We start from the raw sequence: 115,343 nt of genomic DNA on the forward strand, positions 1-115,343 counted from the left end.
CGTACGCCGGCGATGAACCGGGCCCAGCCGGCGTCACCGAACGCGAGCACCGGACCGGCGACGTCCTTCGAGTCGCGCATCAGCACGGCCGACGGAACCGCCGCGACTTCGACGCAGTGGCCCGCGGCTCCGCTTCGAGTGCTCTTACGCCAGGTGAGAGTGGCGTCCTGCATCGTGGATCCCCTTCCAGGAGGTGCATGCGCCTCCATTTCAGCTCACGATGCGGTCAGAACGCGGAGCGCTTCCTCCCTTTCAGCGATAGCCGTTCGGCTCATCTCGGCCGACATCGAGCGTTCCCGCAGGTCGGAGAGGGCGTCGCGATAGACGTCGACGTCGGTCGGCTTCACCCGGAAGAGACCGCCGGTGAGGCCCTCGCTGTGCACGACCGGGGCCCGGGTGCCCGGTTCGAACTCGAGAACCATGAACGGCTCGGTCATGCCCGCGTGCGCGCCGGCGCTGAACGGAAGCACCAGCAGCTCGACGCCGGGGCGCTCGCTCGCCTCGACCAGCCGCGCCAGCTGACGGCGCAGCACCTCGGGCCCGCCGACCTCGCGGTGCAGCACCGCCTCGTCGAGCACGATGCGCAGCACGGGCGTCGGGTCGCGGGTCAGCACGGCCTGGCGGGCCATCCGCAGGGCGAGGCGGCGCTGGATCGTCTCGACGGCGCCGACGTCGGCCCCGACCTCGATCACGGCCCGCGCGTACTCGTCGGTCTGCAGCAGACCGGGGACGACCTGGGGTTCCCACTCGCTGATGAGGATCGCCTCGGCCTCGAGAGCGACATATTCGTCGTACGGGTCGGGGACCGACGATCGGTAGGGCGTCCACCAGGCCCGGGCCCGGCCACGGCGGGCCAGCTCACGCAGACGGTCGCGGTCCTCCACGCGTACGCCGTAGAGGGTCAGCAGACGGTCGAGGTCGGGCTCGGTGATGCCGGTGTGCGCCGTCTCGATGCGGCTCAGTTTGGACTCGGACCAGCCGAGGGCGGTGGCCACATCGGCCGCCCGGCGCTCGGCGCGCAGACGCCGCAACTCGTTGCCGAGCTCGTCCCGTGCCGTCGATGTCGCCCTAGCCACGGGAACACCATAACGGTGCAGCCGTCGCTGTCTGCAACTTGCACCCCACCGTCTGCACTTGCACGCAGGTCAGGGGTCGTGCCGTAATGGAAGTGGACCACGGGTCGGGGTGGCGGCAAACATCCCGTACCCGGAAAACGGGGCCCGTCCGCACCTCAGCGGACGGGCCCCGGCCGTTTCCCCGACCAAACCGTTCAGGCGGCTCACTGGACATAGCGAACGGGACGGCAGGCCTGGACCCGCCGCCCCGTTCATCCCCCCGGTTTGGTACCGCGCGCGTCCGTGGGACCCCCCGATCACCAATGACGCTGCGTGTTTATAGATTCACACTCCGCACACACCACTGTCAAGCAAATCCGGAAATTTCCTATTTTGATGGCCGGATGAGGCAACAGCGGTTGCCCGCCGGAAGCGAACCGGTTGCGATCAGGCGGGAACGGCGGCCACGAAGACCTGCCCGGTGCCGGCGACCTTGATCGACCCCGCGTCGGCCGAGGCGTAGGCGGCCGAGCCGGGCGTCAGCTCGACCGGCGTGCCGTCGATGCTCTCGCCCACGAAGATGTCGCCCGCCGTGGCCAGGATGATGCGCGGGCCCGCGGCCGGCACCTCGATCGGCGCGCCGGTGCCGTCCAGCTCGACCCGCAGCAGCCGGAAATCGGGGATCGGCACCGTCCATGTGCTGACGCCGGGGGCCACCTCCGTACTGGGCAGGATCGGGTCGTCCAGCACCTCGAAGCGCAGCACCTTCAGCAGCTCGTCCACGTCCACCCGCTTGGGTGTCAGGCCGCCCCGCAGCACGTTGTCGCTGGCCGCCATCAATTCGACGCCGGCCCCCTTCAGGTACGCGTGCAGATTGCCCGCGGGCATCCAGATGGCCTCGCCGGGCACCAGGCGCACGTGGTTGAGCAGCAGCGCCACCAGCACCCCGGGGTCGCCCGGGTAGTGGGCGGCCAGCTCGGCCACCAGACCGTCGTCCGGGGCGGCCGCGACCACCGCCGCGATGAGGGCGTCGCGGTCGTCGGCGGGCCAGGTGAGCAGGGTCTGCACGGCGGCCCGCAGGTCTCCCCCGCGCAGCGCCTCGACCACCGGCGCCAGCGACTCGACGCCGAATGCCTCGATCTCGCCGGCCGCCGCGGCGGGCGACCGGAAGCCGCACAGCGCCTCGAACGGCGTGACGGCCACCAGCATCTCGGGCTTGTGGTTGGCGTCGGTGTAGTTCCTGGGCAGGCTCGGGTCCGCCTCTTGCCGGGCGAAGGCCTGCTTCGCGTACTCGAGATCGGGGTGTGCCTGCAGCGAGAGCGGCGCCTCGGCCGCCAGCACCTTGAGCAGGAACGGCAGGCGCGGGCCGAACGCCTCGAGCACCGGCTCGCCGAGCTGGCCCTTGGGGTCGTTGGCGATCAGTGTCTCGAGGCTGACCGGGCCGTCCTTGGCCGCCACGGTGGCCGGGTCGCCCGGGTGGGCGCCCAGCCACAGCTCGGCCTCCGGCTGGTCGGTGGGGGCCGGCCGGCTCTGCAGCTCGGCGATGAGGGTGCGGGAACCCCAGGCGTACGGCCGGACGACACCGGTCAGCGAGTAGACACTCATGATCGAGAACTTACCCGGGTTCGACCGCCGAGGACGGCGTAGCCGCCACCGCGTCGGACTGTGCCGGGCGGTAGATGTCGGGCTCGATGTAGATCACCCGGGCGATCGGAACCGCCTCGCGAATGCGCTGCTCGGTCTCGTCGATGTGGCGGGCCAGCTCGTCCGCCCGCTCCGTCCGCGGCACCGCGATCTTGACCGCCACCAGCAGCTCTTCCGGGCCGAGGTGCAGCGTCTTCATGTGGATGATGCGCTCGATGCCCGCGCCGGCCAGCACCGCCTGCTCGATCTTGCGGGTGGCTTCCGGATTGGCGCCCTCGCCGATCAGCAGGCTCTTGGTCTCGATGGCCAGGATGGCGGCGATGGCGACCAGCAGCAGACCGATCATCGCGGTGCCGATGCCGTCCCACACGCCGTTGCCGGTGACCAGCGTCATCACCACGCCGAAGAGGGCGAAGACGAGGCCGAGGAGCGCTCCCGAGTCCTCCAGCAGCACGACGGGCAGCTCCGGCGCCTTGGCCCGGCGCACGTAGTCGACCCACGAGGTGTTGCCCCGGGTGCGGTTCGACTCCTTGATCGCGGTCATGAACGAGTACGACTCGAGACCGATCGCCACGATCAGCACGACGACCGGCACCCACTGCCAGCTCTCGATCGGGTGCGGCTCGCTGATCTTGTGCCAGGCCTCGTACAGCGCGAACAGGCCACCGAGGCTGAACAGCACGATGGACACGATGAACGCGTAGATGTAGCGCTCCCGGCCGAAGCCGAACGGATGCTCGGGCGTGGCCTGCCGCCGCGACCGCTTGCCACCGACCAGCAGCAACAGCTGGTTGCCGGAGTCGGCGACGGAGTGGATCGACTCCGCCAGCATCGACGAGGAGCTGGTCAGCAACCACGCGACGAACTTGGTGACCGCGATACCGAGGTTCGCGGCCAGCGCCGCGATGATTGCCTTGGTGCCACCTTCTGCGCTCATGCCATTGCTCCGCTGTGCTCGAGTTGACGTCGAGTCACTGCATTCCCTCGGGAAGCGGGTTCGAAAGCTCCTTCATCTCGCTGATCGCGGGGACGGCCATCGGGTCGAGGCCGTGCGCGAGGGCGAGGTAGAGCGAGGCGAAATCGGGCACCGCGGTGAGCGAGGCGAGCCGCTCGAGCGCGGAGCCGCCCTCGGCCGTGAGCACGTCGCAGCGCACGCCCCGGCGCTCGGCCAGGGTCTGCACGGCGTCGGCCCGGCGCTCCTCGACGGCGACCGGCTCGTCCGCGTCGTCCTCGGGGTTGAGCCCGCCGTCGCGGAACAGCACGAGCCGCAGGCGGGTCGCCCCGGTCTCGTCCGCGTCGGGGTCGGCGAAGATGTCGCGCGACGACTCGGCCAGCCCGCCGAAGACGCCGTCGAGCAGGCCCACCCGGCCCCGGCCGGCCTCGCCCAGGGCACCCGCCATCACCGGGTAGCGCGCGTTGGCGGCCAGCGTGTCGGCGAAGCGGCGGGCGGCCACCGTGGCCAGCGGGGACGAGCCCCAGACGATCGGGATCGAGCCGGCCAGGCCGAGCGCGAGCGCCTTGGCCGGGTTGACGAACGAGTCGGCCCCGGGCCGGCAGCGCTCGGCGTCGGCGTCGAGCCGGGTCGCCGTCTCGGCCAGGTCGGCCTCGTTGACCTTGACCAGGCCGATCGCGCGGGCCGCGAGCAGCACGGGCACGGCCAGCCCCCACAGGCTGGCGCGGGCGGGCGCGCGGCGGGGCACGGCGAAGAACGGCGCGCGGGCCCGGGCCGCCATGGCCTCGAGCTCGGAGTCGGGGTTGCCCACGGCGACCAGCCGGGCGCCGCGGCGGGCGGCCGCCTCGGCCGCGGCCAGCGCCTCGGGGCTGCGGCCGGAGGCCGAGACGGCGATGACCACGTCGGCCGCGCCGACCCAGCCGGGCAGGCCGGGGCTGCGGTGCCCGATGATCGGCACCGGGCAGCGCGGGCCGGCCACGGTCGACAGGATGCTGCCGGTCAGACCGGCCGTGCCGATGCCGGCCACGACGACCGCGCGGGGGCGGCCCTCGTCGGCCAGCATGCTGAGGTCGGTCTCGGCGGCCAGCGCGGCCGCCTCACGCACCTGGGCCCCGGCCGAGGCCGTGGCCCGCAGCATGCCGCCCGGGTCGTTGGCGAGCATCGACTTCTCGTCGTCGAGCAGGGACTCGTCGGCGTGCCGGTGCCCGTGGACCCCGGCCGCGCCACCCTCCAGGGGCCCCGCCATCAGGCCGCGTCCTTCGGCGTACGCGCCTCGTCGAGCAGCAGCACCGGGATGTCGTCGCGGACCTCGAAGATGTGCCCGCACTCGGTGCAGGTGAGGGTCTGCGCGTCGGCGTCGTGGGTGAGCGGCGCGTGATGCGTGTCCGGACAGGCCAGAATGTCCAACAGCTGCGGATCGAGGGCCACCGCGCGGCTCCTAGGTAGATATGCGGGCTGTTACAGGCCCTGATCCTAACTGCGGACGATGGCGAGCACTTCGTCGCGCAGGGACGCCATGCGGTCGGACTTGGGCGCCTCGACGTTGAGCCGCAGCAACGGCTCGGTGTTGGAGGCCCGCAGGTTGAACCAGGCGCCGTCGGGCAGCGACACGGTCAGGCCGTCCAGCTCGTCGAACGTGGCCCCGGCGAAGTGTGCCCGCACCTCGGCCGTCTTGGCCGCGGCGTCGGCCACCGTCGAGTTGATCTCACCCGAGGCGCTGTAGCGCTCGTACTCGGCGGCGAACTCGGACAGCGGCAGCGACTGGCCGCCGAGCGCGGCGAGCACGTGCATCGCGGCCAGCATGCCGGTGTCGGCGAACCAGAAGTCGCGGAAGTAGTAGTGCGCCGAGTGCTCGCCGCCGAAGACCGCGTTCGTACGGGCCATCTCGGCCTTGATGAAGGAGTGGCCGACCCGGCTGCGCACCGGCGTGCCGCCCGCCTCGGTGATGATCTCGGGCACCGCGTGCGAGGTGATCAGGTTGTGGATGACCGTGCTGCCGGGGAACTTGGCCAGCTCGCGCCGGGCCACCAGCCCGGTGATGGCCGAGGGCGAGACCGGGTCGCCCTTCTCGTCGATGATGAAGCAGCGGTCGGCGTCGCCGTCGAACGCGACGCCGATGTCGGCGCCCTGCTCGCGGATGGCGTTCTGCAGGTCGACCACGTTCTTGGGGTCGAGCGGGTTGGCCTCGTGGTTGGGGAACGAGCCGTCCAGCTCGAAGTACATCGGCACGATCTCGAGCGGCAGCGCGGGCAGCACCTGGTCGCCCAGCACGGCCGGGACGGTGTAGCCGCCCATGCCGTTGCCGGCGTCGACGATCACCTTGAGCGGCCGGATGCCGGACAGGTCGACCAGCGAGCGCAGGTGGGCCGCGTACGCCCCCAGCAGGTCGCGCGTCTCGACCCGGGACGGGCCGTCGGCCTCGGCGTTCAGATCGGCCAGGAGGGCCTCGGCGCGCTGCCGGACGACGGCCAGGCCGCTGTCCTGCCCGACCGGCTTGGCGCCGGCGCGGCACATCTTGATGCCGTTGTACTGCGCCGGGTTGTGGCTGGCGGTGAACATGGCGCCGGGCAGGCCGAGCGAGCCGGAGGCGTAGTAGAGCTCGTCGGTCGAGGCCAGGCCGATGGAGACCACCGCGGCGCCGGCGGCGTTGGCGCCCCGGGCGAAGGCGGCGGAGAGGCCGGGGCCGGACTCGCGCATGTCGTGCGCGATCACGATCTGGTCGGCGTTGTCGCCCGACTCGCGCAACATCTCGACGAATGCGGTGCCTAGAGCCCGGGCGACCGCCTCGTCGAACTGGTCCGGAACGACTCCCCGGACGTCGTACGCCTTGACGATCTTGGACAGATCAGACACTGCTCCCCCTTGCCTCCACGCTGATGACCCGCCGAGAGTAGCGGAGCCGCATGACAGGCATTACGTCATTGATCGAGCGTCAACCGAACAGAGCTTGTCGCCGGTCGTGATGCGGGTCACGATGGGGGTCTGGAGGTGCCCCCGTGCCCAACCCGTGGCTCGCCCTCGACGCCGGCGCCGATCCCGCCGAACGCATGCGCCAGGTCGGGCGCGCCCACGAACGGTTCGTCACTGGGGAGCTGACTACCCACAACCCCCCGGACGGCCCGGCCATGCGGCCGGTCGTCGCTGACTCGTGGCGGCGCTCCGCCGTGGCCCTGCCCGGGCCCGACGCCACCGCCCCGATCGAGCTGAGCGACGACGACCTGGAGTCGTACCGCGCGGCCCACCCGCTGGCCCGCGTGCTGCCGATCTTCCGTGACCTGCTGGGCGGGCTGGCCGAGGACGGCGAGCACCTGATGGCGGTGTGCGACGCGTACGGGCGGCTGCTGTGGGTCGAGGGCACGGCGAAGGTGCTGCGCGGGGCCGAGCAGATGAACTTCGTGCCGGGCGCCCGCTGGGACGAGGCGCACGCCGGCACCAACGCCCCCGGCACGGCGCTGGCCGTCGACCACCCGCTGCAGATCTTCGCGACGGAGCACTTCAGCCGCCCGGTGCAGCGCTGGACGTGCGCGGCGGCGCCGATCCACGACCCGGGCACGGGCCGGCTGCTCGGCGCCATCGACGTCACCGGCGGCGACCACCTGGCCAACCCGCACAGCCTGGCCCTCGTGCGGGCCACCGCGCTGGCCGCCGAGGCGTATCTGCGGGGCCGGCTCAGCCCGGCGGCGACGGCGGGCTCGGTGGTCGCGCTCGGGCGCAACGAGGCGCGGCTGACCTTCGAGGGCCGGCAGTGGCGCCTCGGCCGTCGCCATTCCGAGCTGCTGGTGCTGCTGCTGGCCCATCCCGAGGGCAGCACGGGCGACGAGCTGGGCTTCGGCGTGTACGGCGACGACGCGAGCCCGGTGACCGTGCGGGCGGAGCTGTCGCGGCTGCGCCGGGCGCTGGGGCCGGAGCTGATGGAGTCCCGGCCGTACAGGTTGCGGGCCGAGGTGGAGGCCGACTTCCGGACGGTCGTCCGGTTGCTTGAGCACGGACGCGTCACTGCGGCCCTGGAGGCGTACGCGGGACCGCTTCTGCCTGGCTCGGAAGCCCCGGGAGTGGTGCGCCTGCGCCGCCTCGTGGACGACCGCCTGCGCGCCGCGCTGCTGGCCGCCGGCGACCGCACCCTGCTGCAGACCTGGCTGCATTCGCCGTGGGGCGCCGACGATCTGGAGGCCTGGGAGGCGTACGCGCGTCTGCTGCCGCCGACGGCCCCGGCCCGCCCCCTGGCCCTTTCGAAGATCCGCGAACTTCAGTACGAGTTCGGGCTTGCAACGTCGTTGCAACGTCCCCGTAACTAACGTCGGCCGTACCCCAAGGTACGGAGGCTGCCATGACCGTATATTCCGCGCCCGGCACCGACGGCGCCATCGTCAACTACGAATCCCGGTACGACCACTTCATCGGCGGCGAGTACGTGCCGCCCGCCAAGGGCCAGTACTTCGCCAACCCCAGCCCCGTGACCGGCCAGGACTTCTGCGAGGTGGCCCGGGGCACGGCCGAGGACGTCGAGAAGGCCTTGGACGCCGCGCACGGCGCGGCCGACGCGTGGGGCCGCACCTCGGCCGCCGAGCGGGCCAACATCCTCAACAAGATCGCCGACCGGATGGAGCAGAACCTCGAGAAGCTGGCCGTCGCCGAGTGCTGGGAGAACGGCAAGGCGGTCCGCGAGACCCTGGCCGCCGACATCCCGCTGGCGATCGACCACTTCCGTTACTTCGCCGGCGCCATCCGCGCCCAGGAGGGCTCCGCGGGCGAGCTCGACGACGACACCGTCGCCTACCACTTCCACGAGCCGCTGGGCGTGGTCGCGCAGATCATCCCCTGGAACTTCCCGATCCTGATGGCGGTCTGGAAGCTCGCTCCCGCGCTGGCCGCCGGCAACGCCGTCGTGCTCAAGCCGGCCGAGCAGACGCCCGCCTCCATCCACTACTGGATGTCGCTGGTGGCCGACCTGATCCCGCCGGGCGTCGTCAACATCGTCAACGGGTTCGGCGTCGAGGCCGGCAAGCCGCTCGCCTCGTCCAACCGGGTGGCCAAGGTCGCCTTCACCGGTGAGACCACCACCGGCCGGCTGATCATGCAGTACGCCTCCGAGAACCTGATCCCGGTCACCCTCGAGCTGGGCGGCAAGAGCCCGAACATCTTTTTCGAGGACGTCAGCCGGCTCGACGACGACTTCTACGACAAGTCGCTCGAGGGCTTCTCGATGTTCGCGCTCAACCAGGGCGAGGTCTGCACATGCCCGTCGCGTGCGCTCATCCAGCAGAGCATCTACTCCGACTTCCTGGCCGCGGGCGTGAAGCGGGTCGAGAACCTGAAGCAGGGCAACCCGCTCGACACCGACACCCAGGTCGGCGCGCAGGCCTCCAACGACCAGCTCGAGAAGATCCTGTCGTACCTGGACATCGGCCGGCAGGAGGGCGCCAAGGTGCTCACCGGTGGGGCGCGGGCCGACCTGGGCGGCAACCTCTCCGGCGGCTACTACGTGCAGCCGACGATCTTCGAGGGCAGCAACTCGATGCGGATCTTCCAGGAGGAGATCTTCGGGCCGGTCGTGTCGGTGACCTCGTTCGCCGACTACGCCGACGCCATCAAGATCGCCAACGACACGCTGTACGGGCTGGGCGCCGGCGTGTGGACCCGGGACATCAACACCGCGTACCGGGCCGGCCGCGCGATCAAGGCGGGCCGCGTGTGGACGAACTCGTACCACCTCTACCCGGCGCACGCCGCGTTCGGTGGCTACAAGCAGTCCGGCATCGGGCGCGAGAACCACAAGATGATGCTCGACCACTACCAGCAGACCAAGAACCTGCTCGTCTCGTACAGCCCCAAGGCGATGGGCTTCTTCTAGGCCATGGCGACCAGAGTCGAGGTGACCCCCGCGGCGGCCGACATGATGCGGCAGCTGCGGGGGCAGCACGGTCCGCTGATGTTCCACCAGTCCGGCGGCTGCTGCGACGGCAGCTCACCGATGTGCTACCTGGAAGGCGAGTTCCGCACCGGCCAGTCGGACGTGCTGCTCGAGTCCCTGAAGATCGACGGGGTCGACGAGCCCATCACGTTCTGGATGTCGGCCTCGCAGTTCGAGCTCTGGAAGCACACCCACCTGACGGTGGACGTGGTCCCCGGCCGGGGTTCCGGCTTCTCGCTGGAAGCGCCGGAGGGCGTACGCTTTCTCATCCGTTCGCGGCTGCTGACCGAACAAGAGCTGGCCGAACTCTCCTGATCGGAGGATTGCCGGGCCTTTGATCCTGGCCACAGACTGATCCCTGCACCGCCGTCGTCCCGTATCAATGAGGGGCGGCGGCGGTTCGCCGTCACCCCGCGCGACCGTGTTGCCTACCCCGAGGAACCTGTGCCGACCCCCCTCCTTCGCCTCCTCAGCCTCCTGACCGCTCTCGACCAGCGGGCCCTCGCCTGGGCCCGCGAGCGTGTCTCCCCCGACCGTGCCGAATCGCTGCGAAGAGCGGCGTCGCGGGTTCTGCGGACGGCAAGGTCGGGAGCCGGACGGTCGAGGGAGGGTCTGATGCGGTTGTCGCGCACCAAGAAGGTGGTGCTGCTCGGCGTGGTGCTGCTCGCCGTCGGCCTGACCGGGCGCGCGTCGGCCGAATCGGCTCAACACAGCGTCGGCACCCTCACGGCGACGAAACCCGCCCCGGCGACCACCTCGGCCAAGCCCAAGCCGAAGCCGACCGCCGCCAAGCCGAAGCCCAAGCCGGCCAAGCCGTCGGCTCGCAAGATCAGCAATCCGCGGTACGCCGGTCCGGCCGGCAGCCACATGCTGACCGGCACCAAGGGTGTCGCTCTGACCTTCGACGACGGCCCCGACCCGAACGAGACGCCCCGGCTGCTGGCCCTGCTGGCCAAGCACCACGTGAAGGCGACCTTCTGCCTGGTCGGCACCCAGGTCAAACGGCACCCCGAGATCGTCCGCCAGATCGTGGCCCAGGGGCACACGCTGTGCAACCACACCTGGAACCACAGCCTGAAGATCGGCAAAGACCCGGCCGCCAAGATCCGGGCCGACCTGGACCGCACCAACGCCGCCATCCGCCAGGCCGTGCACGGTGCGAAGATCAAGTACTTCCGCGCGCCCGGCGGCAACTTCACGCCCCGGCTGGTCGGGACGGCCAAGCAGCTGGGGATGACCTCGATCTACTGGAAGGTCGACCCGCGCGACTGGAGCCACCACAAGGGCGAGACCAGCTCCGCCCACCAGGCCAAGGTCGTGTCGCAGATCGAGAAGCACTGCCGGCCGGGAGCGATCGTGCTGTCGCACGACTACGCGCAGCCGGACACCATCGCCGCGTACAAGAAGCTCATTCCCTGGCTCAAGAAGCGCTACAAGCTCGTCGCGCTGCCGGTCTAGTGGGACGGCGGGATGACCCGCAAGTGACCTCGGCGGCCCGTCTGGTGGCCGGGCAGGCGCTCTTCGTCGTCGGCCCGCGGGGGTGGCGCGGACGGGCGGGCCGCCTCACGGACGGCGTCGGCCAGGGCGACCAGGTCGTCGGTGGTGGGCGGGGGCGGGGCGAAGTCGCCGTCGTGGCGGACCAGTTCCCAGCCTCGGGGGGCGGTGAGGCTGCGGGCGTGCGGCTCACACAGGTCGTACGTGTGGGGTTCGGCGAAGGCCGCCAAGGGGCCGACGACCGCCGTGGAGTCGCTGTAGACGTAGGTCAGCGTGGCGACCGCCTGTCGGGGACAGCCGTTCCGGGAGCAGCGCCGTGGTGACCTCACGGCGGCACGTTATCGCTCCGGCGGCCCGCACGGGCGCCGAAACCCCGCGACACGCCGACCCACGATGCATCACGATTCGGTCATGACCGCCCGACACGCGGTACCCGATGGGGCGAATTACCGGCGTATCGCCCCGAAGGGGCGAATCAACACGGCGGAAACACGTCCGTCGCCGTGTCACACCGTCGGAGGACTAGAGTTGCCTCGTGACCACCAGTCCTGAACGCCGCCGCAGCGATCCCCGAGCGGCGCGTAAGGCCGGCCCGGGCCACCCCGCCCGCCGCGACCGGCACGGCCGGGGCCTGCGCGGCCGGCTCGTGCCTGCCACCGTTCCCCTGGCCCGCACCAAGGCCGAGATCTTCGACGACCTGGTGCTCGACACGGTCGAGGGCCTCGAGCGGCGCTACGCGAAAGAGCTGGCCGGCGTCGAGTTCGCCGTCGAGGACGTGCCGCCCGAGCTCAACGTCTACGACTCCGACGTGCTCGAGGACGGCGAGGTGCCGCTGGCCCGCCTGCTTCCCGGCCGCCCCGGCCGGCAAGAGCTCCCCCCGCGGATCGTGCTCTACCGGCGGCCGCTGGAATTCCGGGCGATGGACCGCGAAGACCTCGCCGACCTCGTCCACGATGTGATCATCGAGCAGGTGGCCAACCTGCTCGGGGTGGATCCTGACGAGCTGTCCTAGGCGGTTACGCCACCCGTCGCTTCAACTTGCGACGCTCGCGCTCGGACAGTCCACCCCAGATACCGAACCGTTCGTCGTGGCCCAGCGCGTATTCCAGGCACTCGGCCTTGACCTCACACCGGCCGCAGATCCTCTTCGCCTCCCGGGTGGACCCCCCCTTTTCCGGGAAGAAAGCTTCCGGGTCGGTCTGCGAACACAGCGCCCGCTCCTGCCACTCGGGCGCGTCCCCGAGCAGGTCGACCCCTTCAACCTGCGCTTCCATCGGCGTGCCTCCCAATTTCCGCGCCGGCAGCGATGCCGGCACTGACCCCCCACGCACGCAGCGTGTTTTTTGTGAGCAGAATTCGCATTTCTCGGCGCCTCGGCTCACAACCCCACCGAAATTACACGCGTGTAAGACGTGCGTCGTCAAGCCGAACCTGATAAATAGGCCCGTTTCCCTCATCGCGCCTGCGGGCGCGCAAGGGTCCCGTTCCTGCCCTATCTCTCTTCAGGCCCGGTAGGTAACGCGATCCCGCTTGCTCAAGTCCAATTTAACCCGTTTTGTGACCTACCGTCGACCGTAGGTCGTGGTGCGCTCCACGGCCGGGCGACCGGCCGACGCGGCAAGTTCCTTCAGCTCAGTGACGGTGCGGGCCGAGCCGTGCTCGGAACCCGCCATTCGGGAGATCGTTTCCTCCATCAGAGTGCCCCCGAGATCGTTGCAGCCCCCGTTGAGCATTTCCTGAGTGCCGTCGTCGCCCAGCTTCACCCACGAGCACTGGATGTTGTCGATGCGGCCGTGCAGCAGGATCCGGGCCATCGCGTGCACGACGCGGTTCTCCCGCCAGGTGGGACCGGGCCGCGCGATGCCGGCCAGATAGATCGGCGCGTTCGTGTGGATGAAGGGCAGCGCCACGAACTCGGTGAAGCCGCCGGTCACGTCCTGGATGCCGGCCAGCACCCGGAAGTGGCCCAGCCACTGCCGCGGGTGGTCGACGTGCCCGTACATCATGGTCGAACTCGACCGGATGCCGAGCTGGTGAGCGTTGGTCACCACATCGGCCCAGGCGCTGGTGGGCAGCTTGCCCTTGGTGAGCACCCAGCGCACGTCGTCGTCCAGGATCTCGGCCGCGGTGCCGGGGATCGTGCCCAGGCCGGCCTCTTTGAGCTCGGCCAGCCACTCGCGCACGGGCACGCCGGCCTTGGCCGCGGCGGTGACGATCTCCATCGGCGAGTACGCGTGGACGTGCATGCCGGGGACGCGCTGCTTCACGGCGCGGACCAGGTCGGCGTACGCCGTGACCGGCATCTTGGGGTCGATGCCGCCCTGCATGCAGACCTCGGAGGCGCCGTCCTGCCAGGCCTGCTCGGCCCGGTCGGCCACCTGGTCGACCGAGAGCCGGTACGCGTCGGCGTCCTTCTCACGCTGGGCGAACGCGCAGAACCGGCACCCGACGTAGCAGACGTTGGTGAAGTTGATGTTCCGGTTCACCACGTACGTGATGTCGTCGCCGTTGACCTCTTTGCGCAGGTCGTCGGCGATGCGGGCGAGCTGGTCAAGAGCCTCGCCGTCCGCGTTGAACAGCGCCATGGCGGCGTCCTCGTTCTGCTTCTCGAGCAGCGCGGCCGGGTTCTCCGAGGCGAGCTTGAGGCCTTTGATCGCGTCCGACTCGATGCGGCGCGGGGCCTCGGTGGAGATGTGCGCGGCCACCTCGTCCCAGTCGCCGTAGACGTCGTCGAAATCGGACCGGCGGTCGCCGGTGCGGCCCTCGGTGTCGATCGTCGCGAAAAGGTCCGTGCGGCCCGAGGCGTACGCGTCATCGGGCTCCTGCCACGGCCGGCCCACAACCTCGGCGTCCTCGCGAGCCAGACCGTCCGCACCGGACAGCGCCGACACATGAGCGGCGAGGCGCGGATCGAGCCAGCCCTCGTTGCCGCGGCGCACGTACTCCGGATAGATCGTCAGGCGTTCACGCAGCTCGAAGCCGGCTTTCCTGGAGTGCTCACGCAACAGGTCGATCTGCGGCCACGGGCGCTCGGGGTTGACGTGGTCGGGGGTCACCGGCGAGACGCCGCCCCAGTCGTCGATCCCCGCCCGCAGCAGCAGCGAGAACTCGGCGTCGATCAGGTTGGGCGGGGCCTGCAGGCGGCCGCGCGGACCCATGATGATGCGGCCCACGGCCACCGTGGCGGCCAGCTCACGCAGCTCGGCGTCGGGCATGCCGCGCATCGCCGTGTCCGGCTTGGCCCGGAAGTTCTGGATGATGATCTCTTGGATGTGGCCGTACTCGCGGGCGGCGCGGCGCATCGCGAACAGCGCGTCGACCCGCTCGGCCGGGATCTCGCCGATGCCGATCAGGATGCCGGTGGTGAACGGGACACCGACGCGGCCGGCGTCGTCGAGGACGCGGAGGCGTACGGCCGGGTCTTTGTCGGGCGAACCGTAGTGCGGGCCGCCGGGCTCGGACCACAGGCGGGTCGCCGTGGTCTCGAGCATCATGCCCATGCTGGGGGCGACCGGCTTCAGGCGCTGCAGCTCGGCCCAGCTCATGACGCCGGGATTCAGGTGCGGCAGCAGGCCGGTCTCTTCGAGGACGGCGATGGCACACGCGCGTACGTAATCGAGGGTCGAGTCGTAGCCGCGCTCGTCGAGCCACTGCCGGGCCGCGGGCCAGCGCTCCTCGGGGCGGTCGCCCAGCGTGAACAGGGCCTCCTTGCAGCCCTGGGCGGCGCCCTGACGGGCGATCTCAAGAACCTCGTCGCGCTCGAGGAAGGCGGCGGGCAGCCGGTGCGGCACGGTGGCGAACGTGCAGTAGTGGCACCGGTCGCGGCACAGGCGCGTGAGGGGGATGAAAACCTTGCGCGAGTACGTCACCACGCCCGGCCGACCGGCCTCACGCAGACCCGCGTCGCGGATGCCGCCGGCGATCGCGAGCAGTTCCTCGAACTGGTCACCGGTGGCGGCCAGCAGGGCGGTCGCCTCGTCGGCGTCCACGGCCTTGCCGTCGGCCGCGCGGCGCAGGGCGCGCCGGATGCTCGCTTCGGTGGGCTGGGTGTCGACCGTGTTGACCTCTGTCACCCCAGCAGCCTAGGCCGGAATCCCGCGGGTTGCCTCTACCGTGGCGGGGCGCGCGCGGTGGTCTGTGCCACTGCGCGCGCCCTTGCACGTCACCGACCTGCGCTATCGCCGCCGGGAATCCGCGTCGGCCGCTTTCATCGTCGCGGGGAGTCCTCGCCGGCCGGGCCGAAGCCGGGGCGGTCGTCGGGGATCTTCTCGGTGCGCTCGTCGCCGGTGGGCTGCACCCTCGGCGCCACCTGGGTGGGCTCGGAGAAGGCGGGGGCCCCGGGCGGAGCCGGCGGGGCCGAGGCCGGGTACGCCGAGGCGGGCGGGCCTGAAGCCGGGTGGGCCGGCGGGGCCGAGGCGGGGATGGGCACGGCGGGCTGGTTCCAGGCCGGGGGCTGCTGGGGGTAGCCCGGCTGCGGCTGGCCCTGATGCGGCTGGCCGGGTTGGGGCTGGCCGGGCTGCGGCTGGCCGTAGGGCTGGCCCAGCGGCTGGCCGAACTGCTGCGTGCCCGGGGTGCCCTGCGGGGGCATTCCCTGCGGCGCGCCCGGCGGGGGCGGGTAGGCGCCCGGGGCGTAGCCCGGCTGGCCCTGCGGGGGCTGGCCGTAGCCCGGCTGACCGGGGTAGGTGCCCGGCTGCCCGTACACCGGCTGGCCGTAGACGCCGGGCGGCGCCTTCGGCTTGGCCACGTGGAACAGGCCCTGCCACAGGCGGAACACCGCGTACGCGGCCACGGCGAACACGCCGAGCCAGGCCACGCGTACCAGAAGCTCTTCGAAGGCGATCCGCGCGCCGTTGTTGCTGGCGTGGTTGATCAGGCCGATGAGCAGACCGAAGACCAGGCCGAAGAAGGCGATCACGGCGTACTCGACCAGCGCGATCATCGTGATCAGCTGAGCCTTGGGGTGCCGGGGCTGGACGAGCAGTGCCAGCAGGACCGCCGCCAGCGGCATGAACACGGTGGCCGTGTTGACGAAGCCGTAGAAGCTGTCCTGCGTGCGGTAGCCGAACTGGTTCTCACCGTCCGGGATCAGCCGGATGACGGCCACGAAGAGCAACAACGCGGGGGCGCCGACGAGCGCGTAGGCCGCGAGATCACGCAAAGGGCGGAGGAACTGGCCGGCCGATCTGCCCTCGCCCGGCGCGGGCTGCGGTTGGCTGGTCACGGGATTCTCCAAGACGAAGTCGGGTGCGGGAGGCTCAGGGTAGTCCGGCCCCGCATGCAGCGCGGATACCCACCGGCGAGTTCTGTCATACCCGTGCGGGAGGATACGGGCATGCGGATCGTGGTCCTCTCCGGTGGCATCGGCGGCGCCAAATTCCTCGTCGGCGTGCGCGCGCAGGCTCGCGCGCTCGGCGCCGAGGTGACGGCGGTGGTCAACGTCGGTGACGACGTACGCATGCACGGCCTACAGATCTGCCCCGACCTCGACAGTGTGATGTACACGCTGGGTGGCGCGCACGACCGCGAGCGCGGCTGGGGCCGGGTCGGCGAGTCGTGGGTGGTGAAGGAAGAGCTGGCCGCCTACGGCGCCGAGCCGTCGTGGTTCGGCCTGGGCGACAAAGACACGGCCACCCATCTCGTCCGCACTCAGATGCTGACCGCGGGTTATCCGCTGTCGCAGGTCACGGCCGCCCTGTGCACCCGCTGGCAGCCCGGCATCACCATGCTCCCCGCCACTGACGACCGGCTCGAGACCCACGTGGTCGCCGACGTCGAGGGCGAACGCAAGGCCATCCACTTCCAGGAGTGGTGGGTGCGCTACCGCGGCGACGTCCCGACCCACCGCTTCGTCTTCGTCGGGGCCGAGGCGGCCAAGCCGGCCCCCGGCGTCCTCGACGCGATCGCCGCGGCCGACGTCGTGCTCGTCGCCCCCAGCAACCCGGTGGTGAGCATCGCCCCGATCCTGGCCGTGGCCGGCATCCGCGAGGCTGTGGCCGGCGGCCCCGCCCCCGTGATCGGGGTCTCCCCCATCATCGGCGACTCGCCCATCCGCGGCATGGCCGACAAGTGCCTGGCCACGGTCGACGTCGAGGTGAGCGCGGCCGGCGTCGGCGCCCTGTACGGTCCGCGCTCGGCCGGCGGCATCCTCGACGGCTGGCTGGTCGACTCCTCGGACGCCACCACCGAGGTGCCCGGCGTCCCCACCCGAGCCGTCCCGCTGTGGATGTCTTCCGAAGAGGCCACTGCCCAGATGGTCAAGGACGCCCTCTCCCTGGCCGGCGTCGCCTGAACCGAACCCCGGCCGCCGTCTCCACACCCGCGCCCCACCGGCTCGGGCGGGTGCGGTGATGAGCGCTACTCGGGGGTGGTGTCGCGTTGCGTCGGGTGGGCGGGCAAGCTGAACGGGAAAATCTCACCGCCGAGGGGGCCACGTGGTGACGGACGGTTTGGAGATCCTGCCGGTGCGCGGGATCGGCGAGATCGTGGCGGGCGACGACCTGGCCGAGGTCATCACGGCGGCCGCGCCGTGGCTGGCCGACGGGGACGTGCTGGTCGTGACCAGCAAGATCGTGTCCAAGGCGGAGGGGCGCCTCGTCGAGGTGCCCGTCGACGGCGAGGAGCGCGACCAGGCGCGGGCGGCCGTTCTCGAGTCGGAGACCGCTCGCGTGGTCGCCCGTCGCGGGCCGACGACGATCGTGCAGACGCACCACGGCTTTGTGATGGCGGCCGCGGGCATCGACAACTCGAACGTCGACCGGTCCCACGTCGTGCTGCTGCCCACCGACCCGGACGCGTCGGCCCGCCGGCTGCGCGACGACCTGCTCAAGCGGGGCCTGGACGTCGGCGTGATCGTCTCCGACACGATGGGCCGGGCCTGGCGCAACGGCCAGACCGATGTGGCTCTGGGTGCGGCCGGCATCGAGCCGATCCGGGATCACCGGGGTGAGACCGACCCGTACGGCAACGAGCTCGAGATCACCCAGATAGCCGTCATCGACGAGCTGGCCGCCGCCGGTGAACTGGTCAAGGGCAAGATCGACCAGACCCCCGTGGCCGTCGTCCGCGGCTATCCGCGCTCGGGAATCCGCGACACCGACGACGCCTCGGTGCTGCTGCGCGACGCCGCCTCCGACATGTTCGGCCTGGGCACCGCCGAGGCCCGCGCCGACGGCCTGCGCCAGGCCGCCCAGCTCCCCGACGGTCCTGAGGCCGCCCTGCCGGGAAACCCCGTGGACCCCGCCGCTGTCGACCGCGCCGCCGCGGCAGTGGCCGACTACCTTTCCCGCGCCACCACAGTGGCCCCCGCCGAAGCCGTCCCCGGCAGCGGCGCCACCGCCGCCTTCCACCTGTCGACCCTCGACAAGTCCCCCACCGGCTTCATGCACCTGGGCGCCGACGCCCACCGCTTCCGGGCCGCCCTGGCCGCCGAGTCCATAGCCACCCTGTCCCTCCCCCACGAGGACGGCATCCGCCTGGAACTCTCCGGCACCTGACCCGGGCCAACCGTGCCCGAAGGCGGCGGTCCGCTCAGGCGAGCCGGGCCAGCGCGGGCGCGATCTGGCGCACGGTGCCCGACGCCAGCGGCGACGGCAGCGCGTCGGGAGTGAACCAGGCCAGGTCGGCGGACTCGTCGCTGATCTGCTCGCGGGCACCGCTGGGAGCGCGAAGCAGAAACCGTACGTCGTAATGAACCGAAGGCTCGGCCGGTAACCCGTCAGCCGGCCCGCACCGCACGTCGTGCACGTCGACGTCGATCGGGTCCGGGTCGAGTGTCAAGCCTTCAATACCCGACTCCTCGGTCGCCTCCCGCAACGCAGCTCCGGCCAGACTTGTGTCGCCGGCCTCGCAGTGACCGCCCAGCTGCATCCATTTGCCCAGCCGGCCGTGCAGGCACAGCAACACCCGACCGGCATGATCAACGACAAGCGCGCTGGCAGTCACATGTCCACGCCGATGCGCCCGAGTCATCGCGACCGCCCCGTCCTCGAGCAGCTCCAAAGCCCGCTGACGCCCGAGCTCCCCCTCGTCCGAGGTGGCCCGCCACCCGCTGAGCACGCGAACCGCGTCCGCGTAAAGCCCGTCGATTCCCAAGCCACCCTCTCAACCCGTACAAGAAAAGCAATCGCAACCGTCAACCGCAAGCAATCAGCGTCAGATGTACCCGTGCTCGCCGAGCTCCTTGAGCTCATCCACGAGGTGCTTGACCTCTTGGGCCCGCTCGCGAGGAATGACCAGAACAGCATCCGGCGTATCGACAATCACGAGATCCCGCACACCCATGGCCGCCACGAGACGACCCTCGGTCGGCACCACCACGAGATCTTGGGTCTCGCGCAGCAGCACGCCCGACTTCTGCGAGATCTCACGCCCGACGATCACGTTGCCCGAGGGGTCGGCCGCCAGCACCGCGCCCAGCGTGTGGAAGTCGCCGACGTCGTTCCAGCCGAAGTCGCCGCGGACCGTGCCGACCCGGCCGACCGCCGCCGCCCCTTCCATGACCGCGTAGTCGACCGAGATGCGCGGCAGAGTCGGCCACACCTCGCCCAGCACCTCTTCGCGCTCCGGCGACTCCCACGCCGCCGCGATGCGGGACACCCCGGCCGCCAGCTGCGGCTGCTGACGGGACAGCTCGGCCAGGAACGCGTCGGCCCGCCAGACGAACATGCCGGCGTTCCACAGGTAGTTGCCCGACTTCACGTAGCCCTCGGCCACGTCGTACGTCGGCTTCTCTTTGAACTCTTCGACCGCGAGCACCGGCCCGTCGCCGCTCTCGCCGCCGCACTGCAGGTAGCCGTAGCCCGTCTCGGGCCGGGTCGGCGTGATGCCCAGGGTCATCAGCAGACCCTTCTGGGCGCCCAGCATCGCCTGCTTGATGACCTCGGTGAAGCGTTCCTTGTCGGCGATCAGGTGGTCCGAGGCGAAAGAACCCATGATCGCGTCGGGGTCACGCCGGGCGATGACCGCCGCCGCCAGCGCGATCGCCGCGCAGGAGTCCCGGGGTGAGGGCTCCACCAGGACGTTCGAGTCCGGGATGGTGTCGAGCTGCCGCGAGACGGCCGCCGCGTGGGCCACACCGGTGACCACGAACACGCGGTCCATCGGGGTCAGCAGGTCGAGCCGGGCCACGGTGGCCTGCAGCAGGGACGCCTCGGTGCCCGTCAGGGGGTGCAGAAACTTGGGGTGACCGGCTCGGGACAGCGGCCAGAGACGGGTTCCCGTCCCGCCTGCAAGAACTACGCCGTACAGTCCGTCGAGTTGATCGCTCATGCGCACAGAGTGTAAAGGTCAGAGGGCCGCGACCCGTTTCCAGGTTGTGACGTGTACCTCCGCGCTGGACGCCCAGGTGAACTCTTTCGCACGGTCGAACCCCGCCTTGGCCAACGTGAGGCGTCGCGGCTCGTCGTGCAGCAGGTCAGCCAGGTCGGTGGCGATTCGGTCAGGATCTTCTGTCGTGTAGGCCACCGCGTCGCCCCCCACCTCGGGCAGGGACAGCCGCGGGGTGGTGAGCACCGGCGTCGAACAGGCCATCGCCTCGAGGATGGGCAGGCCGAAACCTTCGCCGAAGGACGGGTAGCAGGCGACCAGGGCCCCGCCCAGAAAGCCCGGCAGATCGGCGTACCGCAAATAGCCCGGGCGAAGCAGCCGCAGGTGGGACGGGACCTCGGCCACGGCGCGGTCGATCTCGTCGTCGTGGCCCTGGCCGCCGGCCAGCACCAGCGCGGGCGGGTGCGGCCAGTCGGCGACGGCGCGGGCCCAGCCGCGGATCAGGTTGGGCACGTTCTTGCGGGGCTCCTTGGCGCCGAGGAAGGCGACATAACCCGCGTCGGTCAGGCCGAGCCGCGCGCGTACGCGGGCCTTCTCTTCCTCGGTCGGCGCGTGGAAGGCGGCCTGGTCGACGCCGTGGTATGCCACGTCGATGCGGGTCGGGTCGGCGTCGAGCAGGCGGATCAACTCGTCCCGAGTGGCCTTGCTGGGCACGATGACCCGGGCCGCGCGGCGCAGCGACGTCTTGATAGCGCTGCGGAAGAACGTGCGCTTGGTGTTGTCGTAGTGCTCGGGCTCGGTGAAGAACGTCGCGTCGTGCACGGTCACCGTCACCGGGCAGCCGGCGCGCAGCGGGCACGTGTAGAACGGCGAGTGCAGCACCTGGGCGCCGACCTGCTGGGCGAGCAGCGGCAAGCCGGTCTGCTCCCACGCCAGCCGGGCGGGCCGGTGCGCGACCGCGGCCGGGCCGGCGATCACCTCGGCCCGGTTGTCCAGCATGCGGCTGTAACGCTCCGCATCCGAACGCTGGGCCACGACGGCCAGGTCGACCCTGTCCGGGTCGATCCGCCCGAGGGCGCCGAGCAAGCCGTCGACGTATCTGCCGACTCCTCCTCGGTCTGCGGGGACGCTGGTGGCGTCGACGAGCACTCGCGGGGGGCGACCGGCGGTCACGAGGCAACTCCCAAAGAGGTTGTAATTCAGACCACTGGCAAGCGTACGCCGGGATCGCATCGGGCACGTGACCGCGACACCGCCTTGTTCCAAGCGTTTCGTGGTTCTCATCGCCCGTTCAGGATCGGTCACTCAGCGTCACGCCACTATCGTGGAGACGGTGCAGACAACGATCCCGCAGGTGCTGGCGGCCGCGGTCCGCCGCGACCCGGCCAGCCCGCTGCTGACGTTCTACGACGACGCCAGCGGCGACCGCACCGAATTGTCCGGAGCGACCCTGGACAACTGGGTCTCCAAGACCGCGAACCTGCTGGTCGACGGGCTCGGGCTGGGCAACGGCGACACCGCCGCCGTCACGCTGCCGCCGCACTGGCAGACCGCCGCGATCCTGCTCGGCATCTTCTCGGCCGGAGTCGAGGCGCAGACGACCGCGCCGGAGTCGGCCGACGCCCTTTTCGCCGCCGCTTCCGGCGCGGCCGATCCGAGCACAACGACAAAAGCCCCAGACCGGTACGCGACGGGTTTGCTGCCGTTTGCGATGCCCCTGCGCGAACTGCCTCCCGGCTTCGCCGACTTCGTCCTCGAGGTACGCCAGTTCGGCGACTACTTCCCCGGCGCACCCGTGAACGAGACCGATTCAGCCCTGAACGGCCGCAGCCACGCCGAGACGCTGGCCGCCGCCACCGGACGGGCCGCCGAGCTCACCATCGCGCCCGGCAGCCGAGTGCTGATCGACGCGACCACCCACCCGGATCCGATCGACTGGCTGCTGGCCCCGCTGGTCGCCGGCGCCTCGATCGTGCTGTGCGCCGATCTTGACCGTACGAAGATCGACTCACGCGCCGAGTCGGAGAAGGTGTCGCTGGTCGTCGGCTAGTGGCGTTTGCGGGCCAGGTCTTCGAAGGCGAGCAGTGACTCCGGGTTGGCCAGGGCGCCCTTGGCGGCGGCCGACTCGACCGGGGTGCCGGTCAGGATGCGCTTGACCGGCACTTCCAGTTTCTTCGACGAGAGTGTGCGCGGGACCGCTCGTACGGCGTGAATTTCGTCGGGGATGTGGCGGGGGGACAACGACGCCCGCAGTTCGGTGGCTATGCGTTTGCGCAGGGAATCATCGAGTTCGATGCCTTCGGTCAGCACCACGAACAGCAGCAGTTCGCCGTTGGGGTTGTCGTCCTTTTCCAGGTGGACCACAACCGAGTCGGCGATTTCGGGAAGGCTTTCGACCACCGAATAGAACTCGGAAGTTCCCAGGCGTACGCCGCCGCGGTTCAGCGTTGCGTCGGAGCGACCGGTGATGACGCAGGAGCCGTCGGTGGCAATGGTTATCCAGTCGCCGTGCCGCCAGACGCCGGGGTAGTAGTCGAAATAGGCCTCGCGATAGCGACTGCCGTCGGGGTCGTTCCAGAAGGCGACCGGCATGCTCGGCATGGGGGCGGTGATGACCAGCTCGCCCAATTCGTCGATGACCGGGTGGCCGGCGGGGTCGTACGCCTCGACGCGGGCGCCCAAGGCACGGCACGCGATTTTGCCTTCGACCACAGGCAGCATGGGCACCGACCCGACGAAGCCGGTGCACACATCCGTACCACCGGAAAGCGATTGCAATTGCAGCCGCTTGCCCACCGCCTCATAGACCCAGTCGAAGCCTTCGGGTGGCAGGGGCGCGCCGGTCGAGCCGATGCCCTTGAGGCCGTCTTTGCGCGGGGTCAGGCCGGCTTTGCGGCAGGCCATGAGGAAGGGCGCCGACGTGCCGAAATAGGTGATGCCGGCTTCGTCGACGAGGTCCCACAGGGTCGACATGTCCGGGTGGGCCGGGTTGCCGTCGAACAGGACGATCGAGGCGCCCACGGCCGGGCCGCTGACCAGGAAGTTCCACATCATCCAGCCGGTGGTGGTGAACCAGAAGAACCGGTCGCCGGGGCCGAGGTCGTGATGCAGGGCCAGCATCTTCAGGTGCTCGAGCAGGATGCCGCCGTGGCCGTGGACGATCGGCTTGGGCAAACCTGTCGTACCCGAGCTGTACAACACATAGAGCGGATGGTCGAAGGCCACCGGCGCGAAGGCCATGGGCTCGTCGCCGGTGAGGTCGCCGAACGTGTCGCGGGTGGGATCGAGGTAGCCGATGGTGATGACGTGCTTCAGGGAAGGGAGGGCAGCCGTGATGGCCGAAACCTCGTCGCGACGGTCGACAGCCTTGTCGCCGTAGCGATAGCCGTCGACGGCGACCAGCAGCGTGGGCTCGATCTGCTGCCAGCGGTCGATCACACTGCGCACGCCGAATTCCGGGGCGCACGACGAGAAGACCGCGCCGAGACTGGCGGTCGCGAGCATCAACACGTACGTCTCGGGAATGTTCGGTGCGTAGGCGGCGACCCGGTCACCGGGCCCGATGCCGCGCGCTTTCAAACCGGCCCGGACGGCACGGACGCGCTCGCGAAGCTCAGCCGCCGTCAGCGTGGTGGCCTCGCGGCTCTGCGAATAGGCGAGCACGATCGGATCGTCGTCGGCCCGGCCCGGCATGCGCAGCACGTGCTCGGCGTAGTTGAGCGTGGCGCCGGGGAACCACTGGGCGCCCGGCATCGCGGCGCCCCCGGGCAGCACGCCCGACGGCGGGGTGTGGGCGACAACCTCGAAGTAATCCCAGATCGACTGCCAGAACGCCGGCAGGTCGTCGACTGACCACTGCCAGAGTGCCGCGTAGTCGGCGAAAGCCAGCCCGCGCTCCCGCTGCAGCCAGGACAAATAGTGCCCGATCCGGGACGTCTCACGGACGTCGGCCGGCGGCTCCCACAACACTGCGCCCGTCATGCCCACACCTTAACGTTCACTCAGCCTTCTCCTCCTCGGCCCGGGCCCGCTGGATCGCGGCCCGGCGGGCCAGACGATGCTCGCGCCGGATAAGAGCCTCGCGGAAGCGGCGCTCGTCCTCAACGTCCTCCGGCAACACAGGTGGGACGTTGCGAGGGTGGCCGGACACGTCCACCGCCACGAACACCAGGTACGCGGTGGCCACCGTCAGCGGCTCGTTGGGCACCACGTCCCACCGCTCGGCGACGACCTTGACCCCCACCTCCATCGAGCTCGAGCCGGTCCAGTTCACCTGGGCGTACGCGTGCACGAGGTCGCCCACCCGCACCGGCTCGACGAACACGATCTCGTCGATGGCCGCCGTGACGGCCGTGCCGCCGCTGTGCCGGGCGGCCGAGGCGCCGGCCACGTCGTCGACGAACTTCATCAGCACACCGCCGTGCACGGTGCCGTACAGATTGACGTCTATCGCGGTCATGATGCGGCTCAGGGTGACCCGGGAATGACTGGTGGGACGGCGCCGGGGAGCTGCTCATTCATGCGGCGTACGTTACGTCGTGCTTCCGCCCGGTTGCCCGGCGACGGTACGGTGCGACGGGCAACCAGCGTCCGGGGAGTAGAAGCGTGCGCCACTTCAGGTCGATCTTGTACGCCCTCGTGCTGGCCCCGGCGGTGTGGGTGCTCGCGGGCGTGGGTTTCACGCACGATCTGACCGCCCGGGGGCGCGGCGACTTCGCGGTCGAATCGGTGGCCGGGTTGCTGTTGCTGGTGCTGGCCGGGGCGGCGTACGCCATTCTGCTGTTCGCGCCGATCTCGCCGGCCGGGCCGTTGCTCGGCGGGCTCGCCTTTCTCGGCATATCGGCGTGGGCCTTGGCGGCGCCTGAGGCATATGCGGGAATCTGGCCGCAGGCGGTGGCCAAGGACGGCTTCGATATCAGCCGGCCGGGATACGGCTTGGCGGCCTTGCTGGCGCTTCCTTTGATCTGTACGGCTTTGAGTGCGCGCCGGTGGGCCCGGTACGAGCCGCCGGTGCTGCCGCTGATCGGGCAGCTGGGCCGCGCCCGGGGACACGTCGCCATGCCGCCGGCCGTTCCGGCGCAGCCGATTTCCAACGACACCACGGTGGTGGTGCCGGGCCCATCAATCGATCCGGACGCCACTACGGTTCTGCCTTCGGAAGAACCGACTGCGGGCACGCCCGTTGTCGGCGAAGCCGTTTCCGGTACGGCGGCAGAGCGCGACCCGGCCGACGAGGAAACCGCCGGAACGGCACCGGCGACACCCGTCGAAAGCGCACCGGATTCGGCCGGCAAGTCGGTTCCGCTCGACGAGGACGAGAAAACCGTCGAAAGCACGCCGGTCGCGACGGCTCCCGCCGACGACACCGCCGCATCCGACGAGGGTCGGGCGGTGGTTGCGGCGCTGGCGGCCGAGGAGCCGTTCAAAATTGGCGAGGTTGTCGACGTGGCGCCCGAGGACGAGGCGACCATCGCGCTGCTGACCGTCCGGGAGGAGCGGCAGACGGCTGTCGTCGTCTCGTGGGACGAGGCAGCGACTGTGGCGGCGCTCTCCAACGGCCAGGCGTCGACCAGGTTCGCCACCGTCACGCCGCCGCCGGCCGAGCCCGAGATCCTCAACCCGACGGACGCCGAGGCCGGCGACAAATTGGGCGTCGGCATTGCGGTCGCGCCAGAGCCCTCCGAGTCGCCGACGGCCGACACTCGAGACAACGACTCGAGCAGCGCGGTCGCCGGGGTAGCACCGGAATCAGCCGACAGCCAAGTAATCGACGACGCGGCGCTGTCGATCGAGGCCGACCATCAGGCGCGCTCCGAGACCGAAGAGCGGGATCGCACGGCCGGGCTCGCCACCGAGCCGGCCGAGACACTGGGCCATGTCGAGGCATCGGCCTCCGAGCTTGCGACCGCCGACTCTGACGCGCAGAACAAGCTCGCCTCCGAGCCCGTCGGCGAGGCCCCGTCCGCTGTCGAAGAATCGGATGCCGCAGTCGCACTCGCGACGGCTGCGGTGGAGAAGGACGGTGTCGTCGAAGCGACGCACGATGAGGTCGGCGACCCCGCCACCGAGAGCAACAGCGCCAGTCAGGCCGCCAACCCGTCCCAGCCGGCAGCCGAGCAAGAGGAAGCCACAACAGAGTTCACCCTCGAACAGACCGTTGCTTCTGACGCGGACGTCGACGGCGCGAAACAGCATGGCGAAACCAACGATCACCGTCGGTCGGAGGCCGAGCCGGAGGACGCGACGGTTGATCTCGCTGCGGAGCCGGTCGAGACCGCCGGCAAAGCGGAAGCAGCCGAGGTCAGCGCGCCCGAAAACGCGTCGCCCTCTGAAGACGAGCCCGCTGACGAGGAGCCGGCCGACGGCGGGTTGCCTGACGACGAGTTCGCGGATCTGTTCGTTGTGGGGCGGGCCAAGCCGGCGCCCAACACGCGGGCCGTGCCGCCGGAGTTGGAGGAAACCCGGTCGCTCGACGCGCCGGACCCGGATCGGACCCGGGCCATCCACATCGGCGAGCTGACCACCAAGCTGCAAGTCACCCCGGCCGACGGACAAGAGCCCGGGACGGTCAACGAGCCCGTCCGGGCGCGGGCGACGGCGGCCGCGCCCGACGTATCGGGGCCCGACCTTTCCGAGGTCGAGGTCACCCGGTCGCTGAGCGCGCCCGACCCGGACCGGACGCACACCATTGAACTCCGCACCGAGCGGCGGCTTGTCGGCGAGAAGACCACGCGGTCGTTGAGCGCACCCGACCCCGACCGCACTCAGGCCATCACCGTCGTGTCGTCGGACGATGAAGAAGAGACGACCCGGTCACTCACCGCGCCCGACCCCGACCGCACCCACGCCATCACCATCGTGTCGTCGGACGACGTTGAGACCACCCGGTCGTTCGACGCGCCCGATCCGGACCGGACGCAGCCCATCGCGGTGGTCGACGGGAACGGCACTCAGGCGCTCAACGAGGCGGACCCGGAGCGTACGCATCTGGTGCGCGTCGCCGAACTGGCTGCTCCACTGCATGTGGTGGCGCCGGAGCCGCCGGCCGACATGGCTGTCCACCCGGGGCGGGCGGCGGGGCAGAACACCGCCGCCCTGAGCCACACGGGCGACATCGGCGGTGACGAGACCCAGGTGATCCGGTTCGACCCGGAGCGTACGCAGGTCGTGCGGCCCGGGACCGTCGAGCCGCCGGGTGAGCGTACGGAGATCGTGCGGTTGCCGGCCAAGGGCAAGGCCACCGTGCCGGGGCGTGAGGACGAGCCGCAGATTCCGGCTCAGCGCCGGCCGAGCTGACGGTTGTGGATGCTCACCCGTTCGAGTCGTACAGATGATCGAAGAATGTAGTATCATCCTCGCATGTCCACGGACGACGTGCCCCTGAGCAAGCGTCAACGGCAGATCCACTCGATGATCCGCGAGTGGATCGACCAGCACGGCTATCCACCGACCATCCGCGAGATCGGCGCCGCCGTCGGGCTCGACTCGCCGTCGTCAGTGGCCCATCAGCTCAAGGTTCTCGAAGAGCGGGGCTACATCCGGCGCGGGGCCCGCGGCTCCCGCGCGATCGACGTTCGCACCCCGGGTGAGCAGGCCAATGTGCCCGTTCCCGTGCTGGGCACGATCGCGGCCGGCACGCCGATCCTGGCCGACGAGCACGTCGACGAAGAGCTCAACCTGCCGCTGAGCCTGGTCGGCCACGGCACGCTGTTCGCGCTCAAGGTCAAGGGCGACTCGATGATCGAGGCGGCGATCTGCGACGGCGACACCGTGGTGGTGCGTCAGCAGCAGGTGGCCGACAACGGCGACATCGTGGCCGCGATGATCGACGGCGAGGCCACGGTCAAGGTCTTCCAGCGCGTCGGCGGCCACATCCAGCTGGTTCCGCGCAACGCGGCCTACGACGTCATCCCGGGCGACGACGCCACCATCCTCGGCAAGGTGGTCACGGTTCTGCGCCGGGTCTGAGCTTCTTTCCCGGTACGAGCTCGGGCCGCACCGAGGCGATGCGGCCCGAGCACCGGGGTGGTTCCCGGCGCGGAATCGAGAGCATGGACGGAACTCTCGATTCCGCTACCGGTCAGGCCGGGTGGCTCACGCCGCGACGGTTCGGGGCGCCGCAGCCGCCGAGCTCTCCAGCCGGTTGTGACTCAGGTCAGCGGCGCGGGCCGTGACCGTGGTGGCCGCCGTGACCGCCGTGGTGGCCACCGAACGGGCCGTGACCGTGGCCGCCGCCACGCCAGTTCTGCTCGACCTCGAGGGCCCACAGGCCGCGCTTGAAGCCGAAGCGCACCCGGTCGCAGTCGTAGTCGTCCCAGCGGTCGCGGATCTCGCCGATGCGGCCGGCCCGCTCGCAGGCGCCCCGCGTGCGGAAGTAACCGGCGATCCGGTCGCGGTCCCCGTGCTTCTGGACCTTCGTCGTGGTCGCGGGCTTGGCAGCCGGCGCGTCCGCGCTGCCCGCGGCGAGCGCCGGGCCGGCGCCGATCGTCGCGCCCGCCATCAGGCCCAGGCCCAGCATGGTGAACATCCGAGCTGTCTTGCTCATCTCAACCTCCAAGTGGTTCCTGCCTTACGCCACAGATCGTGGCATATCGGACGTAGGGGACACCGAGAGGCTTATACGTACTTTCGGCTGATCTTGACTGACCGTTTGTGCCGCGGGTCACACTTCACTTTTCACGGCCAGGGCGGTGGCCAGGGCGGTGGTGAAGTCGCTCAGAACGTCGGGATCGGGTGCATGATCGGGGTTCACCTCGGTGAGCACCAGGGCGGCCAGACGCGGGCTCCGGGCGAAGACGGACACGCTGGTCATGGCCTCGTGCAGGGACAGGCCGATGGGGTCGCCGCCCGAGTCGGGCACGTCGGCGATCGGCATGTCGGCGAAGCGGAGCACGTCCACGTCGAAGTGCAGAACGAACGATTCGCCGGCGGACTCGGCCGCGGCCAGCGCCTTGGTCGCCGCGGCGTGCGCGTCGTTGTGCACGTCGAGAGCCGTGATTCGCGTGATGGACAGCTCTTCGAGCAGGTCACGTTCGTGGTCCGGGCCGTCGGCGGGCAGAGCGTCCCCATAGGACACCACGCGGTCGGGTGTGAGCGGCGGGCCGACGGCAGCCACCTCGGGCAGGTGGCCGGGAAGGCGCAGCAGGTGGGCAACGCCCATGGCGTCCAGGTTGCCGTTGGCTCGGCTGTCGGGGGTGAACAGGTCGGGGCCACCGTCCATATAGAGCAGTGCCGGATCGCGCGCCGCCCGGGCGAATCCGGCCATCACACCGACGGTGATGCTGCAGTCGCCGCCCACGACCAATGGCGTACGCCCAATAGCGAGAACACCCGCGACGGCGACCGCCACGTCTTCGGCGACAGCGGCCACCGCCGCGGCGTTCTGGCCGTTGGGCCGGGCCGGATCGGGGCACCACCGGAAGCCCGGAACGTCACCGTGGTCGTCGACGTCAAGGCCGCCGGCCCGCAGATCGTTGACCAATCCGGCCGCGCGCAACGCGGCCGGCCCCTGCTCCAGACCGGGGGTGTGCGCCCCGGCACTCGACGGAACTCCCAGCACTGACCACTGACGGCTCATGACCCCATATTGACGCTGGATCACGGCTCCGGGTAGCGGGCCAGGCGCAGGCGCCACTGGAACACGGCCAGCGTGCCCCCGGCGCAGATCAACCAGGTGAGGCCCGCGTGCGCCAGACCGTGGAGCACCATTTCCGCGGAACCGCCGTCCACCGCGTACGTGCCGATTTCGCGCGCCGACCAGAAGGGCATCAGCTTGGCGGTGAGGCCGGCGGGGTCGGCCAGCATCTGCACGGCCACCACGCTCAGCAGAGCCAGCGCGCCCTCGAGCTCGCGCGGCAGCAACGCGCCGATCAAGCTGCCGAGCGGGGCCGCGACCACCGCCGAGACCAGCATCATCAGCGCGGCCGCCCACGGGTGCAGCACGTCCTGGTCGAGCCAGGCCAGCAACCAGTAGCCGGCGGCCAGGGCCACTCCGACGCCGGTCATGGCAAGCAGGCGGCCGCCGATGATGCTGACCACCGACGCTCCGGTCAGGCGCAAGCGAGGGTCGACCCCGCGGGAGGCGTTGACCACGAACAGCGTCAGCGTCGAGATCGCCCAGCCGATGCCGAGTGTCAGCATGCGCATCGACTGGCCGGTGGCGTCCCGGCGTACGAGATAGAACCAGAACGGCAAAGCGATCACCAGGGCCAGCGCGGCCCAGCGCCGCCTGACCTCCCGCGCCGAGAGCGTGGCCACCACGAGTGTCGTCATCGTTCCCCCAGATCGAGCACGTGGTCGACGTTCTGCAGGTCGTGCAGCAGGTGGGTGACCACCACGACGGCCCGGCCGGCGTCGCGCCAGGCGAACACCTGCTGCCAGAAGTCCACATAGGTGCCCTGGTCGAAGCCCTGGTAGGGCTCGTCCAACAGCAGCAGGTCGGGTGCGTGCAGCTCGCCCAGCACGAGGTTGAGCTTCTGCCGGGTGCCGCCGGACATCTGCTGGGCCCGCTGCTGCCGGCCCGGTCGCCAGGCGAGACGGGTGGCCAGGTGCACGCCGGTGGAGCGGGCCCGTCCCGGCACCATGCCCGCCGCCGCGCCGAACAGCGTGAAGTGTTCCTCCGCGGTCAGCCAGCCGGCTGTGCCGCCGTCCTGCGGGACGAAACCGACCCGCCGGGTGCGCTTCACCGTGCCGCCGCTGGGCCTGGTCAGGCCGGCACAGATGCGCAGCAGCGTGGACTTGCCGCAGCCGTTGGCGCCGACGATCGCGGCCACCTCTCCCCCGCGCACGGTGAGGTCGACGCCGGTGAAGACGGTCTGACGGCGATAGCGCTTGCTCACTCCGGTGAGGCTCAGCATGACCGGTCCGGGTTCATATCTCGTACGCGGGGAAAGCGCAGCCGGCGCGCTGAGCTCAGCCACCAGATGGCGGGCGTAGAGGTGCGCGGGCCCGAAGATCTCGGCCGGCACGCCGGCGGTCTCGGCGGCCTGCTGCGCGGTCTCGTCGGCGAGTCGCCGGGCCCGCCCGGGCTGCACCCCGAGGCGCAACAGCTCGGCCTCGAAGGCCTGCGGCCAGTCAGTCACGGGAGACCTCGCTGGCACTCAGCAGCGCGTCGACGCCGTCGCGGAACCGGCGCCAGTCGGCGGCCTGACCATCGAGCAGCTCCCGCCCGGCGTCGGTGATCGCGTAGTACTTGCGACGGGGGCCGGCCTCGGACGGGGCCCAGCTGGGAGTGGCGAGCCCCTGCTCCTCGAGCCGCAGCAGCGCCGGATAGAGCGTGCCACCGGGGACGTCGGCCACACCGGCCGCCGCCAGTCGTTGCGAAAGCCCGTAGCCGTAGTCGGCCCGTTCCCGCAGCATCGCCAGCAGACAGAGATCAAGAAACCCGTGCAGCCAGGGCCGTGGAGTCATGAGTAGGCAGGCTACCTGGTTAGCAGACAGCCTGACTACCCGGTCCGTCCGACGTGATCATCCGGCCGAGCGGTCGATCCCGGCGACGGCGACCCGACGTAGCGTCGTGACCAGCCCCCGCCCTGGAAGGACGCATGACCGACAACGATCGCCGCGAGGTCAACCGGGCGGCGATCGCTTTGGTGGCCGCCGTCATCCTGAGCATGGGAGCCGCGGGGTACGCCGGCTTCTGGATCGCCCACGACGACGAGCCGAGCCCTCAGGCCGCGGCGCCCACGCCCGCGCCCGTCCCCACGGCGTTCCCCTCGCTGGCCATCCCGCTGCTGCCGCCGCCGGTGACAACGCCGCCGCCGTCCACCACTTCAGCGCCCGCCAAGAGGGCCACGCCGACGCCGACGCCGACGTCAACCCCGCCGCGCACCACCCGCCCGCCGGCGAAGACACCCCGCTGGGAGGAAGAGGTCATCGCCGCCACCAGCGTCCTCACCACCGGGCAGAGCTGGTCGACCAACCGCCTGCGCCTCACGGTGACCACCGGCGGCAACCTCGTTCTGCAGGATCAGGGCCGCACCGTCTGGCAGACCGGCACCAAGAACGGCGTCAAGCTCGTCATGCAGAACGACGGCCACTTGGTCCTCTACGACGCGAACAACGGAACCGCCTTCAGCAGCGGCACAGCCGGCAACCCCGGCGCGGTTCTGATCCTGCGACCCGACGGCAACATGGTCATCGCCCTGAACGGCCGGATCCTCTTCGAAACCGGCACCGGCGATTGAACCAGATCTGCCCGCTGGCCTGACTACATTGCCGCACAGATTTCGCCTACAGGTTGGCTCGCCATGTCGCCGTTCAGCTGGAGGACGGTTCGATCGAAGCCGCCCCTACGTTCGGAGCCGCGGACGCCTGGGCCACACGATGGCCGGCACTCGGCGAACCGGCCGGGACCATCGCGGAAACGGCCCCCAGCATCGGCACCCTGGTCGAACGATCCGCGCGCACTGATGGGTGCTGCGCCGTTCGGCACAACTCAGTTTCGTGCAACAGGCTCGGGTCGGTGTCTGGCGCCGAGCGATCCGCACCCGGACCGCGGCGCTTCAGCAACCCGCGGCAGCCTCCGTCATGCTGCGGGAAGGCGAGTCAGTGGGTGCGCTGGCCGGACCAGGCCTGCCAGAGGACTGCGTAGGGGCCGGGCTGGGTGACCAACGTGTCGTGTGGTCCGTTTTGGACAACACGGCCGTTCTCGAGGACCACTACGCGGTGGGCGGTCACGGCTTGGGTCAGGCGGTGGGCGACGATGACGGCGGTTCGGCCCTCCAGGGCGGCGGCGGCCACGCGTTCCAGCAGGCGGGCTCCGGCGCTTCCGGCCTCCGCCGTTGCCTCGTCGAGGATGGCCACCGGTGGGTCGGCCAGGATCAGGCGGGCGAAGGCCACCTGCTGGCTCTGCGCGGCCGTCAAAGTGTGGCCGCCCGCTCCGACCTCGGTGTCCAGGCCTTCCGGCAGCTGGGTCACCCAGTCCCAGGCGTCTACGGCAATCAACGCCGCCCGCAGCTCTTCGTCTGTCGCTGAGGGGCGGGCCAGGCGCAGGTCTTCGGCCAGGGGGCCAGCGAAGACGTGGACCTCCTGGGTGATCAGGGCGACCTCGCCGGCGGGGACGGCGACACTTCCGGACAGCGGGTCGTGCACGCCGGCTATCACCTTGGCCAGGCTTGTCTTTCCGGCTCCGGTCGAGCCGACCACGGCCACCCGTTCGCCGCGGGCCACCGTGAGGTCGATGCCGTGCAGGACGGGGCGGTCGGGGTGGTAGCCGAAGGTGAGGTCGCGAACCTCGATGGCCGCGGGGGCCTCCGACGGCTGGGCGAACGACCGGGCCGGGGTGGTCAGGGAGGCCACGCCGACCAGGCGGTTCAGGCCCGAGGCGGCCGCCTGCGCGTCGTCGACCAGGGCCAGTGCGGTGTTGACCGGGTTGAACAGGCCGTGGAAGTACAGGGCGGCGGCGGTAGCCGTGCCCAGGCTGATGGTGTCACCGCGTACGAGAAAAAAGCCTGTCGCCAGCACCGCGGCCAGGCCGGCGAACTCGGCGACGTGCAAGCGGGCGTAGAAACGGGTCTGCAGGGCCACGCCGCGCAGCAGCAGGTCGACCGCCTGCTGGGAGCGGGTGGCCACGCGACCGCTGTGCTCGCCGGCGATGCGGAAGGCGCGGATCGTCGGCGCGCCGTCGATGGTGGCCAGCAGGTGGTGCTGCTGCGCGGCCACGGCCACCCGCTGCTTGGCATAGAGCGGCACGGCGCGGCGGGCATACCAATTGACCGTGTACGCCTGAACAGGCACCGCCACCAGCGCCGCGACCAGGAAGCGCCAGTCCAGCACGGCCAGACCGCCCAGGGTCAGAACGATCGTCAGCAGCGCGCGCGTGAACTCGGGCAGCGCCGTGCGAGCAGCCTCGGCCACGACCGACACGTCGTTGGTGACGCGTGACGTGAGGTCGCCCACGCCGGCCTGCTCGACCTGTTCCAGCGGCAGTCGCAGCGCCGACTCGACGAAGCGTTCGCGCAGGCGGGCCAGCGTGTCCTCGCCGACCTGGGCCAGCAGCGCGATGCCGAAACCGGCCAGCGCCGCCTCGACCAGGGCGGCGGCCAGCAGCCCCACCCCGGCCACGATGAACTCGCTCGTGGCGCCGCCGCGGGTGGCCAGGTCGACGATGTGGCCGAGCAGCGGGGGCGCGACCAGGCCGGCGATCGTGCCGGCGATCAGCAGGAGCAGGGCGCCGGTGAGGCGGGCGCGCTGCGGTTTGAGGAAGCCGAGGACGACGGCACGCGTGCGCGCCCCGGTCGCGATCGGGAGCAGGGTCGTCGTCATGCGAGCACGGTCTCCCGGTACGTCTCGTCGCCGGCGGCCAGGTCGCCGTGGGCGCCGTCGGCCCGCACCGTCCCGTCGTGCAGGAACACCACCCGGTCGGTGATCGCGAGCAGGGCCGGGCTGGTGGTGACGAGGATGGTCGTCCGCCCCTCGCGCATCTCCCGCAGCCGGGCCGCGATGCGGGCCTCGGTCACCGCGTCCACGGCAGTGGTCGGGTCGTGCAGCACCAGCACCGGCGCGTCGGCGGCCAGGGCCCGGGCCAGCGCGATCCGTTGCCGCTGCCCGCCGGAGAGCGATCGGGCGCCGTCGTCGAGCACGGCGTCGAGGCCGTGGGGCCGGGTGCGGACCACCTCGTCGGCGTCGGCGGCGGCCATAGCGGCTTCCACGGTGGCCGGCTCGGCGCGGTCGAGCGAGACGGCCGAGCGGATGGTGCCGTCGAAGAGGTCGGTGTGGTGGTCGACGGCGAGCACGGCGGCCCGCAGGTCGTCCGGTTCGAGCGCGGCCACCGTGACGCCGTCCAGTTCGACCAGGCCGTCGTCCGGGTCGGCCGACCGGCCCAGCAGGCGCAGGATCTCGGTGGCGGCGGCCGCGTCGGTGGCGACGATGCCGATTGTTTCGCCCGGTGCAATTTTGACGGCCACATCGCGTACGCGGAAATCGATCTGACCCCGTACCGGAGTGACCGGGGTCGAGTCACCGCCGGTGACCGCGACCGGAGCCGACAGCACCGCCTCGATGCGCCGGGACGACGCGCGCCCCTGGGCGAGATCGGCGCCGAGCCAGCCGAACGTCGACAGTGGACCGACGAGGAACTGGGCCAGGCCGACCGACGAGATCAGCTGACCCACGGTGATGGAACCGCGCGCGGCCAGGATGCCGCCGACCACCGCGATGACGCCCAGGAACAGCCCGCTGACGACCAGAACCACGCCCTGATAGGCCGCCTCGGTGCGAGCCGCCCGAACAGTCGCGGCCAGGGCGACCTGACTGCGCCGCCGGTAGCGGGCGACCGCCGCCTCCTCGGCCCGCAGGCCCTTCACCACGCGCAGCCCTTCGACCAGGTCGGCCGCGACCCCCGAGGCCTGCGCGGCGTGTTCCTGCTCGGCCTCGCTGCGCTCCTCGAGCGGGTTGCCGATGAACCGGGTCAGCCAGAGCAGCGGCGGCAGACCCAGCAGTACGAGCAATCCGAGCGGGATCGAGATGGCCAGCAGCAGAACGGCGGTGAAGATGATGGCGATCAGCGCCGCGAAGCCGTAGACGACGGCCACCGCCACGCCACCCACCCGCGTGGTGTCGCTGGTGGCGATCGAGACCAGGGCGCCGGGCAGCCGGCCGGTCTCGGCGCCGCCGCGGTCGTGCAGCACGCGCCGGGTCACCCGCAGGCGCAGGTTGTGGGCCGTCAGCTCGCATGCGCGTTCGGCGGTGCGGGCGCCCCACCGGTAGCTGTAGCTCAATCCGATGTAGACAGCACCGAGAACGCCCAGCCACAGCGCGAGGTCGCCGACGCCCCCGCCGACCGCGCGGTCGATGATGACGCCGATCAGGAACGGGACCGAGGCCTCCCCCGCCTGGTGCAGGGTGGCGAACAGCGCGCCCAGGCCGATCAGGCGCTTCTGTTCCATGAGCGCAGCTTTCACGCTCGCGCTGCTTCGGGCGTACGGACGCCACGCCGACGGTGACGGTCGGCCGGAACCACCATCGGGGTGCCGGTCTCGGGGTCGTCGATCACCCGGCACGGCATCGCGAACACCTCCTCGACCCGCTCGGCCGTCATCACCTCGGCCGGCGGGCCCTGCGCGACGACCGAGCCCGCCTTCATCACGATGAGCTCGGTGGCGTACCGGCAGGCGTGGTTCAGGTCGTGCAGCACGGCGACGACCGTGCGGCCCTGCTCGTGCAGTTCGGCGCAGAGGTCGAGCACTTCGAACTGGTGCGACAGGTCCAGGAACGTGGTCGGCTCGTCGAGCAGCAGGATCGGGGTCTGCTGAGCCAGCGCCATGGCCAGCCAGACCCGCTGCCGCTGACCGCCCGACAGCTCGTCGACGAAGCGGTCGGCCAGATCGGACACCTCGGTCAGCCGCATCGCCTCGGCCACGGCCGTCTCGTCCTCGGGCGACCACTGCCGCAGCAGGCGCTGGTGGGCGAACCGGCCGCGGGCGACCAGTTCCTCGACCACGATGCCGCCCGGCACGATCGGCGCCTGCGGCAGCATGCCCAGCTGCTTGGCGACCTGCTTCGACGGGTACGAGGCGATGGCCTGCCCGTCCAGCCAGACCGCACCGGACTGTGGCTTGAGCACGCGGGCCAGCGCCTTGAGCAGCGTCGACTTGCCGCACGCGTTGGGACCGACGATGACCGTGAACGAGCCGTCGGTGATCCCGACGTCGAGCTTGTCGGCGACGACCCGCTTGTCGTACGCGAGCGTCAGCTCCTCGGCCCTCAGGCGGGGTTCGGTCATCGTCTCGCTCCTCGCTCGCGGAACAGCAACCAGGTCAGATAGACGCCACCGAGCGCGGCGGTGATGATGCCGACCGGCATGTCGACGTCCGGCAGGGTGTTCTGCGCGGCCCAGTCGCCAGCCGACAGCAGCGCGGCGCCCATCATGGCCGCGGGCAGGATGCCGGCGCTGGGCGAACGGCTCAACCGGGCGGCCAGCGGCGGGGCGGCCAGGGCCACGAAGGCGATCGGGCCGGCCGCTGCGGTCGCGCCGGCCGAGAGGCCCACGGCGGCCAGGGCCAGGATGGCTCGGCTGCGCTCCACCGGCACGCCGTGCAGCACGGCCATCTCGTCGCCGAGCGCCAGCAGCTTGAGGTGCCGTCCGAAGTAGACGACGGTCGGCAGCAGCAGGACGACCGTCACGGCGGCGATGACGACCTCGGTCCAGCCGCGCCCGTTGACGCTGCCGATCAGCCACACCTGGGCCGCGATGGCCTCGTTGAGGCGGGCCCGATAGATCAGGTACGAGTTCAGCGCCTCGAGCAGCGCGGAGACCCCGATGCCCATGAGCACGAGCCGGAAGGGCTGCACACCGCGGCGGAACGCCAGCAGGTACACGACCACGGCGGTGATCACGCAACCGACGATCGCGCCCGCCCCCACCTGCGCACCGCCGCCCCCGGCGATCAGCATGACGATGAGCGCGCCGCTGGCCGCGCCGGTGGTCAGCCCGATGAAGTCGGGGCTGCCGAGGGGGTTGCGGGTGAGGCTCTGGAAGACCGCACCGCTGGCGCCGAGGGCCGCGCCGACCAGCAGCGTCACCAGCACCCGGGGCAGGCGCAGCTCGTACACGATGAAGTCGGTGCCGGCGTCGCCCTTCCCGGCCAGGCTGCGCAGCACGTCGGCCACCGGGACGGGGAAGTCGCCGGTGGTCAGGTTGACCAGCGCCACGGCCAGGGCAGCCAGCAGAAGCAGGACACCGACGATCAGGGCGCGGGGGTAGACGCGTACGGAGAGGCCGGCGCCTCGAATGACAGTTCTCACAGCGAACTCAATCGACGGCGGCGGCACAGGGCGATGAACAGCGGCGCACCCAGGAACGCAGTGACCACGCCGACCGGAAGCTCGGCCGGGATGACCAGCACCCGCCCCAGCACATCGGCGCCCAGCAGCAGGGCCGGGCCGAGAATCACCGCGTACGCGAGAATCCAGCGATAGTCCGACCCGACGATCATGCGGGCCGCGTAGGGAACGGCGAGCCCGAGAAACCAGATCGGCCCGGCAGCGGCGGTGGCCGCCCCGCACAGCAGGGTCACCGACAGCAGACCGAGAGCCCTGATGCGTACGGGATGGGCCCCCACCGACTTGGCCGAGTCGTCGCCCAGGCTGAGCGCGTTGAGCTGCCGTCCCAGCACCAGCGCGAGGACGATGCCCACCACCAGGAACGGCAGGATCCGCAGAACCGTGCCGGCGTCGCGGTCCGAGAACGAGCCGACGTCCCAGTGCCGGTAGCGGTCGAACGCCTCGCGCCGCAGCACCAGCACCACCCACACGACCGCGCCGAGCACCGCCGTGATCGAGACGCCGGCCAGGATCTGACGCTCCGGAGTGGGATGTCGCCCGGCCCCACCCAGCGCGAACACCGCGGCCGAGGTGAGCGCGGCGCCGACGAACGCGAACCAGACGTAGCCGGAGGCGGTGGTGACGCCGAGGAAGGCGATGGCCGTCACCACGGCGGTCGAGGCACCCATGTTCACGCCGAGCAGACCGGGTTCGGCCAGCGGGTTGCGGGTGAGCGCCTGCATGACCGTGCCGGCCAGGCCCAGGGCGGCGCCGACCCCGATGCCGAGCAGCGTCCGCGGCAGGCGCAGGTCGTGGACGATCGCCGACTCGGCGGAGTTGTCGGAGTGCCACAGCACCTGCCACACCGTGGAGAACGCGATGGTGCGACTGCCGATCGCGATGCTCAGGGCGATGACGACAAATAGGACAGCCACGGCCGCCACGAACCCGATCCAGCGCCGCTGCGCCCGCTTCTGATGCGGGCTGGAGGGCGGGGCCGCAATGACGGCGGTCAACGTACGCTCCATGGGTTCTGCGTTTAGGTGAGGCTAACCTACACTCGCCTTCGAGGTCACCCGTCCCGGGGCCTCGCGTTTGTCGAAAGGAACAGCCCGTGCGGCTCTTCAATATCCGGCGGACTGCCACTGTGGCGGCGGCCGGGCTTCTCCTCGCGCTGACCGCGTGCGGACCGAACAGCGAGAACGACGAGCCGGCGGCCACCGCCGGCAGTGCCTCGGCCGGGGCCGACGCCGCCGCCTTCCCGGTGTCGATCGACCACAAATTCGGCACCACCGAGATCAAGGCCGAGCCCAAGCGGATCGTCACCGTCGGCCTGGTCGAGCAGGACGCCCTGCTGGCGATGGGCGTCGTCCCGGTCGCGACGACCGAGTGGTTCGGCGAGAAGCCGGGCGCGATCTGGCCGTGGGCGACGGCCGCGCTCGGCTCGGCGGCCAAGCCCGAGGTGCTGACCTTCACCGACGGCATCCAGTTCGAGAAGGTGGCGGCGCTCAAGCCCGACCTGATCCTGGCCGTCTACTCCGGCCTGACCAACGAGGACTACGCCAAGCTGTCGAAGATGGCGCCGACCGTCGCGCAGCCCAAGGGCCAGGTCGACTACGGCGTGGGCTGGCAGGAATTGACGCGTACGGTCGGCAAGTCCGTCGGTCGCTCGGCGCAGGCCGAGAAGCTGGTCACCGACACCGAGGGCCTGTTCACCAAGGTGAAGCAGGAGCACCCGGAGTTCGCCGGCAAGACCGGCCTGATGGCCACCACCTACGAGGGCTACTGGGTCTACGGCACACAGGACCCGCGCGGCCGCCTGCTCACCGACCTCGGCTTCACGCTGCCGGCCGGCCTCGACGAGGTGACCGGCAAGGAGTTCGGCGCCAACCTGTCGAAGGAACGCACCGACCTGCTCGACGTGGACATGCTCGTCTGGATCGTCGACAACTACGACGCCGACAAGAAGAAGGTCCAGGCCGACCCGCTGTACTCGAAGCTCAAGGTGAAGACCGAGGCCCGCGACCTCTACGTCGAGAACCTGGAGGAGGTCGGCGCGGCCACGTCGTTCATCTCGGTGCTGAGCCTGCCGTTCCTGCTCGACAAGCTGGTCCCCCAGATGGCCGCCGCCGTCGACGGCGACCCGGCCACCGCGGTCGTCCGCGCATCCTGAACAGTGCCGTGGCCAGGCAGTCCGGCCTGGCCACGGCCACTTCGGTCAGTCCTTGAGCAGCTGGCGGGCCATGACGACGCGCTGGACCTGGTTCGTGCCCTCGTAGATCTGGGTGATTTTGGCGTCGCGCATCATGCGCTCGACCGGGTAGTCGCGGGTGTAGCCGTACCCGCCCAGCAGCTGGACCGCGTCGGTGGTGATTTCCATGGCGGCGTCGGACGCGAAGCACTTCGCGGCGGCGCCGAAGTAGGTCAGGTCGGCGTCGCCGCGCTCGCTCTTGCCGGCGGCGACGTACGTCAGCTGACGGGCCGCCTCGAGCTTCATGCCCATGTCGGCCAGCATGAACTGCACGCCCTGGAAGTCGGCGACGGGCTTGCCGAACTGCTTGCGCTCCTTCACGTAGTCCTTGGCGAAGTCGAGCGCGCCTTGAGCGATGCCCAGCGCCTGCGCCGCGATCGTCACCCGGGTGTGATCGAGGGTCTTCATGGCGGTCGCGAAGCCGGTGCCCTCGTCACCGATCATGCGGTCGGCCGGGATGCGTACGTTGTCGAAGTAGACCTCACGGGTCGGTGAGCCCTTGATGCCGAGCTTCTTCTCGGGGGCGCCGAAGCTGACGCCGGCATCCGCCTTCTCGACCACGAAGGCCGAGATGCCCTTGGACCGCTTGGTCGGGTCGGTGACCGCGAAGACCGTGTAGTACTCCGACACGCCCGCGTTGGTGATCCAGCGCTTGACGCCGTTGAGCACCCAGTGATCCCCGTCACGGACGGCCCGGGTGGTCATCGAGGCGGCGTCCGAGCCGGCCTCGGGCTCCGACAGGCAGTACGAGAACATCGCCTCGCCCGAGGCGACCTTCGGCAGATATTTCTGCTTGAGCTCTTCGGAGGCGGCGATCAGCAGCGGCATCGTGCCGAGCTTGTTGACCGCGGGGATCAGCGACGACGAGCCGCAGGCGCGGGCCACCTCTTCGATGACGATCGCGGTGGCCAGGGCGTCGGCGCCGGCCCCGCCGTACTCGACGGGGATGTGCGGCGCGTGGAAGTCGCTCGAGCGCAGGGCGTCGTACGAGGCCTTGGGGAACTCGCCGGTCTCGTCGGCCTCGGCTGCGTTCGGCGCCACCCGGGCGTCGCACACCTCGCGCACCGCGGCGCGGATGGTCTCGTGGTCCTCCGGCAGCTGGTAGACGTCGAACTCGCTCATTGGCCTGGCCCCTTCGGTTGTGCAGTCCCGCCGCTATGTTACTGGCGCGTAGCGTACGCCGACCAGACCCTGGGTAAGACGCCTGCGGGCGTTTTCTATAGATGTCGGCCCCCGTGAGCCTGTTCTAATGAGGTGTCGGACCGGCATGCTCTAGACAAGGTGTGGCCGGCAGGTCGAGGAGGTTCCGTGGCGCAGGCTGAACAGCCCGACAGCTACGACGATGAGCTGGCCCGCATCGAGGCTTCCATCGCGGATCTGAAGATCCGCGACATGGCCGCGGCCAAGGAGCGCACCCAGATCGCCGCCAAGATCCAGGCGGCCCAGTTCCAGCGCGACATCCTGGCCCACGCCAACACCAAGAAGAAGGCCGCCAAGACCGCCAAGACCCGTCGCGTACGGCGTCGCGGGCCCGACGATTTCGCGCCGCCGCCCCCACCCACGGGCGGCCCGGCCGAAGATCTGCCGCCCCCGCCTCCGCCGTCCTCCTCGAAGAGGCCGGGCCCGCGACCCGACTGGTCGCCTCCCGGCTCGGCCCACACCGGCCCGCCCGGCGTCGCCACCGACGGCGTGACCACACTCGTCGACGACCCGCCGCCGACCGAGCGGGTCGCCCCGCCCCCGCGCCGCTCGGCCGGGTTCACCGGGGCCGAGCACCACCCGCCCGAAGCGTCCTCCCAGTCGGTGCAGAACATCCTGCTGGCGCTGGGCGCGCTGCTCATCGGCGTGGCCGCCGTGGTCTTCGCCGGTGTCGCGGTCAGCAACCCGTTCGCCCGGGCCCTGATCCTGGCCTTGGCCACCACCACCGCCCTGGTCGCGGCGCCCGGCATCGCGCGGCGCGGCCTCAGCTCGACCGGCGAGACGGTGTCGTGGGTCGGGCTGGTGCTGCTGCCGCTCACGCTGTTCGCCCTGCACGGCAGCGAACTGACCGGCGGGGCGAGTGTCCCCGTCCCGCTCTACCTCGGCATCACCTTCGCCATCACCGCGGTCGCCGCCTTTGCGTACGCGGGGGCCACCCGCCTGGCCGCGCCGCGCTACGCGACAGTGGTGGCCGTGCAGCCGGTTCCGCTGCTGCTGGCCGAGCCGATGATCCAGAGCCCGGCCGGCTGGGGCATGGCCCTGACCGTGGTCGCCGTGCTCGACCTGCTGCTGCTCACCACCGTGATCCGCAAGGGCCGGCTGCTGCCGCAGTGGCCGTGGGGCCGCCCGGTGGCCGCCGACCGGCAACACCAAGACCCGGTGCTGCTGGCCGAGGACGCTCCCGCCCGCCCCGAGTCGGCCGGTGAGGAACCCGACCTCATCCTGCACGGCGCCACCACCCGGCGGCGCCAGGGCTGGCTGCGGACGCGCATCTTCTTCCCCGGCCCCCGCCCCGAGGGCGCGCCGGCGGCCGGCTCGGTGCCGGTCGCGTTGCCCGCCACGCCCCCGTCGGCCGACTGGCTGCGCGAGCTGACCTTCGCCCTGCTCTGCGTGGCCAGCGCGGGCGCCCTGCTCTATTCGTCGGTGGCGCTGCTGCAGGCCCAGGTGCTGCCGGACGCGCTGCGCTCCGGGCTGGTGCTGGTGCTGGCCGCGCTCACCGCGTTCGCCGCGGCCTGGCTGCTCGACAACCTGACCGCGCGCAACATCGCCGGCGGGGTGCTGACCCTGGCTGTGATCGGCGCGACGGCCCGCATCGCCGACGTCGTGTCCCCGCACTGGACGCTGGCCGTGGCCGCCGCCGTGGTCGCGGTCACCGGCGCCGTGGTCGCGCTGGTGCCGCCCGAGGTGCGCCGGGGCCCGCAGATCGCCTCGGCCGCCGCGCTCGCCCTCATCGGCGTCGTCCTGGTCATCGACTGCCTGCGCGCCGCCTTCGCGCCGCTGCAGGCCGCGCGTCCGGTCTGGCACGCCGACACGGCCGGCTACGCCCAGCGGATGGCCGAGGCGGCCGGCGAACTGGGCTGGCTGCTGGCCTTCAGCGCGCTGCTGGTCACCATCGCCGCCGCGCTCGCCCTGCCGCCCAGCGTGCGGCACGAGGGCGCGGTCGCCGGCATCGCGCTGACCGCCCTGGCCACGCCCGCCTCGCTCGGCCTGGACTGGTCCGGCGCGCCCTGGCCGCTGGTCCTCGCGGCGGTCGGCATCGGCGCCGCCGGGCTGGCCGCGACCACCCGGCGCATCGCCATCGTGCACGTGGCCGCGGCCGGCGTGGTCGGGCTCTTCGGGGCCGGGGCCGCCCTGGGCGCGGCCTGGCTGACCGCCGCCGTGCTCACCGCCATCGCCGGGGCCGGCGTGATGATCGCCGTGGCCGCCCGGCAGATTCCCATTCGCCTGTACGCGTGGCTGGTCGGCGACTGGGCGTCCGGTGCGGCCGCCCTGGCCCTACCCGGGGCCGTGGTGACGGCCGCCCTGGCCGTGTCCGACGAGGGCAACGGGCCGCCGCCCACCGAGGCGGTCACCGTGCCCGCGCTGGCCGTCGGCTTCCTGGCCGTGGCGGCCACGCTCAGCTACTCCGCGGTGTTCCAGGTGGCCCGGCGCGACATCAGCCTGCCGCTGACCGCCGGCACCGGCCTCGGCGCGATCGCGCTGGCCCTGGCCGCCCTCGTCGCGCCCGGCGCCACCGCCCCTGACGTCTGGGTCGGCGCGCTGCTGCTGGTGGCGGCCGGCCTGCTGTTCTTCTCGAAGTCGATCGACAGCGGGCGGCGCAGCGACCGCGTGCTCGACGGCCCCGACATCGCGGCGGCGGCCGCCACCGTCGCGATCTGCGGCGCGCTGGCCCGCGTGTTCGCGCTGGCGTTCCCCGACGCGCCGCTGGCCGTGGCGGGCGTGGTGGTGCTGATCGTCGCGCTCGGCGTGGCCGTGCTGCCCGAGGAGTGGAGCCGCGGGCCCAACCGCGGCCTGGCCGTGGCCGGCGTGGTGGTCGGCGCGATCGCCGGCTATCTGGCGCTGGCCGGCGCGGTCCGCATGCTGTCGGTCTCGGCCGACCTGTGGGACGCCGACCTGACCGCCTTCCCGAGCCCCGGCCCGGGGGCCTGGCAGGCGCCGTTCGCCCTGGTCGTGGTCTCGATCGCCGCCGCCCTGGCGGCTCCCCGCCCGTGGTCGCACCTGTTCTCGGCCATCGCCGGGGCGGCGGCCGCGATCGGCGCTCCCTTCGCGCTGGGGCTGCCCTGGTGGTCACCCCTGCTGATCGGGGGTGCGGTCGCCATCGCGTACGCCATGGCCTCGATCGCCGCCCTCGAACCGGCCGCCGCTCTGTGCCGAGCCGGCGCGGGTGCGGCCGTCCTGCTCCACGCCGTGGTGTCCTCGCTGGCCCGGCCCTGGTCGACTGCGCTGTCACTGCTGCTCGTGGTGATGATCGGCGCGCTCACCGCCGTCATGGCCCGCACCCGGGTGGCGACGATCGAGAGCCCGCCGCCCGGCACGCCGCTGCCGCCGCCGGGCCGGTTCTGGGCGCCGTCCACCGTCACCGAGGCCGACCTGGCCCGCGACGACACCGGCATGCCCCGCCACCGCGCCCAGATCGGCGGCGCCGCCACCGGCGCCATCATGCTGGCACTGCCCGGCGTGCTCGCTTCGGTCGCCGCCGACCAGAACCACGACGCCCAGGTCGTGCTGACCGCCGCGCTCGCCGCCTCCTGCCTCAGCCTGGCCATGCTCGCGCTGGCCGGCCGCTACATCCCGCAGTTCCTGCCGTGGGCCACGGTCGGCCTGGTCCTCGGGGCGACGATCACGGCCTTCGCGTCGATCCCGACCCCGCACCCGACGGCCCTCTACGCGGCCGCGGCGGCCCTGCTCGGGGTGCTGGCCGAACTGCTGCGCGGCTCGATCCCGGCCCCCGGCCTCACGCTGGCCCGCGAAGGCGTCTTCACCGGCGCCGGGCGCTACCCGCAGCGCCGGTGGACCACGGCCCGTCCGCTCGGCCTGAGCGGACGCTGGCTGGTCGATCCGGCCACCAGCGCGGTCGTGCTGGCCCTGGTGCCGACGATCCTGGCTCTGTTCTCGATCGCTCCCGCGCTGCGGGCCGCGCTGGTCGACCCCCTGGGCCAGCTCTCGCACATCTGGGACGGCCCTATTCCGGCGCTGGCCGCACCCTCGTCCGGTTATGTCGACGGCACCAGCGTGCTGGCCATCGTGCTGCTGACCGGGGCGGCGGCGCTGGCCGCGATCGGCTTCGGCGGCAAGGCGTCCGAGGCGGTGCCGGTCATCCTGCCCGGCCTGGCCATCACCATCCTGATCGCCCCGATCGCCATGCACGCGCGCTACCCCACAGCCACCACGGCAGCCCTGGTCGTCTTCACCATCTCGATGCTGGGTCTGGCCCTCACGCCGCCGCCGGCCGGCCGCCGCTCGTCGCTGCTCGGCACGACACGCACGATCGTCTTCGTGATCGGCCTGCTGGCCGGCAACGCGGGCCTGGCCGGCAGCCTCGCCCAGCAGCGGCTCACCCTGTTCACGCTGGGCAGCGCGGTCCTGGTCGGCCTGGTCGCCGCGCTCGGCGGGCGCAGCCGGTTCGCCCGGATCCTGGGCTGGCTGTTCGCCGCCGTCATGGGCCAGTTCTTCGTGCTCACGGCGGCGATCGCGGCCGGTGTCGAGCGTCCGTGGGCCGCGTTCGGGGTGCTGGCCGTGGGCGCCGCGCTGCTGATCCTCGAGGCCACGGTGCCGCGCCTCGGCCTGCCGCAGTACCGCGCCGAGGCGACCACGGTCGAGTGGAGCGGCTACGCGTCGGCCCTGATCGCCGGGGTCATGGCCTTCGACTCGCCGGCCCACCTGGCCGCGATGCTGTCCGCCTGGGGCGCCGTGCTCGGCCTGGCCGCGGCCCGCGTCGGCCGCCCGGCCAACCAGCGGCGGGCGCTGTTCTGGACGGCGGTCGGCTTCGAGGTCGTCGGCGTGTGGCTGTTCGTGGCGCTGGCCAACGTGGGGCTGCCCGAGGCGTACACGTTGCCGTTCGCGGCGCTGGCCCTGCTGGTCGGGGTCATCGAATCGCGCGACCGGCCCGATCTGAGCAGCTGGGCGGCGTACGGTCCGGCGCTTCTGGCCGCGTTCGTGCCGACCATCGGCATCGTGCTCGCCGGCAACGGCGGCGAACTACGCGAGGTGTTGCTGCTGCTGGCGGCGGTGGCCACCCTGATCGTCGGTTCCCGCAACCGGCAGCAGGCGCCAGTGGTGGTGGGCGCGCTGGCCACCATCATCGCGGCCATCCACTTCGCCAGCACGCTGGTCGGGCCGTGGCTGGTCCTGGTGCCGCTGGGTGTGATCCTGCTCTGGGTGGGCGCGACCAACGAGAACCGCCGCCGCACCCGCGAAGGCCTGCGCGGCGCCCTGGTGAAGATGCGTTAGACGCAGTCACCTCCCCGAGCCGTAGATTGGCGGCGTGAAAACGCTCTATGTCGTAACGCATCCCGAGGCGACTCACCACGTCGACGGACTGGTCGGGGGTTGGTTCGACTCCGACCTGACGCCGCGCGGACTGGACCAGGCCGCGAAGATCGCCGAGCAGCTGGCCGCGCGGGCGCCGAACGCCGAGGTCTACTCCTCGGATCTGTTGCGCACCCGCAGGGCCGCCGAGATCATCGCCGCGCGGCTCGGCACGTCGGCGGTGCTCGACAGCGACCTGCGCGAGAAGTCGTTCGGCGAGGCCGGCGGCCGCCCGCAGTCCTGGTTGGACGAGCGGTTCATCCCGCCGCCCCGGTTCGGCGAACGCATGCGCCACGACGAGGGCCTGCCCGGCGCCGAGACGAAGTGGGATCTGGCGGTCCGGGTCTACGCGGCGGTGGAGCGCATCCTCAAGTCGGACGCGCCCCACCAGGTGATCGTCACGCACGGCATGGCCGCCACCTTCGTACTGGCCGCCTGGATCGAGATGCCGCTCGAGTCAGCAGGCCGCGTGGCCTTCCGCTTCTCCCCCGGCGGCATCACGACCCTGCGCGAGGACGACTACTTCCACAACCGCACGGTCGTCCAGCTCAACGACGTTCCATGAGCGCGAACACCCCCCACCCGAGGTAGCGGCGCTGATAGCGGACGTGATCGAGCGGGGCGGTGTCCAGCTCGTCACGGAAGGCCGGGGCCAGCTCGTCGTCCGGGTTGTCGTCGAGCCAGCGCCGGATCGTGAGCCACTGGGCCGCGGCGTAGCGATCCCAGCTGTCCCCGTCGGCCAGCACCATCTCGACCAGATCCCAACCGAGCCGCCCGAACGACTCGACCAGCCCCGGCAGATCCAGAAAGTCGGACTTGGCCTGCGCATGGCACGCGCGCGCCGTCGCCTCGTCCGGCGGATCCTCCTGCCAGAACGGCTCCCCGATCAGCACCAGCCCACCGGGACGCAAACTGCGGGACAACAAATCCAAGGTTCCCGGTACGCCGTTCCCGATCCAGGTCGCCCCGATGCAAGCCGCGAGATCTACGGGCTCATCCAACACGTACCCGGCTGCGTCGTCGTGCACAAAGCTGACCCGCTCGGAAACACCCAGTTCGGCGGCTCTGGCCCGGGCCTGCTCGATGCCGAGCGTGCTGATGTCCACGCCGATCCCGCTGATGCCGTGGTCCCGGCTCCAGGTGCACAGCATCTCGCCGCTGCCACAGGCCAGATCGAGCATCGTGGCGCCGGCCGGCAGGCGCAGGGCACGGCCGAGGTCGGCCAGCTTGACCTCGGAGAACGGGTTGTGAATGCGGTGATGCTGCTCGCGAATGACAAAACTACGTGGAAGGTCCACTTCTGCTGTTCCTCACGTCGACTCGGATGGTGGCGGAATCGGCGTGGACCGGCATGCTAAGCACCTCCAGAAAAACGACGTGGATCCCGGACCGTACGCTGCAGCCCGAGCAATCTCCATCAATTTCCCGGTACGGGGGCAGAGTGCACCAGCGTGGGTGGGTGAACGCGGCGATAGCGGTGGTAGTCGCCGCCGGAGTGGCCGCGGCAGCAGGCCACTACCTGCAGGCAGGCGAGGCCGAAGCAACCGTGGTCGCCCCACCCAACCGGACGGTCGATCCCGCGGTCCCCGAGGCCAGGCTGCTCAACAGCGTCCTGTACATCGACGGCTGGCGCGAGTTCGGCAACCCGGTCGGCTTCACGTACGTACCGAAGACCCGCCCACCCGGCCTGGTGGACCTGAACCCGGGCAATCCACCGAATTTGAGCGGCGGGTCCCACCGAGGGTCCGGAAACGGCGCCCAGATCGACGCCTACCACCTCAAGGGCCTCTTCGTGGCGCTCGAGTTCGCCGCCACCCCCACCGAAACCTGCGCCAACGCCCAGGACCCTCCCCGCGCCATCTGCGTCCGCGACAACAAGCCCACAGTCCCCGACCCGGCCGACATCAACCTGCGTTACACGACGGCCTACTTCACCGCCGGCAAGCCCACCACCTTCAAGTCAAAAACCACCGAAGCGGCCAAACGCTTCTGGTCCAAGGTGGAGATGGTCCCGGTGCAGGAAGCCCCCTGGTTCACCGACCTGGTAACCCGCGCCGAGGCATCACTTCAGAAGTGACTCATCCCGGAAGGGCATCGTTCGCGCCCGGGTAGTTGGCCCACCACGTCTCGCGCCGGTGTTTGACGAGAACCCCGTCGAGACGGGTCAACAGAAGGATGTCGCCATTGAACGCAAACGCGGCATCCTCCGGACCGCTCACCAGCACGCGGCGGACAACCGTAAGCATGTTCCTCACCTGCCAGCCGACGTCGTCCACCTCTTTGCTCATCCGAAAGCTGACCGACGTGTAAGGCTCCGGCTCCCATTCCCACGTGCCGTTGTCGGACAGGACATCGAGATAACGGCTCGGACCGGACAGAACAGTGGCGGCGAACCCGTAGCGAACATCAAGGTCCGCGACGAGGAGGCGCCCAGTCCCGGCGGGCCGCTCGGCCGGGTCTGGATAAGCGCGCTCCGCCACCTGCTCGACGGAAGTCACGCCGGCAAGGACGAGGTCATACTCGATGGCCATATGTGCTGCTCCCCCGTCAGTCAGTTCTTGGTGGTAGTTCGAAATGGACAATGTCACCGTCGGCGGTGATGACTTTGACCTCCTTCAGGCCATCCATCGGCCACTCGGCGAACTGCTTTCGTAGAGCGGCCAGATCCCCTGCCCATTGCTCCAGGTTGATAACCACTCGCTGCGTCTGGAGCTTATTGACTTTCTCGTCCCGCACGTAGCTCCAGACACCGCGCACAGTTTTGGTCGGGTTCGTCGGCGAGTAACAGTCGAAGACCCTTCCTTCGAGCAAATAGTCCGGCTTCGTGGCCGGAGAGCCTACGTCGCCGGCCTCGTGCCTCGCCTGCGCGACCACCGCGGGCGTGGGGTTCTGCGTGATCCGCCATCCCTTCTCGGCGAGGATGACGGCCGCCGAGTTCTCCATCTCCAAGGCGCGCCGGCCCTCGCCGTGGAGTCCGGCCGGGATGGTGGTTTTCGACCCGGCCGGGACGCCGCCCGGCGTGCCGGTGCTTCGGGTGATGAAATAGTCGGGCTGGGCCCCTGTGCCGGAACGCCCTGTCCGTGCCACATCGAAGGTGACGTCCTGCCCCTCGCGCACGCTTCGCGGTTGTCGGCCGGCGCCTCCGGCGCGTCGCTTTCTGGCCATCGCCGTGGATCACCGCTCCCCGTTCCCGGTGAGCCGTCCATTGAAATAGGCGAGCGCAAATGCCTCAGGGGACCGGGTTGGGGTGGCAGAGCTGGGGGTTGGCCAGTTCGGCGCAGGGGCGGTCGCCGTGGGTGCGGATTATGTCGGCTCCTACCTGGTTGGTCAGGTAGCGCAGGAAGCTCGCCGCCAGGGAGTGGGCGTCCGGGTCGCCGTGGGTGTAGCCGAGTTCGGTTTCCCAGAACGGGTAGGTGCCGTGGTCGGCGTCCGGCACCGTGGCGGGGCGGCCGTCGATGCGGACGAGGGCTAGGCCTTGACGGTCCGTGGCGGCGCCCAGTTCGCTGTAACCGAGCGCGCCCGGGGTGTCGGCCACGGAGCGCAACACCTCGTCGGTGGAGTTGCGGGCGCACCGCACCACACCGACCGGCGAGCCCGGATCCCTGTCGCGGCAATTGTCGGAGTTGCTACCTGGCTCGCGCGTCCCGGAAAGCACCCGCCGCTGGAAGGCGGCCCGCGTTCCGGAGCCGGGGTTCCGGCTGATCAGGCGGACCGGCACGTCGCGGCCGCCGATGTCCTTCCAGTTGGTGATCTCGCCGCTGTACAGCCGGCGGATCTGCGCGGTGGTCAGGTCGCGCACCCCGGTGTCGGCGTTCACCACCAGCGTGAACAGCACGAACGCGATCGGCCGGGCGACCAGGCCGGGCATGCCGTCGGGCTTCTCGCCGTCCGAGAACGCCAGCACCCCGGAGTTCTCGCCGGCCCGGTCGAGCGCCAGCAACCCCTCGCCGCTGCCTCGCATCTCGAAGCTGAAGGCCGCCTCGGTGCAGCTCTCCTGATAGGACTTGGCGGCGTCGCGGACCACCGGTTCGAACGCCGTCGAGCCGGTCACCGTGAGCGTGCCGGCGGCGCAGTCGAGGGGCGTACCGGCGTCGCTGCGGAAGTAGACGACGGACTGCGCCACCACCAGCAAAGCCAGGAAGGCGATCAGCGCCATCGCCCGTTTCGAGGTGCCCGTACGGCTTCGGGTCTCGATGATCCGGCCGTCGCCCACGCCGCCCTTGATCGTGCCGACGACGATCGGGTCGGGGTACGGCCCGTCGCCCTTCTTGACGCCGTCGGAGTTGTCGAGCGCGGCCAGCACCTTGTAGTGGTCGTGCCGGTTCATCGGCACCTTGGGCAGCTCGACCAGGTCGTCCCGCACGGTGAGCCCGGCCAGGCTGGAGCGCAGGTTCTCGTCGCTGAGCTCGGTCACCACGAGACCGACCACTCGCCGCCCGGGGAAGCTGACCCGGATGCCGGCCTTGTCGTCGTCGCGCACCGCGTAGTCGTGCTCGTCGATGTTCGTACGGCCGGTGTTCTCGATCCGCAGCAGCACGATGCTCGGGTCGACCAGCGGCACGCCGTTGTTGCTCAGTTCACCCAGCGCGCCCGGCGCCGCGGTCTCGCCCACGTCGTTGGCCGTGGTGTCCATCTGCACGCGGTAGCCGAGCCGCTTGCGCCCCTTGACCAGGAACTCGTAGATAGCCGCGATGCCCGGCACGACGATACCGAGGGTCGCGAGCGCCACACTCCACCAGAGTTCGATGGCCCGACCGTACGAGCGATGCCTGAACGGTCAGTTAAGGGATCGCACCAGCTGAGGTGAAGGGTTCACAAAGGACTCGCCGACGGTCACGACGGTGGGCACGGTCTCGTTGCCGTCGGCCACCGCGCGCACCGACGCCGCGGCCTCGGGGTCGCTCCAGATGTCGACCCAGTGGTAGCGGCCCGCCCGCCGGGCCAGCGAGCCGCGCAGCCGCAGACAGTACGGGCATCCGGGGCGCCAATAGATGATCGGGCGGCCGTCGGCGGCCTGGGCGGCCCGGGCCTCGGCGTCGGTGACCGAGCGTGGGAACGCGGGCGGCGACACGACCACCGCGACTGCCACCATGACGAGAAAGAACACCAGACCGCCGTACGAGCCGATCCAGAACCCGCCCAGCACGCCGATCGCCACCATGAAGGCGGCCGGTTGCCAGCGGCGTGTCATACGGTGAGGCTACCCGAGCAGTTGCTCACGCAGAGCGGCATCTTTCTCGGCCACCAGCTTCTCGAGGCCGGCCTGGAAGTTCGCCATCTTCGTGCGCAGCTGCGGGTTCGCGGCGCCGAGGATGCGCACGGCGAGCAGGCCGGCGTTGCGGGCGCCGCCGATCGACACGGTCGCCACCGGCACCCCGGCCGGCATCTGCACGATCGAGAGCAGCGAGTCCATGCCGTCGAGGTGCTTGAGCGGCACCGGCACCCCGATCACCGGCAGCGGCGTGAGAGCAGCCACCATGCCGGGCAGGTGAGCGGCTCCCCCGGCGCCGGCGATGATCGCCTGCAGGCCCCGGCCGGCCGCGCTCTCGGCGTAGTCGACCATCTTGCGGACCGTACGGTGGGCCGAGACCACGCCGACCTCGAACGGCACCTCGAACTCGGCGAGGGCGATCGCCGCCGCCTCCATCGTGGGCCAGTCCGAGTCGCTGCCCATGATGATCCCGACGAGCGGTGCCATTTACCGGCCCTCCTGAAGCCATTGCGCGGCCCGCTGCGCCCGGGCGCGGACCGAGGTCATGTCGTCGCCGAGCACGGTGACGTGCCCGATCTTGCGGCCGGGGCGTACCTGCTTGCCGTAGAGGTGCACGCGGGCGCCGGGGTCGGTGGCGAACAGGTGATGCAGGCGCTCGTCGATCGAGATGCCGCCCGGTTCACCGCCGAGCACGTTGGCCATCACGACGGCGGGCGCGGTGAGCGACGTCTCGCCCATCGGGTAGTCGAGCACGGCCCGCAGGTGCTGCTCGAACTGCGAGGTGCGGGCGCCCTCGATCGTCCAGTGGCCGGAGTTGTGCGGGCGCATGGCCAGCTCGTTGACCACGATGCCGTCGATCGTCTCGAACAGCTCGACGGCCAGCAGGCCGACCACGCCGAGCTCGTTGGCCAGGTCGATCGCCAGCTGCTGAGCCTTCAAGGCCAGCGGCTCGGTCAGGCCGGGGGCGGGCGCCAGCACCTCGACGCAGATGCCGTCCTTCTGCACCGTCTCGACCACCGGGTACGCCGCGACCTGCCCGAACGGCGAGCGGGCGACCAGGGCGGCCAGCTCCCGCCGCAGCGGCACGCGCTCCTCGACGATCAGCGGGGTGCCGGTTGCGACGAGTTCCGCCGCCTCTTGCGGCCCCGACAGCATCCAGACGCCCTTGCCGTCGTACCCGCCGCGGGTGGCCTTGGCCACCACCGGCCAGACACCGCCGGCGAAGTTCTCGACGTCCTCGGCCGTCTCGACCCGGCCCCAGCGCGGCACGGGCGCGCCCAGCTCGGCCAGCCGCTCGCGCATCAGCCCCTTGTCCTGGGCGAACACCAGCGCCTGGGAACCGGGATAGATCTTGACGCCCTCCGACTCGAGCACCTCGATGTGCCCGGTCGGCACGTGCTCGTGGTCGAAGGTGACCGCCTCGCACCCCTTGGCGAACTCACGCAGAGCAGCCAGGTCGGTGTGCGATCCGATCCGCACATCGGCCGCGACCAGCGCGGCACTGTCATCGGGCGACACGCTCAGCACACGCAGTGACTGACCGAGAGAAATAGCGGCCTGGTGGGTCATCCGGGCCAGTTGGCCCCCGCCCACCATGCCGACCACAGGCAGACCGGTTCGGGTATCCATCGCCCGCCCAGCCTAGCGAGTCAGGCGCGCCACCAGATCGTCCGGGCTGGTCACCGGGCGGTCACAGACGAAACCACGGCACACGTACGCGGTGGGGACGTCCCCCTGCAGCGGCCGGTCGGCCAGCAGCGGCACCCCCGGCCGGTCGGGCTCACCGGCCACGATGACCGTCCCCGGCGGCGCGTGCCGGTGGGCCGCGGCCAGCAGCGGAGCCTCCAGCCCGGCCGGGGCGGCGATCGCGATCTCGTACGGGCCGGACAGCGCAGCCTCGGCCACGGTCGCCGAGTAACCGGCGAATCGCGGGTGTCCCCCGATCACGGGGCCGGCCGTGGCCAGCGCCGCGTCGGCCGCCTCGCGATAACTGGGCTCGCCGCTCAGGGCCGCGTAGGCCACGAGAGCCGCGCAGACCGACGACAGGCCGGACGGGGTCGCGTTGTCGGTCGGGTCGGCCGGACGGGTGACCAGCCGCTCGGCGTCGTCCGCGGTGTCGTAGAAGCCGCCCTCACCCGTGCCGAAGTGGGCCAGAGCCACGTCGAGCAGCACGCGCGCCCGCTCGAGCCACACCCCGTCGGTGGTGAGCTGGTGCACAGCCAGGAAAGCCTCGGCGACGCAGCCGTAGTCCTCCAGCACACCGGCCGGCTCCCCCACCACACCGTCCCGTGAGACGCGGCGCAGGCGACCGTCGACCAGGTGCCGCTCGGCGAGCACGGTCGCGATCTCGATGGCGGCCACCCGCGACGACTCGGCCCCGGTGAGCAGGCCGTGCTCGGCCAGCGCGGTTACGGCCAGGCCGTTCCACGAGGCCACTACCTTGTCGTCACGCGCCGGTTGCGGGCGCTCCGCGCGGGCGGTCAGGAGCCTTTCCCGTACGTCTCTCCAGCGCTGCACCAGGGCCGGGTCCGCGGCGTCGATGTCCCGGGCCAGCACGAGCACGCTGCTGCCGTGCTCGAACGTGCCCTTCTCGGTGACGGCGAACAGGTCGGCCGCCCACTGCCCGTCATCGTCACCGAGCGCCTCGACGAGTTCGGCCGGCTTCCAGGCGTACGTCAATCCCTCGACACCCGCCGCGTCGGCGTCCAGGGCCGAGGCAAGCCCGCCGGCCGGAGTGCCCAGATCACGCAGCAGGAAATCGGCCGTCTCGTCGGCGATCCGCCGGGCGAACGGGTCGTCGGTGAGGCGCCAGAGCTGCGTGTAGACCCGCAGCAGCAGGGCGTTGTCGTAGAGCATCTTCTCGAAGTGCGGCACCGTCCAGGTGGCGTCGACCGCGTACCGCGCGAACCCCCCGGCCAGCTGGTCGTAGATGCCGCCCCGCCCCATCCGCTCGGCGGCGAACCGGACCGCCTCGAGAGCCTCGTCCCAGCCCGTACGTTGGTAGTGGCGCAGCAGGAAAAGCAGGCTCATGTGCGGCGGGAACTTGGGCGCCCCGCCGAAGCCGCCGTTGGTCGTGTCCTGCTCCTTGAGCAGCCCGTTGGCCGCCGCCCCCAGCAGCTCGGCCGAGATGGGCGCCTTGGGCCCGCCGACCAGCTGTGCCCCGCCGATCGCCTCGACCACGTTGGCGCCCTGCTGGACGACCTGCTCACGCTGATCCCGCCAGGCGGTGGTGACCGAGTCGAGCAGCCGGGCGAAGTTGGCCTTGGGGAAGTAGGTGCCGCAGAAGAACGGGTCGCCCTCCGGGGTGGCGAAGACGGTCATCGGCCACCCGCCCTGCCCGGTCATGGCCTGGGTGGCGGTCATGTAGACGGCGTCGACGTCGGGCCGTTCCTCCCGATCCACCTTGATCGCCACGAACCCGCCGTTCATGAGCCCGGCGATCTGCTCGTCCTCGAAGGACTCGTGCGCCATCACATGACACCAGTGACAGGCGGCATACCCCACCGAGATCAGCACCGGCACATCCCGCCGCTTAGCCTCGGCGAACGCCTCGGCCGACCATTCCCACCAGTCAACCGGGTTGTCAGCATGCTGAAGCAGATAGGGCGAGGTAGCCCCGGCGAGACGGTTAGCCATGCCCCCAGCCTCTCACCTGCGCCCGCCCGAGGCCCGTGGGCAGGCCGATGTTGTCCTTGGCCAGTAGGTCAGCCCAGGTAAATCCTGGCTGTACACCGCCGGCCACCTGTGCAACAGAAGGCACGGCTGTCGCGGATGTGTACGCCGCCGTGTATCGAACTACACCGTGGCAGGGGTCACGGCGAGTTGGCGTCGGTTGCTTCTCAGGTGCGGCGATCGCCGGTCGATGGCGTCATCCGTCCCCGCCCTCGAACGGAACGGACCAACTCATGAGGCTGCCCCTCCTCGCCGCGACCGGACTCCTCGCCGTCGCGAGCACGCTGACCTGGACGGAACCAGCAGCTGCCGCGGCGTCGACCACGTCCGACCACACTCCGCCGGTCGTCACCGTCGTCTCCGGCGGCATCGTGCCCCCGGTGGTGTGGAACAACGGCGTCCGCAGGATCTCCGTGCTGCTGCGGATCACCGACGACGGGAGCGGATGGGAGCCGGGTCAGGCCCAGCTCCGGATGCAGTCACCGCAGGGAACGGTGGTGGACCTGAGCGAGATCACCCGGGTCGCCGGCACCGGGAACGACGGCCTGTGGCAGTTCGCCACCACGTTGCCGCGGTTCGCCGCGCCCGGGACGTGGCGGGTGTTCCAGGCTGACCTTTGGGATCGAGCACAGAACCTGACGACGGTCACGACGCACCTGTCGTTCACAGTCATCGGCAAGGCTGACACGACGCCGCCGGTCGTTCACTGGGAATCAGCCAAATTGAGCGCCAACACCTTCGACAACAGCCAGGACCGGGTGCTGAAGGTCCGGGTAGCCGCTACGGACGACCTGAGCGGTGTCATCAGCACGCCCGGTGCCGTCTTCTTGGAGAGTCCGAGTGGCGATTGGTCCTCGTCGGAATGGGGCACCAAGGTGTCCGGCACCCCCACCAACGGCACATGGAACTACACCGTGACGCTTCCCGCCGGCGCGGCGGCCGGAACCTGGCACGTCTACTCGGCAACGATGTACGACGAGGTGGGGAACGCCAACCAGTTCGGGTCAAGAGAGTTCGCCACCGTCACGGTCACCGGATAAGAAGGTGGTCGAACGGCGAATGCCTGGTCGTTGGCCGGCATGGGCAGCTCTGACGCCGGCTTGATCGACGCAGCGGGTTCCCACCACCGAAAGGGCCGTCGTGGCGGTGAGCCGCAACGGCCCTTCCCATCGACTTCGGTGTCGGACTGGACGATCACGTCCGAGGTCGGGTCAGTGGCACAAGAGCGTCAGTTGGTGCGAGCGACACCGACCGGGCAGGTCATGCCGTTGGGGCCGTGGTTGCAGTAGCCGTACGGGTTCTTGGAATCCGACAGGTACTGCTGGTGGTAGTCCTCGGCGTAGTAGTACGTGCCGAGCGGGCGGATCTCGGTGGTGATCTGGCCGTGGCGGGCCGCGGTGACCACCGGCTGGAACGCCTCCAGCGACTGCTGGGCGATCCGGGCCTGGTCGTCCGTCGTCGTGTAGATCGCGGAACGGTACTGGGTGCCCACGTCGTTGCCCTGGCGCATGCCCTGGGTGGGGTCGTGGTTCTCCCAGAAGGCCTTCAGCAGGTCCTCGTACTGGATTTTGCTGGGGTCGTAGACGACCTGGACCACCTCGGCGTGGCCGGTGGAGCCGGAGCACGTCTCCTCGTAGGTCGGGTTCTTGGTGAACCCGCCGGCGTAGCCGACCGACGTCGAGTAGACCCCGGGCAGCTGCCAGAAGATGCGCTCGGCGCCCCAGAAACATCCCATTCCGAACACCGCGACCTCGAGACCGGCCGGCCACGGGCCCTTGAGCGGGGTGCCGAGCACGGTGTGCTTGTCGGCGACCGGCATCTCGAGGGGGCGGCCCGGCAGGGCCTGGTCGGGGGTAATCAGCTCGAGCTTCTTGTGCCGCAGGAACACGGTCACTCCCTTCATCCGCCGGTACAACACCAAGCCGGGGGCGATCCTTACCCGAGTTCCTTCGCGATGCGCGAAGCAAATGAGGCGGCTTCCTCGTCGCTCGCGTACTTGTGCCGCGGCCAGAAGAATCCCCGCAAACCGTCGCCCTTGGTCCTCGGCACCACGTGGAAGTGCAGGTGGGCCACCGACTGGGACACGATGTTGTTGTTCGCCACAAATGTCCCCTGCGCGCCCAGCGCATTCGGCACGGCAAGAGAAACGCGCTGCACGAGTCCGAAAAATCCGGGCAAATCGGCGACCGGCAACTCGGGCAGCGTCACCACATGGGAACGCGGCACCACCAGCACATGCCCCTTGAAGACCGGCCGGGTGTCGAGGAATCCCACCCCGTCTGGCGAGTCGATCACCTTGAAGGCGGGCACCGACCCCGCCACGATGTCGCAGAAGACGCACGATGCCACCAGGTGAGACTAGCCTTGCCGAGCATGACGGCTAACGACTACGGGTTCGACACCCTCGCCATCCACGCCGGCCAGGATCCGGACCCCCGGACCGGCGCGGTCGTGCCTCCGATCTACCAGACGAGCACGTACGCCCAGGACGCCGTCGGCGCGCCCCGGCTCGGCTACGAGTACAGCCGTTCCGGCAACCCCACCCGTGACGCCCTGCAGGAGTGCCTGGCCGCGATCGAGGGCGGGCGCCGGGGCCTGGCCTTCGCGAGCGGTCTGGCGGCGGAGGACACGCTGCTCCGCGCGGTGTGCCGGCCCGGCGACCACGTGGTCATCCCCGACGACGCGTACGGGGGAACCTATCGCCTCTTCTCGAAGGTGGCCGAGAACTGGGGTCTGGACTGGACCGCCGTCGATCTCGCCGACATCGACCAGGTGCGGGCCGCGTTCCGGCCGGGCGTGACCAAGCTGATCTGGGCCGAGACGCCGACGAACCCGCTGCTCAACATCGCCGACATCGCGGCCCTGGGCGGTCTGGCCCACGAGTACGACGCGCTGCTGGTGGTCGACAACACGTTCGCCTCGCCCTACCTGCAGCAGCCGCTCACCCTGGGCGCCGACGTGATCGTCCACTCGACCACCAAATACCTGGGCGGGCACTCCGATGTGGTCGGTGGCGCGCTGATCACCGCGAACGACGAGCTCGGTCAGCAGCTCGCCTTCCACCAGAACGCGATGGGCGCGGTCAACGGGCCCTTCGACGCCTGGCTCACCTTGCGAGGCATCAAGACCTTGGGCGTACGGATGGAAAGGCACTGCGACAACGCCGAGCGCATCGTCGGCTTCCTCAGCGAGCACCCGGCCGTCAGCGAGGTGCTTTACCCCGGCCTCGAGACGCACCCCGGGCACGAGGTCGCGGCCAAGCAGATGCAGCGCTTCGGTGGGATGGTGTCGTTCCGGGCGGCCGGCGGCCCGGAAAAGGCCATCGAGGTCTGCAACCGGACAAAGCTCTTCGTGCTCGCCGAGTCGCTGGGCGGCATCGAGTCGCTGATCGAGCACCCCGGCCAGATGACACACCTTTCCGCTGCCGGTTCGGCGCTTGAAGTCCCCGCCGATCTCGTGCGACTGTCTGTCGGCATCGAAACCGTTGACGATCTGCTCGCCGACCTCGAGCAGGCACTGGGCTGAGAAGACACATACGGAGAGGCAATGAGCGACGGTACGACCTGGGTAGGCGCGACGGCCAAGCAGATCTCCCGCGCGGTGCGGCGCGGTGACGCCACCGCCACCCAGGTCGTGGCCGACCATCTGGAGCAGATCTCGATCACCGACCCCACCCTGGACGCCTTCCGGGTGATCCGCGGCGGCGAGGCCATCACCGAGGCCGAGAAGGTCGACGACCAGGAGGATCTGGCCAACCTGCCGCTGGCCGGGGTGCCGGTCGCGGTCAAGGAGAACACCGCCGTGGCGGGCCTGCCGACCTGGAACGGCTCGGTCGCGGCGCGTACGCCGGACGTGGCCGAGGACGACCATGAGGTGGTCCGGCGGCTGCGCGGGGCCGGGGCGGTCGTGGTCGGCACGACGCGCATGCCCGAGATGGGCCTGTGGGCGGTGACCGACGACGGCGACGGCGCCACCCGCAACCCCTGGGACCGCGACCGCACGCCGGGCGGCTCCTCCGGCGGTGCGGCGGCCGCGGTCGCCGCCGGGCTGGTGCCGATCGCCCAGTGCAACGACGGACTCGGCTCGATCCGCATCCCGGCCGCCTGCTGCGGGCTGGTCGGGCTCAAGCCGGGCCGCGGCGTGGTCCCGGCCGACCTGGGCATCACCAACTGGTACGACCTGGTCGAGAACGGCGTGCTGACCACCACCGTCTCGGACGCCGCCCTGGGCTTCTCGGTGCTGGCCGGCCGCGATCCGATCAAGCTGGTCGAACCGAGCCGGCTGCGGGTCGGCGTCTCGATCCGGTCACCGCTGGCGGGCGTACGAGCTGACGAGCCCAACGCTTCGGCGGTGACCACAGCGTCGAAGCTGCTGGTGCAGGCCGGGCACAACACGGTCACGGCCAACCCGCCCTACCCGCAGACGCTCGGCCTCGGCACGCTGGCCACCTGGTTCGCGTCGGCGTACCGCGAGGCCGAGCACTACCAGCTGGCCCAGCTGCAGCCGCGCACCCGGCAGCACATCCGCCTCGGCAAGTGGGCCCTGCGGGCCGGCCTGGTGCGGCAGTCGCAGCGGGACGCGTACCGCGAGTCGGCCATCCGGTTCTTCGCCGACAACTCGCTCGACCTGGTGCTCACCCCGGCCCTGGCCGCCGCGCCGCCGCTCGCCGACGGGCACGCGGGTGGGTCGTGGCGGCGGAACATGGCCGACAGCATGAAGTACGCCCCGTACGCGGCGCCGTGGAACGTGGCCGGCCTGCCCGCGATCGTCGTCCCGGTCGGCACCCGCCCCGACGGCCTGCCCCTGGGCGTGCAGCTGGTCGGCCCGCCCGACTCGGAAGCCCTGCTCCTGGCCGTGGCGGGCCAGTTCGAGGTCATGAACCCCTGGCAGCGGCACGCGTTCGTTTAGTGGGTGGCAGCATTCGGGGCATGAATGGTGCCCCCCATCCGCTCGATCTGCTCGCCGCGGCCGACATCGAGGCCGCGCGTGAGCTGCTGACCGGCGTGGTCAAAACGACCCCGCTGATCCCGTCGCGGCCGCTCACCGAGATCACCGGCACCCCGGTCTGGCTCAAGTGCGAGAACCAGCAGCGCGCCGGGTCGTACAAGGTCCGTGGCGCGTACACGCGCATCGCCCGCCTCTCGGACGCCGAGCGGGCCCGCGGGGTCGTCGCGGCCAGCGCCGGCAATCACGCGCAGGGTGTCGCGCTGGCCGCCGAGCTGCTCGGCGCGCGGGCCACGGTCTTCATGCCCGAGGGGGCGCCGCTGCCCAAGGTCACCGCCACCCGGGGCTACGGGGCCGCGATCGAGTACGCCGGCACGAGCGTGGACGACTCGCTCGAGGCGGCCCGCGAGTTCGCCGACCGCACCGGAGCCGTGATGATCCACCCGTTCGACCACCCCGACGTCATCGCCGGGCAGGGCACGGTGGGCCTGGAAATCCTCGAGCAGTGCCCCGACGCGACCACGATCGTCACCGCGGTCGGCGGAGGCGGGCTGATCTCGGGGGTGGCGGTCGCGACCAAGACGCTGCGGCCGGACATCCGGGTCGTCGGGGTGCAGGCGAGCGGCGCCGCCGCGTACCCGCCCTCGCTGGCCGCCGGGTCGCCGCAGCGGCTGGAGCGGGGCGTCACCATCGCCGACGGCATCAACGTGCTGCGCCCCGGCGAGCTCACCTTCGCGCACGTCAGCAAGCTGGTCGACGAGGTGGTGACGGTCAGCGACGAGGATCTGTCGGCGGCCCTGCTGGTGCTGCTGGAGCGGCACAAGTCGGTGGTCGAGCCGGCCGGGGCGGCCGGGGTGGCGGCCCTGATGACCGGCGCGTACGCCCCCTTGGACGACGGTCCGGCGGTGGCCATCCTCTCCGGCGGCAACATCGACCCGATGCTGCTGCTGCGCGTGATCGAGCACGGGCTGGCCTCGGCCGGGCGCTTCCTGCGGCTCGCGGTGCGCTGCACCGACCGGCCGGGCGAGCTGGCCCGGCTGCTCGGGCAGATCGCCGACCAGCGGGCGAACGTGGTCGACGTGGCGCACTCGCGCCAGAGCCCCCGGCTCAGCTTCGGCGAGGCCGAGGTCGCGCTCTCGGTCGAGACCCGCGGGCCGGACCACTCGGCCGCGCTGATCAGCAGTTTGCGGGGCTCGGGCTACCGCGTGTCGCTGCTGGCCGACCACACGCCCTGACGCTGCGTACGGAAAAGGCCCGCGGCACGCCGCGGGCCTTTCTTCAGCGGAGGTCAGCCCTCGAACGGGCCGAACTTGACCACGGTCACCTTGATGTCGGAGCCGCTGGGCGCCGTGTAGGTGACGGTCTGCCCCTCGGCCGCGCCCAGGATGGCCGTGCCGAGCGCCGACTCGGGGCTGTAGACCGTGAGGTCGGTGGTCGAGGAGATCTCACGCGAGCCGAGCAGGAACGTCTCGGTGTCGCTCTGGTCGTCGTCGAAGTAGATCGTGACGACCGAGCCGGGGCCGACCTTGTCCTGCGTGGGGACCTCGCCGACCTCGGAGTTGCGCAGGAACTCCTTCAAGTACAGGATCCGGCCTTCCTGACGGCTCTGCTCCTCGCGGGCGGCGTGGTAGCCACCGTTCTCGCGGAGGTCGCCCTCCTCCCGGCGCGCGTTGATCTCCGCCGCGACGGCCGGACGAGCGGCGATCAGCTCGTCGAGCTCGGACTGCAGCCGGTCGTGAGCGTCCTGAGAAAGCCAAGTCTTGGGCGCCTCTGAACTGGACACGGGCGATCTCCTTGCTGGAACGGGGGCACGTCATTAAATGGAAAACGCTCAGCACCACTGGACGGGATGCTGAACGGAGCGAATCACCAAGCTTACCAGCGGTATGCACACCGCCGGTTTCGTGCGATCTTGTACCGGTTTGCTCAGGCCGGTGCGCGGCAGTTCACGACATCCCCGACGCTGGCCCGGGCCGTGGTGGGCACCGTCTCCTTCGCGTCGATTGTCGTTTCGTTCCCTTGCGGGCGGACGATCACCGTACGCCGCCCGACCTCGAAGCCGTCGTAGTCCCGCGCGCGCAGCACGCACTCGGCCGGCTGGCCGGCCGGGACGCGCACCTTGAATTCGATGGTCAGCACGGCGGCCGACGGTTCCTCCCAGCCGACGATCTGCGGCTCGTAGTCCGTGCGGCCGAACTGCTGGAAGAGCCGCACCGAGAGCAGCAGCGAGGCCGCCACCACGACGACGAGCACGACGATCGGCACCACCGACCGGCGGCGGCCGGACCGGCGCCGTCCGTAGCGGCCCGGTGGGAACACCGGGTCTGTGGTGCGCGTCTCGCTCACCTCGGGCACCTCTCGTGCGTTTCTTGTCGGGGGGATCCGACAGAATGGCAGGGTCCATCTTCGCAGCCGACACCGGTCCGCACGCCGCGGGTCAGGTCCGAGGAGTTTTCTGTGGCTGAGCAGTTGCGTCTCATGGCGGTGCACGCGCACCCCGACGACGAATCCAGCAAGGGCGCCGCCACCATGGCGCGTTACGTCGCCGAGGGCGTCCGGGTGATGGTCGCGACGTGTACCGGCGGCGAGCGCGGCAGCGTGCTCAACCCCAAGATGGACCGCCCCGACGTGCTCGAGAACATCACCACCATCCGCCGGGCCGAGATGGACAAGGCGCGCGAGATCCTGGGTGTCGAGCAGTCCTGGCTCGGCTTCGTCGACTCGGGCCTGCCCGAGGGCGACCCGCTGCCCCCGCTGCCCGAGGGCTGCTTCGGCCTGCAAGACCCGGAAACCGCAGCGATCCCGCTGATCAAGCTGATCCGTGAGTTCCGCCCGCACGTCATGACGACCTATGACGAGAACGGCGGGTACCCCCACCCCGACCACATCATGTGCCACAAGATCTCGGTGGTGGCCTTCGACAAGGCGGGCGACCCCGAGGCCTACCCCGAGCTGGGTGAGCCGTGGCAGCCGTCGAAGCTCTACTACAACTCGGGCTGGACCCGGGCGCGCATGCTCGCCCTGCACGAGGGCATGCTGGCCGCCGGCCTGGAATCGCCGTACACCGAGTGGCTCGAGAAGTGGAACGACCGGGAGGACCGGGGCGACAAGATCACCACGCGGGTCGAGTGCGGCGAGTACTTCGAGGTTCGTGACGACGCCCTGCGCGCCCACGCCACCCAGGTCGACCCCGACGGCTTCTGGTTCAAGATCCCGCTCGAGCTGCAGCAGAAGGTGTGGCCGACCGAAGACTTCGAACTGGCTCGCTCGGTGGTCGACAGCCCCGTCCCCGAGTCGGACTTGTTCTCGGGGATCCGCGAGTCGGTAGAGGCCCGCTAAGACGTACAGTCACTACATGGACATCACGGTCACGGTCAATAACTTCGGCGACACCCGCTCGGGCGGCCTGGCCGGCCCGATGGGGTTGTTCGTCATCGTGCTCATGTCCATAGCGACTGTTCTGCTGATCCGCAACATGAACAAGCGCTTGCGTCGGCTTCCCGACAGTTTTCCTGACGCGAAGCAGACGCAGCGTGAGGCCGAGATCGCCCGGCTCAACGCGGATCTTGAGCGTTCGGGCGCCGGCGGGACCGCGCCGGACGTCGAAGCCGGTCGATCCTCGACGGCCAGCGCCGTTGCGGATAACGAGGTCACGGGCATTACTACTCACCGTGACGGCAGCTCCGCCGACGGCGACAACGGCCGCGTTTGACCACGTCGCAGGCGGTTGCCGCCTGTCGGTCGACGACACACACCGTATTGGTCTGACCTAAGGGCGATACGCGTCGTGCGTCAAGCCCTGTTCTGTTCATCGGTATTGATTTAGCCTTCCGCCCGGGGGCTTAACCGTCCCCGATCCCTGCGCGGAAGGGGGCGCCGAAAATGACCATTCCCCGCCCGCCGTTTTCTCCGCTGCAGATGCACGTGCATCCGCCAGTGCCGCTGTTCAAGTGGGGTTTCTCGTGATCGCGCCGCCGGTCGCCGAGGCCTCCGTCCGCCGTTCCTGGATCGACACGGCGGGCCTCGCCGGCCGTTCCCGTGGGGTCCTCGCGCTCACCATTGCGGTGATCGGTTCGGCCGTTCTGCTGGCCGTCCTGGGTGCCCTGCTGCCCCTTGATCGCCCGGCCGACCGGCCCCTGACTCCGGTCGCCGGTGTCGCCCTCGCTCTGGCCCTCGTGATCGCCGGGCAACTGGCCCGGCTGCGCTTCCGGCTCGGCCGGGGCATGGTCTCGGTCAGCTGGGGCGAGGCCGCCTTCATCATCGGCTTCATCGCGGCGCCGCCCGGCTGGCTGCCCGCGGCGACCCTGGCCGGCGCGCTGCTCGCGTGGGCGCTGCTGTCCTGGTGGGACTCGCACCGCAACCTGGCCGAGCTGGTTCACCTGGCCGCCTCGCTGAGCCTGGGCGCCACCGGGGCCACGGCGGTGGCGGTGCTGGTGGCCGGGGACGCGCCAGTGCTCAGCACCCGCATGACGGCCGGTCTGCTGGCCGGCGCCCTGACCTACCTGATCATCACGTTCGGGCTGGCCACGCTGACCCTCACCCTGCACCGGGACGCCCCGGCCCGGCAGATCCTGCTCCGGGCCTCGTACGCGAAGATCCCGATGTTCGTCGGCAACGTGGTGGTCGGCCTGGCCGCGGTGCACGCGCTCGTCGACGGCCCGCTGTGGCTGCTCGCGTTCGCGCCCGGGCTCTGGCTGCTGCAACGCACCTACCGCTTCCACCTGCGGGCGGAGGAAGAACGCCGCATGTGGGAGTCGTTCTCGGCCGCCACGGCGACCCTGCCCGGCGGCACCGAGGCCGAGGTCGCGCAGGCCGGCCTGACCGCCGCCTTGGACGTGTTCGGCGCCCGCCGCGTCGAGATCGAGGTGCGCGGCCGCGACGGCGAGCACCGCTACGCCCAGGACGGCCCCGGCCTCGACAACGCCGTCGCCGGTCTGCCCGGCCCGGCGATCACCCGGACGATGACCGTGGCCGGCGACCCGGTCGGCGAGCTGACCGTCTGGCTGTCCGGCCCCACCCTGCCCGCCCCGCGCGACGAGGCCGCCATCTCGGCCTTCGGCGACGCCCTGGCCGGCGCGCTGCACGACGCGGCCACGCGGCACCGGGTGGCCGGGCTCGAGCAGCAGATCACCCAAGACCTCACCAAGGACAGGCTGACCCGCTTGCTCAACCGCAGCACCCTGCTGACCGACGGCGACCGGCTGCTGCGGTCTTTCGACCGGCGCCGCCCGGTCGCGCTGCTGCTGCTCGACATCAACGACTTCCGCGAGGTCAACGGCACCCTGGGCCACCGCCACGGCGACGAGGTGCTGCGCCTGGTGGCCGAGCGGCTGGGCGAGCTGGCCCGCGACGGCGAGCTGGTGGCCCGCACCGGCGACGACGAGTTCGGCCTACTCATCCCGACCGTGACCGCCCTCGCCGACACCGCCGCACGGCCGGACGAACTGCCCAGCCCGCTGCCGGCCGCCCTGCGCCGGGCCCGCGAGCTGGTCGAGCACCTGATCCGGCCGATGGAGGTCTCCGGGGTGCGGCTGGCCGTCGAGGTGGCGGTGGGCGTGGCCGTCAGCCCGGCCGGCCGGGTCGACCTCGGTGAACTGATCCGCCGGGCCTCGCTGGCGCTCAACCAGGCCAAACGGCAGCAGCTGGCGGTCAGTGCCTTCGACGCCAGCCAGGACGCGGTCACCACCGACGCGCTCGCCCTGCTGGCCGACCTGCAGGACGCGCTGGCCGCCGACGACCAGATCCTGCTGCACCTGCAGCCCGCGGTCGACCTGATCACCGCCGCCCCGACCGGCGTCGAAGCGCTCGTACGCTGGAAGCACCCACGCCGCGGCCAGCTCTCACCAGGCGATTTCGTGCCGGCCGTCGAGCACTCGGCCGAGCTGCAGACGGCGTTCACCGCGCGGGTGCTCGACCTGGCCCTGGACGCGGCCGGCAGCTGGCACGCGGCCGGCGTCGACGTGCCGGTCTCGGTCAACGTCTCGGCCCGCAGCCTGCTCGACCCCACGTTCCCGGCCCAGGTCGCCGAGGCGCTGCGCCGCCACCGCGCCCCCGCCTCGTACCTGGTTCTCGAGATCACCGAGTCGGTCGCGGTCAGCCAGGAACGCATCGTCGACGAGGTACTGGCCGAGCTGCGCGACATGGGCGTGCAGCTGTCGCTGGACGACTTCGGCACCGGCTACTCGTCGCTGGCCATCGTCACCCGCGTCCCGGTCGACGAGATCAAGATCGACCGCTCCTTCGTCGACGACATGATCGAACGCCCCGCCGCCGAGGCCGTGGTCCGCGGCGCCGTCGAACTGGGCGCCCGGCTAGGTGTCCGTGTGGTGGCCGAGGGCGTCGAAACGACCGAGCAGCGGGCGGCCCTCATCGCCCTCAAGTGCCCCATCGCCCAGGGCTACCACTTCTGCAAGCCCATGCCGGCCGACAAGATCGTCCGGGCCCTGATCGCGCTGGCCGAGGCCGCCCCCGACAACATCCGCCCCCTGCGCGCCGACGACGCCTCGTAACGGCCCGCGCGCCGGCTGACCGAAGCGGAGTTCAAGGCGACCCTGGACCCGCACCCCGTCCCCGCCGGGCTGGATCAATCGCCGCCGTTCGACTTCTGGCCGTACTTCGAGGCGATCCCTGACCAGGATTTCGATGGTCACGACTTCTCGGACGGCGTGGTCGAGCACGCTTGGACGATGCCGGCCCCCGAGACCCAGCACGTGCTGGTCCGCTGCGAGACCGCGAACGTTTTCCTCGTACTGGTCCTCGACCTCCGCCACAGCCGGGTGCAGGGCCATCACCTGCTCGACCTGCGGAAGATCTACGGCCTCGGGTGACATGTGTGCCGCTACGGCCGCGACGGCTCCTCGAAGTCGTCCGGCCTGCGGTCCCAGCCGACGTTCCTGCCGTGGCGGCAACGACAACATGGTGACCGCTCAGATATAGATCCCTCGCACTGCCGGGGGCTGTTTTCATGCCTCGGAGTGGAAAAGATCGACATGTCCCGACATCGTTCGCACACTGGGGAGTGTCAGCGGGGCTGCGGGAGGTGGACCATGCCGATTTTTTACAACGACGAGGAGCGGCGCGCCTGGAACCTGGCGGAGTCGCTTGCCGAGCAGGCCGAGGAGTCGATGCGGGAGGCGGAGGACGCGCTCGAGACCTGGAAGACCGGCAAGGAGATGAACCGGCTGCGGTGCATCCGCAAGGGGATCAGCGAGTCGGACGCGGAGATCCGGTGGTCGGCCTCGACCACTGCCAAGAACGCCATCACCAACAACGGCTTTTATGTCGGGCTGGCCACCATGTACTACGGGGCCGCCTCGGCCCACTACTCTCGCGCGCTCTATCTGCGCAGCCTGGGCGGGCGGCCGATGGCGGCCTAGTTCTGCTCGTCCTCGGAGGGGGCGGGAGCCGACTGGGCCTGGGACTGCGGCGGCGCCGGCGACGAGGACGGGGCGGGTGTGGCCAGCGCCAGGCCGAGGACCGCGCCGGCACTGATCAGGCCGAGGCCGGCCAGCGAGACGGGGCGACGCTCCGACTTTTCCATGCGGCAACGGTGCCAGCGATTCCTGTGGTTCCGCTGTACGCAACCTGCGAACAAGTTGGCCTGTGTCAGGGTCACCCGTTCGGGCAGTATTAACGGATGGAGATCGCAGGCGAAACAGAGCGTAAATACGACGTGCCCACTGAGTTTCGGCTGCCCGATCTCGCCGGCAAGGCAGGGATCCGCAGCACCGACGGCGCCGAGACGCATGACCTCGACGCCATCTACTTCGACACCGACGACTTCGCCCTCATGCGTCACCGCCGCACCCTGCGGCGGCGCACCGGGGGCGGCGACGCGGGCTGGCACCTGAAGACGCCCGGCGAGGGCACCGATCGCACCGAGCATCGCCTTCCGCTCAACGGCACGCCGGACGTGGTGCCGGCCGAGCTGGTCGGCCAGGTGCGCGCGATCGTCCGGCGCGAGAGCCTGCGCCCGATCGCCCGACTGCGCACGCACCGGGTCGAGACGCCGCTGCGCGACGCTCACGGCAACACGCTCGCCCTCGTCGCGCAGGACCAGGTGATCGCCGAGACCGACGGCCGCGAGCAGCGCTGGCAAGAGGTCGAGGTCGAGCTGGTCGACGGCAGCCCCAAGCTGCTCGCCGCCGTCGAGAAGCTGCTGTTCCAGGCGGGCGCCACCCCGGCCGAGGGCCCGTCCAAGGTGTCGCGCGCGGTCGGCAACCGGCCCGCGCCGGCCGCCTCCAAGAAGCCGAAGAGTCCGGTCCTGCAGTACGTGCGTGAGCAGCGCGACGCCATCACCGGCTACGACCCGGGTGTGCGCCGGGGCGACGCCGAGGCCGTGCACAAGATGCGGGTCGGCACGCGGCGCCTGCGCAGCACCCTGAAGACGTTCAAGCGGTCCTTCCCCGAGGCGGCCGACCTCAACGACGAGCTCAAGTGGCTGGCCGACCTGCTGGGCCAGGTGCGCGACGGCCAGGTGCAGGAGGGCAAGCTGCTGGCCGGGCTGGACGAGGCGGGCGAGCAGTTCCGACCGGTGGCCGCCCGCATCCGCGAGCACCTCGACAACCAGGTGGCCGAGGGCCGCGCCGCGCTCGAAGAGGCGCTGGAGAGCGAGCGCTACCTGACCCTGCTCGACCGCATCGACCAGCTGGCCGCGCAGCAGACGGTGGAGGCGGACCCGATCCGGCGGGCCGCCAAGAGCCTGGCCAAGGCGGACGCCCTGCTCGACGAGGCGCTGGCGCACGGTGAGGACCATGAGCTGCACGACGCCCGCAAGGCCTACAAGCGGGCCCGGTACGCCGTCGAGGTCTTCCAGCCGGCGGCCGGCAAACCCGCGAAGAAGCTGGTCGACGCGCTGACCGAGCTGCAGGACGTGCTCGGCGCCCACCAGGACTCGGTCGTCGCCCGCGAGCTGCTGCACGAGCTGGGGCAGGACAGCTTCTGGTTCGGGGTGCTGTGGGCCCGGCAGGAACAGGTCGGCAAGGACACGTACGCGCAATTGCCCGTCGTCGTCGAGACGTCGCGCAAGAAGATCTTCCGCAAGTGGCTGGGCTGATTGTTCACCTGGTGGCTCGTTGAGTTGTCACCCGAACCGGGTATGCACAGTGCATGCAATCCGAGGCGGAGCAGACGCAGCACAACGGGTTCGACGACGAGCTGACGACGGGCCCCTACGACGGCCCGGTCACCGAACTGGGCGGCTACCGGGTCGCCGACGACGATGACGACGACCCGGTGCTGCTCAACGCCGACGGCACCCCGGTCGACACCTGGCGCCAGGACTACCCGTACGACGAGCGGATGCCCCGCCAGGAGTACGACCACCACAAGCGCCTGCTCCAGATCGAGCTGCTGAAGCTGCAGAACTGGTGCAAGAGCACGGGTGAGCGGCTGGTCGTCCTGTTCGAGGGCCGCGACGCCGCCGGCAAAGGCGGCACGATCAAGCGCTTCATGGAACACCTGAACCCCCGGGGCGCCTCGGTGATCGCCCTCGAGAAGCCGAACGAGCGCGAGAGCACCCAGTGGTACTACCAGCGCTACATCAACCACCTGCCCTCGGCGGGTGAAATCGTGCTGTTCGACCGTTCCTGGTACAACCGGGCCGGCGTCGAGCGCGTGATGGGCTTCTGCACCCGCGCCGAATACCTCGAGTTCATGCGGCAGACCCCCGAGCTCGAGCGCATGCTGGTGCGCTCCGGTGTCCACCTGGTCAAGTTCTGGTTCTCGGTGACGCAGGGCGAGCAGCGCACCCGCTTCGCCATCCGGCAGGTCGACCCCGTACGGCAATGGAAGCTCTCGCCGAACGACCTGGCCTCGCTCGACAAGTGGGAGGACTACACCGAGGCCAAGGAGGCGATGTTCTTCTACACCGACACCGCCGACGCGCCGTGGACCGTGGTGAAGAGCAACGACAAGAAGCGGGCCCGGCTCGAGGCCATGCGGCACGTTCTCAACCGCTTCGACTACGACAACAAGGACCCCGAGATCGTCGGCACGCCCGATCCGCTGATCGTCGGGCCGGCCGCGCTCGCCGTGGAGGGCACCGAGATGTCGCCCCGGGTATTCCCGCGTCTGTAGTGATTCAAAAAGTGTTGGCGAGCACCGCCTCCGGTGGTTAACGTGGCCGTACACGTGAAGGGAGGTGGTCCGAAGTTGTATAGCAACGGGACTCGTGAGGTGGCTGTCCGCTAGCCGCTGTCCTCGACAGCTTCGTCAGTAGTACGTCGAGACCGTGTGGCAGCGGTGCGGCGAATACCAGATAGCCACCCGACCCCTGGGGATCCGGCCTTGTCCGACCGGACCGTGCATACGTGTGCGGAAGTCCCCAGGGGTCGCTTCTATCTCCGGGGGTGCTCGTGCGCGAACTGGTCGTGCTCGGCACGGCGAGTCAGGTGCCCACGCGGTATCGCAATCACAACGGCTACCTGCTGCGCTGGGACGACGAGGTGATCCTGTTCGACCCGGGCGAGGGCACCCAGCGCCAGATGCTGATGGCCGGCCTCGCGGTCACCCCGATCAAGCGCATCTGCATCACCCACTTCCACGGCGATCACAGCCTGGGCCTGCCCGGCATCCTGCAGCGCATCTCGCTCGACAAGGTGCCGCACCCGGTCACGGTCCACTACCCCGGCGCCGGCCAGCAGTTCTACGACAGGTTGCGGCACGCCACCAGCTACTGGGACAACGCCGAGATCGTGGCTTCGCCCCTCTCCGGCGCGCGCTGCGTCGTCGAGACCCCGGCGGGGCGGCTCACGGCGCTGCCACTGTGGCACTCCCTTCCCACGTACGGGTATCGGCTCGACGAACCGTCGGGGCGCCGCATGGTCCCGTCCCGGCTGGCCGAGCACGGCATCAGCGGCCCGGCGGTCGGCGAGTTGCAGAAGGCGGGCCGCCTCGGCGACGTGACCCTCGATCAAGTGAGCGTCGAGAAGCCCGGCCAGAGCTTCGCTTTCATCATGGACACGGGCCTGTGCGACAGCGTGTTCGAGCTGGCGGCCGGCGTCGACCTGCTGGTCATCGAGTCGACGTTCCTGACCGAGGACGCGGAGATGGCGGCCCTGGTCGGGCACCTGACCGCGGCTCAGGCCGGCGCGGTGGCGCACGAGTCCGGCGTACGGAAACTGGTTCTGACCCACTTCTCGCAGCGCTATCAGGATCCGTCGCGCTTCCTGGAAGAGGCCCGGCAGTCGTTCGCCGGTGAGATCGTCGTCGCCGAAGACCTGGGCCGAGTGCCGGTGCCACCACGACGCGGCGCTACGGTCGGGTGATGCGCGTTTCCCTGCGTACGGCGGAAGAAGTTGATCTCATGGCCGTCGGCTCGGTGCATCAGCGGTCACGGGTGGCGGCCTATGCGGGCATTCTGTCGCCCGAGACGCTGGAGTTGCGGACGGCCGAGGCGTTCGGCGAGTGGTGGACCGAGCGGTACCGCTGGGAGAGGGACACCCACGTGCTGACCGTGGCCCTCTCGGAAGGCGACGTTGTCGGGTTCACCTACGTCGGGCCGTCGGAGACGCCGGACGCGGCCGAGCTGTACGCGATCCACGTCTCGCCGTCGCTGGTCGGAGCGGGCGTCGGGCGGCTGCTGATGGTGGACGCGCTCGAGAAGCTGGCGGCGATCGGCGGCTCGCGGGCGGTGCTGTGGGTCTTGAAGGACAACACGCGGGCGCGGCGCTTCTACGAGGCGGGCGGCTGGGTCGCCGATGGCGCCGAGCGCAACGAGCCGGTGAACGGGGAGCCGGTCGACCAGCTCCGGTACTCGTTGACCTGGCCCGGCTCGGTGAGCTCTGGGCTGGGCGGGAGCGCGAGACCTTGATGGAACGGGGGAACCTGTGGTCTCGCACTCCCGCCAACCTTCCCGCCCGAACCGGGGGCGCGTCTGGCCGGAGACGCTGGACCGGCGGAGGCATGCCGGTCCTTGCTTTCGGTTCGAGGGCGGGTCCTGCAGGCGGGAGATCGCGACGCTGGCGGGGCGCAGCGGACTCCTCGCCGGACGACGCCGGCCCGGGCCGGGTAGCCATGGCCTGCCGGGGGAGGTCAAGCTGACGGGCGACGTCGGTGGTCGTTTTGAGTTATGAGAAGTAGCCGCGGTTGGGCGACGGCGGCCGGTAGTCGTCGGGGCCGCGCATCGACCGGATGCTGTTCAGGTCATGCCGTACGGTCCACGCCTCCCGCCACGGCCGGCGCGACGCTATGTCGGCCCGCTGGGCGAGACGACGGGGCGCACACGGCCAGCGCCATCCACACCAGACACAGTTGCCGTCGGCGCCGGCTCCGGCGTGCCGGCCGAGCATCTGCTGGGCGTCCCGCCAGAGCAGCCGGTCCACAATGTCGGCCGGTGCCGCCTGGTCCGCGATGACCATTCCCCTGCCCTTCCGTCGGCTTCGTGGGTGTCGGTCGTCATACGTCCGTCACGACCCATACAACAGCGCACCGCCATCCCCCCAGCGGACACTCTGTGCGACTGTCGCGACCCAGCGTGACTGCCCCTGTTCGCCGTGGGCGGACGCCGCACGGGCATCGATGCAGCTCGGGCCCGCGTTGAAGCGTCCATGGATACCGAACACACGGGTGTCGAATCACAGGCGCTCGATGCCTACAGCCGTGTGGTGACCGGCGTCGCCACCAGCCTGCTGCCGTCGGTCGCGGCCCTTTCCGTGCGGACGTCGCGCGGCCAGGGCGCCGGCTCGGCGGTCACCTTCACCGACGACGGATTCCTGCTCACCAACGCTCACGTGGTCGCCGGCGCGACCGGCGGCACGGCCGACTTCGCCGACGGCACCGAAACCCGCTTCGACGTGGTCGGCGCGGACCCCCTCTCCGACCTCGCGGTGGTGCGGGTGCACAACCCGGGCGCGCCCGCGGCCCCGCTCGGCAACGCCGACGACCTCAAGATCGGCCAGCTCGTCGTGGCCGTGGGCAACCCGATGGGTCTCGCCGGCTCCGTCACGGCCGGGGTCGTCTCCGGCCTGGGCCGCTCGCTGCCGGCCCGCGACGGCCGCCGCGTCCGCATCATCGACAACGTCATCCAGACCGACGCCGCCCTCAACCCGGGGAACTCCGGCGGGGCGCTGGCCGACTCCACCGGCACCGTGGTCGGCATCAACACGGCCGTGGCCGGCTACGGCCTGGGCCTGGCCGTGCCGATCAACGCGACCACCCGCTCCATCATCGGCGAGCTGGTCGCCAACGGCCGCGTCCGCCGGGCGTGGCTGGGCGTGGCCGGGGTTCCGGCGCCGCTGCCGCCCGCGCTGGCCGACCGGCTGGGCCAGAAGCTGGGCCTCCGGGTGGTCGAGGTGGTGCCGGGCAGCCCGGCCGGCAAGGCCGGCATCTACCTGGGCGACATCATCATCACGGCCGGGGGTCAGCCGACCACGACTGTGCAGGCTTTGCAGCGGCTCATGCTCGGCCCGGCCATCGGCGCCGACCTGCCGATGACCCTGCTGCGCAAGAACGCTCTGGTCGACGTCGTCACCGTGCCCGCCGAAATGAACTGACCTTCCACCGCCCGGCTGGCTCCTCCCCCGGCCGGGTGGCGCGCGGACCGGCTTTGCCGAGCCGGTCCGCGCGCATTTTCTTTCGTGCCGCGAGTTGTCCACAGGGCTGGGATCGGGCCGGGCCTCCGGGCTCGCTGTGCCCTAGGTTGGGCTGGTGACTTCGAAGCTGAGCCGAAGCGTCGTGATGCTGCTGGCCGCCCTGGCGGCGGTCGCGCTCGTGGCCGGGCCCGCAGTGGCCCAGGCGCCCGAGCGGCTGGCCACCCAGGTGACTGATCCGGGCGGCGTCCTGAGCGACCGCGCCGGCGTCGACGCGGCTCTGGCCGAGATGCAAGACAGCACCGGCATCCAGCTGTTCGTGGTCCTGGTCGACTCGTTCGACGGCACCCCGGCCCAGCAGTGGACCGACGAGACGGCCCGGCTCAGCGACCTCGGCAACCGCGACGCGTTGCTGGCCGTTGCGGTCACCGATCGCGCGTACGCCTATTCGTTCCCGGAGGACTCGCGGATCAGCGACCGCGAGCTGGCCGACGTCGCCGCGAACAACATCGAACCGGCGCTCAGCCGCAGCGACTGGTCCGGCGCGGTGATCGCGGGCGCGCAGGGCTACACCGACGCCGCCACCGGCTCCAGCAACTTCGGCTGGATCTTCCTGGTGCTCGGCATCATCGTCGTGATCGTGCTGGCCTGGATGTGGCTGCGCAAACGCCGGGCGGTGGCGCACACCGCACCCGCCGGCGCTCCCGCGGCCCCCGCCGGCCCCACTGCCGAAGAGCTCACCGCCAGGGCAAACGCGCTGCTCATCGAGCTCGACGACGACCTGCGAGCCGGCGAACGCGAGCTGGCCCTGGCCGTCGCCCAGTACGGCCCCGAGGCCACCGCCCCCTTCCAGGCCGCCCTCGAATCCTCCCGGCAGGACGTGGCCGAGGCCTTCCGCCTGCGCATGACGCTCGACGAGGTGCCCGCCCCCGACGCCACCCAGCGACGCGACACGCTGACCCAAATCATCTCGCTGTGCGAGGCGGCCGACGCCCGCCTCGACGCCGAGTCCGAAGCCTTCGACCGCCTGCGCGACCTGGAAGGCCGAGCCGCCGAGGCCGCCACCGAAATCGACCAGCGCCGTGCCACCATCGAGGCCGCGCTGCCCGCCACGGAAGCGACGCTCAAACAGCTGACGGCCACCTACTCCGGCAGCACGGTCACCGCCATAGCCACCAACGTCGACCAGGCCCGCGAACGCCTGACCTTCGCCGCCACCGCTTTGACCAACGCCCGGCATGCCCTGACCAGCGCAACCCACCCGACCCCCGGTGCCACCCCGGCCGCCCCACCTCCTGGCACGGGCGCAGGGCCTGCCACGGGCGCCGGTGCCGGGCCTGACGCTGGTGCAGGTGCCGGGCCTGACGCTGGTGCGGGGCCTGGCGCGGGCGCAGGTGCCGGGCCTGACGCGGGCGTGGGATCTGGCGCTGGCGCGGCGCCTGGCGCGGGCGCGGGACCTGGCGCTGGTGTCCGGCCCGGCGTGGGCGCGGGCGTGCCCGGTGGTGACCGGGCCGAGGCCGCGCTGGCCGTCCGGGCCGCCGAGCAGGCTGTGGACCAGGCCGACCAGCTGGTGGCCGCCGTGGCCCGGGCTGCCGCCGACCTGCCCGCCGCCCGATCCGCGGCCGACGCCTTGATCAACGAGATCACCGGCGAGATCGCCGCCGGCCGAGCCGCCCTGACCGGCAACACCGTCGCCCCCGCCGGCTTGACCGCCGCCATCACCGGCGGCGAACAGGCCTTGGCCGAGGTGCGCGCCGCGTTCTCCGCCGAGCGACCCGACCCGGTCGACGCCGTGGCCCGGCTGCAGACCGCCGACGCCGCCCTCGACGCCGCCCTGGCCGAGGCGAGAGACGTCGCCGAACGCCTGGCCCACGACCGCAGCCTCCTGTCCCAGGAACTTCCGGTCGCCCGCGCCGAGGTAGCCGCGGCCAACGACTTCATCACCACCCGCCGCGGCGCCGTCCGCTCCGAGGCCCGGGCCACCCTCTCCGAGGCCGTACGCCACTTGTCGGTAGCCGAAAGCGTCGCCACCACAGACCCCGCCACGGCCTTGGCCGAGGCCCGCCAGGCCCGCCAGCTGGCCGCCAACGCCGCCCGCTCCGCCAACCTGGACGTCCAACGCTGGGGCGGCGGCCCCGGCTACGGCGGCGGCTGGGGCGGCGGCCGCGGCTCCCAGGGCGGCTTCGACGCAGGCGCCTTCGCCGGCGCCGTCCTAGGCGGCATCCTCTCCGGCGGCGCCCGCTCCGGCGGCTACCACGGCGGCGGCTTCGGCGGCAGCGCCTCCCGAGGCCGCCGCACAAGCGGCGGCGGAGGCGGAGGCGGCCGCAGAGGAGGAGGCGGCCGCTTCTGACCCACTCCCCCTAAACGCCAGACTCGTCGCAGACGCCAAAGCGAGCCCACCACGCACCGCGCGACCATGCCCGTTTCGCGTGACCACCAGCGTGGACGGCCAACTCGCCGTCAACCCGACGCGCACCCGTCGACGCGAGGCCATGAACGCAACACTCGGCCGCGTTCGCAAGGGCACGGCCACGAGCCCAAAGCGCGGCCACGAATGCGCCGCGAGCCGCAGGCGCCGAGACCGTATACGCAGGCCCGCGCCACTAGTCGCAAGGGCGCGGCCGTGATCAAAAGGTGCCACAGTGAGGGCGACGCGAGGCAAGAACGCTTGGGCGTGAGCGCGCCACGAGGCGTGAGCGCGAGGCGTGGGCATCGGCGTGAGCGCGACGCGAGGGCGAGGCGAGGGCGTGAGCGCGACGCGACGCGTGAGCGCCACGCGACGCGTGAGCGCCACGCGAGGGTGGGCGTGAGCGAGGCATGGGCGTGAGCGCGACGCGAGGGCGAGGCGAGGGCGTGAGCGCGACGCGAGGGTGGGCGTGAGCGAGGCATGGGCATGGGCGTGAGCACGACGCGAGGCGTGGCCGTGAGCACGACGCGAGGTGCAGACGTCCAGGCGTGAGCGCGAGGCGAGGCCATGAGCGCAACGCGAGGCGCAGACGCTCAGGCGTGGCCGTGAGTGCGAAGCGTGGCGGTGGGTTTGAGCGTGGCAGAGGCGACGCATCGTCCTGGAACAGTCCTGAAGGTCACGCCGGAATGGGCGGCTGGGACGCTTGAGGGTGTTTGCGAGGGATTCGTTGCGATTGGCACGGCGGAGTGCGATGCCTGAGCGTGGTGGGTGGTTGCCGGCGAGGGTTCGCGACTCGGCGGAAGATGCTCTTCGTGAGCGCCGACGGAGGGCGTGTCGGGAACCGCGGTCGAGGCTGGGGCTTTGCGCTTGGCTCAGCGGGAAGGGTCGGAGACCTCGATCACGCGGGTGGTGGGTGCGGCGTCGCCCAGTTGGGCTCGTAGGGCCAGGCGGTCGGGGTCGGCCATGAAGGCTTCGTAGCCGGCGCGGGACTCGAAGCGGATCGTGTGGACCTCGGCTTGGGCGTCCGTGCTGTAGAGGCGGGACTCGAGTGCACCGCCGTGCCGGGACAGCATTGCCAGGACGGCGTCCTCGTAGCGCCTGCCTTCGGCGGCGTGGGAAGGCGACATGTCCACGATGGCTACCAGCAGGAGACTGCCCGCTTCGCTGCGCTCGACCATGCCGCGAAGTATCGCACCGCCACGCAGCCAGGCATCTCATGATCGGCAGCGGAGGTAGCGCCGAGCGGTCTTGAGACGCTAGTGGGCGACCCATCCAGCGAGAGCGCCGCGATGGACGGCAGATGAACGTCGCAGCCTGCCAGTAAGGGCCGAAGCCCGTAGCCGACCGCCCGGAGCAGCAAGCCCGACCACCCCGCAGAGGGGCCGGTGACCGCAAGCGGCACGGTGCGAACGCATGACCCACCACCCAGGCCCGCCCGGGTGACGAAACGGCCCACCTCCGCCACCGCGCGGCAGCCAGACCACCAACCCGCACGGGTCTACGCGCCGCACCTCCCGATCAGAGAAGCGCCGATCACCGCCCTAGAGCGAGGTGAAACCCCGCAAGGACGGGGCCGAGGGTGACCATGCAGGGCGTATCGCCTTTCAGCCCAGCATGGTCACCCTCGGCCCCGGCCGTCCCAGCGCAAGAAAGCCCAACCCGCTCACAGCAAGAAAGACTAAACCGCAGCAAGCAAAGCTCAGGACAGATGAGCCAGCAGATCCTGCCGAGTCAAAACCCCGGCCGGCTTCCCGTCGATCAGCACCATCGCGGCGTCGGACTTCTCGAGCAGGGACACGGCCTCGCTGACCGGCTGCCCACCACCGATCATCGGGAGCGGCTCGGCCATGTGGCGCTCTATCGTGTCGTGCAGGTGGGCCTGCCCCGTGAACAGCGCGTCCAGCAGCGCCTTCTCGGCTATCGACCCGGCCACCTCACCCGTCACGACCGGCGGCTCTGCCTTCAGCACCGGGAGCTGCGACACCCCGTACTCGCGCATGTAGTCGATCGCGTCGCGGACTGTTTCGGTCGGGTGGACGTGGATCAGGGGCGGCATCGTTCCGCCCTTGCCTTCGAGGGCGTCGGCCACCGTCGGCGCGCCCTCGACCGTACGCAGGAAGCCGTAGCGCGCCATCCAGTCGTCGTTGAAGATCTTCGACAGGTAGCCGCGGCCTCCGTCCGGCAACAGCACCACGACGACGTCGCCCGGGTCGGCTCGGCGGGCCACCTCGAGCGCGGCCACGACGGCCATGCCGCAGGAGCCGCCCACCAGCAGTCCTTCCTCGCGGGCCAGGCGGCGGGTCATCTCGAAGGAGTCGGAGTCGGAGACCTCGATGATCTCGTCGCAGACTTCCCGGTCGTACGTGGTGGGCCAGAAGTCCTCGCCCACGCCCTCGACCAGGTACGGACGCCCCGTTCCGCCTGAGTAGACCGACCCTTCCGGGTCGGCCCCGATCACTCGTACGCCGGAACCTTGCTCTTTCAGATAGCGCCCGACCCCGGTGATCGTGCCGCCTGTGCCCACCCCGGCCACGAAGTGCGTGATCCGCCCGTCCGTCTGCTTCCACAGCTCGGGACCGGTCTCTTCGTAGTGGGAGCGGGGGTTCGCGGCGTTGCTGTACTGGTCGGGCTTCCACGCGCCGGGCACTTCGCGGGCCAGGCGGTCGGAGACGTTGTAGTAGGAGCGCGGGTCTTCGGGGGCGACCGCGGTCGGGCAGACCACCACGTCGGCCCCGTACGCCTTCAGCACGTTCCTTTTGTCTTCGCTGACCTTGTCGGGGCAGACGAAGATGCACTTGTAGCCTCGTTGCTGCGCGACGAGGGCCAGCCCCACACCCGTGTTTCCGCTGGTGGGCTCCACGATGGTGCCGCCCGGCTGGAGCAGCCCGTCGCGTTCGGCGTCGAGGACCATCCGCATGGCGATCCGGTCTTTGACCGAGCCGCCCGGGTTGAAGTATTCGACCTTGGCCAGCACGGTGGCGGCGATGCCCTCGGTGACCTTGTTCAGCTTGACCAGGGGGGTGTCCCCGATGATGTCGACGACGTTGTCGTAATAGCGCACACCTCAGACTACGACTATGCGGTCCTGCTGCCGCTCCCACTCCAGGAAGCGCTGGGTCTCGGCCAGCACCGCGCCGGCCAGCCAGGCCACCATCACGGCGTCGTCGGCCAGGCCGAACACCGTGAGGAAGAGCTCGGGGATGAAGTCGACCGGCGAGACGACGTACGCCGTGGCCGCGGCCATCATGGCCAGGCGCAGCCCGCCGTCGTACTGGCCCTTCGTGGTCGCCTTCATCATGCGCGGGATCGCCGCGATGCGGGTGGAGAGGGACGGGCCACCGCGGGCCCCGGACATCAGGGCCTTGGCGAGCGCGCCGAAGGCCGCCGTCCGTTTCAGGGTCTTCGCCATGCCGTTCTCCTTCCGGTCATACCAGCATGACTTGCGCCCGCCATGATTGCCTGTCGCAGCCGCGCGATAACCTCGAATTCCCCACTGTTACCGATCTCGAGGACCGCGAGCGACAGCGAGGGAGCCTGTGAGCACCATTCAGATCTCTGCCCAGGACTGGCGCCGGATCAAACTGGCCGGTCAGATTCTCGGCGGCGTGACGGGCGCCCTGGCCACGGTGACCGCCCTCTCGGCCGGTCTGCTGCTGCGGCAGGCGGCGGACGCCCGCCGGATCATCCCGATGGCCGAGGCGCCGCCTCCGCGCGGTGACGGCCTGTACGGCGGGAAGTTCGGCGGCCGGGCGATCAGCATGGTCATTCTGGGTGATTCGACGGCCGCCGGGTACGGCGTGCACCGGCCCCGGGAGACGCCGGGCGCGCTGCTGGCCACCGGCGTGTCGCGCCGCCTGCACCGGCCGGTCCGCCTGCACCGGCTGGCCGTGGTCGGGTCGATGTCGTCCGGCCTGCCCTACCAGGTCGACGCCGCCCTCGAGCACGCGCCGGACGTGGCGATCATCCTGATCGGCGGCAACGACGTCACGCACGCCTCGGGCCGCTCCTCGGCCGTGCACCATCTGGGCGAGGCGGTGCGCCGCCTGCGCGAGGCCGGCTGCCGGGTGGTCGTCGGCACCTGCCCGGACATCGGCGCCATCCAGCCGATCAAGCCGCCGCTGCGCTGGCTGGCCCGCAAGTGGAGCCGTGACCTGGCCGCGGCGCAGACGGTCGCGGTGGTCGCGGCGGGCGGTCGTACGGTGTCGATCGGCGGCCTGCTCGGGCCGATGTTCGAGGCCGACCCGGTGCGCATGTTCAGCTCCGACCACTTCCACCCGTCGGCCGAGGGGTACGCCCGGGCCGCCGCAGTGGTGCTCCCGACCCTGCTGGCCGCCCTCGGTGAGGACGACCGCGCGGTTCTGACCGGCGGCGAGGGGGTACGCAGTCTGGAGGAGGCCGCGCAAGAGGCCGTCCAGGCGCCGGGCACCGAGGTCAGTGCGGCCGGGCGGTGGGCGGTGCTGCGCCGGCATCCGTGGTTCGGCGAGCCGCGCTCGTGGTTCGGGCACCGTTCGGCGCCGGCGGCCCCCGGGGCGGAGGGGCAGTCCGTTCCCGGCGGCCGGTCGGCCTCGAGCGCCGTAGGGTGGACACCGGAGGATCAACAGCATGCTTCGTGACGGCAGCGTCGCCGGGGAAGTAGGCGGCAGCATCGCCCGGATAGCAGGCGGCACCGTCGCCGGGGAAGCCCGGAATGCAGGCGGCGCCGTCGCCGGGGAAGCAGGCGGCACCGTCGCCGAAAAGGCAGACGCTGGGAGGCGAGTGGGATGGCTGGTCTGAACGCACGGATCGGTAAAGCGGCGGCCACCGGTCTGCTCGCCGGCACGGTGGGCGGCGCGGCCCTGCTGGTCGGCGAGATTCTCGCGGCCAAGGCCCGCCGTTACGCGAAGCCGACCATGGGCCTGGCCTTGCGCACGTCCATGGGCCGGGTCTCGGCTCCGCCCCTGCGTCTCGTGCTGCTGGGTGATTCGGCGGCGATCGGCGTGGGTGTGGAGTGGCTGAGCGAGACGGTCGGCGGTCACCTGGCCCGGCTGCTGGCCGAGGGCAACGCCGACGTCGGCGAGCGGCACGTGCTGCTGTCCAGCGTCGGTGTGGCCGGTTCCCGCTCGTCCGACCTGGGCACCCAGGTGGCGCGGGCGCTGCTGGGCGAGCGTCCCGACGTCGCCGTGGTGCTGATCGGCGCCCACGACGCGACCAGCCTGCGCAGCCCCGAGGAGTCGGCGGCCCAGCTGGGCACGGCCGTGCGTCGCTTGCGCGAGGCGGGCGTACGGGTCGTCGTGGGCACCTGCCCCGACCTGGGCGCGCTGCGGGCGATCGCCCCGCCGCTGCGGCAGGTCGCCGGCGTGCTCGGGCGGCGCATGGCGAAGGCTCAGGCCAAGGCGGTCGTCGCGGCCGGTGGTTCCGTCGTGCACCTGGCTGACGAGACGGGCGCCGTGTTCCGGGCCGACGCGGGCACCCTCTGCTACGACGGCTTCCACCCGTCGGCCGACGGCTACCGGGTGTGGGCGCACGCCCTGTACCCGGCTGTCGTGAAGGCGGCTATGACGCCCGCGGGCTGAGGGCAATGACGTTTTCGTAGTCGAACATGACTTGTGTGTGACGAAGTTGTACTTCCGGCTAAGTTACCGGCCAGTTAAATTGGGCGCATGCCGGAAGCTGTCATCGTCGCCACCGCTCGATCCCCCATCGGCCGTGCAGCCAAGGGATCTCTGAGGGACCTGCGTCCCGACGACCTCGCCACCACCATCGTCGACGCCGCGCTGAGCAAGGTGCCGCAGCTCGACCGCACCCTGATCGAGGACCTGTACCTCGGCTGCGGGCTGCCCGGTGGTGAGCAGGGTTTCAACATGGCCCGCGTGGTCGCCACCCAGCTCGGACTGGACGGGCTGCCGGGCGCGACCGTCACCCGCTACTGCTCGTCCTCGCTGCAGACCACCCGCATGGCGTTCCACGCGATCAAGGCCGGCGAGGGCGACATCTTCGTCTCGGCCGGTGTCGAGACCGTTTCGCGGTACGCGCGGGGCAGCTCCGACGGTCTGCCGTCCGAGGCGCAGAAGCTGGTCGGCGGCGGCTGGGAGAACCCGAAGTTCGACGAGGCCCGCGCCCGTACCGCGAAGTTCGCCGAGGGCGGCCAGACCTGGACCGACCCGCGCGAGTTCAACGGGCTGCCCGACGTCTACATCGCGATGGGGCAGACCGCCGAGAACCTGGCCCAGATCAAGGGGGTCAGCCGCCAGGAGATGGACGAGTTCGGCGTACGCAGTCAGAACTTGGCCGAGAAGGCCATCGCCAACGGCTTCTGGGCCCGCGAGATCACTCCGGTGACGCTGCCCGACGGCACTGTCGTGTCGCAGGACGACGGCCCCCGGCCGGGTGTCACGCTGGAGGCGGTGTCGCAGCTCAAGCCCGTGTTCCGCCCGGACGGCCGGGTCACCGCGGGCAACTGCTGCCCGCTCAACGACGGCGCCGCCGCCGTGGTGATCATGAGCGACACCAAGGCCCGCGAGCTGGGGATCACGCCGCTGGCCCGGATCATCTCGACCGGCGTGACCGCGCTCAGCCCCGAGATCATGGGCCTGGGTCCGGTCGAGGCGTCGAAGCAGGCGCTCAAGCGGGCCGGCATGAGCATCGGCGACATCGACCTGGTCGAGATCAACGAGGCCTTCGCGGCCCAGGTGATCCCGTCGTACCAGGACCTGGGCATCCCGATCGAGAAGCTGAACGTCAACGGCGGCGCGATCGCCATCGGGCACCCGTTCGGCTCGACCGGCGCCCGGATGACCGGCACGCTGCTCAACTCGCTCGACTGGCACGACAAGAGCATCGGTCTCGAGACGATGTGCGTCGGCGGCGGTCAGGGCATGGCGCTGATCATCGAGCGGCTGAGCTAGCCGCCCTCGGGTTCCCGCCGGGTCCGGTCTGCCACGAGCGGCCGGGCTCGGCGGAGTCATTTTTCCCCAGCCGGCGCCAGGCGGGGAAGGGCGGCGGGCTACCTGCGGTCGAGGTTGTGGCGCAGGTCGTCGACGGCGGCGGCCGCCTCGTCGAGCGCCGCGTCGGACGGGCCGGCCGCGAGCAGATCGTCGGCCATCACCCGCAGCTGGTCGGGCAGGATCATGTCGTGCTCGCGGGGCACGGGCCGGCGCGGGTGCCCCTCGGCGTCGGCGCCCAGGTCGGCCAGCAGCTGCACCAGCGCGTACGTCCGGTCGTTGCGGCCGTCGACCTGCCAGCGCGGCTGTTCCCAGTAGCGCACCTGGTTGAGCAGGCGGTCGATGGACGTCGCGAAATCGGTCACGGTCACCAGCGTAGAGAGCAGCGCCCGGACCACCTCGCGGTGGCCCGGGCGCTGAACGTCAGGCGCTGCTAGTCGTCGCCGCCTTGCAGGAAGCTGAGCAGGCGCAGGATCTCGATGTAGAGCCAGACCAGGCTGACCAGGATGCCGAACGCGGCCACCCAGGAGTAGCGCTGGGGCAGGCCCATGCGGACGCCCTCTTCGACCTCGTTGAAGCTGAGGATGAAGCTGAGCGCGGCCACCACGATGCAGACGATGCTGAAGATGTAGCCGAGCGGGCCGTTGTCACGCAGGCCGGTGTTGAAGCCGAACAGCGCCAGCACCAGGTTGATCAGGATGACCGCGAACAGGCCGCCCATCACGATGATCATGCCGCGCTGGAACTTCGGCGTGGCTCGGATGACCTTGGCCTTGTAGAGGAACGCCGTCAGGAAGAAGACGCCGAAGGTGGCGACCACCGCCTGGAGCACGACGCCCTGATAGCCGGCGATCACCGTGAAGACCTTGGACGCCATGCCCACGAAGACGCCCTCGACCACCGCGTAGGCGACGATCAGGGCGGGGTTGGCGACCCGCATGAACGAGATGACCAGGCCCAGGACCAGGCCGATGACCGCGGCGCCGATCCAGGCGACGCTGGTGGCCGAGGCGGGGATCACGTTCCAGGCGACCACGGCCGAGACGCCGGTGATGCCGAGCAGGGTGACCGTCTTGACGACGACGTCGTCGACCGTCATGGGCCGGACGGCGGGCGGAGCGGCGGGGTAATCCGACGCGCCGGGATACGGCTGACCGTAACCCGGGGCGGCACCGGCGGGACCGTAGGCCCCGTACCCGGCCGTACGCTCCCGCTCGGCCGCCTGGCCGAGGCGCGAGAGCACCGGGTTGGAAGTCTTCACTGTGTCCAGCCTCCCTTTGAGGTTGAGGCACGTTGACGTGCCCTACCAGCGTACGGGGTGCGGCTGATCAAGAAAGCCTCGGAATGCTGTGAACAGGCTGAATGTAAGACTGTCGAAGCGAAACGGGGGCCGTAACAGGACAAGTGCCCGGGGCGGGTCTCGAACCCGCACGCCTGCGTGAGGCAGCCGCTTTTAAGGCGGCCGTGTCTGCCGTTCCACCACCCGGGCGGGCCTGGGGCGTTACCGTACGCGGCAACGCTCCCAGGACACCTTATAAGCCCGGGGCCGTCTCAGCGTGACCCGGCACCGACCTTGTCCCGGCCGGGCTGGGCCGGCACCGGCGGGGTCACCTCGGTGAAGTCCTCACGCGGGGCGTGCAGCTGGTTGAGGGCCACCGTCTCGCGCTGGAACAGCATGGCCAGCGTCCAGTCGGCGACCACCCGGGCCTTGCGGTGGAAGGACGGGATGTGGCTCACGTGGTACGAGCGGTGCATGAACCACGCGGGCCAGCCCTTGACCTTGATGCCGTAGACGTGCGCGACACCCTTGCCCAGGCCGAGGCCGGCCACGCTGCCGATGTACTTGTGCTTGTACTCCTTGGGCTCGCCGCCCAGGATGACCTGCCGGATGTTGTCGGCCAGCACCCGGGCCTGCCGCACCGCGTGCTGGGCGCTCGGCGAGCACCAGCCACCGGGGTTGGTCAGGTCGGGCACCTGGGCGCTGTCGCCGGCGCTCCACGCGCCGTCGAGCACGTTGCCGTCGCTGTCGGCCACCTGCAGGGTGGGCAGGCAGTTGACGTGGCCCTTGGGGCCGCGCGGCAGGTCGGTCTGGTCGAGCATGGGCGACGGCTTGACGCCGGCCGTCCAGACCAGGGTCTCGGCCCGGAACTTGTCGCCGTCGGAGAGGACGATCTCGCCGTCGACGCACGAGTTGAGGAACGTGTCGAGACGCAGCGAGATGCCGCGCTTGTCGAGCTCCCGTGCGGCGTACGCGCCCATCTTGGGCCCGACCTCGGGCAGGATCCGGTTGGTCGCCTCGACCAGGATGAACTTGATCTCGTTCTTGTCCAGCTCGGGGTAGTACTTCAGGGCGTCGCGGACGACGTCCTCCATCTCGGCCAGGGCTTCGATGCCCGCGAAGCCGCCGCCGACGAACACGAACGTCAGGGCCGCGGCACGCACCTCGGGGTCGGGCGTGACGGCCGCGACGTCGAGCTGGTCGAGGATGTGGTTACGCAGGTAGATGGCCTCACCGATGGTCTTGAGGCCGATGCCGCGCTCGCTCAGGCCGGGGATCGGCAGCGTACGCGAGACCGAGCCCGGGGCCACGATGATGTGGTCGTAGCTCATCTCGGTGGCCGGGCCCTCGATGGGCTGGATGGTCACCGTCTTGCGTGCGTGCTCCACCTTGGTGACCTCACCGGCCACCACGCGACACTTCTTGAGCTCGCGGCGGAGCGGCACGACGCTGTGCCGCGGGGAGATGTTGCCGGCCGCCGCCTCGGGGAGGAACGGCTGGTACGTCATGTGCGGCTGCGGGTCGATGACGACGACCTCGGCCCGGCGCCGGTTGAGCTTCTTCGACAGGCGCAGGGCGGCGTAAAGACCGACGTGCCCTGCACCGACGACGACGATGCGCTGCGGATTCACTCTCGCATTCTCGCGCGTTACGGCGTCCCGCGCCTCCTGGTGTGATATACGCCAAGTCGTTTTGTCAAGTGCTGTGACACACTAATTACGGGGACATTTCACGGTCTATGAACAAGCCGTGCTATGAGCAGCGTGGCGGCGGCGGCACCAGCCAATCCGACGAGGGTGGCCACCAGGAAAGGGCCCCCTGCGAGCTGCGCGCTGAGGGCCAGAACGAGCACCGTCAGCACGGCCGAGACGAGGATCACGGCCAGCGCGCGGGCGATCCAGAGCCCCGGCACGTCGATGTTGACCACCGCGTCGTACGGCAGGACGGCCGCGAGAGCCGTGAGCGAATGCCCCAGGTAGAGCGCGGACGCGATGGCCAGCACCCGCCACAGCTCAACCGGCGAGTCGCGGAAGGCCGTGTCGAGCACCCATCCGGCGATCACGGTCAGCGCGGCGAAGGTGGCGCCGCGCCCCCGGGGAGCGAAGGCCGGGTAGAGAGCGACCGCCACCAGCGGCACCGAGTACTGCGTGCCGAACAGCTCGATCGGCCAGGCCACCGACATCGCGACTATCCCGCAGACGCCGATCGCACAGCGCACCAGGAACGGCAGCGCGGTGGCCCGGGTCAACGCCTGCCGCGCGTTCCCGGCCCGGCGGGTGATCATCGCGAACATCAGCGCCCCCTCGGGGCCGAGGCCAGGCGGGAGACGTCGCGCAGCACCAGGTCGAGGCTGCCCGCGCCGGCCCAGCCGACCACCGGGACGCCGTGCTCGCGCAGCCGGCCCAGCACGTTGCCCCGCTCGAGCTGCCACAACCGGGTGGCCAGCGGCGTCCACGGGCCGCGCACCTCGGGCGCCGCGCCGGCCGGGAGCGTGTCCACCGCCACCACGTACCGGCCGAACTGGGCCAGCGAGGCGAGCATGTCGGCCGAGCGGGGGTCGATCAGCGGGGTGAGCACCATGACCAGGGCGTCCGACGACACGTGGTGGGCGCCGAAGTCGTGCTCGTGCTCCATCGGGTCGGCCCGCACGTCGAGCAGCCACTCGAGCACGGTCAGGTACTGCCGGCGGCCGGTGGCCGGGCGCAGGCGGCGGGCCGAGGCGCCGAACTCGAGCAGCGACACCCGGTCGCCGCGCTGCAGGTAGTGCTCGGCGATGGCGGCCGCGGCCCGGACGGTGGTGTCGAGCACCGAGGCGCTGCCCCCGACCCCGCCCGAGAGGCCGACCTCGCCCAGCACGTCGAGCAGCAGCACCACCTCGGCGTCGCGGTCGGACAGCGTGGAGGCGACGTGCAGGTCCCGCGTACGCAGAGAGACCCGCCAGTCGATGCGGCGTAACCGGTCGCCGGGCGCGAAGGGCCGGACGCCGGCCAGCTCGCCGCCCTCCCCCATGCGCCGGGAGCGGTGGGCCCCGACCAGGCCGGCGGCGGCCGGCATGGCCTCGATCGCGTTGAACGGGTCGGTCACCGGGTAGACCCGCACGCCGTGGGCCGGGGTGAGCACCGGGCGGCAGGCGAGCAGGCCACCGCAGGCGGCGACCCGGGCCGCGGCCGGGCCGACATCTTGCCGCCCCCAGCGCAGCGCGTCGCCGGCCAGGTCGACCGCGGCCCAGCCGTCGGCCGCCACAGTGAGCGCGAAGGGCCGGTCGGCCTGCTCCAGCTTCAGCCAGCGTGAAGCCCGGGTGCGCACGACGACCAGGTCGTACGGGATGCGGTCGGGGTTGGTGACGGTGACCGAGGCGCTGACCTGGCCGCCCTCGACCAGCAGTTCCTCGTCGGCGTCGATGGCGAGCTCGGGCGTGGCCCGGGGCATCCGGCGCAGATGCACCGCCGCCCCGATCGCGAAGGGCGCGGCCAGCAGCACCAGATCGACCCGGCCGAGCGCGACCCCGAGCACCAGCAGCAGGCCGGTGAGCAGCACGGCCCGGCCCAGCGCGCGGGTCGGCGCCCACGCCGGGCCGCCGTTTCCCTCGGCCGAGCCGGCCGGGGGCACGGCGCGGCGCAGCAGCGGCTCGGGCACGGTCACGCCGTGGGGTGACCGGTCGCGTACGTGGGCAGGGCGCCGCTGGCCGGGGCCGGGGTGGCCTGCAGCACCTCGTCGACCACGAAGGACGGGTCGACCCGGCGCAGCCACATCTCGGGCCGCAGCGTGATGCGGTGGGCCAGCGCGGGACCGGCCACGTCTTTCACGTCCTCGGGGACCACGAAGTCGCGCCCGGCCATCGCGGCCCGCGCCCGGGCCAGCAGCAGCAGGGCCAGCGAGCCACGCGGGGACGAGCCGACCAGCACCGAGGCGTGCTCGCGGGTGGCCGCGGTGAGCGAGACGATGTAGCGGCCGATCGAGTCCTCGACCGTGATGGCCTCGAGCGCGGCCTGCATCGACTGCAGCGTGGCCGCGTCGACCACCGGGGTCAGGTAGGTCTCTTCCTGGCGGCGGCTCATCCGGCGCTGCAGGACCTCCCATTCCTCGTCGGCCGTCGGGTAGCCGAACGAGACCCGGAGCATGAACCGGTCGAGCTGGGCCTCGGGCAGGGGGTACGTGCCTTCGTACTCGATGGGGTTGGCCGTGGCCAGCACGTGGAAGGGCGGGTCGAGGCGGTAGGTGACGCCCTCGACCGAGACCTGCTTCTCTTGCATGGCCTCGAGCAGCGCCGACTGGGTCTTGGGCGGCGTCCGGTTGATCTCGTCGGCCAGCAGCATGTTGGTGAAGACCGGGCCGGCCCGGAAGGCGAAGTCGCCCTTGCGCTGGTCGTACAGGAACGAGCCGGTCACGTCGGCCGGCAGCAGGTCGGGCGTGAACTGCAGGCGGCGGAAGTCGAGGCCGAGCGCCTGCGCGAACGAGCGCGCGGTCAGCGTCTTGCCCAGGCCGGGCAGGTCTTCCAGCAGCACGTGGCCACCCGCGAGGATGCCGGCCAGCACCAGCTCGAGCGAGTCGCGCTTGCCGACCACCACGCTGCCCACCGAATCGAGCACCGCGCCGGCCAGCCGGCCCACCTCGTACGCGCCGAGGGCCTGCACGCCTGACTCCGTCACCATGCCACCTTTCACAGTCGTTCCAGGACGTCCACGTAGGACTCCAGATCGCGCGCCTTCAGCCGGGGCCGGCCCCGGTCGTGCAGCGCCGCCCAGAGCGGGTCGCCGAGCAGCTCACGGGCCCGCCGCGGGTCGGTCTCGCGGGTGATGCCGTGGCGCAGCCGCAGGCGTTCGTCGCTGAGCTCGGCCAGCACCGGCAGAACGTTACGCGCATACGATTCGTCGTCGGCCTGCGCCCGTTCGAGGCTGCGCTCCCATCGCCGGACGGCCGCCCGCATGGAATCGGTGCCGGTGGTGCCGTCGGAGCCGCCCCGCCGGTCGGAGCGCTTGGGCGTGGGCGGCGGGCGGACCTCGGCCACGGCCAGCAGCACCAGGCGCAGCCCGAGCAGGGCGGCCGCCACGAACAGGATCGAGATCTCGGTGTCGGCCGCGCGCAGGATCGCCACCACGACGGCGGTGGCCAGCCCGACCAGCAGCAGGTTGCGCAGGATCCAGCCCGCCCACGAGCGTTCGCGGGGCGGCGCGGGCTCGTCGGCGACCGGGAGCTCGTCGCGCTGGCCGCCGAACAGGTCGTCGAGGCCGCCGGTGCTCACGCGCTCACCCCCGCGCCCAGGTCGGCCCGCAGCCTTTCCAGGGCCGAGCGGGCCTGGCGGCGCATCTCGTCGTCGACGGTGTGCGTGGCGTAGCGGGCCTGGCGGTAGACCTCGAGCAGGGCGGCCAGCACCCGCGCGTCGACCTGTTGCTCGCGCAGCAGGCGGCCGACCAGGTCGGTCGGGCTGTCGCCGGGGTGGCGCGGCGTGCCGGCCGCGGCCGCGGCCTGTTCGAGGCGGACCCAGCAGGCGATCACGGCCCGGCGGGGGTCGCGGTCGGTGTCCGAGAGCTCTTCCAGGCCGGCGTCGAGGGCGGCGACCAGCTCCTCGGCCGTACGGGGCTGGTTGTCACGGCGACGGCGGCGGTCGTTCTTGCCGGAGCGCCGGCGACGGTCGCGCACCAGCGAATAGATCAGCAGGCCGACCACGACCAGCACGATCAGGCCGACCACGACCAGCGCCACCGTGTCGATCCAGTCCGGCAGGCCCTGCGCCGCCTCGGGCGGGGGCGGCGGCGACTGGAACGACGGTTTCGTGGTGGGCAGCAGGGGCGCCTGCGAAGGCGTCTCGTCACGGGCGATCTGGTCGAGCTGAGGCTCGGACCGGGTCGCGGCCAGGGCGGTGCCGGAAAGCAGCACGAGAACGGCGGCCAGGGGCCACCACCGCCGCACCACTGCGAGAGCCATCGCTTCGTTTCTTTCCTAGATCTGGGCCAGCCGCTTGGCCTCGGCGAAGACGTCGTCGAGCATGGCCGGGGTGAGCTTACCGGTGAAGGTGTTCTGCTGGCTGACGTGGAAGCAGCCGAGCAGATCGGGCACACCCGGTTGGCTGATCAGCCGTCCGTGGCCGAACTTCGGCCGCGGCACGGGCGGCTTCACCCCGTACACGTGGGTCATCGCCGGCCACCAGGCCTGCCAGGCGAAAGCGCCCAGCGCGACCACCACGCGCACGGTCGGGCGGATCAATTCCAGTTCGCGGTGCAGCCAGGGCGCGCACGTGTCGCGCTCGGACGGCAGCGGCTTGTTGTCGGGCGGGGCGCAGCGGACGGCGGCGAAGATGCGCAAGTGGGTCAACGCCAGACCGTCGCCGGCCGACACGCTGGTCGGCTGGTTGGCCAGGCCGGCCCGGTGCAGCGCGGCGAACAGCACGTCGCCCGAGCGGTCGCCGGTGAAGATGCGGCCGGTGCGATTGCCGCCGTGCGCGGCCGGGGCCAGCCCGAGGATGGCGATCTCGGCGTCGGCCGGGCCGAAGCCGGGCACCGGGCGGCCCCAGTAGTGCTGGTCGCGGAAGGCGGCACGCTTGGTGAGCGCGACCTCCTCACGCCACGCGACCAGACGCGGGCAGGCGAAACAGTCCGCGATGCCGGCGTCGAGCACGGGGAGTGAGGCGGCCCGCGCCGCCGCGACGGAGACCTCTTCGGGCGTACGTGTCATTGCCACCCCGCCAGCACAACACGTCAGGCCTTGGGGCGCAGGCACAGCACGTAGCCGTCGCCCGCGCTGTTGGCGAAGACGTAGAAGACTTCCTCCGGCTGGAAGAACTTGTCGCACGCCTTGCTCTCGGTCGAGCCCTCGCCGTCGACCCGCGCGACGACGGTGAACTTGGCGTCGGACGAGCCGCAGTCCACGACGTCGGCGCCGGTCTCGGTGGTGCCCTGGTCCTTCACAGCCTCGTCGGACGAGATGCAGTCGCCGGCCTTGGCGTCGCTCGCGTCGTTGCCCCCGAAGAGCATCGAGGAGAGCGCGTAGACGCCGACGGCCACCACGAGGGCGACGACGATGCCGAGAACGATCTTGCCGACGCTGCTCTTCCGGGGCGCGATGTCGGGGCGGACGTCGGTGGCAAGCGGGAAACCGGGACGGTCAACCGGGTTGGTCACAGTTGTTCCTCTCGAGTGCCGGCCGAGGGGTGGGGCCGGTCGACGGGGGAACAGTAACGACCTTGTCTGCGCCTACTTCGAGGGGGACGCGCTCGCGGGCGCCGGCGCCTCCGAGGGTTCGTTGCCGTCAACGAACGAAGGCTCGACGGTCGGCTTCGGTTCGGGGGCGGGCGAGGCGAAGGGCGCCGCGTCCGGGCAGAAGGGGTAGCCCATGCTGCGGCTGTGGCTGACCTCGCCCGTGTCCGGGTCGTTGCAGTACGCGTTGCCCATCTGGATCGGCTGGCCGTCCTGGTCGAACAGACGCGCCCCGGGCACCAGGCGACCCTGGTTGTCGTACACGAAAACGTCCTGGATGTAGTCGTACGGGTTACCGCCGCCGCCGGAGTAGCCGACGTCGCTGTACCCGGGGTCGCGCACGTCGCTGTCGGCGCTGAAGAAGCCGCCGATCGCCACGAAGATCAGCACCGTCGTGCCGCCGTAGAGGGCGAGCCGCGGCCAGCGCGACAGGTCGAACCGGCGCCGGCCGAAGGCGATCGACACGAGGATGAAGCCGACCAGCAGCACCAGCGCGATGAAGGTGCTGTTGCCGATGCGGGGCAGCAGGCCGACCTGGTACGACTGCGCGTCGAGGAAGTAGGCCAGGGCCATCGCGGCCAGGTAGCCCCGCAGCACCCACCAGGCCGGGCGCAGCAGCTTGAGGAAGTCGCTCGCCTTGGGATAGCCGAGCACCGGACCGACCCGGACGTCGGCCGTGCCGAGCACCCGCATGACGTCGGCCCTGGCCGTGTGGAACGGCTCGAAGCGACGCTTGGGCGGGTCGGGGAAGCCGCCGACGAAGCCGGCCGCCGTGGCGCGCAGCTCGGCCGCGTACGCCTCGGGAGTGCCCAGCCGGTCGGTCAGGGTGACCGTGTCCTCCGCGCGGATCTCGGCCAGGTGTTCCGGCAGATCCTCGAGCAGTTCGGCCCGGGTGGCCTCGGGCAGGTCGGCCAGCGCCGCGCGGACCCGCTCGACGTACTCGGATATCTCGTCCTGTGCCGTGGAGTTCACGCCGTCTCCCGCTCGCGAAGCAGATCGTCCATGGTGGATGCGAAGCCCTGCCACACTTTGCCCGACCGCTGCAACTCGGCGTGGCCGGCGGCGTTGAGGCCGTAGTACTTGCGGTGGGGGCCCTCGTCGCTGGGTACCACGTAGGTGTTCAGGAAGCCGCCGGCGAACAGGCGCCGCAGCGTGCCGTAGACCGAGGCGTCGCCGACCTCGTCGAGCCCGGCGGCCCGCAGGCGGCGGAGGATGTCGTAGCCGTAGCCGTCCCCGTCGCGCAGGGCGGCGAGCACGGCCAGGTCCAGGACACCCTTGAGCAGCTGGGTGGTATCCACGCGATGGACAGTACTTCGCAATACGAAATACCGTCAAGAGCGCGGTACCGCCGCCCTCCCGCGTGAAAGCGTCAGGCCAGGCTGTAGCAGATGCCGTCGAGGATGTCGTGCTCCGAGGCGACCAGCTCGTCGAAGCCGGAACACTCCATGATGGTGCGCAGGATAAGCGCGCCGGCGGCGATCACGTCGGCCCGGCCGGGGTGCATGACCGGCAACGCGCGGCGCTGCTCGACGGTCATGGCCAGCAGCTCGGACGTCACTCGAGACACGTCATCCCTGCTCACCCGGGCGTGGTGGATGCGCGTGGCGTCGTACGCGGGAAGTTGTTTGGCCAAGGCCGTGACTGTCGTGACCGAACCGGCCAGGCCGACCAGCGTCTTGGCGTCGCGGCCAGGGACTGCGGTCAGGGCGATGTCGACCGCGGCGGTGATGTCACGCTCGGCATTGTGGATCTCGGCCGGAGTGGGTGGATCGCTGGGGAAGTGCCGCTCGGTCATGCGGACGCAGCCGATGTCCATCGAGATGGCGTGGTCGACCGCGGCCGAGCCGGTGACGAACTCGGTCGAGCCGCCGCCGATGTCGACCACCAGGTAGGGACGCTCGGCGGTGAGGCCGGCCACGGCGCCGGTGAACGACAGCGCCGCCTCCTCGTTGCCGCTGATCACCTCGGGATCGACGCCGAGCACGCCGCGGACCATGTCGCGGAACTCCTGCGCGTTCTCGGCGTCGCGCGAGGCCGACGTGGCACACATGCGCACCTTGGTCACACCCAGCTCGGCGATCTCGGCGGCATAACCCACAAGAGCTTTCCGCGTACGGGCCATCGCGCCCGCGGAAAGGCGGCCCGTGCGGTCGACGCCCTCCCCCAGGCGCACGATCTCCATCCGGCGCGCGACGTCGGTGAGCTTCCCGTCCCCCACGTCGGCGATCAGCAGGCGGATCGAGTTGGTCCCGCAGTCGATCCCGGCCACCCGGCTCATAGGTGCAGCAGCATTCTCGTGTTCCCCAGGGTGTTGGGCTTGACCCGTTCCAGGTCGAGGAATTCGGCCACACCCTCGTCGTACGAACGCAGAAGTTGCTCGTAGACCGTGTGCGGCACCGGGGCGCCGTCGATCTCGGTGAACCCGAACGAGCCGAAGAACCGGGTCTCGAAGGTCAGGCAGAAGACCCGGGCCACGCCCAGCTCGCGGGCCACGTCGATGAGGCGGTCGACGATGCGGTGCCCGATCTTCTGCCCGCGGCAGGCCGGGTCGACCGCGACCGTGCGGATCTCGGCCAGGTCTTCCCACATCACGTGCAGGGCGCCGCAGCCGAGAACCTTGTCCCGGTCGTCGACGGCCACCCAGAACTCCTGCACCGACTCGTACAGGGTGACCGTCGCCTTGCTCAGCAGCCGGCGGTCGCCCGTGTACTCGTCCACCAGGGCCCGGATGGCCCGGACGTCGGTGGTGCGGGCGCGGCGGATCTCCACTTATTCGGCTCTTCTCACGCAGGGGCCATCGGCCCACCACGGCTCCACCGCGTCGCGGACCTCGTCCCCGAAAGGATTCACGCCCCGGCCCACAGCGAGCGCGTGCCCGAGGTGGACATGCAGACATTTCACTCGATCGGGCATGCCGCCGGCGGCCACGTGCGCGATCTCGGGCACGTCGTCGATCGCCTTGCGCCGGGACAGATAGTCCTCGGTGGCCTTCTCGTACCGGGCGGCCAGCTCGGGATCGGTGGACAGGCGCTCCTGCATCTCGCGCATGACGCCGGCCGACTCCAGCCGGCTGCACGCGGCGGTGGCATGCGGGCAGGTCAGGTAGTACAGCGTGGGGAACGGGGTGCCGTCGTCGAGGCGAGGCGACGTCTCGACCACATCGGGGTTGCCGCAGGGGCAGCGGTGGGCGACGGCTCGGGTGCCGCGCGGGCGGCGACCCAGCTGGGCCTCCACGATGTCGAGGTCGGCCTCGGTTGGTTCTTCACTCACTAGTTCGGGGACTCCGCGTCGGCGGCTCGGACGCTGCTCCACAGCGTGTCGTACCAGCGGTCGGGTGCGCCCGCCGGCTGTTTCTGCCCGGCCTCGGCGGCCGCGCCGGCCGGGTCGTTGCGCACGACCAGTGGCACCTCGCCGTCGCGCACGTAGAAAAGCCGCTCGCGGGCCTGGGCCCGCAGGTATTCCGGGTCTTTCCACTTCTGCAGCTCTTGCGACTTCTGCGCGATGAGCTGACGCTCCTCGGCCTGCTCGGCCTCGAGCTGGGCCAGCTGCGACTCTTGCGCGAGATAGACCCGGAGCGGATACGTGTACGCCAGGGCGAGCGCGACGAAGACGACGATCAGGACCATCGCGCGGCCGGTCAGCGCCCTGGGCCGCGGGGCGGCGGTGCGCTTGGTCGCCGTGCGGGCCGTGGTGGCGGTACGCCGTTTGCGCTCGACCGGGCCGGTGATGCGCGTCGGCCGGGCCGCCTTGGCCGCCTTGCTCGTCTTGCGGACGGCGCCGGTGGTGCGGACCGAGCCGGTGGTGCGCGTGCGCGACGAACCAGGGCGGCGGGCGGGGCCCTGACCGCTCGGTGCTCGTCGCTGTGTCACCTTTACCCCTCCGTCAGGTGCTGTGGCGCCCGCTGGAAACCTATGCCCGTTTCCGCGGGCGCCACAACTCCATGATTAGCGGGCGTTCGTCACGCCGTGCGGTAACGCGGGAAAGCGCCCGCACCGGCGTACCGGGCCGCGCTCTCCAGCTGCTCCTCGATGCGCAGGAGCTGGTTGTACTTCGCGACCCGGTCGGAGCGGGCCGGGGCGCCGGTCTTGATCTGGCCGCTGCCGACCGCGACGGCCAGGTCGGCGATCGTGGTGTCCTCGGTCTCGCCGGAACGGTGGCTCATCATCGTCTTGAAGCCGGCCCGGTGGGCCAGGTCGACGGCGTCCAGCGTCTCGGTCAGCGAGCCGATCTGGTTCACCTTGACCAGCACGGCGTTGGCCGCGCTCTCGGCGATGCCGCGGCCGATGCGGGTCGGGTTGGTGACGAACAGGTCGTCGCCGACGATCTGGATCTTGTCGCCCAGCTCGGCCGTCATCGCGCTCCAGCCGGCCCAGTCCTCCTCCGACAGCGGGTCCTCGATCGAGACGATCGGGTAGTCGGCGGCCAGCTTGGCGTAGTACGCGATCATCTCGTCGGTCGACTTCGGGGTGCCCTCGAAGACGTACGAGCCGTCCTTGTGGAACTCGGTCGCCGCGACGTCCATGGCCAGCACGATGTCGCTGCCCAGGGTGAAGCCGGCGGCCGACACGGCCTCGGCGATCAGGTCGAGGGCGCTCGCGTTCGACGGCAGGCTGGGGGCGAAGCCGCCCTCGTCGCCCAGGCCGGTCGAGAGGCCCTTCTTCTTCAGCACCGACTTGAGCGCGTGGTAGACCTCGGCGCCGGTGCGCAGGGCCTCGCGGAAGGTCGGGGCGCCGATCGGCGCGATCATGAATTCCTGCACGTCGACGTTCGAGTCGGCGTGGGCGCCACCGTTGAGGATGTTCATCATCGGCACCGGCAGCACGGCGGCGTTGGGGCCACCGACGTAGCGGAACAGCGGCAGCTCGGCGCTCAGCGCGGCCGCCTTGGCCACCGCGAGGGAGACCCCGAGGATGGCGTTGGCGCCCAGCTCGCTCTTGTCGGCCGTGCCGTCCAGGTCGAGCATCTTCTGGTCGATCAGGCGCTGCTCGCTGGCCTCGTATCCGACGAGCTCGTCGGCGATCTTGTCTTCCACGTTGGCGACGGCGTTCTCGACGCCCTTGCCCAGGTAGCGGCCCTTGTCGCCGTCACGCAGCTCGATCGCCTCGAAGGCGCCGGTGGAGGCGCCCGACGGTACCGCGGCGCGGCCGACCGTGCCGTCGTCCAGCCCGACCTCGACCTCGACGGTCGGGTTGCCCCGGGAGTCGAGAATCTCGCGGGCGACGATCGCTTCGATGGTGGCCATGTGTCGTGTCGCTCCCTCTGTTCAGGATGCAGTTCACTCTTCTTGAGGCTGCAGTTCACCGACCGCGACCCTGCGGCCGACCACGACACTGAGCGTATCGACCCGCCATGTCGGTCGTACGCGCGGCCGGTGAACTTCTCCTCAACCGGACCCGCGCGTTGCCTCAGGACAGGCCGGTGGCTGCCGATCTCCCCGTCACTATGAGCACACCCATGCTTCCCGCCGACGGGTCGTACGTCGAGATGACCTCGCATGCGGCCTCCGGCGAAACGCTGTCAGACGTCCGAGTCGTGCAGGCCACGGCCGCGATGATCACGCTGTCGCTGGCCCTGGACGACCTGCCCCCGGCCGACGCCGAGGTGACGCTGCGCTGGGCCGCCGCGCCCCGGGGCCGGTACGCCGTCACCGGCAACGTGGCCGGGATCGACGAGAACCGGGTGCGGGTGACGCTGGCCGGCGAGCCCGCGATCGAGCAGAGCCGCGACTACGTGCGCGGGGGCGGCGGCGAGGCAATTGTGCTGATTCTGCCTGGTCAGGCCGCCGCCGAGGGGACGATCCACGACCTCAGCGAGGGCGCGGTGCGGGCCCACTTCACCGACGTCGAGGTGACGAGCGGCGACGAGATCACTCTGCGTATGCAGGTGGGTGAGGAGATCGTCGAGTTCCCGGCCCGGGCGGTCAAGGTGAGCTCGGTGCGCCAGCAGATCCCCCGCCGCGGGCCGCTGATCGTCGAGCTGGTCGCGGTGTTCACGGCGGCCGACGAGCACCAGGCCCGGATCATCCGGCGGTACATCTTCTCGCAGCAGCTGAAGGCCCGCTCCCGCCCGAGCTGAGACGGAATCTCATTTGCTGCAAGTTGCGCCCATGGGCTTAGGTGTCAGGCGTGCCTTCCGTTTCGCGCCTGACACTCGCCGGCCTCGCCGTCGCGGGCGCGATGCTGCTCGGCACCTCGGGCTGCGGCGACCTCGACGAGGCCAGCGCGGCCCCGCTGACCCGCGAGAACCTGGTCAGTGAGACGGCCGACCAGCTGGCCGCCGGGGCCGGGCTCACGTACACGGCGAAATACCAGGTGGCCGGGGGCGAGACGGCCACGGTGAGCCGGGCCCAGAAGCCGGCCCGGGCGGCGTACGTCTATCCGGGCGGCCGCCTGATCACGACGACCACGGTGACGATCCGCTGCGCGGGCCGTTCCTGCACGTCGGTCGCGGCCGACCCGGCCGCGGCGGCGGCCCTGGACGAGGCGCCTCTCATCTCGCCCGAGGCCGTGCAGGCGATGCTGGCCTCGGCCGCGCTCGACCCGGCCGTCGAAACCGAGCAGCACGACACGACGATCACCGGGCGTCACGCCACCTGCCTGAAGGTGCTCGGCGGCACGGCCCGCGCGTTCGACGTATGCGTGACCAACGAGGGCGTGCTGGCCAGCTTCACCGCCACCATCGACGGCGAGCGCATCGACCAGGCCCTGACGTCGTACTCGGAGACGGTCCCGCCCAACGCCTTCCTGGTGCCGACGGGCGCTTCCCTGGTCGACAAGTCGGCCAAGTAGCCCCACTTTTCGCCGCCGCGCCCGACTGAACAGGGCCGTAGCCAACGCTGCCCTGGACGGGTAGTCAGATCAGGGTCTCCAGAAGCGGGCGGATGAGGCGGGCTCGCTCGCGTTGCCAGGTGCGCAGGGTGGGGTGGCCGGGCGGGGCAGGCAGGGTGGACCGGTAGCGCCACATGCCGGCCAGCGCGACCACGAAACGGGCGGCGCCGTCGGGCAGGGTTCCGAGGATCGCGGTGGCCGCCCGCAGCGCGGCCTTTGGGCCATCCCGATGACCGGCGCACACGACATCGGCGGCGAGGCGAGCCCGGTCGAGCCAGGGCGCCCCCGCACAGCCGAAACTCCAGTCGACCAGCACAGCCTGTTCTGCGCCGACATCAACGATCGCGTTGTCGGCCCGAACATCCTGGTGCACGAGGGCGGGCCCAGCCGTCCATTCCGGCCACCCCGCCGCGAGCCCGGCCAGCCGCCCGACGTGTTCCCGTTCCCACTCATCGAGTCTCCCGAAGCCGCCGCCGAGCCACCGTCCACCACCACGCTCGTGGGGCGCGACATCAATGCCGGCGCGCCGATCCAAGCCGTCACGGTCGCGGGGCGGCGTGGGATTGCCGGCCGCGAGCCGGTTCCAGCCGTCGAGGTCGGTGAGCAGGCGCCCGATCGGCGGAAGCACGGACGGGGCCCGAAGGGAAGCGATCACCTCGCAAGCCGCAGTAACCAGGCGCACTCCGTCGTCGGTCCAGGGCGGCCCGGCCGGAACTCCCTCGGCGACGGACATCACCAGCGCACACCAGTCGCCCACCTCGACCGAGGCCAGCAGATCGGGCGCCGGAGTCCCGGCCGGCAGCGCCGCCAGAGCCACCACCTCACGCCGGTAGAACCCGTGCGACGGCTCGCTGACTTCGCGGGACACGGCTTTGACGAAGACTCGCCGCCCGTCTCCCAGTCGCAGAATCGCGGCCGGGCCGGGCGACATCCCGCCGTGCACGTCCCGGCTGCCGACCACCGCTGCCCCGCACGCCCGCTCCACCGCGGCGATCAGCACCGCCGGCGTGCTAAGCCACGAAGGCCTCTCAGCGAACAACTCCTGCCCTCACCATCGCCAGACGCGACGACGCGTGCGCGGGTCAGTGGGTCAGACGCCGAGGAGGGTGCGTAGGTGGCGTGGGGGTGGGGAGCCGTGGGCGAGCATGGCGTCGTGCCAGGCCTTGGGGGTGGCGCCGAAGGGGCGGGCGGCGGCGATGGCGGCGACCTCGGTGTAGCCGACGAAGTACGTGGAGAGCTGGGTGGACGTCAGCAGGGCGCGGCGCCACTTGCCGGCGGCCTCGCCGTCTTCCTGGAAGCCGGGGCCGGTCATCAGGGCCATCGCCTCGGCCTCGGGCATGTCTTCGCAGTGGACGAGCTGGTCGATGATGGCGTTGATGCTCATGCGCAGCTGCATCTTCAGCTGTTGCAGGCGGACGGGCAGACCGCCGAAGCCGAGGTCGGCCATGGCCTCTTCGGCGTACACGGCCCAGCCCTCGACGAACGGCCCGGACCAGCCCAGCGCCCGCACCCGGGTGGCCGCGCGGAAGCGGCGGCTGTGGGCGATCTGCAGGAAGTGGCCGGGCATCGCCTCGTGGACGGTGAGGTCGCGCAGCATGTGGTCGTTGTACTCGCGGTAGAACGACGCCACCCGCTCGGCCGACCAGTCGGACGGGGTGGGCGCGATGCAGTAGAACGTGGGCAGGTCGGCCGTCTCGAGCGGGCCCGGCGGGTCGCAGTAGGCCACGGCGACGCCGCGGGCGAACTCGGGCATCTCTTCGATGACGCACGGGTCGTCGAGCAGGGTGACGACGTCGTTCTTGCGGACGAACTCGGTCGCCTCGTCCATCGTGGCGCGGGCCAGCTCGACGATGGTGTCGTTCGAGGGGTGCTGGGCGCCGAGCGTGTCGAGCGCGCGGCGGACCGTCTCGTCGGTGGCGGGGCCGCCGGTGAGCTCGGCCGCGGCCTCACGCAGGCGCTGGCCGACGCTTTCGAGGTTGGCCCGGGCGCGGGACAGCACCTCGGCCGCGGGGAGTTCGGTGTCGAGCGTGTGCCACAGCCGCGCCTCCCACAGACGGCGGCCCAGGCGCGGGTCGCGGCCGGGATCGCCGCTCTCGACCAGGGCGCGGAGCCAGCCGTCGAACTCGGTGAGCGCGTTGAGGGCGGCCGCCGAGGCCGGCTCGACCGTGGAGCGCAGGGCGGGCGCCTGCTCGAGCAGGGCGGGCAGCTCGTCGCGGATGAGCGCGGCCGTGCCGGCGAACTGGCCGATCGCCGTCTCGGCGTGGATGCGGGGCACGTCACGCAGGACGGCCCGGGCGGTGGCCAGCGCGTCGGGAAGGGCCGTCAGGCGGCCGGCCAGGCTGGTCAGACGCTCGTCGGCGGGGGCGAACGAGCGGGCCATCAAGGCGTGCAGCAACGGGCCGGGGTTGTGGTCGAGCGGGTTCCACTCGTGCTCGCGAACGTCGCTCAGCTCGAACAGGCCCCGCTCGGCCATCGCGCTGAGGATGCCGTGGTCGACCTGCTCTTCCGGCGGCAGCGCCTCGGCGTCGACACCGCTCAGCGCGTCTGTCGCGTCGCGCAGCATGGCCTGGCGGGCCTGGACCGCGCCGGGCGACAGGTCGGGCAGGCGATCGTCGAACCGGTGGTCACCGGCGTAGGTGGCCAGCCCGGGCGAGCTCTCGAGGATGGCGTCGACGATCTTCTCGGCGAGCGGTACGAACTCCGGCATGCCGTGAAAGTTACTCGGCCCCACCGACATTTTTCCGCTCCGCCGCTCGGACGTCCTCGGCGTACCGCAGGGCCGCACGGCGAAGCTCCCCCTCGGCATCCTGGCCCTCGGCGACGATCCGCAGCAGCCGGGAGCCGAGGTCGTCCGAGGTGGGCAACGGCACGTCCACGCCGGCTCTTCGCGTACGGGAAAGAATTTTGGCCGCGAGAGCCAGAGCCGGTTGACTCAACGCGATGCCGTCGAGCGCCGAGTGGCGGGATTTCTCGGCCTTTTTGATGCGGTCCCAGTTGTCGGTGATCTCTTCGATGTCGGCGACCTGGGCGCCCGCGAAGACGTGCGGGTTGCGGCGCACCATCTTGTCGACCAGCCCGCCCGCCACGTCGTCGACGTTCCAGGCCTCGTCGTCGGGCAGTTCCTCGGCCAGCCGCGCGTGCAGCACGATCTGCAGCAGCACGTCGCCCAGCTCTTCGCGCAGGGCGTCGGTGTCGTCGGACTCGATTGCGTCGTAGGCCTCGTAGCTCTCCTCGAGCAGGTAGGGCGCGAGACTGCGGTGGCTCTGGGCCCTCTTCCACGGGTCGCCGCCGGGCGAGAGCAGCCGGTCCATGACCGCGACGGCGTCGAGCAGCCGCGCGCCCGGCGGATCCCACGAGCCGTACATGAGCTCGAGCTCGGCCAGGCCGGGCTCGCGAGCCAGTCGCAGGCCGAGGGTGCGGGCGAAGCTCTCGTCGCCGGTCGGCCCGGCCAGCCACACGACGGCCTCGCCGTTCTTGCTCAGCTCGGCCAGAAGCAGTTCCGGGTCGCTCGCGATCACCGTGACCGGCACACCGCTGCGGCGCAGGGCCTCGGCCTGGTCGGAATCGCCGGCGGCGAACACCGGGTACGCCCGCAGGGCGTCCCAGGCGGCGGCGGTGAGCAGGCCCGCGGGCAGGCGGGGCGACGTGACGAGCAGAACGATCCGAGCGGTCATGAACGCAACTCTGCCAGCCGGTGTGCCACCGCCTCCCCCGCCCACCCAGGGAAGGAAGAAGGAAGAAGGAAAGAAGAGGTGGGCGAACGCTATCGCTTGTCAAGGCGACGGCGCGGGGTTATCCACAGAGGCGGACTAAGAGATGTTGGTCACCGGGTTGTTGCCGGGGGCCTCGCCGAGCGGCACGTTCACCAGCGGCTTGAGCGCGCCGTCCTGCGTCTGGAACTCGAGCACCGGGATGCCGAGCGGCTGGTACCGCGGGTTCACCGTGATCTTCATGGCGTCGGTGGTCTCGGCGACCTCGGTGCGCACCGCGGCGGCCGTCTTCACCAGGGCCAGGTTCTCGGCCGGCAGCTGGGTCTTGAACTGCTCGAACGTCGTGCCGCCGGGCACCTCTTGGGCCTGGACGAGCACGTCGAACACCTCGCGCAGCACGTCGTCGCTGGGCGCGCCCGCGCTCGACTGCACCTTGGTGCGCAGCGCCCGGATCAGCGCGTCGGACTCGGCGTAGAGGCGCACGTACTCGGCGGTCTGCGGCAGCTTGAGCTGGGTGGCGTAGTCGCCCAGCGGCAGCTCGGCCGGGGCCGGCACGGATTCGCGCTTCGCCACCTCGCCCAGCACGTCGTGGCTGACCAGCGTGCGCACGATGTCGGCCCGGGTGATCGGCATGGCCGTCATGGCCGCGGCCGGGTCGGGCTGGTCGGCCGCCGCCTCGCGCACGGCGGTGGAGGCGTCGTCCCAGACCTCTTGCACGCGGGCCTCGGTGATCCGGATGTCGTCGCCCACGTAGGCGGCCACGGACGGCTCGGACCGGCAGGCGGTGAGCCCGCCCAGCCCGAGAGACGCAACGACGGCGATGGATGCGAATCGGCGAGCACGGCGCATGGCACTGACTCTCTCACGTCGGGTATGAGCGAGATCACCCGACCCCGGCCGGAGCCGGCGCCGGGATCTCACCCAGAACATCTTTGAGCAGCTGGGCGCACCACTCGAGCAGGGCCTGGTCGCGCAGCGGCTCGCCGCCGAGGCGGCGGGTGCTGGGCCGGGGCACGCTGACCTGGTCGGTGGCGTGCTTGTAGACCGAGTCGGGGTGGTAGCGCTTGAGCCGCAGCTGCTTCGAGTCGGGCAGGGGCAGCGGGCTGAACCGGATGTGCTTGCCCTGCATCGACACGTCGGTCAGGCCGTAGGCCCGGGCCACCTGGCGGAAGCGGGCCACCGCGATCAGGTTGGCCACCTGGGCCGGCGGCTCGCCGTAGCGGTCGGTCATCTCGGCCACGACCTCGTCGAGTTTCGCGTTGTCGCGGGCCTCGGCCAGCTTGCGGTACATCTCGAGGCGCAGCCGCTCGACCGAGATGTAGTCGACCGGCAGGTGCGCGTCGACCGGCAGGTCGATCTTGACCTCGGGCTCCTCTTCCGGGCGCTCGCCCTTGAACGCCTGCACGGCCTCGCCGACCATGCGCACGTACAGGTCGAAGCCGACGCCCTCGATGTGGCCGGACTGCTCGCCGCCGAGCAGGTTGCCGGCGCCGCGGATCTCGAGGTCTTTCATGGCCACGTACATGCCGGCGCCGAGCTCGGTGTGCTGGGCGATGGTGGCCAGCCGCTCGTGGGCCTGCTCGGTGAGCGGCTTCTCGCGGGGATACAGGAAGTACGCGTACGCACGTTCGCGCCCGCGGCCGACCCGGCCCCGGATCTGGTGCAGCTGGGCCAGGCCGAGCAGGTCGGCCCGCTCGACGATCAGCGTGTTGGCGTTCGGGATGTCGATGCCGGACTCGACGATCGTGGTGCAGACCAGGACGTCGAACTCCTTCTCCCAGAAGCCGACCATGACCTTTTCGAGCTGTTCCTCGCTCATCTGGCCGTGCGCCACCGCGACCCGCGCCTCGGGCACGAGCTCGCGCAGCTTGCGGGCCGCCTTGTCGATCGACTCGACCCGGTTGTGCAGATAGAACACCTGGCCGTCGCGCAGCAGCTCGCGGTGGATGGCCGCGGCCACCTGCTTGTCGTCCTGCGCGCCGACGAAGGTGAGCACCGGGTGGCGTTCCTCGGGCGGGGTGGCGATGGTCGACATCTCGCGGATGCCGGTGATGGCCATTTCCAGCGTACGAGGAATCGGGGTGGCCGACATGGTCAGGACATCAACCGACGCCCGCAACGCCTTGAGCTGTTCTTTGTGCTCGACGCCGAACCGCTGCTCCTCGTCCACGATGATCAGGCCGAGGTTCTTGAACCGGGTCGAGCTGGCCAGCAGCCGGTGGGTGCCGATCACGATGTCGGCCGTGCCGTCGCCCGCCTGCTCCAGCGTGCGCTTGGCCTCGGACGGGGTCTGGAAGCGGGACAGCTGCTTGATCGTGATGGGGAACTGGCCCATCCGGTCGGTGAAGGTGTTGAAGTGCTGCTGGGCCAGCAGGGTGGTCGGCACCAGCACGGCGACCTGCTTGCCGTCCTGCACCGCCTTGAACGCGGCCCGCACGGCGATCTCGGTCTTGCCGTAGCCGACGTCGCCGCAGATCAGCCTGTCCATCGGCACCGACAGTTCCATGTCGTGCTTGACCTCGGAGATGGCGGCCAGTTGGTCGGGCGTCTCTTGGTAGGGGAACGCGTCCTCCAGCTCGCGCTGCCACGGCGTGTCGGGGCCGAACGAGTGGCCCTGGCTGGCCTGGCGGGCCGCGTAGAGCTGGATGAGCTGGGCCGCGATCTCGCGCACGGCCTTGCGGGCGCGGGCCTTGCTCTTCTGCCAGTCGGCCCCGCCCATCTTGTGCAGCGCGGGCGACTCGCCGCCGACGTAGCGGGAGAGCTGGTCGAGCTGGTCGGTGGGGACGTACAGCCGGTCGCCGGGTTGACCCCGCTTGGACGCCGCGTATTCGAGCACGATGTATTCGCGGTCGGCCCCATTGACCGTACGCTGCACGAGCTCGACGTAGCGGCCGATGCCGTGCTGCTCGTGCACCACGAAGTCGCCCGGCTTGAGCTCGAGCGGGTCGATGGTGTTGCGCCGCCGCGACGGCATCTTGCGCATGTCCTTCGTGGATGCGCCGCGGCCGCCGGTGATGTCGTTGCCCGTGATGACGGCGAGCTGCGAGCCCGCGTCGACGAAGCCGTGGTTGAGCCCGCCGCAGGTGACCAGCAGCTGGCCGGCCTCGGGGGCGGACTCGATGGAGTCGACCGGGGTGACGCCGAGGCCGGCGTCACGCAGCACCTCGGTGGCCCGCTGGGCGGTGCCGTGCCCCTCGAAGACCAGCGCGATGGCCCAGCCCGAGGCGGCCCAGTCGTGCAGGTCGGCGGCGAGCTTGGCCGTGTCGCCGTGGTAGAGCGGCACCGGCTGGGCGGCCAGCGCCACCGCGTCACCGAGGTCGGGGCTGACCTCGACGGCCGGCGCCTCGAGCCACGGCTGGTCGTCCGGCGCGGGCTCGTCCGAGGCGGCGAGGCCGAACGGCGAGACCGTCCACCACGGCTGCTTCAGCGTCGCGGCGTGCGACCGGACGTCGGCCAGGGTCTTGAAGGCGGCGGCGCCGACGTCGATGGGGGCCTGGCCGCCGACCGCGGCGGCCGCCCAGGACGCTTCGAGGAACTCGTCGGACGTGCGGGTGAGGTCGTGCGCGCGGGTGCGGATGCGCTCGGGGTCGCACAGCAGCACGTGGGTGCCGGCCGGCATGGTGTCGATCAGCAACTCCATGCTGTCGGTGCCGTCGAGCAGCGCCGGGGCCAGCGATTCCATGCCCTCGACCGGGATGCCCTCGGCCAGCTTGTCGAGGATCTCGGCGATCTCGGGGTGTTCCCCGGCCAGAGCCGCGGCCTTCGCGCGTACGGAAGGGGTCAGCAGCAGTTCGCGGCAGGGCGGCGCCCACAGTCGGTCGACCGGGTCGATCGTCCGCTGGTCGGCCACGGCGAACGTGCGGATCTCTTCCACCTCGTCGCCCCAGAACTCGACCCGGGACGGGTGCTCGTCGGTGGGCGGGAAGACGTCGAGGATGCCGCCCCGGACGGCGAACTCGCCGCGCTTGGTGACCAGGTCGACCCGGGCGTACGCCATGTCGGACAGCCGCCGCGCGACCTCTTCCAGCTCGGCCTCGCCGCCGGCCGTCAGCTCGACCGGTTCGAGGTCGCCCAGGCCCTTGAGCTGCGGCTGCAGCACCGAGCGGACAGGAGCCACGACGACCTGGAGCTCTTCGCCGGCCGCAGGATGGGCCAGCCGGCGCAGCACGGCCAGCCGCCGGCCCACCGTGTCGGAGCGGGGGGACAGGCGCTCGTGGGGCAGCGTTTCCCACGAGGGGAAGACGGCCACCCGGGACGGGCTGATCAGGCAGCCCAGCGCGTCGGCCAGGTCGTCCGCCTCGCGGCTGGTGGCGGTGACCGCGAGCACCGGCTTGCCGGCGCCGCCGAAGTCGGCCGCACCGGCCACGGCGGCCACGACGAAGGGCCGCAGCGAGGCGGGCGCGGTGAGGTCGAGCGCGTCGGACTCGGCAAAGCCCTGACGCGCGAGATCGCGGGCGCGCGCGAGCCCACGGTCGCGCAGAGCGGCGGGAATGAGACCGGACAGCTGCACTAGCAAACACCTCAAGCACGTCGAAAAACCCCAGACGCCCGAGAGGGGCGGGGGTACGGGCTCAAGTTTAGTCCGAGCCACCGACAAATTTCGGCGACGCACAAATCGTCCGACATATGCATCGATAACGGGGCAATAGTGGGCAGCGGCGGAAAGCATTCCCTGGGGAGGCAACGTGCGAATCCTGCTGCTCGTTACGGCGTTCAACGGCTTGAGCCAGCGCGTCTGGTGCGCGCTGCGCGAGGCCGGGCACGACGTCGGGGTGCAGCTGGCCACCGGTCCGGCCGAGATGATCGAGGCGGTGCGGGCCACCAACCCCGAGCTGATCCTGTGCCCGTTCCTCAAGCACCGGGTGCCCGCCGAGATCTGGCAGAAGTGGCGGACGGTGATCATCCACCCCGGTCCGGTCGGCGACCGCGGTCCGTCCTCACTGGACTGGGCGATCGCCGAGGGCGCGCGCACGTGGGGCGTCACCGCCCTGCAGGCCGTCGAGGAGATGGACGCCGGGCCGATCTGGGCCACCCGCACGTTCACCATGCCGGTCGCTCCACCGCGCAAGTCGTCGCTCTACAACGGGCCGGTCGCCGACGCCGCGCTGGAGTGCGTGCTCGAGACGGTGGCCAAGGCGGCCGACAAGAGCTTCCAGCCGGTGCCGGCCGACCAGGCGCCGACCGAGGCGCCCGGGGCCGGCCCGCGACCGCTGATGAAGCAGGACGACCGCGCGTTCGACTGGTCCGACCCGACCGCGCGGATCCTGCGCAAGATCCGGGCCGCCGACGGCTCGCCGGGCGTCCGCACCGAGCTGGCCGGGCGGCCGGTCTTCGTCTACGACGCCGTCCCTGGTCCCGGCCGGCCGGCGCGACCGGGCACGATTCTCAGCCGGCGGCAGGGCGCGGTGCGGGTGAGCACCGGCGACGGCAGCCTGTGGATCGGGCATCTGCGCGACACCGAGGGCGGGATCAAGCTGCCCGCGACCACCTTGCTCGGCAAGCGCCTGCGCGGCGTACCCGATTCGCCCCTGCCTGTCGGCACCGAGCCCGAATCGCCGTCGACCTACCGCCAGGTGCGTTATCGCCGGTCGGGCCGGATCGGCTGGCTGGCCTTCGACTTCTACAACGGCGCGATGGCCCCCGGGCACAGCCGGCGCCTGCTGGCCGGGCTGCGGCACGCGGCCGCGCAAGACACCGAGGTGCTGGTGCTGCGGGGCGGCACCGACGCGTTCAGCAACGGCATCCACCTCAACGTGATCGAGGCGTCGGCCGACCCGGCGGGCAGCGCGTGGGCCGCCATCCGGGCCATCAACGACGTCTGCCGCGAGATCATCACCTGCACGAAGCAGGTGGTCGTGGCCGCGTACGCCGGAAGCGCGGGGGCCGGCGGGGTGATGCTCGGCCTGGGCGCCGACATCGTGGCCGCCCGGGCCGGGATCGTGCTCAACCCGTACTACGACATGGGTCTGTACGGCTCGGAGCTGCACACTTTCACCCTGCCCCGGCGGGTCGGCGAGGACGAGGCGCAGCGGCTGGTCGACGACCGGCTGCCGGTCAGCGCCGAGCGGGCGGCCACGATCGGGCTGGTCGACGAGGTCGGGCCGCGCCACCCCGAGGCGTACGCGCAATGGCTGACCACGCTGGCCGAACGCGAGAGCGACCCCCGCGCGGCCCGCCGCCGCCGGCAGGCGAAGGCCAAGCGGCTGGCCGCGGAGCGCGTCCCGCTCGAGGCGTACGAGGCGCGCGAACTGGCCGAGATGAGCCGGGACATGTTCGGCGACCGCTCCGGTTTCGCGGCCGCGCGGCACGACTTCGTCACCAAGGCGCAGCCGGTCGAAACGCCCGAACGCTGGCGACTGACCCCGGCCAATGTCAGCCGGATCACGCGCAAGGACCAGCGGCAGCCGAAGGTGCGCCCCGCTGTGCCCCTGTCCGCCTGATGAGCAGTGTTCGCGAGAAGGTCCCCACCGGCCGGGTCCGGGTCAGCGCCGCGCTTCAGGCGGCCACGATGCTGCTGCCGGCGCGCTACAACTACAGCGCCTACAGCGTGCTGGCCGGCCCGGCCGATCCGCCGCCGGCGAAGGACCAGGCCTATTCCGTACGGATGAAACGCCTGGCCCGCCGCCGGCCGGTGCTCGCCGTGCTGATCACCCTGTTCGCGTTCGCCTTCGAGAGCACGTTCTTCGGCTGGCTGATCGCCTCGATCGAGATCCCGGACCGGCGGCTGAGCCCGGTGCTGTACGGCGGGGCCGTCGTGATGATCGGCGCGACCGCCACCATCGAGCTGTTCCGCCTGGTCAACGTGGTCACGTTGTGCCTGGCCACGATGTGGGCGCGGGACCCGGTGCCGGTGGTGCCGGACACGACGACGCGGGTGGCCTTCCTGACCACGATCGTGCCGGGCAAGGAACCGGTGGCCATGGTGGAACGGACGCTGCGCGCCGCCCGCAACGTGCGCTACGGCGGCCCGTACGCGGTGTGGCTTCTCGACGAGGGCGACGACCCTGAGGTCAAGGCCATGTGCGAGCGGCTGGGCGTCCGCCACTTCAGCCGGCGGGGCATCGAGAAGTTCAACACGCCGTCGGGCGCCTTCAAGGCGAAGACGAAGCACGGCAACTACAACGCCTGGGTCGACGTGCACGGCGACGACTACGACGTCTTCGTCTCGGTCGACCCGGATCACGTGCCGCTGCCCAACTTCTGCGAGCGGCTGCTGGGCTACTTCCGCGACCCGTCGGTCGGTTTCGTGGTGGGGCCGCAGATCTACGGCAACTACGACAACCTCGTCACACGGTGGGCGGAGTCGCAGCAGTACCTGTTCCACTCGCTGCTGCAGCGGGCCGGCAATCGGCGCGGGATCGCCATGCTGGTGGGGACCAACAACGCCGTACGCATCTCGGCCCTGAAGTCGATCGGCGGTCTGCAGGATTCCATCACCGAGGACATGGCGACCAGCCTCGCCCTGCATGCGGCGCAATGGCGTTCGGTCTACACGCCCGACGTGCTGGCGGTCGGCGAAGGGCCCTCGTCCTGGACCGACTACTTCACCCAGCAGCACCGCTGGTCGCGCGGCACCGACGAGGTGGTGCTGCGCAAGTTCGGCGGCCTGATCCGCAAGCTCGGTCTCGGCCGCTCGCTCCACTATGGCCTGTTGATGTCGTACTACCCGTTGACGGCGCTGGCCTGGCTGCTGGGTGCGCTGAACGCATTCTGCTACCTCGCGCTCGGCGCCCAGGGCGTGCACGTGCCGCAGGAGGTGTGGCTGATGCTCTACATCGACGCCGCCCTGTTCCAGGTCGGGCTGTACGTCTTCAACCGCCGGCACAACACCAGCCCGCATGAAGAAGCCGGCTCGTCCGGCCTGACCGGCATGGTGGCGTCAACGCTGTCCACGCCGATCTACGTGTCGTCCTTTGTGGGCGCCGTGCTGCGCCGCCGGGCCGGATTCGTGGTCACGCCCAAGGGCGACTCGACCAGCCCGGACCGGCTCGCCACGTTCGCGCCCGGCCTGCGCTGGGCGGCGTTCTTCGTCGTGCTGCTGGTCGTCGCCGAGGTGACCGGGCACGTCGACAACGCGATGTTCGTGTGGCCCGCGCTCAACCTGCTCATCTGCCTGACCCCGCCGGCGCTCTGGTTCCTCGCGCGCCGCCGCACCGGACCCGAGGAGTTCACCGCATGAAGCCCCGCCCCCGCCCCAGTCTCGCGCGCCGGATGGCCAGCGGAACCGTCGCGGTGGTGGTGCTGGCCGTGGTCGCGTTCGCGAACCGCCCGGTGCTCGCGGCCGGATCCGAGGCGCTGCACAACTACTCGATCAACCGGCAGTCGTACAAGGAGAAGTTCGGGCACTGGGCCAAGCTGCCGGTGCCGTCCGGATTCCGGGTCAACGCGATCCACGCCGCGCTGCTGAGCACGGGCAAGGTGCTGATCGTGGCGGGCAGCGGCAACAACCGGGAGCAGTTCGAGGCGGGCACCTTCCGGACCGTGCTCTACGACCCGCGTACGGAGAAATTCAGCGAGGTCGAAACGCCGACCGACGTGTTCTGCGCCGGGCACAGCTTCCTGCCCAACGGCAATCTGCTCGTCGCGGGCGGCACCAAGTCGTACGAGGTGCTCGAGAAGGACGTTAAGCGGGCCGGCGGAGTCATGAAGGTCAAGAACGAGTCACCCGATCACGGTCAGCGCGTCTTCCCCAAGGGCACGAAGTTCCGCTCGGCGACCGGGCACGAGTACGTCAGCCGCACCGGCGTCGCCGTCCCGGCCGCCCGCAAGGTGGTGCACGGCCCGCACGTCGCGGTCACCGCGGGCGAGGCCGAGGTCTGGGTCGACGCCGTGCGGCCCGGTGACGCCGCCGTCGTCCGCCAGGGTGCGCAATACCGGATCTCCGGTCTGACCGGCCCCGACGCCAATAACGTCTACGGCGTGGCCGACAAGATCACCCGGGAGAAGCAGGAGTACGGCGGGGACAAGACGTCGTACGAGTTCGACCCCCGCACCGAGCGCTACCACAAGACCGGCGACCTCAAGGAACACCGCTGGTACCCGACGCTGGTGACGCTGACCGACGGCGACGTGCTGGCCGTGTCGGGGCTCGACGAGTTCGGCCGCATCATCCCCGGCCGCAACGAGGTGTACGACTCACGTAAACGCACCTGGTCGGCCGCGCCCCGGCTGCAGCGCTACTTCCCCACCTATCCCAGCCTCCACGTGATGGCCGACGGCCGGCTCTTCTACTCGGGCGCGAACAGCGGCTACGGCTCGGACAAGGAGGGCCGCACACCGGGAATCTGGGACCTGGACGGCAACCGCTTCCAGCCCGTGCCGGGGCTGCGGCAGCCGGAACTCAACGAGACGGCCACGTCGGTCCTGCTGCCGCCGGCCCAGAACCAGCAAGTCATGATCTTCGGTGGCGGCGGGGTCGGCGACTCGCCCGTCTCGACCGCGCGCACCGACATCGCCGACCTGCGCGGGCGGAAGCCGGCCTACCGCCCCGGGCCCGACCTGCCCGAGCCCGCGCGCTACCTGTCGACCGTGGTGCTGCCCGACGACACCGTGTTCACCAGCGGGGGCTCGTCCGGGTACCGCGGCGGCCCGTACCGCGGGAAGAAGCGAAGCGACCTGTTCAACGCGCAGTTCTATGTGCCGTCGACCAACACGTTCCGCACGGCGGCCGAGTCGACGGTCGGGCGCAACTACCACTCCGAGGCGATCCTGCTGCCCGACGGCCGGGTCATCACCATGGGCAGTGATCCGCTCTACGACCGTACGGGCGAGGCGCCGGGCACTTTCGAGCAGCGCATCGAGGTCTACAGCCCGCCCTACCTGTTCCGGGGCAAGCGGCCCGCGATCACCCACGCACCGGGCGAGATCACCCGCGGTGGCGTCTTCGCAGTGAGCACGCCGGACGCGGCCCGGGTGGCCTCGGCCCGGCTGATCCGGCCGAGCTCGGTCACCCACGCCACCGACACCGACCAGCGCTCGGTCTCGCTCGGCCTGAGCCGGGCCGGCGACCGCCTCGACCTGCGCGTGCCGAAGCAGGCCGGGGTCGCGCCCTCGGGCTGGTACATGCTGTTCCTCCTCGACGATCGAGGGCGGCCGTCGGTCGCCCGTTGGGTCCGGCTCCGGTGAAGGCCCGGCGCGTCCGGCTCTCCGTCCTCGTCTCGGCCTCGCTGGTCGGCCTGGGCACGCTCGCGGTGGCCGCCGGCGCCCGCGAGCGCGACCCCGAGGTGCTGACCCCGCCGCCGCCCCGGGCGGTCAGCCCGCACCTCTACGTCGACCCGTCCAGCGCCGCGGTGACCGCCGTGCGCTCGCTGGAGCGGGCCGGCAAGAAGTCCGAGGCGGCGATCATCCGGCGGATCGCCGACCAGCCGGCCGCGGTCTGGTTCACCGACGACCGGCCGGGCTACGCCGACCGGGCGCGCCGGTTGGCCGCGGCGGCCACGGCGGCCCGGCGGATGCCCGTGCTGAGCCTGTACTTCATCCCGTACCGGGACTGCTCGGGTCATTCGGCGGGCGGAGCGGCCGACGCCGCCGCCTATCGGAGGTGGGTGACCGCGCTGGCCGGGGCCCTGCGCGGTCATCGCGCCATCGTGGTGCTCGAACCGGACGCGGTGGCCCAGGCGGTCCGCGGGTGCCTGTCGCCGGCCCGGCGCACCGAACGGCTGGAGCTGCTGCGGTACGCGATCGCGACGCTGCGCAAGGCGCCCGGGGTGCGCATCTATCTCGACGCGGGCAACCCGACCTGGATCCCGGCCGGCGAGATCGGGCCCGCGCTGCGCACGGCCGGGGTGGGGGCGGCGGCCGGGTTCGCGCTCAACGTGGCCAACTTCGAGACGACGGCCGACAACATGCGGTACGGGCTGGCCGTCTCGCGGACCATCGGGGGCAAGCACTTCGTGGTCGACACGAGCCGCAACGGCAACGGGCCGGCCCAGCGTGGGGCGGGGAACCGGCACTGGTGCAACCCGGCCGGGCGCAAGCTGGGGCCGGTGCCCACGCTCAGCACGGGGTACTCGTTGGTCGACGCGTACTTGTGGGTGAAACGTCCCGGGGAGTCCGATGGCGCCTGCGCCCCGGGTCAGCCGCCCGCGGGCAGATGGTTCCCGGCGTACGCCCTGGGTCTCGCCAGATAAGAGCAGGCTTCTCCTTCGTTTCAAGGGGCGGCGGCCGGGGTGGTTGGATGGGAGGTGAGACTTACCTCAAATTCCCCCTGGATGGGGGTACGCCGATACGATCGGCGAAGTCGGGACAGCGCTGTCCTGGAGCACCTTGAGGCGAAGGAGCGCCCCCGATGACTGACCAGCAAGGCCAGCTCGACCCCGACGGCCCCGACGCGGCCCTACGCGCCGATATCCGGCGCATCGGAACGCTGCTCGGGCAGACGCTGGCCCGCCAGGAAGGGCGCCCGCTGCTCGACCTGGTCGAGGAGATCCGCGCCCTGGTCCGCCAGGACCCGCAGGCCGCGGCCGACCGCCTGGCGGCGATGGACGTCACGACCGGCACCAAGCTGGCCCGCGCGTTCTCCACCTACTTCCACCTGGCCAACATCACCGAGCAGGTGCACCGGTCGCGCGACCTGCGCCGGCGCCGCGCCCACGACGGCGGCTGGCTCGACCAGGCGGCCAAGCGGATCGCCGAGCGCGGGGTGCCGGCCGACGAGATCGCCGCCGCCGCGCGCCGCCTCGCCGTCCGTCCGGTCTTCACGGCCCACCCGACCGAGGCGGCCCGGCGCTCGATCCTGTCGAAGCTGCGCCAGCTGGCCGACGCGCTCGACAATGAGGCTTCCGCGGCCGTGCTCTACGGCGCGACCGACACCACCGCCTCGACCCGCAAGTTCGCCGAGCTCATCGACCTGCTGTGGCAGACCGACGAGCTGCGGCTGGACCGGCCCGACCCGACCGACGAGGCCCGCAACGCGGTCTACTACCTCAAGGACCTGTACGCCGAGGCCGCCCCGCAGGTGCTGTCCGACCTGGCCGAGACGCTGCGCCAGCTCGGCGTCGAGACCGCGCCCACGGCCCGCCCGCTGACCTTCGGCTCGTGGATCGGCGGCGACCGCGACGGCAACCCGTTCGTCACGCCCGCCGTCACCCGCGACGTGCTGATGATCCAGCACGAGCACGGCATCCAGGCCACCGAGGCCGCGATGGACCAGCTGATCGACATGCTCTCGGTGTCGCGGCGGCTGCGCGGGGTCTCCCTCGACCTGTCCGCCTCGCTGGCCAAGGACCTGGACAACCTGCCCGAGGTGGCGCCGCGGTTCCGCCGGACGAACGCCGAGGAGCCCTACCGGCTCAAGGTGCGCGCGATCAAGGCGAAGCTGGCCAACACCCGCTCCCGGCTGCGCAACGGCACCGCCCACGTGCCCGGCCGCGACTACCTGGGCAGCGACGAGCTGATCAGCGACCTCGAGCTGATCCGGGCCTCGCTGGCCCGCAACTCGGGACAGCTGACCGCCGTCGGCGTGGTGGCCACGGCCATCCGTACGGTGTCGGCGTTCGGCCTTCAGCTGGCCACCCTGGACGTGCGCGAGCACGCCGAGAAGCACCACGAGGTGCTGCAGCAGATGTACACACAGGTCGGCGAGGTGGACGACTACGCCGCGCTCGACCGGGCCGAGCGGACCAAGCTGCTGGCCACCGAGCTGACCGGGCGGCGGCCGCTGAGCAGCGCCGACACCCCGCTCACGGACTCGGCCCGCAAGACGTTCGACGTGTTCAACACGATCCGCGAGGTGCAGGACAGGTTCGGCGCCGACGTGGTCGAGACGTACATCATCTCGATGACCCTGGGCGTGGACGACGTGCTGGCCG

Annotated in this window: 106 protein-coding genes and 1 tRNA gene (2 of these 107 only partly in view); 40 read left to right on the plus strand and 67 right to left on the minus strand. The window is 71.0% G+C overall.

Features of this window, described 5'->3' with window-relative positions:
* The 7 genes from OWR29_RS33315 to OWR29_RS33345 form a co-directional block, all read right to left on the minus strand.
* On the minus strand, nt 1-173 hold the 5' portion of the coding sequence (locus OWR29_RS33315; protein WP_267567353.1) for a DUF397 domain-containing protein. It extends 31 nt beyond the left edge of the window; 173 of the gene's 204 nt are visible here — the first part of the coding sequence; it begins with the start codon at nt 171-173; its stop codon lies beyond the left edge, outside the window.
* Nucleotides 174-215: 42 nt separating this feature from the next.
* Nucleotides 216-1,076 (minus strand): helix-turn-helix domain-containing protein, encoded by an 861-nt coding sequence (locus tag OWR29_RS33320; RefSeq protein WP_267567354.1) that lies wholly within the window; start codon nt 1,074-1,076, stop codon nt 216-218.
* 426 nt (nt 1,077-1,502) lie between these two features.
* The gene (gene manA / locus OWR29_RS33325) at nt 1,503-2,660 is read right to left on the minus strand and encodes a mannose-6-phosphate isomerase, class I (protein WP_267567355.1); all 1,158 of its coding nucleotides are present in this window, start codon (nt 2,658-2,660) and stop codon (nt 1,503-1,505) included.
* Between the two features lie 10 nt (nt 2,661-2,670).
* Nucleotides 2,671-3,636 (minus strand): cation diffusion facilitator family transporter, encoded by a 966-nt coding sequence (locus OWR29_RS33330; protein WP_267567356.1) that lies wholly within the window; start codon nt 3,634-3,636, stop codon nt 2,671-2,673.
* Nucleotides 3,637-3,670: 34 nt separating this feature from the next.
* On the minus strand, nt 3,671-4,897 hold the full coding sequence (locus tag OWR29_RS33335) for an SIS domain-containing protein (protein WP_438872691.1): 1,227 nt from the start codon (nt 4,895-4,897) through the stop codon (nt 3,671-3,673).
* Nucleotides 4,897-5,079 carry a Trm112 family protein gene (locus OWR29_RS33340; RefSeq protein ID WP_267567357.1) on the minus strand — a complete coding sequence of 61 codons (183 nt, stop codon included), beginning with the start codon at nt 5,077-5,079 and terminating at the stop codon, nt 4,897-4,899. Before OWR29_RS33340 ends, OWR29_RS33335 begins: the two co-directional genes overlap by 1 nt.
* Nucleotides 5,080-5,124: 45 nt before the next feature.
* Nucleotides 5,125-6,504, minus strand: coding sequence for a phosphomannomutase/phosphoglucomutase (locus OWR29_RS33345; protein ID WP_267567358.1), 1,380 nt, complete (start codon nt 6,502-6,504; stop codon nt 5,125-5,127).
* 143 nt (nt 6,505-6,647) lie between these two features.
* Between OWR29_RS33345 and OWR29_RS33350 the strand changes: the two genes are divergently transcribed.
* The 4 genes from OWR29_RS33350 (at nt 6,648) to OWR29_RS33365 (ending at nt 11,020) form a co-directional block, all read left to right on the plus strand.
* Nucleotides 6,648-7,946 carry a GAF domain-containing protein gene (locus OWR29_RS33350; protein WP_267567359.1) on the plus strand — a complete coding sequence of 433 codons (1,299 nt, stop codon included), beginning with the start codon at nt 6,648-6,650 and terminating at the stop codon, nt 7,944-7,946.
* Nucleotides 7,947-7,978: 32 nt separating this feature from the next.
* Nucleotides 7,979-9,502 carry an aldehyde dehydrogenase gene (gene adh, locus OWR29_RS33355; RefSeq protein ID WP_267567360.1) on the plus strand — a complete coding sequence of 508 codons (1,524 nt, stop codon included), beginning with the start codon at nt 7,979-7,981 and terminating at the stop codon, nt 9,500-9,502.
* A gap of 3 nt (nt 9,503-9,505) precedes the next feature.
* Nucleotides 9,506-9,877, plus strand: coding sequence for a DUF779 domain-containing protein (locus OWR29_RS33360; protein ID WP_267567361.1), 372 nt, complete (start codon nt 9,506-9,508; stop codon nt 9,875-9,877).
* A gap of 300 nt (nt 9,878-10,177) precedes the next feature.
* Complete coding sequence (locus tag OWR29_RS33365; protein ID WP_267567362.1) at nt 10,178-11,020, plus strand: polysaccharide deacetylase family protein; 843 nt, start codon at nt 10,178-10,180, stop codon at nt 11,018-11,020.
* On the opposite strand, the gene OWR29_RS33370 is transcribed toward OWR29_RS33365, so the two are convergent.
* Nucleotides 11,017-11,385 (minus strand): DUF3499 domain-containing protein, encoded by a 369-nt coding sequence (locus OWR29_RS33370; RefSeq protein ID WP_267567363.1) that lies wholly within the window; start codon nt 11,383-11,385, stop codon nt 11,017-11,019. The two genes, OWR29_RS33365 and OWR29_RS33370, sit on opposite strands and share 4 nt — an antisense overlap.
* A 206-nt stretch (nt 11,386-11,591) precedes the next feature.
* Here OWR29_RS33370 and OWR29_RS33375 point away from each other — a divergent pair, with 206 nt between their 5' ends.
* On the plus strand, nt 11,592-12,068 hold the full coding sequence (locus OWR29_RS33375; RefSeq protein WP_438872692.1) for a metallopeptidase family protein: 477 nt from the start codon (nt 11,592-11,594) through the stop codon (nt 12,066-12,068).
* 4 nt (nt 12,069-12,072) lie between these two features.
* Here OWR29_RS33375 and OWR29_RS33380 read toward each other — a convergent pair whose 3' ends face one another.
* The 3 genes from OWR29_RS33380 to OWR29_RS33390 all read right to left on the minus strand — a co-directional run bounded on the left by OWR29_RS33380 (nt 12,073) and on the right by OWR29_RS33390 (nt 16,277).
* Complete coding sequence (locus OWR29_RS33380; protein ID WP_014688021.1) at nt 12,073-12,330, minus strand: WhiB family transcriptional regulator; 258 nt, start codon at nt 12,328-12,330, stop codon at nt 12,073-12,075.
* Nucleotides 12,331-12,618: 288 nt separating this feature from the next.
* Nucleotides 12,619-15,129: a bifunctional FO biosynthesis protein CofGH gene (locus OWR29_RS33385; RefSeq protein WP_267567364.1), complete on the minus strand. Its 2,511-nt coding sequence runs from the start codon at nt 15,127-15,129 to the stop codon at nt 12,619-12,621.
* A gap of 134 nt (nt 15,130-15,263) precedes the next feature.
* On the minus strand, nt 15,264-16,277 hold the full coding sequence (locus OWR29_RS33390) for a hypothetical protein (RefSeq protein WP_267567365.1): 1,014 nt from the start codon (nt 16,275-16,277) through the stop codon (nt 15,264-15,266).
* A gap of 111 nt (nt 16,278-16,388) precedes the next feature.
* Here OWR29_RS33390 and cofD point away from each other — a divergent pair, with 111 nt between their 5' ends.
* Nucleotides 16,389-17,345, plus strand: coding sequence for a 2-phospho-L-lactate transferase (gene cofD / locus OWR29_RS33395; RefSeq protein ID WP_267567366.1), 957 nt, complete (start codon nt 16,389-16,391; stop codon nt 17,343-17,345).
* Between the two features lie 145 nt (nt 17,346-17,490).
* Complete coding sequence (locus tag OWR29_RS33400; RefSeq protein ID WP_267567367.1) at nt 17,491-18,549, plus strand: coenzyme F420-0:L-glutamate ligase; 1,059 nt, start codon at nt 17,491-17,493, stop codon at nt 18,547-18,549.
* Nucleotides 18,550-18,583: 34 nt separating this feature from the next.
* Here OWR29_RS33400 and OWR29_RS33405 read toward each other — a convergent pair whose 3' ends face one another.
* From OWR29_RS33405 to OWR29_RS33415, 3 genes are read right to left on the minus strand one after another with little or no spacing between them, the layout of a single operon-like run.
* A complete protein-coding gene (locus tag OWR29_RS33405) occupies nt 18,584-19,147 on the minus strand; it encodes an NUDIX hydrolase (RefSeq protein WP_267567368.1) in 564 nt (187 codons plus the stop codon).
* 60 nt (nt 19,148-19,207) lie between these two features.
* Nucleotides 19,208-20,323: a mannose-1-phosphate guanylyltransferase gene (locus tag OWR29_RS33410; RefSeq protein WP_267567369.1), complete on the minus strand. Its 1,116-nt coding sequence runs from the start codon at nt 20,321-20,323 to the stop codon at nt 19,208-19,210.
* 18 nt (nt 20,324-20,341) lie between these two features.
* On the minus strand, nt 20,342-21,493 hold the full coding sequence (locus tag OWR29_RS33415) for a glycosyltransferase family 4 protein (protein WP_267567370.1): 1,152 nt from the start codon (nt 21,491-21,493) through the stop codon (nt 20,342-20,344).
* A 160-nt stretch (nt 21,494-21,653) separates the two neighbouring features.
* Between OWR29_RS33415 and OWR29_RS33420 the strand changes: the two genes are divergently transcribed.
* A complete protein-coding gene (locus OWR29_RS33420; RefSeq protein WP_267567371.1) occupies nt 21,654-22,370 on the plus strand; it encodes a TIGR03089 family protein in 717 nt (238 codons plus the stop codon).
* Here OWR29_RS33420 and OWR29_RS33425 read toward each other — a convergent pair.
* A complete protein-coding gene (locus OWR29_RS33425) occupies nt 22,367-24,301 on the minus strand; it encodes an acetoacetate--CoA ligase (RefSeq protein WP_267567372.1) in 1,935 nt (644 codons plus the stop codon). The two genes, OWR29_RS33420 and OWR29_RS33425, sit on opposite strands and share 4 nt — an antisense overlap.
* A 16-nt stretch (nt 24,302-24,317) precedes the next feature.
* Nucleotides 24,318-24,779 (minus strand): acyl-CoA thioesterase, encoded by a 462-nt coding sequence (locus tag OWR29_RS33430; protein WP_267567373.1) that lies wholly within the window; start codon nt 24,777-24,779, stop codon nt 24,318-24,320.
* 146 nt (nt 24,780-24,925) lie between these two features.
* Between OWR29_RS33430 and OWR29_RS33435 the strand changes: the two genes are divergently transcribed.
* Together OWR29_RS33435 and lexA are read left to right on the plus strand one after the other, a co-directional pair.
* Nucleotides 24,926-27,616: a hypothetical protein gene (locus OWR29_RS33435; protein ID WP_267567374.1), complete on the plus strand. Its 2,691-nt coding sequence runs from the start codon at nt 24,926-24,928 to the stop codon at nt 27,614-27,616.
* A 63-nt stretch (nt 27,617-27,679) separates the two neighbouring features.
* Entirely contained in the window at nt 27,680-28,288 is a 609-nt protein-coding gene (lexA, locus tag OWR29_RS33440) for a transcriptional repressor LexA (RefSeq protein WP_267567375.1), read from the plus strand.
* Nucleotides 28,289-28,475: 187 nt separating this feature from the next.
* Here lexA and OWR29_RS33445 read toward each other — a convergent pair whose 3' ends face one another.
* From OWR29_RS33445 to OWR29_RS33465, 5 genes are all read right to left on the minus strand, one after another.
* Nucleotides 28,476-28,865, minus strand: coding sequence for a hypothetical protein (locus tag OWR29_RS33445; RefSeq protein ID WP_267567376.1), 390 nt, complete (start codon nt 28,863-28,865; stop codon nt 28,476-28,478).
* Between the two features lie 117 nt (nt 28,866-28,982).
* The gene (locus tag OWR29_RS33450; protein ID WP_267567377.1) at nt 28,983-29,897 is read right to left on the minus strand and encodes an arginase family protein; all 915 of its coding nucleotides are present in this window, start codon (nt 29,895-29,897) and stop codon (nt 28,983-28,985) included.
* A gap of 20 nt (nt 29,898-29,917) precedes the next feature.
* Nucleotides 29,918-30,592, minus strand: coding sequence for a hypothetical protein (locus OWR29_RS33455; RefSeq protein ID WP_267567378.1), 675 nt, complete (start codon nt 30,590-30,592; stop codon nt 29,918-29,920).
* Nucleotides 30,589-31,401, minus strand: coding sequence for an ATP-binding cassette domain-containing protein (locus OWR29_RS33460; protein ID WP_267567379.1), 813 nt, complete (start codon nt 31,399-31,401; stop codon nt 30,589-30,591). Before OWR29_RS33460 ends, OWR29_RS33455 begins: the two co-directional genes overlap by 4 nt.
* Nucleotides 31,394-31,729 (minus strand): PadR family transcriptional regulator, encoded by a 336-nt coding sequence (locus tag OWR29_RS33465; RefSeq protein ID WP_267567380.1) that lies wholly within the window; start codon nt 31,727-31,729, stop codon nt 31,394-31,396. Before OWR29_RS33465 ends, OWR29_RS33460 begins: the two co-directional genes overlap by 8 nt.
* A gap of 134 nt (nt 31,730-31,863) precedes the next feature.
* On the opposite strand from OWR29_RS33465, the gene OWR29_RS33470 reads away from it, so the two are divergent.
* Complete coding sequence (locus tag OWR29_RS33470) at nt 31,864-32,505, plus strand: hypothetical protein (RefSeq protein ID WP_267567381.1); 642 nt, start codon at nt 31,864-31,866, stop codon at nt 32,503-32,505.
* 361 nt (nt 32,506-32,866) lie between these two features.
* Here the strand turns inward: OWR29_RS33470 and OWR29_RS33475 are convergent, their stop codons facing one another.
* The 5 genes from OWR29_RS33475 to OWR29_RS33495 are packed head-to-tail and all read right to left on the minus strand — an operon-like array spanning nt 32,867 to nt 39,111.
* Nucleotides 32,867-34,585, minus strand: coding sequence for an ABC transporter ATP-binding protein (locus OWR29_RS33475; protein ID WP_267567382.1), 1,719 nt, complete (start codon nt 34,583-34,585; stop codon nt 32,867-32,869).
* Entirely contained in the window at nt 34,582-36,207 is a 1,626-nt protein-coding gene (locus OWR29_RS33480; protein ID WP_267567383.1) for an ABC transporter ATP-binding protein, read from the minus strand. Before OWR29_RS33480 ends, OWR29_RS33475 begins: the two co-directional genes overlap by 4 nt.
* A gap of 11 nt (nt 36,208-36,218) precedes the next feature.
* Nucleotides 36,219-37,043, minus strand: coding sequence for an ABC transporter ATP-binding protein (locus OWR29_RS33485; RefSeq protein WP_267567384.1), 825 nt, complete (start codon nt 37,041-37,043; stop codon nt 36,219-36,221).
* On the minus strand, nt 37,040-38,065 hold the full coding sequence (locus OWR29_RS33490) for a FecCD family ABC transporter permease (protein WP_267567385.1): 1,026 nt from the start codon (nt 38,063-38,065) through the stop codon (nt 37,040-37,042). The genes OWR29_RS33485 and OWR29_RS33490 overlap by 4 nt, the downstream gene beginning before the upstream one ends.
* Entirely contained in the window at nt 38,062-39,111 is a 1,050-nt protein-coding gene (locus OWR29_RS33495) for a FecCD family ABC transporter permease (RefSeq protein ID WP_267567386.1), read from the minus strand. Before OWR29_RS33495 ends, OWR29_RS33490 begins: the two co-directional genes overlap by 4 nt.
* An 86-nt stretch (nt 39,112-39,197) precedes the next feature.
* Between OWR29_RS33495 and OWR29_RS33500 the strand changes: the two genes are divergently transcribed.
* Nucleotides 39,198-40,256 (plus strand): iron-siderophore ABC transporter substrate-binding protein, encoded by a 1,059-nt coding sequence (locus tag OWR29_RS33500; protein WP_267567387.1) that lies wholly within the window; start codon nt 39,198-39,200, stop codon nt 40,254-40,256.
* Nucleotides 40,257-40,301: 45 nt separating this feature from the next.
* Here OWR29_RS33500 and OWR29_RS33505 read toward each other — a convergent pair whose 3' ends face one another.
* On the minus strand, nt 40,302-41,456 hold the full coding sequence (locus OWR29_RS33505; RefSeq protein ID WP_267567388.1) for an acyl-CoA dehydrogenase family protein: 1,155 nt from the start codon (nt 41,454-41,456) through the stop codon (nt 40,302-40,304).
* Nucleotides 41,457-41,642: 186 nt separating this feature from the next.
* On the opposite strand from OWR29_RS33505, the gene OWR29_RS33510 reads away from it, so the two are divergent.
* Nucleotides 41,643-46,763: an SCO7613 C-terminal domain-containing membrane protein gene (locus OWR29_RS33510; RefSeq protein ID WP_267567389.1), complete on the plus strand. Its 5,121-nt coding sequence runs from the start codon at nt 41,643-41,645 to the stop codon at nt 46,761-46,763.
* A gap of 34 nt (nt 46,764-46,797) precedes the next feature.
* Nucleotides 46,798-47,406 carry a histidine phosphatase family protein gene (locus tag OWR29_RS33515; RefSeq protein ID WP_267567390.1) on the plus strand — a complete coding sequence of 203 codons (609 nt, stop codon included), beginning with the start codon at nt 46,798-46,800 and terminating at the stop codon, nt 47,404-47,406.
* Here OWR29_RS33515 and OWR29_RS33520 read toward each other — a convergent pair.
* Nucleotides 47,390-48,139, minus strand: a complete 750-nt coding sequence (locus OWR29_RS33520; RefSeq protein WP_267567391.1) for an SAM-dependent methyltransferase — start codon at nt 48,137-48,139, stop codon at nt 47,390-47,392. The genes OWR29_RS33515 and OWR29_RS33520 overlap by 17 nt on opposite strands.
* A 161-nt stretch (nt 48,140-48,300) precedes the next feature.
* Here OWR29_RS33520 and OWR29_RS33525 point away from each other — a divergent pair, with 161 nt between their 5' ends.
* Nucleotides 48,301-48,918: a hypothetical protein gene (locus OWR29_RS33525; RefSeq protein ID WP_267567392.1), complete on the plus strand. Its 618-nt coding sequence runs from the start codon at nt 48,301-48,303 to the stop codon at nt 48,916-48,918.
* Between the two features lies 1 nt (nt 48,919).
* Here OWR29_RS33525 and OWR29_RS33530 read toward each other — a convergent pair whose 3' ends face one another.
* The 7 genes from OWR29_RS33530 to OWR29_RS33560 all read right to left on the minus strand — a co-directional run bounded on the left by OWR29_RS33530 (nt 48,920) and on the right by OWR29_RS33560 (nt 55,689).
* Nucleotides 48,920-49,372: a SitI3 family protein gene (locus OWR29_RS33530; protein ID WP_267567393.1), complete on the minus strand. Its 453-nt coding sequence runs from the start codon at nt 49,370-49,372 to the stop codon at nt 48,920-48,922.
* Between the two features lie 16 nt (nt 49,373-49,388).
* Nucleotides 49,389-49,958: a CdiA C-terminal domain-containing protein gene (locus OWR29_RS33535; RefSeq protein ID WP_438872693.1), complete on the minus strand. Its 570-nt coding sequence runs from the start codon at nt 49,956-49,958 to the stop codon at nt 49,389-49,391.
* Nucleotides 49,959-50,070: 112 nt separating this feature from the next.
* Entirely contained in the window at nt 50,071-51,570 is a 1,500-nt protein-coding gene (locus OWR29_RS33540; protein ID WP_267567394.1) for a substrate-binding domain-containing protein, read from the minus strand.
* Nucleotides 51,571-51,618: 48 nt separating this feature from the next.
* Entirely contained in the window at nt 51,619-52,032 is a 414-nt protein-coding gene (locus tag OWR29_RS33545; protein ID WP_267567395.1) for a glutaredoxin domain-containing protein, read from the minus strand.
* 9 nt (nt 52,033-52,041) lie between these two features.
* The gene (gene purE, locus OWR29_RS33550; RefSeq protein WP_267567396.1) at nt 52,042-52,539 is read right to left on the minus strand and encodes a 5-(carboxyamino)imidazole ribonucleotide mutase; all 498 of its coding nucleotides are present in this window, start codon (nt 52,537-52,539) and stop codon (nt 52,042-52,044) included.
* Entirely contained in the window at nt 52,540-53,682 is a 1,143-nt protein-coding gene (locus OWR29_RS33555; RefSeq protein ID WP_267567397.1) for a 5-(carboxyamino)imidazole ribonucleotide synthase, read from the minus strand.
* A 12-nt stretch (nt 53,683-53,694) separates the two neighbouring features.
* Entirely contained in the window at nt 53,695-55,689 is a 1,995-nt protein-coding gene (locus OWR29_RS33560; protein WP_267567398.1) for a thioredoxin domain-containing protein, read from the minus strand.
* A 269-nt stretch (nt 55,690-55,958) separates the two neighbouring features.
* Between OWR29_RS33560 and OWR29_RS33565 the strand changes: the two genes are divergently transcribed.
* A complete protein-coding gene (locus OWR29_RS33565; protein ID WP_267567399.1) occupies nt 55,959-56,765 on the plus strand; it encodes a hypothetical protein in 807 nt (268 codons plus the stop codon).
* A gap of 188 nt (nt 56,766-56,953) precedes the next feature.
* Here the strand turns inward: OWR29_RS33565 and msrA are convergent, their stop codons facing one another.
* Both msrA and OWR29_RS33575 read right to left on the minus strand, forming a co-directional pair.
* Nucleotides 56,954-57,613 (minus strand): peptide-methionine (S)-S-oxide reductase MsrA, encoded by a 660-nt coding sequence (gene msrA / locus OWR29_RS33570; protein WP_267567400.1) that lies wholly within the window; start codon nt 57,611-57,613, stop codon nt 56,954-56,956.
* Between the two features lie 47 nt (nt 57,614-57,660).
* A complete protein-coding gene (locus OWR29_RS33575) occupies nt 57,661-58,074 on the minus strand; it encodes an HIT family protein (protein ID WP_267567401.1) in 414 nt (137 codons plus the stop codon).
* Between the two features lie 24 nt (nt 58,075-58,098).
* Here OWR29_RS33575 and OWR29_RS33580 point away from each other — a divergent pair, with 24 nt between their 5' ends.
* Genes OWR29_RS33580 through ilvA form a run of 3 tightly spaced genes read left to right on the plus strand, consistent with a single transcriptional unit; the run spans nt 58,099 to nt 61,904 of the window.
* A complete protein-coding gene (locus tag OWR29_RS33580) occupies nt 58,099-59,250 on the plus strand; it encodes a cystathionine gamma-synthase (protein WP_267567402.1) in 1,152 nt (383 codons plus the stop codon).
* A gap of 21 nt (nt 59,251-59,271) precedes the next feature.
* Complete coding sequence (locus tag OWR29_RS33585; RefSeq protein ID WP_267567403.1) at nt 59,272-60,633, plus strand: amidase; 1,362 nt, start codon at nt 59,272-59,274, stop codon at nt 60,631-60,633.
* A 20-nt stretch (nt 60,634-60,653) separates the two neighbouring features.
* Nucleotides 60,654-61,904, plus strand: coding sequence for a threonine ammonia-lyase (gene ilvA / locus OWR29_RS33590; protein ID WP_267567404.1), 1,251 nt, complete (start codon nt 60,654-60,656; stop codon nt 61,902-61,904).
* Between the two features lie 53 nt (nt 61,905-61,957).
* On the opposite strand, the gene greA is transcribed toward ilvA, so the two are convergent.
* Together greA and OWR29_RS33600 are read right to left on the minus strand one after the other, a co-directional pair.
* Nucleotides 61,958-62,452: a transcription elongation factor GreA gene (gene greA, locus OWR29_RS33595; RefSeq protein WP_267567405.1), complete on the minus strand. Its 495-nt coding sequence runs from the start codon at nt 62,450-62,452 to the stop codon at nt 61,958-61,960.
* Between the two features lie 143 nt (nt 62,453-62,595).
* Nucleotides 62,596-63,015: a DUF4307 domain-containing protein gene (locus OWR29_RS33600; RefSeq protein ID WP_267567406.1), complete on the minus strand. Its 420-nt coding sequence runs from the start codon at nt 63,013-63,015 to the stop codon at nt 62,596-62,598.
* A 111-nt stretch (nt 63,016-63,126) separates the two neighbouring features.
* Between OWR29_RS33600 and mca the strand changes: the two genes are divergently transcribed.
* From mca to OWR29_RS33625, 5 genes are all read left to right on the plus strand, one after another.
* Nucleotides 63,127-64,008: a mycothiol conjugate amidase Mca gene (mca, locus tag OWR29_RS33605; RefSeq protein WP_267567407.1), complete on the plus strand. Its 882-nt coding sequence runs from the start codon at nt 63,127-63,129 to the stop codon at nt 64,006-64,008.
* A gap of 16 nt (nt 64,009-64,024) precedes the next feature.
* Nucleotides 64,025-64,381: a hypothetical protein gene (locus tag OWR29_RS33610; protein WP_267567408.1), complete on the plus strand. Its 357-nt coding sequence runs from the start codon at nt 64,025-64,027 to the stop codon at nt 64,379-64,381.
* Nucleotides 64,382-64,676: 295 nt separating this feature from the next.
* Complete coding sequence (locus OWR29_RS33615; protein WP_267567474.1) at nt 64,677-67,178, plus strand: putative bifunctional diguanylate cyclase/phosphodiesterase; 2,502 nt, start codon at nt 64,677-64,679, stop codon at nt 67,176-67,178.
* Nucleotides 67,179-67,355: 177 nt separating this feature from the next.
* Nucleotides 67,356-67,496 carry a hypothetical protein gene (locus tag OWR29_RS33620; protein WP_267567409.1) on the plus strand — a complete coding sequence of 47 codons (141 nt, stop codon included), beginning with the start codon at nt 67,356-67,358 and terminating at the stop codon, nt 67,494-67,496.
* A 219-nt stretch (nt 67,497-67,715) separates the two neighbouring features.
* The gene (locus tag OWR29_RS33625) at nt 67,716-68,045 is read left to right on the plus strand and encodes a hypothetical protein (protein WP_267567410.1); all 330 of its coding nucleotides are present in this window, start codon (nt 67,716-67,718) and stop codon (nt 68,043-68,045) included.
* Here the strand turns inward: OWR29_RS33625 and OWR29_RS33630 are convergent.
* Nucleotides 68,042-68,209 (minus strand): hypothetical protein, encoded by a 168-nt coding sequence (locus tag OWR29_RS33630; protein ID WP_267567411.1) that lies wholly within the window; start codon nt 68,207-68,209, stop codon nt 68,042-68,044. The genes OWR29_RS33625 and OWR29_RS33630 overlap by 4 nt on opposite strands.
* Before the next feature lie 96 nt (nt 68,210-68,305).
* Here OWR29_RS33630 and OWR29_RS33635 point away from each other — a divergent pair, with 96 nt between their 5' ends.
* The 4 genes from OWR29_RS33635 to OWR29_RS33650 all read left to right on the plus strand — a co-directional run bounded on the left by OWR29_RS33635 (nt 68,306) and on the right by OWR29_RS33650 (nt 72,481).
* Nucleotides 68,306-69,724 (plus strand): CYTH and CHAD domain-containing protein, encoded by a 1,419-nt coding sequence (locus OWR29_RS33635; RefSeq protein ID WP_267567412.1) that lies wholly within the window; start codon nt 68,306-68,308, stop codon nt 69,722-69,724.
* A gap of 53 nt (nt 69,725-69,777) precedes the next feature.
* A complete protein-coding gene (gene ppk2 / locus OWR29_RS33640) occupies nt 69,778-70,746 on the plus strand; it encodes a polyphosphate kinase 2 (protein ID WP_267567413.1) in 969 nt (322 codons plus the stop codon).
* Between the two features lie 278 nt (nt 70,747-71,024).
* The gene (locus tag OWR29_RS33645) at nt 71,025-71,936 is read left to right on the plus strand and encodes a ribonuclease Z (RefSeq protein ID WP_267567414.1); all 912 of its coding nucleotides are present in this window, start codon (nt 71,025-71,027) and stop codon (nt 71,934-71,936) included.
* Nucleotides 71,936-72,481 (plus strand): GNAT family N-acetyltransferase, encoded by a 546-nt coding sequence (locus tag OWR29_RS33650; RefSeq protein WP_267567415.1) that lies wholly within the window; start codon nt 71,936-71,938, stop codon nt 72,479-72,481. The genes OWR29_RS33645 and OWR29_RS33650 overlap by 1 nt, the downstream gene beginning before the upstream one ends.
* A 256-nt stretch (nt 72,482-72,737) precedes the next feature.
* Here the strand turns inward: OWR29_RS33650 and OWR29_RS33655 are convergent, their stop codons facing one another.
* Nucleotides 72,738-73,028 carry a hypothetical protein gene (locus tag OWR29_RS33655; protein WP_267567416.1) on the minus strand — a complete coding sequence of 97 codons (291 nt, stop codon included), beginning with the start codon at nt 73,026-73,028 and terminating at the stop codon, nt 72,738-72,740.
* Nucleotides 73,029-73,217: 189 nt separating this feature from the next.
* Between OWR29_RS33655 and OWR29_RS33660 the strand changes: the two genes are divergently transcribed.
* Entirely contained in the window at nt 73,218-74,162 is a 945-nt protein-coding gene (locus OWR29_RS33660) for a S1C family serine protease (protein ID WP_267567417.1), read from the plus strand.
* 154 nt (nt 74,163-74,316) lie between these two features.
* Nucleotides 74,317-76,548, plus strand: coding sequence for a TPM domain-containing protein (locus OWR29_RS33665; protein WP_267567418.1), 2,232 nt, complete (start codon nt 74,317-74,319; stop codon nt 76,546-76,548).
* Nucleotides 76,549-77,477: 929 nt separating this feature from the next.
* Here OWR29_RS33665 and OWR29_RS33670 read toward each other — a convergent pair.
* The 3 genes from OWR29_RS33670 to OWR29_RS33680 all read right to left on the minus strand — a co-directional run bounded on the left by OWR29_RS33670 (nt 77,478) and on the right by OWR29_RS33680 (nt 80,014).
* Nucleotides 77,478-77,783, minus strand: coding sequence for a hypothetical protein (locus OWR29_RS33670; protein ID WP_267567419.1), 306 nt, complete (start codon nt 77,781-77,783; stop codon nt 77,478-77,480).
* Between the two features lie 521 nt (nt 77,784-78,304).
* A complete protein-coding gene (locus tag OWR29_RS33675) occupies nt 78,305-79,666 on the minus strand; it encodes a cystathionine beta-synthase (RefSeq protein WP_267567420.1) in 1,362 nt (453 codons plus the stop codon).
* Between the two features lie 3 nt (nt 79,667-79,669).
* The gene (locus tag OWR29_RS33680) at nt 79,670-80,014 is read right to left on the minus strand and encodes a YkvA family protein (protein ID WP_267567421.1); all 345 of its coding nucleotides are present in this window, start codon (nt 80,012-80,014) and stop codon (nt 79,670-79,672) included.
* A 127-nt stretch (nt 80,015-80,141) separates the two neighbouring features.
* Between OWR29_RS33680 and OWR29_RS33685 the strand changes: the two genes are divergently transcribed.
* The 3 genes from OWR29_RS33685 (at nt 80,142) to OWR29_RS33695 (ending at nt 83,489) form a co-directional block, all read left to right on the plus strand.
* The gene (locus tag OWR29_RS33685; protein WP_438872694.1) at nt 80,142-81,218 is read left to right on the plus strand and encodes an SGNH/GDSL hydrolase family protein; all 1,077 of its coding nucleotides are present in this window, start codon (nt 80,142-80,144) and stop codon (nt 81,216-81,218) included.
* Nucleotides 81,219-81,365: 147 nt separating this feature from the next.
* Entirely contained in the window at nt 81,366-82,157 is a 792-nt protein-coding gene (locus OWR29_RS33690; protein ID WP_267567422.1) for an SGNH/GDSL hydrolase family protein, read from the plus strand.
* A gap of 87 nt (nt 82,158-82,244) precedes the next feature.
* Nucleotides 82,245-83,489 (plus strand): acetyl-CoA C-acetyltransferase, encoded by a 1,245-nt coding sequence (locus OWR29_RS33695; RefSeq protein WP_267567423.1) that lies wholly within the window; start codon nt 82,245-82,247, stop codon nt 83,487-83,489.
* Between the two features lie 98 nt (nt 83,490-83,587).
* Here the strand turns inward: OWR29_RS33695 and OWR29_RS33700 are convergent, their stop codons facing one another.
* From OWR29_RS33700 to eno, 18 genes are all read right to left on the minus strand, one after another.
* Nucleotides 83,588-83,890 (minus strand): hypothetical protein, encoded by a 303-nt coding sequence (locus OWR29_RS33700; RefSeq protein WP_267567424.1) that lies wholly within the window; start codon nt 83,888-83,890, stop codon nt 83,588-83,590.
* Nucleotides 83,891-83,958: 68 nt separating this feature from the next.
* Nucleotides 83,959-84,786 (minus strand): Bax inhibitor-1/YccA family protein, encoded by an 828-nt coding sequence (locus tag OWR29_RS33705; protein WP_267567425.1) that lies wholly within the window; start codon nt 84,784-84,786, stop codon nt 83,959-83,961.
* A gap of 144 nt (nt 84,787-84,930) precedes the next feature.
* Nucleotides 84,931-85,014 (minus strand) — tRNA-Leu (locus tag OWR29_RS33710).
* 62 nt (nt 85,015-85,076) lie between these two features.
* Nucleotides 85,077-86,435, minus strand: coding sequence for an NAD(P)/FAD-dependent oxidoreductase (locus OWR29_RS33715; RefSeq protein WP_267567426.1), 1,359 nt, complete (start codon nt 86,433-86,435; stop codon nt 85,077-85,079).
* A 98-nt stretch (nt 86,436-86,533) separates the two neighbouring features.
* Nucleotides 86,534-87,097 (minus strand): hypothetical protein, encoded by a 564-nt coding sequence (locus tag OWR29_RS33720; RefSeq protein WP_267567427.1) that lies wholly within the window; start codon nt 87,095-87,097, stop codon nt 86,534-86,536.
* On the minus strand, nt 87,097-88,428 hold the full coding sequence (locus tag OWR29_RS33725; protein WP_267567478.1) for a DUF58 domain-containing protein: 1,332 nt from the start codon (nt 88,426-88,428) through the stop codon (nt 87,097-87,099). Before OWR29_RS33725 ends, OWR29_RS33720 begins: the two co-directional genes overlap by 1 nt.
* A gap of 14 nt (nt 88,429-88,442) precedes the next feature.
* A complete protein-coding gene (locus OWR29_RS33730; RefSeq protein WP_267567428.1) occupies nt 88,443-89,453 on the minus strand; it encodes an AAA family ATPase in 1,011 nt (336 codons plus the stop codon).
* Nucleotides 89,454-89,464: 11 nt separating this feature from the next.
* Nucleotides 89,465-90,046 (minus strand): hypothetical protein, encoded by a 582-nt coding sequence (locus OWR29_RS33735; RefSeq protein ID WP_267567429.1) that lies wholly within the window; start codon nt 90,044-90,046, stop codon nt 89,465-89,467.
* Entirely contained in the window at nt 90,043-90,729 is a 687-nt protein-coding gene (locus OWR29_RS33740; protein WP_267567430.1) for a DUF4129 domain-containing protein, read from the minus strand. Before OWR29_RS33740 ends, OWR29_RS33735 begins: the two co-directional genes overlap by 4 nt.
* A 15-nt stretch (nt 90,730-90,744) precedes the next feature.
* Nucleotides 90,745-91,476 (minus strand): uracil-DNA glycosylase, encoded by a 732-nt coding sequence (locus tag OWR29_RS33745; RefSeq protein ID WP_267567431.1) that lies wholly within the window; start codon nt 91,474-91,476, stop codon nt 90,745-90,747.
* 23 nt (nt 91,477-91,499) lie between these two features.
* Nucleotides 91,500-91,922 (minus strand): LppU/SCO3897 family protein, encoded by a 423-nt coding sequence (locus tag OWR29_RS33750; protein WP_267567432.1) that lies wholly within the window; start codon nt 91,920-91,922, stop codon nt 91,500-91,502.
* 72 nt (nt 91,923-91,994) lie between these two features.
* Complete coding sequence (locus OWR29_RS33755) at nt 91,995-92,969, minus strand: HAAS signaling domain-containing protein (protein WP_267567433.1); 975 nt, start codon at nt 92,967-92,969, stop codon at nt 91,995-91,997.
* Nucleotides 92,966-93,295 (minus strand): PadR family transcriptional regulator, encoded by a 330-nt coding sequence (locus OWR29_RS33760; RefSeq protein WP_221376724.1) that lies wholly within the window; start codon nt 93,293-93,295, stop codon nt 92,966-92,968. The genes OWR29_RS33755 and OWR29_RS33760 overlap by 4 nt, the downstream gene beginning before the upstream one ends.
* A gap of 71 nt (nt 93,296-93,366) precedes the next feature.
* Nucleotides 93,367-94,266 carry a Ppx/GppA phosphatase family protein gene (locus OWR29_RS33765; RefSeq protein ID WP_324291287.1) on the minus strand — a complete coding sequence of 300 codons (900 nt, stop codon included), beginning with the start codon at nt 94,264-94,266 and terminating at the stop codon, nt 93,367-93,369.
* 5 nt (nt 94,267-94,271) lie between these two features.
* Complete coding sequence (locus tag OWR29_RS33770; protein WP_267567435.1) at nt 94,272-94,766, minus strand: amino-acid N-acetyltransferase; 495 nt, start codon at nt 94,764-94,766, stop codon at nt 94,272-94,274.
* Nucleotides 94,767-95,267, minus strand: coding sequence for a DUF501 domain-containing protein (locus OWR29_RS33775; RefSeq protein WP_267567436.1), 501 nt, complete (start codon nt 95,265-95,267; stop codon nt 94,767-94,769).
* Nucleotides 95,267-95,866, minus strand: coding sequence for an FtsB family cell division protein (locus OWR29_RS33780; RefSeq protein ID WP_267567437.1), 600 nt, complete (start codon nt 95,864-95,866; stop codon nt 95,267-95,269). Before OWR29_RS33780 ends, OWR29_RS33775 begins: the two co-directional genes overlap by 1 nt.
* 89 nt (nt 95,867-95,955) lie before the next feature.
* Nucleotides 95,956-97,239, minus strand: a complete 1,284-nt coding sequence (gene eno / locus OWR29_RS33785; protein ID WP_267567438.1) for a phosphopyruvate hydratase — start codon at nt 97,237-97,239, stop codon at nt 95,956-95,958.
* A gap of 176 nt (nt 97,240-97,415) precedes the next feature.
* On the opposite strand from eno, the gene OWR29_RS33790 reads away from it, so the two are divergent.
* Together OWR29_RS33790 and OWR29_RS33795 are read left to right on the plus strand one after the other, a co-directional pair.
* Entirely contained in the window at nt 97,416-98,072 is a 657-nt protein-coding gene (locus OWR29_RS33790; RefSeq protein ID WP_267567439.1) for a PilZ domain-containing protein, read from the plus strand.
* A 50-nt stretch (nt 98,073-98,122) separates the two neighbouring features.
* Entirely contained in the window at nt 98,123-98,785 is a 663-nt protein-coding gene (locus tag OWR29_RS33795; RefSeq protein ID WP_267567440.1) for a hypothetical protein, read from the plus strand.
* A gap of 64 nt (nt 98,786-98,849) precedes the next feature.
* On the opposite strand, the gene OWR29_RS33800 is transcribed toward OWR29_RS33795, so the two are convergent.
* From OWR29_RS33800 to mfd, 5 genes are all read right to left on the minus strand, one after another.
* On the minus strand, nt 98,850-99,824 hold the full coding sequence (locus tag OWR29_RS33800) for a phosphotransferase family protein (RefSeq protein WP_267567441.1): 975 nt from the start codon (nt 99,822-99,824) through the stop codon (nt 98,850-98,852).
* A 90-nt stretch (nt 99,825-99,914) separates the two neighbouring features.
* On the minus strand, nt 99,915-101,531 hold the full coding sequence (locus tag OWR29_RS33805; protein ID WP_267567442.1) for a DUF885 domain-containing protein: 1,617 nt from the start codon (nt 101,529-101,531) through the stop codon (nt 99,915-99,917).
* A gap of 10 nt (nt 101,532-101,541) precedes the next feature.
* Entirely contained in the window at nt 101,542-102,498 is a 957-nt protein-coding gene (locus tag OWR29_RS33810; protein ID WP_267567443.1) for a nucleoside triphosphate pyrophosphohydrolase, read from the minus strand.
* Nucleotides 102,499-102,633: 135 nt separating this feature from the next.
* Nucleotides 102,634-103,383, minus strand: a complete 750-nt coding sequence (locus OWR29_RS33815) for a hypothetical protein (RefSeq protein WP_267567444.1) — start codon at nt 103,381-103,383, stop codon at nt 102,634-102,636.
* A 34-nt stretch (nt 103,384-103,417) separates the two neighbouring features.
* Nucleotides 103,418-107,044 (minus strand): transcription-repair coupling factor, encoded by a 3,627-nt coding sequence (mfd, locus tag OWR29_RS33820; protein WP_267567445.1) that lies wholly within the window; start codon nt 107,042-107,044, stop codon nt 103,418-103,420.
* Between the two features lie 175 nt (nt 107,045-107,219).
* On the opposite strand from mfd, the gene OWR29_RS33825 reads away from it, so the two are divergent.
* The 5 genes from OWR29_RS33825 to ppc form a co-directional block, all read left to right on the plus strand.
* Entirely contained in the window at nt 107,220-108,974 is a 1,755-nt protein-coding gene (locus OWR29_RS33825; RefSeq protein WP_267567446.1) for a hydrogenase maturation protein, read from the plus strand.
* A complete protein-coding gene (locus OWR29_RS33830) occupies nt 108,974-110,713 on the plus strand; it encodes a glycosyltransferase family 2 protein (RefSeq protein ID WP_267567447.1) in 1,740 nt (579 codons plus the stop codon). Before OWR29_RS33825 ends, OWR29_RS33830 begins: the two co-directional genes overlap by 1 nt.
* Nucleotides 110,710-112,659 (plus strand): radical copper oxidase GlxA, encoded by a 1,950-nt coding sequence (glxA, locus tag OWR29_RS33835; RefSeq protein ID WP_267567448.1) that lies wholly within the window; start codon nt 110,710-110,712, stop codon nt 112,657-112,659. The genes OWR29_RS33830 and glxA overlap by 4 nt, the downstream gene beginning before the upstream one ends.
* Nucleotides 112,656-113,663: a glycoside hydrolase family 6 protein gene (locus tag OWR29_RS33840; RefSeq protein WP_267567449.1), complete on the plus strand. Its 1,008-nt coding sequence runs from the start codon at nt 112,656-112,658 to the stop codon at nt 113,661-113,663. Before glxA ends, OWR29_RS33840 begins: the two co-directional genes overlap by 4 nt.
* Before the next feature lie 158 nt (nt 113,664-113,821).
* Nucleotides 113,822-115,343, plus strand: partial view of a phosphoenolpyruvate carboxylase gene (gene ppc, locus OWR29_RS33845; RefSeq protein ID WP_267567450.1) — the 5' portion only. It continues 1,274 nt past the right edge of the window; the window shows 1,522 of its 2,796 coding nt (coding positions 1-1,522); the start codon lies at nt 113,822-113,824; its stop codon lies beyond the right edge, outside the window.

This window comes from Paractinoplanes pyxinae (assembly GCF_026626335.1).
Taxonomy (GTDB): Bacteria; Actinomycetota; Actinomycetes; order Mycobacteriales; family Micromonosporaceae; genus Actinoplanes; species Actinoplanes pyxinae.

Coding starts and splice junctions, on each gene's coding strand:
- manA (WP_267567355.1), bottom strand. CDS start 2,660: ATGAGTGTCTACTCGCTGACCGGTGTCGTCCGGCCGTACGCCTGGGGT.
- OWR29_RS33330 (WP_267567356.1), bottom strand. CDS start 3,636: ATGAGCGCAGAAGGTGGCACCAAGGCAATCATCGCGGCGCTGGCCGCG.
- OWR29_RS33335 (WP_438872691.1), bottom strand. CDS start 4,897: ATGGCGGGGCCCCTGGAGGGTGGCGCGGCCGGGGTCCACGGGCACCGG.
- adh (WP_267567360.1), top strand. CDS start 7,979: ATGACCGTATATTCCGCGCCCGGCACCGACGGCGCCATCGTCAACTAC.
- OWR29_RS33360 (WP_267567361.1), top strand. CDS start 9,506: ATGGCGACCAGAGTCGAGGTGACCCCCGCGGCGGCCGACATGATGCGG.
- OWR29_RS33365 (WP_267567362.1), top strand. CDS start 10,178: ATGCGGTTGTCGCGCACCAAGAAGGTGGTGCTGCTCGGCGTGGTGCTG.
- OWR29_RS33380 (WP_014688021.1), bottom strand. CDS start 12,330: ATGGAAGCGCAGGTTGAAGGGGTCGACCTGCTCGGGGACGCGCCCGAG.
- cofD (WP_267567366.1), top strand. CDS start 16,389: ATGCGGATCGTGGTCCTCTCCGGTGGCATCGGCGGCGCCAAATTCCTC.
- OWR29_RS33410 (WP_267567369.1), bottom strand. CDS start 20,323: ATGAGCGATCAACTCGACGGACTGTACGGCGTAGTTCTTGCAGGCGGG.
- OWR29_RS33425 (WP_267567372.1), bottom strand. CDS start 24,301: ATGACGGGCGCAGTGTTGTGGGAGCCGCCGGCCGACGTCCGTGAGACG.
- OWR29_RS33430 (WP_267567373.1), bottom strand. CDS start 24,779: ATGACCGCGATAGACGTCAATCTGTACGGCACCGTGCACGGCGGTGTG.
- lexA (WP_267567375.1), top strand. CDS start 27,680: ATGTCCACGGACGACGTGCCCCTGAGCAAGCGTCAACGGCAGATCCAC.
- OWR29_RS33445 (WP_267567376.1), bottom strand. CDS start 28,865: ATGAGCAAGACAGCTCGGATGTTCACCATGCTGGGCCTGGGCCTGATG.
- OWR29_RS33450 (WP_267567377.1), bottom strand. CDS start 29,897: ATGAGCCGTCAGTGGTCAGTGCTGGGAGTTCCGTCGAGTGCCGGGGCG.
- OWR29_RS33455 (WP_267567378.1), bottom strand. CDS start 30,592: ATGACGACACTCGTGGTGGCCACGCTCTCGGCGCGGGAGGTCAGGCGG.
- OWR29_RS33465 (WP_267567380.1), bottom strand. CDS start 31,729: ATGACTCCACGGCCCTGGCTGCACGGGTTTCTTGATCTCTGTCTGCTG.
- OWR29_RS33470 (WP_267567381.1), top strand. CDS start 31,864: ATGACCGACAACGATCGCCGCGAGGTCAACCGGGCGGCGATCGCTTTG.
- OWR29_RS33475 (WP_267567382.1), bottom strand. CDS start 34,585: ATGACGACGACCCTGCTCCCGATCGCGACCGGGGCGCGCACGCGTGCC.
- OWR29_RS33480 (WP_267567383.1), bottom strand. CDS start 36,207: ATGGAACAGAAGCGCCTGATCGGCCTGGGCGCGCTGTTCGCCACCCTG.
- OWR29_RS33485 (WP_267567384.1), bottom strand. CDS start 37,043: ATGACCGAACCCCGCCTGAGGGCCGAGGAGCTGACGCTCGCGTACGAC.
- OWR29_RS33495 (WP_267567386.1), bottom strand. CDS start 39,111: ATGGAGCGTACGTTGACCGCCGTCATTGCGGCCCCGCCCTCCAGCCCG.
- OWR29_RS33505 (WP_267567388.1), bottom strand. CDS start 41,456: ATGAGCGAGTTCGACGTCTACCAGCTGCCGGAGGACCACGAGACCATC.
- OWR29_RS33530 (WP_267567393.1), bottom strand. CDS start 49,372: ATGGCCATCGAGTATGACCTCGTCCTTGCCGGCGTGACTTCCGTCGAG.
- OWR29_RS33545 (WP_267567395.1), bottom strand. CDS start 52,032: ATGACACGCCGCTGGCAACCGGCCGCCTTCATGGTGGCGATCGGCGTG.
- purE (WP_267567396.1), bottom strand. CDS start 52,539: ATGGCACCGCTCGTCGGGATCATCATGGGCAGCGACTCGGACTGGCCC.
- OWR29_RS33555 (WP_267567397.1), bottom strand. CDS start 53,682: ATGGATACCCGAACCGGTCTGCCTGTGGTCGGCATGGTGGGCGGGGGC.
- OWR29_RS33560 (WP_267567398.1), bottom strand. CDS start 55,689: ATGGCTAACCGTCTCGCCGGGGCTACCTCGCCCTATCTGCTTCAGCAT.
- OWR29_RS33565 (WP_267567399.1), top strand. CDS start 55,959: ATGAGGCTGCCCCTCCTCGCCGCGACCGGACTCCTCGCCGTCGCGAGC.
- OWR29_RS33580 (WP_267567402.1), top strand. CDS start 58,099: ATGACGGCTAACGACTACGGGTTCGACACCCTCGCCATCCACGCCGGC.
- OWR29_RS33585 (WP_267567403.1), top strand. CDS start 59,272: ATGAGCGACGGTACGACCTGGGTAGGCGCGACGGCCAAGCAGATCTCC.
- ilvA (WP_267567404.1), top strand. CDS start 60,654: ATGAATGGTGCCCCCCATCCGCTCGATCTGCTCGCCGCGGCCGACATC.
- OWR29_RS33610 (WP_267567408.1), top strand. CDS start 64,025: ATGGACATCACGGTCACGGTCAATAACTTCGGCGACACCCGCTCGGGC.
- OWR29_RS33620 (WP_267567409.1), top strand. CDS start 67,356: ATGCCGGCCCCCGAGACCCAGCACGTGCTGGTCCGCTGCGAGACCGCG.
- OWR29_RS33625 (WP_267567410.1), top strand. CDS start 67,716: ATGCCGATTTTTTACAACGACGAGGAGCGGCGCGCCTGGAACCTGGCG.
- OWR29_RS33630 (WP_267567411.1), bottom strand. CDS start 68,209: ATGGAAAAGTCGGAGCGTCGCCCCGTCTCGCTGGCCGGCCTCGGCCTG.
- OWR29_RS33635 (WP_267567412.1), top strand. CDS start 68,306: ATGGAGATCGCAGGCGAAACAGAGCGTAAATACGACGTGCCCACTGAG.
- ppk2 (WP_267567413.1), top strand. CDS start 69,778: ATGCAATCCGAGGCGGAGCAGACGCAGCACAACGGGTTCGACGACGAG.
- OWR29_RS33650 (WP_267567415.1), top strand. CDS start 71,936: ATGCGCGTTTCCCTGCGTACGGCGGAAGAAGTTGATCTCATGGCCGTC.
- OWR29_RS33655 (WP_267567416.1), bottom strand. CDS start 73,028: ATGGTCATCGCGGACCAGGCGGCACCGGCCGACATTGTGGACCGGCTG.
- OWR29_RS33660 (WP_267567417.1), top strand. CDS start 73,218: ATGGATACCGAACACACGGGTGTCGAATCACAGGCGCTCGATGCCTAC.
- OWR29_RS33670 (WP_267567419.1), bottom strand. CDS start 77,783: ATGGTCGAGCGCAGCGAAGCGGGCAGTCTCCTGCTGGTAGCCATCGTG.
- OWR29_RS33680 (WP_267567421.1), bottom strand. CDS start 80,014: ATGGCGAAGACCCTGAAACGGACGGCGGCCTTCGGCGCGCTCGCCAAG.
- OWR29_RS33690 (WP_267567422.1), top strand. CDS start 81,366: ATGGCTGGTCTGAACGCACGGATCGGTAAAGCGGCGGCCACCGGTCTG.
- OWR29_RS33695 (WP_267567423.1), top strand. CDS start 82,245: ATGCCGGAAGCTGTCATCGTCGCCACCGCTCGATCCCCCATCGGCCGT.
- OWR29_RS33720 (WP_267567427.1), bottom strand. CDS start 87,097: ATGTTCGCGATGATCACCCGCCGGGCCGGGAACGCGCGGCAGGCGTTG.
- OWR29_RS33740 (WP_267567430.1), bottom strand. CDS start 90,729: ATGGCTCTCGCAGTGGTGCGGCGGTGGTGGCCCCTGGCCGCCGTTCTC.
- OWR29_RS33745 (WP_267567431.1), bottom strand. CDS start 91,476: ATGACACGTACGCCCGAAGAGGTCTCCGTCGCGGCGGCGCGGGCCGCC.
- eno (WP_267567438.1), bottom strand. CDS start 97,239: ATGGCCACCATCGAAGCGATCGTCGCCCGCGAGATTCTCGACTCCCGG.
- OWR29_RS33805 (WP_267567442.1), bottom strand. CDS start 101,531: ATGCCGGAGTTCGTACCGCTCGCCGAGAAGATCGTCGACGCCATCCTC.
- OWR29_RS33810 (WP_267567443.1), bottom strand. CDS start 102,498: ATGACCGCTCGGATCGTTCTGCTCGTCACGTCGCCCCGCCTGCCCGCG.
- OWR29_RS33815 (WP_267567444.1), bottom strand. CDS start 103,383: ATGCGCCGTGCTCGCCGATTCGCATCCATCGCCGTCGTTGCGTCTCTC.
- OWR29_RS33830 (WP_267567447.1), top strand. CDS start 108,974: ATGAGCAGTGTTCGCGAGAAGGTCCCCACCGGCCGGGTCCGGGTCAGC.
- glxA (WP_267567448.1), top strand. CDS start 110,710: ATGAAGCCCCGCCCCCGCCCCAGTCTCGCGCGCCGGATGGCCAGCGGA.